The organism is Rhizobium mayense, from assembly GCF_030272705.1.
Lineage (GTDB): Bacteria > Pseudomonadota > Alphaproteobacteria > Rhizobiales > Rhizobiaceae > Rhizobium > Rhizobium mayense.
Map to the genome: position 1 here is coordinate 1 of NZ_JARFYM010000016.1, position 111,581 is coordinate 111,581.

The 111,581-nt window shown below is 60.2% G+C and carries 116 protein-coding genes, 2 tRNA genes and 1 pseudogene (1 of these 119 running past the window's edge); 56 read left to right on the plus strand and 63 right to left on the minus strand.

Translation table 11 applies throughout. The features are described 5' to 3' along the window. The 6 genes from PY649_RS19115 to PY649_RS19140 all read right to left on the minus strand — a co-directional run. The coding region (locus tag PY649_RS19115; RefSeq protein WP_285870337.1) for a peptide-methionine (S)-S-oxide reductase at positions 1-111 on the minus strand (111 nt) is incomplete at its 3' end. Then, entirely contained in the window at positions 108-557 is a 450-nt protein-coding gene (gene msrB / locus PY649_RS19120) for a peptide-methionine (R)-S-oxide reductase MsrB (RefSeq protein ID WP_285870194.1), read from the minus strand. The genes PY649_RS19115 and msrB, both read right to left, overlap by 4 nt. Positions 558-845: 288 nt before the next feature. Continuing rightward, entirely contained in the window at positions 846-1,343 is a 498-nt protein-coding gene (locus tag PY649_RS19125; RefSeq protein WP_285870195.1) for a GAF domain-containing protein, read from the minus strand. A gap of 43 nt (positions 1,344-1,386) precedes the next feature. Next, the gene (locus tag PY649_RS19130; protein WP_285870196.1) at positions 1,387-2,163 is read right to left on the minus strand and encodes a pentapeptide repeat-containing protein; all 777 of its coding nucleotides are present in this window, start codon (positions 2,161-2,163) and stop codon (positions 1,387-1,389) included. Between the two features lie 969 nt (positions 2,164-3,132). Then, on the minus strand, positions 3,133-3,348 hold the full coding sequence (locus PY649_RS19135) for a hypothetical protein (protein ID WP_285870197.1): 216 nt from the start codon (positions 3,346-3,348) through the stop codon (positions 3,133-3,135). Between the two features lie 204 nt (positions 3,349-3,552). Further along, a tRNA-Pro gene (locus PY649_RS19140) sits at positions 3,553-3,629 on the minus strand. A 304-nt stretch (positions 3,630-3,933) separates the two neighbouring features. Here PY649_RS19140 and PY649_RS19145 point away from each other — a divergent pair. Further along, positions 3,934-4,329 (plus strand): hypothetical protein, encoded by a 396-nt coding sequence (locus PY649_RS19145; RefSeq protein ID WP_285870198.1) that lies wholly within the window; start codon positions 3,934-3,936, stop codon positions 4,327-4,329. Between the two features lie 329 nt (positions 4,330-4,658). Beyond that, positions 4,659-4,958 carry a hypothetical protein gene (locus PY649_RS19150; RefSeq protein ID WP_285870199.1) on the plus strand — a complete coding sequence of 100 codons (300 nt, stop codon included), beginning with the start codon at positions 4,659-4,661 and terminating at the stop codon, positions 4,956-4,958. Here PY649_RS19150 and PY649_RS19155 read toward each other — a convergent pair. Further along, positions 4,931-5,509: a hypothetical protein gene (locus tag PY649_RS19155; protein WP_285870201.1), complete on the minus strand. Its 579-nt coding sequence runs from the start codon at positions 5,507-5,509 to the stop codon at positions 4,931-4,933. The genes PY649_RS19150 and PY649_RS19155 overlap by 28 nt on opposite strands. Before the next feature lie 219 nt (positions 5,510-5,728). Then, positions 5,729-5,803 (minus strand) — tRNA-Gln (locus tag PY649_RS19160). Between the two features lie 157 nt (positions 5,804-5,960). Between PY649_RS19160 and PY649_RS19165 the strand changes: the two genes are divergently transcribed. Continuing rightward, positions 5,961-6,260, plus strand: coding sequence for a cupin domain-containing protein (locus tag PY649_RS19165; protein ID WP_285870202.1), 300 nt, complete (start codon positions 5,961-5,963; stop codon positions 6,258-6,260). After that, positions 6,257-7,165: an MBL fold metallo-hydrolase gene (locus tag PY649_RS19170; protein WP_285870203.1), complete on the plus strand. Its 909-nt coding sequence runs from the start codon at positions 6,257-6,259 to the stop codon at positions 7,163-7,165. The genes PY649_RS19165 and PY649_RS19170 overlap by 4 nt, the downstream gene beginning before the upstream one ends. Before the next feature lie 108 nt (positions 7,166-7,273). On the opposite strand, the gene PY649_RS19175 is transcribed toward PY649_RS19170, so the two are convergent. Further along, a complete protein-coding gene (locus PY649_RS19175) occupies positions 7,274-8,206 on the minus strand; it encodes a DUF1499 domain-containing protein (protein ID WP_285870204.1) in 933 nt (310 codons plus the stop codon). A 243-nt stretch (positions 8,207-8,449) separates the two neighbouring features. Here PY649_RS19175 and PY649_RS19180 point away from each other — a divergent pair, with 243 nt between their 5' ends. Both PY649_RS19180 and PY649_RS19185 read left to right on the plus strand, forming a co-directional pair. After that, the gene (locus PY649_RS19180; RefSeq protein ID WP_285870338.1) at positions 8,450-8,866 is read left to right on the plus strand and encodes a hypothetical protein; all 417 of its coding nucleotides are present in this window, start codon (positions 8,450-8,452) and stop codon (positions 8,864-8,866) included. A 112-nt stretch (positions 8,867-8,978) separates the two neighbouring features. Next, positions 8,979-9,251, plus strand: coding sequence for a hypothetical protein (locus PY649_RS19185; RefSeq protein WP_285870205.1), 273 nt, complete (start codon positions 8,979-8,981; stop codon positions 9,249-9,251). A gap of 42 nt (positions 9,252-9,293) precedes the next feature. Here PY649_RS19185 and ppdK read toward each other — a convergent pair whose 3' ends face one another. The 7 genes from ppdK to PY649_RS19220 all read right to left on the minus strand — a co-directional run bounded on the left by ppdK (position 9,294) and on the right by PY649_RS19220 (position 19,208). After that, positions 9,294-11,960 (minus strand): pyruvate, phosphate dikinase, encoded by a 2,667-nt coding sequence (gene ppdK, locus PY649_RS19190; protein ID WP_285870206.1) that lies wholly within the window; start codon positions 11,958-11,960, stop codon positions 9,294-9,296. A gap of 225 nt (positions 11,961-12,185) precedes the next feature. Then, entirely contained in the window at positions 12,186-13,511 is a 1,326-nt protein-coding gene (locus PY649_RS19195) for a hemolysin family protein (protein ID WP_285870207.1), read from the minus strand. 142 nt (positions 13,512-13,653) lie between these two features. Further along, positions 13,654-17,115, minus strand: a complete 3,462-nt coding sequence (locus PY649_RS19200; RefSeq protein ID WP_285870208.1) for a chromosome segregation SMC family protein — start codon at positions 17,113-17,115, stop codon at positions 13,654-13,656. A 123-nt stretch (positions 17,116-17,238) separates the two neighbouring features. Further along, on the minus strand, positions 17,239-17,973 hold the full coding sequence (locus tag PY649_RS19205; protein WP_285870209.1) for a DsbA family protein: 735 nt from the start codon (positions 17,971-17,973) through the stop codon (positions 17,239-17,241). Positions 17,974-18,149: 176 nt separating this feature from the next. Further along, positions 18,150-18,422: a type II toxin-antitoxin system RelE family toxin gene (locus PY649_RS19210; RefSeq protein ID WP_285870210.1), complete on the minus strand. Its 273-nt coding sequence runs from the start codon at positions 18,420-18,422 to the stop codon at positions 18,150-18,152. Beyond that, positions 18,406-18,630, minus strand: coding sequence for a type II toxin-antitoxin system RelB family antitoxin (gene relB, locus PY649_RS19215; RefSeq protein ID WP_104825010.1), 225 nt, complete (start codon positions 18,628-18,630; stop codon positions 18,406-18,408). The genes PY649_RS19210 and relB overlap by 17 nt, the downstream gene beginning before the upstream one ends. A 77-nt stretch (positions 18,631-18,707) precedes the next feature. After that, on the minus strand, positions 18,708-19,208 hold the full coding sequence (locus PY649_RS19220; RefSeq protein WP_285870211.1) for a DUF721 domain-containing protein: 501 nt from the start codon (positions 19,206-19,208) through the stop codon (positions 18,708-18,710). 99 nt (positions 19,209-19,307) lie between these two features. Between PY649_RS19220 and mutY the strand changes: the two genes are divergently transcribed. Genes mutY through PY649_RS19235 form a run of 3 tightly spaced genes read left to right on the plus strand, consistent with a single transcriptional unit; the run spans position 19,308 to position 21,401 of the window. After that, positions 19,308-20,420, plus strand: a complete 1,113-nt coding sequence (gene mutY, locus PY649_RS19225) for an A/G-specific adenine glycosylase (RefSeq protein ID WP_432761377.1) — start codon at positions 19,308-19,310, stop codon at positions 20,418-20,420. Then, positions 20,417-21,031 (plus strand): HAD family hydrolase, encoded by a 615-nt coding sequence (locus PY649_RS19230; protein ID WP_285870212.1) that lies wholly within the window; start codon positions 20,417-20,419, stop codon positions 21,029-21,031. The genes mutY and PY649_RS19230 overlap by 4 nt, the downstream gene beginning before the upstream one ends. A gap of 4 nt (positions 21,032-21,035) precedes the next feature. After that, complete coding sequence (locus PY649_RS19235) at positions 21,036-21,401, plus strand: nuclear transport factor 2 family protein (protein ID WP_285870213.1); 366 nt, start codon at positions 21,036-21,038, stop codon at positions 21,399-21,401. 171 nt (positions 21,402-21,572) lie between these two features. On the opposite strand, the gene PY649_RS19240 is transcribed toward PY649_RS19235, so the two are convergent. From PY649_RS19240 to PY649_RS19250, 3 genes are all read right to left on the minus strand, one after another. Further along, positions 21,573-22,703, minus strand: coding sequence for a site-specific DNA-methyltransferase (locus PY649_RS19240; protein WP_285870214.1), 1,131 nt, complete (start codon positions 22,701-22,703; stop codon positions 21,573-21,575). A gap of 101 nt (positions 22,704-22,804) precedes the next feature. Beyond that, positions 22,805-23,191 carry an antibiotic biosynthesis monooxygenase family protein gene (locus tag PY649_RS19245; RefSeq protein WP_285870215.1) on the minus strand — a complete coding sequence of 129 codons (387 nt, stop codon included), beginning with the start codon at positions 23,189-23,191 and terminating at the stop codon, positions 22,805-22,807. After that, the gene (locus PY649_RS19250; protein ID WP_285870216.1) at positions 23,188-23,517 is read right to left on the minus strand and encodes an NIPSNAP family protein; all 330 of its coding nucleotides are present in this window, start codon (positions 23,515-23,517) and stop codon (positions 23,188-23,190) included. Before PY649_RS19250 ends, PY649_RS19245 begins: the two co-directional genes overlap by 4 nt. 71 nt (positions 23,518-23,588) lie before the next feature. Between PY649_RS19250 and PY649_RS19255 the strand changes: the two genes are divergently transcribed. Further along, the gene (locus tag PY649_RS19255; RefSeq protein ID WP_285870217.1) at positions 23,589-24,311 is read left to right on the plus strand and encodes an ArsR/SmtB family transcription factor; all 723 of its coding nucleotides are present in this window, start codon (positions 23,589-23,591) and stop codon (positions 24,309-24,311) included. Positions 24,312-24,525: 214 nt separating this feature from the next. On the opposite strand, the gene PY649_RS19265 is transcribed toward PY649_RS19255, so the two are convergent. Beyond that, entirely contained in the window at positions 24,526-25,194 is a 669-nt protein-coding gene (locus PY649_RS19265) for a GntR family transcriptional regulator (RefSeq protein WP_285870218.1), read from the minus strand. Positions 25,195-25,288: 94 nt separating this feature from the next. On the opposite strand from PY649_RS19265, the gene PY649_RS19270 reads away from it, so the two are divergent. Together PY649_RS19270 and PY649_RS19275 are read left to right on the plus strand one after the other, a co-directional pair. After that, the gene (locus PY649_RS19270; protein WP_285870219.1) at positions 25,289-25,723 is read left to right on the plus strand and encodes a MarR family winged helix-turn-helix transcriptional regulator; all 435 of its coding nucleotides are present in this window, start codon (positions 25,289-25,291) and stop codon (positions 25,721-25,723) included. 195 nt (positions 25,724-25,918) lie between these two features. Then, the gene (locus tag PY649_RS19275; RefSeq protein ID WP_285870220.1) at positions 25,919-26,611 is read left to right on the plus strand and encodes an HAD family hydrolase; all 693 of its coding nucleotides are present in this window, start codon (positions 25,919-25,921) and stop codon (positions 26,609-26,611) included. A 144-nt stretch (positions 26,612-26,755) separates the two neighbouring features. On the opposite strand, the gene PY649_RS19280 is transcribed toward PY649_RS19275, so the two are convergent. Continuing rightward, entirely contained in the window at positions 26,756-27,382 is a 627-nt protein-coding gene (locus PY649_RS19280) for a hypothetical protein (RefSeq protein WP_285870221.1), read from the minus strand. Positions 27,383-27,706: 324 nt separating this feature from the next. On the opposite strand from PY649_RS19280, the gene thrC reads away from it, so the two are divergent. From thrC to PY649_RS19300, 4 genes are read left to right on the plus strand one after another with little or no spacing between them, the layout of a single operon-like run. Beyond that, positions 27,707-29,104 carry a threonine synthase gene (gene thrC, locus PY649_RS19285; protein WP_285870222.1) on the plus strand — a complete coding sequence of 466 codons (1,398 nt, stop codon included), beginning with the start codon at positions 27,707-27,709 and terminating at the stop codon, positions 29,102-29,104. Positions 29,105-29,124: 20 nt separating this feature from the next. Further along, entirely contained in the window at positions 29,125-30,423 is a 1,299-nt protein-coding gene (locus tag PY649_RS19290) for a M16 family metallopeptidase (RefSeq protein WP_285870223.1), read from the plus strand. A gap of 50 nt (positions 30,424-30,473) precedes the next feature. Next, entirely contained in the window at positions 30,474-31,088 is a 615-nt protein-coding gene (locus PY649_RS19295) for a GNAT family N-acetyltransferase (protein ID WP_120703451.1), read from the plus strand. Further along, complete coding sequence (locus PY649_RS19300) at positions 31,085-33,997, plus strand: sensor domain-containing phosphodiesterase (protein WP_285870225.1); 2,913 nt, start codon at positions 31,085-31,087, stop codon at positions 33,995-33,997. The genes PY649_RS19295 and PY649_RS19300 overlap by 4 nt, the downstream gene beginning before the upstream one ends. 6 nt (positions 33,998-34,003) lie before the next feature. Here the strand turns inward: PY649_RS19300 and PY649_RS19305 are convergent, their stop codons facing one another. From PY649_RS19305 to PY649_RS19315, 3 genes are all read right to left on the minus strand, one after another. After that, complete coding sequence (locus tag PY649_RS19305; protein ID WP_285870226.1) at positions 34,004-35,056, minus strand: zinc-binding metallopeptidase family protein; 1,053 nt, start codon at positions 35,054-35,056, stop codon at positions 34,004-34,006. Positions 35,057-35,185: 129 nt separating this feature from the next. Beyond that, positions 35,186-35,377: a CsbD family protein gene (locus tag PY649_RS19310; protein ID WP_285870228.1), complete on the minus strand. Its 192-nt coding sequence runs from the start codon at positions 35,375-35,377 to the stop codon at positions 35,186-35,188. Positions 35,378-35,472: 95 nt separating this feature from the next. Continuing rightward, complete coding sequence (locus tag PY649_RS19315) at positions 35,473-36,078, minus strand: YqgE/AlgH family protein (protein WP_285870229.1); 606 nt, start codon at positions 36,076-36,078, stop codon at positions 35,473-35,475. A gap of 140 nt (positions 36,079-36,218) precedes the next feature. Here PY649_RS19315 and PY649_RS19320 point away from each other — a divergent pair, with 140 nt between their 5' ends. Further along, positions 36,219-37,061, plus strand: a complete 843-nt coding sequence (locus PY649_RS19320) for a protein-disulfide reductase DsbD domain-containing protein (RefSeq protein ID WP_285870230.1) — start codon at positions 36,219-36,221, stop codon at positions 37,059-37,061. Between the two features lie 80 nt (positions 37,062-37,141). Then, positions 37,142-37,627 carry a peroxiredoxin gene (locus tag PY649_RS19325; protein ID WP_285870231.1) on the plus strand — a complete coding sequence of 162 codons (486 nt, stop codon included), beginning with the start codon at positions 37,142-37,144 and terminating at the stop codon, positions 37,625-37,627. 92 nt (positions 37,628-37,719) lie between these two features. Here PY649_RS19325 and PY649_RS19330 read toward each other — a convergent pair. Then, positions 37,720-38,214 (minus strand): annotated as a pseudogene (locus PY649_RS19330) (VOC family protein). Positions 38,215-38,302: 88 nt separating this feature from the next. Between PY649_RS19330 and PY649_RS19335 the strand changes: the two are divergent. The 6 genes from PY649_RS19335 to PY649_RS19360 all read left to right on the plus strand — a co-directional run bounded on the left by PY649_RS19335 (position 38,303) and on the right by PY649_RS19360 (position 42,307). Beyond that, positions 38,303-38,431, plus strand: a complete 129-nt coding sequence (locus tag PY649_RS19335; RefSeq protein WP_285870232.1) for a hypothetical protein — start codon at positions 38,303-38,305, stop codon at positions 38,429-38,431. Further along, positions 38,428-39,210: a metal ABC transporter ATP-binding protein gene (locus tag PY649_RS19340; RefSeq protein WP_285870233.1), complete on the plus strand. Its 783-nt coding sequence runs from the start codon at positions 38,428-38,430 to the stop codon at positions 39,208-39,210. Before PY649_RS19335 ends, PY649_RS19340 begins: the two co-directional genes overlap by 4 nt. Beyond that, positions 39,207-40,079, plus strand: a complete 873-nt coding sequence (locus PY649_RS19345) for a metal ABC transporter permease (protein ID WP_285870234.1) — start codon at positions 39,207-39,209, stop codon at positions 40,077-40,079. The genes PY649_RS19340 and PY649_RS19345 overlap by 4 nt, the downstream gene beginning before the upstream one ends. 20 nt (positions 40,080-40,099) lie before the next feature. Continuing rightward, positions 40,100-41,002 carry a metal ABC transporter solute-binding protein, Zn/Mn family gene (locus PY649_RS19350; RefSeq protein ID WP_285870235.1) on the plus strand — a complete coding sequence of 301 codons (903 nt, stop codon included), beginning with the start codon at positions 40,100-40,102 and terminating at the stop codon, positions 41,000-41,002. 127 nt (positions 41,003-41,129) lie between these two features. Continuing rightward, positions 41,130-41,624: a MarR family winged helix-turn-helix transcriptional regulator gene (locus tag PY649_RS19355; RefSeq protein ID WP_285870236.1), complete on the plus strand. Its 495-nt coding sequence runs from the start codon at positions 41,130-41,132 to the stop codon at positions 41,622-41,624. Then, a complete protein-coding gene (locus PY649_RS19360; protein WP_285870237.1) occupies positions 41,621-42,307 on the plus strand; it encodes a GNAT family N-acetyltransferase in 687 nt (228 codons plus the stop codon). Before PY649_RS19355 ends, PY649_RS19360 begins: the two co-directional genes overlap by 4 nt. A 35-nt stretch (positions 42,308-42,342) precedes the next feature. On the opposite strand, the gene PY649_RS19365 is transcribed toward PY649_RS19360, so the two are convergent. Both PY649_RS19365 and PY649_RS19370 read right to left on the minus strand, forming a co-directional pair. Next, positions 42,343-42,651, minus strand: a complete 309-nt coding sequence (locus PY649_RS19365) for a Dabb family protein (RefSeq protein WP_285870238.1) — start codon at positions 42,649-42,651, stop codon at positions 42,343-42,345. A gap of 318 nt (positions 42,652-42,969) precedes the next feature. Further along, positions 42,970-43,626 carry a TetR/AcrR family transcriptional regulator gene (locus PY649_RS19370; RefSeq protein WP_285870239.1) on the minus strand — a complete coding sequence of 219 codons (657 nt, stop codon included), beginning with the start codon at positions 43,624-43,626 and terminating at the stop codon, positions 42,970-42,972. A 206-nt stretch (positions 43,627-43,832) separates the two neighbouring features. On the opposite strand from PY649_RS19370, the gene PY649_RS19375 reads away from it, so the two are divergent. After that, entirely contained in the window at positions 43,833-44,852 is a 1,020-nt protein-coding gene (locus tag PY649_RS19375) for an alpha/beta hydrolase (RefSeq protein ID WP_432761379.1), read from the plus strand. Positions 44,853-45,006: 154 nt separating this feature from the next. Here the strand turns inward: PY649_RS19375 and PY649_RS19380 are convergent, their stop codons facing one another. From PY649_RS19380 to PY649_RS19425, 10 genes are all read right to left on the minus strand, one after another. Beyond that, positions 45,007-45,291, minus strand: a complete 285-nt coding sequence (locus tag PY649_RS19380; protein ID WP_285870241.1) for an acylphosphatase — start codon at positions 45,289-45,291, stop codon at positions 45,007-45,009. Positions 45,292-45,402: 111 nt separating this feature from the next. After that, entirely contained in the window at positions 45,403-46,110 is a 708-nt protein-coding gene (locus tag PY649_RS19385; protein WP_285870242.1) for an NAD-dependent epimerase/dehydratase family protein, read from the minus strand. 107 nt (positions 46,111-46,217) lie between these two features. After that, complete coding sequence (pdxR, locus tag PY649_RS19390) at positions 46,218-47,663, minus strand: MocR-like pyridoxine biosynthesis transcription factor PdxR (RefSeq protein ID WP_285870243.1); 1,446 nt, start codon at positions 47,661-47,663, stop codon at positions 46,218-46,220. 146 nt (positions 47,664-47,809) lie between these two features. Continuing rightward, on the minus strand, positions 47,810-48,433 hold the full coding sequence (locus PY649_RS19395; protein ID WP_285870244.1) for an FMN-dependent NADH-azoreductase: 624 nt from the start codon (positions 48,431-48,433) through the stop codon (positions 47,810-47,812). Then, positions 48,430-48,867: a GNAT family N-acetyltransferase gene (locus tag PY649_RS19400; protein ID WP_285870245.1), complete on the minus strand. Its 438-nt coding sequence runs from the start codon at positions 48,865-48,867 to the stop codon at positions 48,430-48,432. The genes PY649_RS19395 and PY649_RS19400 overlap by 4 nt, the downstream gene beginning before the upstream one ends. Positions 48,868-49,008: 141 nt before the next feature. Continuing rightward, a complete protein-coding gene (gene rnhA, locus PY649_RS19405) occupies positions 49,009-49,449 on the minus strand; it encodes a ribonuclease HI (RefSeq protein ID WP_285870246.1) in 441 nt (146 codons plus the stop codon). Beyond that, positions 49,446-50,411 carry a homoserine kinase gene (locus tag PY649_RS19410; protein ID WP_285870247.1) on the minus strand — a complete coding sequence of 322 codons (966 nt, stop codon included), beginning with the start codon at positions 50,409-50,411 and terminating at the stop codon, positions 49,446-49,448. Before PY649_RS19410 ends, rnhA begins: the two co-directional genes overlap by 4 nt. Positions 50,412-50,601: 190 nt before the next feature. Further along, positions 50,602-51,609, minus strand: coding sequence for a 4-hydroxy-3-methylbut-2-enyl diphosphate reductase (gene ispH / locus PY649_RS19415; protein ID WP_285870248.1), 1,008 nt, complete (start codon positions 51,607-51,609; stop codon positions 50,602-50,604). 162 nt (positions 51,610-51,771) lie between these two features. After that, positions 51,772-52,518 (minus strand): SURF1 family protein, encoded by a 747-nt coding sequence (locus PY649_RS19420; RefSeq protein ID WP_285870341.1) that lies wholly within the window; start codon positions 52,516-52,518, stop codon positions 51,772-51,774. Between the two features lie 7 nt (positions 52,519-52,525). After that, positions 52,526-52,945, minus strand: a complete 420-nt coding sequence (locus PY649_RS19425; RefSeq protein ID WP_285870249.1) for a DUF983 domain-containing protein — start codon at positions 52,943-52,945, stop codon at positions 52,526-52,528. A gap of 259 nt (positions 52,946-53,204) precedes the next feature. On the opposite strand from PY649_RS19425, the gene PY649_RS19430 reads away from it, so the two are divergent. Then, a complete protein-coding gene (locus tag PY649_RS19430; RefSeq protein ID WP_285870250.1) occupies positions 53,205-53,855 on the plus strand; it encodes a chloramphenicol phosphotransferase CPT family protein in 651 nt (216 codons plus the stop codon). Positions 53,856-53,944: 89 nt separating this feature from the next. Here the strand turns inward: PY649_RS19430 and PY649_RS19435 are convergent, their stop codons facing one another. The 7 genes from PY649_RS19435 to coxB form a co-directional block, all read right to left on the minus strand. Next, positions 53,945-54,754 (minus strand): MBL fold metallo-hydrolase, encoded by an 810-nt coding sequence (locus PY649_RS19435; protein WP_285870251.1) that lies wholly within the window; start codon positions 54,752-54,754, stop codon positions 53,945-53,947. 222 nt (positions 54,755-54,976) lie between these two features. Beyond that, positions 54,977-55,855 (minus strand): cytochrome c oxidase subunit 3, encoded by an 879-nt coding sequence (locus PY649_RS19440; RefSeq protein WP_285870252.1) that lies wholly within the window; start codon positions 55,853-55,855, stop codon positions 54,977-54,979. A gap of 61 nt (positions 55,856-55,916) precedes the next feature. Continuing rightward, positions 55,917-56,528: a cytochrome c oxidase assembly protein gene (locus PY649_RS19445; protein WP_285870253.1), complete on the minus strand. Its 612-nt coding sequence runs from the start codon at positions 56,526-56,528 to the stop codon at positions 55,917-55,919. A gap of 9 nt (positions 56,529-56,537) precedes the next feature. Beyond that, a complete protein-coding gene (locus tag PY649_RS19450; protein ID WP_490385306.1) occupies positions 56,538-56,675 on the minus strand; it encodes a cytochrome c oxidase system small membrane protein in 138 nt (45 codons plus the stop codon). Further along, a complete protein-coding gene (locus tag PY649_RS19455) occupies positions 56,675-57,634 on the minus strand; it encodes a heme o synthase (RefSeq protein ID WP_285870254.1) in 960 nt (319 codons plus the stop codon). Before PY649_RS19455 ends, PY649_RS19450 begins: the two co-directional genes overlap by 1 nt. 57 nt (positions 57,635-57,691) lie before the next feature. Further along, positions 57,692-59,386, minus strand: coding sequence for a cytochrome c oxidase subunit I (gene ctaD, locus PY649_RS19460; RefSeq protein ID WP_285870255.1), 1,695 nt, complete (start codon positions 59,384-59,386; stop codon positions 57,692-57,694). Positions 59,387-59,400: 14 nt separating this feature from the next. After that, positions 59,401-60,291: a cytochrome c oxidase subunit II gene (gene coxB / locus PY649_RS19465; protein ID WP_285870256.1), complete on the minus strand. Its 891-nt coding sequence runs from the start codon at positions 60,289-60,291 to the stop codon at positions 59,401-59,403. Positions 60,292-60,629: 338 nt separating this feature from the next. On the opposite strand from coxB, the gene PY649_RS19470 reads away from it, so the two are divergent. Together PY649_RS19470 and tldD are read left to right on the plus strand one after the other, a co-directional pair. Continuing rightward, positions 60,630-61,262, plus strand: coding sequence for an invasion associated locus B family protein (locus tag PY649_RS19470; protein WP_285870257.1), 633 nt, complete (start codon positions 60,630-60,632; stop codon positions 61,260-61,262). A gap of 64 nt (positions 61,263-61,326) precedes the next feature. Further along, complete coding sequence (gene tldD, locus PY649_RS19475) at positions 61,327-62,742, plus strand: metalloprotease TldD (RefSeq protein WP_285870258.1); 1,416 nt, start codon at positions 61,327-61,329, stop codon at positions 62,740-62,742. A gap of 9 nt (positions 62,743-62,751) precedes the next feature. On the opposite strand, the gene PY649_RS19480 is transcribed toward tldD, so the two are convergent. Next, complete coding sequence (locus PY649_RS19480; protein WP_285870259.1) at positions 62,752-63,069, minus strand: nucleoside triphosphate pyrophosphohydrolase family protein; 318 nt, start codon at positions 63,067-63,069, stop codon at positions 62,752-62,754. A 112-nt stretch (positions 63,070-63,181) separates the two neighbouring features. Then, positions 63,182-64,483, minus strand: coding sequence for a D-alanyl-D-alanine carboxypeptidase family protein (locus PY649_RS19485; protein ID WP_285870342.1), 1,302 nt, complete (start codon positions 64,481-64,483; stop codon positions 63,182-63,184). A gap of 228 nt (positions 64,484-64,711) precedes the next feature. Between PY649_RS19485 and PY649_RS19490 the strand changes: the two genes are divergently transcribed. Then, positions 64,712-65,758 (plus strand): polysaccharide deacetylase family protein, encoded by a 1,047-nt coding sequence (locus tag PY649_RS19490; protein ID WP_285870260.1) that lies wholly within the window; start codon positions 64,712-64,714, stop codon positions 65,756-65,758. 120 nt (positions 65,759-65,878) lie between these two features. Here the strand turns inward: PY649_RS19490 and pdxH are convergent, their stop codons facing one another. Then, complete coding sequence (gene pdxH, locus PY649_RS19495; protein ID WP_285870262.1) at positions 65,879-66,499, minus strand: pyridoxamine 5'-phosphate oxidase; 621 nt, start codon at positions 66,497-66,499, stop codon at positions 65,879-65,881. 63 nt (positions 66,500-66,562) lie between these two features. Between pdxH and PY649_RS19500 the strand changes: the two genes are divergently transcribed. Further along, positions 66,563-67,021, plus strand: a complete 459-nt coding sequence (locus PY649_RS19500) for an RT0821/Lpp0805 family surface protein (protein ID WP_285870263.1) — start codon at positions 66,563-66,565, stop codon at positions 67,019-67,021. Positions 67,022-67,050: 29 nt separating this feature from the next. Here the strand turns inward: PY649_RS19500 and PY649_RS19505 are convergent, their stop codons facing one another. Both PY649_RS19505 and PY649_RS19510 read right to left on the minus strand, forming a co-directional pair. Further along, complete coding sequence (locus PY649_RS19505) at positions 67,051-68,574, minus strand: HAL/PAL/TAL family ammonia-lyase (protein ID WP_285870264.1); 1,524 nt, start codon at positions 68,572-68,574, stop codon at positions 67,051-67,053. Between the two features lie 29 nt (positions 68,575-68,603). Beyond that, a complete protein-coding gene (locus tag PY649_RS19510) occupies positions 68,604-69,608 on the minus strand; it encodes an ornithine cyclodeaminase family protein (protein ID WP_285870266.1) in 1,005 nt (334 codons plus the stop codon). Positions 69,609-69,970: 362 nt separating this feature from the next. On the opposite strand from PY649_RS19510, the gene PY649_RS19515 reads away from it, so the two are divergent. The 3 genes from PY649_RS19515 (at position 69,971) to PY649_RS19525 (ending at position 72,704) form a co-directional block, all read left to right on the plus strand. Next, positions 69,971-71,149 (plus strand): DnaJ domain-containing protein, encoded by a 1,179-nt coding sequence (locus PY649_RS19515; protein WP_285870343.1) that lies wholly within the window; start codon positions 69,971-69,973, stop codon positions 71,147-71,149. A gap of 121 nt (positions 71,150-71,270) precedes the next feature. After that, positions 71,271-72,089, plus strand: a complete 819-nt coding sequence (fabI, locus tag PY649_RS19520; protein WP_285870267.1) for an enoyl-ACP reductase FabI — start codon at positions 71,271-71,273, stop codon at positions 72,087-72,089. An 18-nt stretch (positions 72,090-72,107) separates the two neighbouring features. Further along, positions 72,108-72,704 (plus strand): histidine phosphatase family protein, encoded by a 597-nt coding sequence (locus PY649_RS19525; protein WP_285870268.1) that lies wholly within the window; start codon positions 72,108-72,110, stop codon positions 72,702-72,704. A gap of 33 nt (positions 72,705-72,737) precedes the next feature. Here the strand turns inward: PY649_RS19525 and PY649_RS19530 are convergent, their stop codons facing one another. Further along, complete coding sequence (locus PY649_RS19530) at positions 72,738-72,998, minus strand: DUF1344 domain-containing protein (RefSeq protein ID WP_285870269.1); 261 nt, start codon at positions 72,996-72,998, stop codon at positions 72,738-72,740. Positions 72,999-73,309: 311 nt separating this feature from the next. On the opposite strand from PY649_RS19530, the gene aroC reads away from it, so the two are divergent. From aroC to PY649_RS19550, 4 genes are all read left to right on the plus strand, one after another. After that, entirely contained in the window at positions 73,310-74,407 is a 1,098-nt protein-coding gene (gene aroC, locus PY649_RS19535) for a chorismate synthase (protein ID WP_285870270.1), read from the plus strand. Positions 74,408-74,418: 11 nt separating this feature from the next. After that, positions 74,419-75,522: a 3,4-dihydroxy-2-butanone-4-phosphate synthase gene (ribB, locus tag PY649_RS19540; RefSeq protein ID WP_285870271.1), complete on the plus strand. Its 1,104-nt coding sequence runs from the start codon at positions 74,419-74,421 to the stop codon at positions 75,520-75,522. A gap of 541 nt (positions 75,523-76,063) precedes the next feature. Further along, positions 76,064-77,035, plus strand: a complete 972-nt coding sequence (locus PY649_RS19545) for a hypothetical protein (RefSeq protein ID WP_285870272.1) — start codon at positions 76,064-76,066, stop codon at positions 77,033-77,035. 8 nt (positions 77,036-77,043) lie between these two features. Continuing rightward, entirely contained in the window at positions 77,044-78,084 is a 1,041-nt protein-coding gene (locus PY649_RS19550) for a hypothetical protein (protein WP_285870273.1), read from the plus strand. 61 nt (positions 78,085-78,145) lie between these two features. On the opposite strand, the gene PY649_RS19555 is transcribed toward PY649_RS19550, so the two are convergent. Continuing rightward, positions 78,146-79,339, minus strand: coding sequence for a winged helix-turn-helix domain-containing protein (locus tag PY649_RS19555; protein WP_285870274.1), 1,194 nt, complete (start codon positions 79,337-79,339; stop codon positions 78,146-78,148). Positions 79,340-79,447: 108 nt separating this feature from the next. Between PY649_RS19555 and PY649_RS19560 the strand changes: the two genes are divergently transcribed. The 3 genes from PY649_RS19560 to PY649_RS19570 are packed head-to-tail and all read left to right on the plus strand — an operon-like array spanning position 79,448 to position 81,319. Then, complete coding sequence (locus PY649_RS19560; RefSeq protein ID WP_285870275.1) at positions 79,448-80,125, plus strand: energy-coupling factor ABC transporter ATP-binding protein; 678 nt, start codon at positions 79,448-79,450, stop codon at positions 80,123-80,125. Continuing rightward, positions 80,125-80,727: an energy-coupling factor transporter transmembrane component T family protein gene (locus tag PY649_RS19565; protein ID WP_285870276.1), complete on the plus strand. Its 603-nt coding sequence runs from the start codon at positions 80,125-80,127 to the stop codon at positions 80,725-80,727. Before PY649_RS19560 ends, PY649_RS19565 begins: the two co-directional genes overlap by 1 nt. A gap of 28 nt (positions 80,728-80,755) precedes the next feature. Further along, the gene (locus PY649_RS19570; protein ID WP_285870277.1) at positions 80,756-81,319 is read left to right on the plus strand and encodes a biotin transporter BioY; all 564 of its coding nucleotides are present in this window, start codon (positions 80,756-80,758) and stop codon (positions 81,317-81,319) included. A gap of 42 nt (positions 81,320-81,361) precedes the next feature. Here the strand turns inward: PY649_RS19570 and PY649_RS19575 are convergent, their stop codons facing one another. Beyond that, positions 81,362-81,763 (minus strand): acyl-CoA thioesterase, encoded by a 402-nt coding sequence (locus tag PY649_RS19575; protein ID WP_285870278.1) that lies wholly within the window; start codon positions 81,761-81,763, stop codon positions 81,362-81,364. A 169-nt stretch (positions 81,764-81,932) separates the two neighbouring features. On the opposite strand from PY649_RS19575, the gene PY649_RS19580 reads away from it, so the two are divergent. The 4 genes from PY649_RS19580 to dxs all read left to right on the plus strand — a co-directional run bounded on the left by PY649_RS19580 (position 81,933) and on the right by dxs (position 86,325). Next, positions 81,933-82,874, plus strand: a complete 942-nt coding sequence (locus PY649_RS19580) for a histone deacetylase family protein (RefSeq protein ID WP_285870279.1) — start codon at positions 81,933-81,935, stop codon at positions 82,872-82,874. 2 nt (positions 82,875-82,876) lie between these two features. Further along, positions 82,877-83,128: an exodeoxyribonuclease VII small subunit gene (locus PY649_RS19585; RefSeq protein WP_285870280.1), complete on the plus strand. Its 252-nt coding sequence runs from the start codon at positions 82,877-82,879 to the stop codon at positions 83,126-83,128. 231 nt (positions 83,129-83,359) lie between these two features. Next, positions 83,360-84,283: a pirin family protein gene (locus tag PY649_RS19590; protein WP_285870281.1), complete on the plus strand. Its 924-nt coding sequence runs from the start codon at positions 83,360-83,362 to the stop codon at positions 84,281-84,283. 125 nt (positions 84,284-84,408) lie between these two features. Further along, positions 84,409-86,325 carry a 1-deoxy-D-xylulose-5-phosphate synthase gene (gene dxs / locus PY649_RS19595; RefSeq protein ID WP_285870282.1) on the plus strand — a complete coding sequence of 639 codons (1,917 nt, stop codon included), beginning with the start codon at positions 84,409-84,411 and terminating at the stop codon, positions 86,323-86,325. 25 nt (positions 86,326-86,350) lie between these two features. On the opposite strand, the gene PY649_RS19600 is transcribed toward dxs, so the two are convergent. Further along, complete coding sequence (locus tag PY649_RS19600) at positions 86,351-88,246, minus strand: sigma-54-dependent Fis family transcriptional regulator (protein ID WP_285870283.1); 1,896 nt, start codon at positions 88,244-88,246, stop codon at positions 86,351-86,353. A gap of 232 nt (positions 88,247-88,478) precedes the next feature. Here PY649_RS19600 and PY649_RS19605 point away from each other — a divergent pair, with 232 nt between their 5' ends. Both PY649_RS19605 and PY649_RS19610 read left to right on the plus strand, forming a co-directional pair. After that, a complete protein-coding gene (locus tag PY649_RS19605) occupies positions 88,479-89,531 on the plus strand; it encodes an NAD(P)-dependent alcohol dehydrogenase (RefSeq protein ID WP_285870284.1) in 1,053 nt (350 codons plus the stop codon). Between the two features lie 175 nt (positions 89,532-89,706). Then, positions 89,707-90,000: a ribbon-helix-helix domain-containing protein gene (locus tag PY649_RS19610; protein WP_349644434.1), complete on the plus strand. Its 294-nt coding sequence runs from the start codon at positions 89,707-89,709 to the stop codon at positions 89,998-90,000. An 86-nt stretch (positions 90,001-90,086) separates the two neighbouring features. On the opposite strand, the gene PY649_RS19615 is transcribed toward PY649_RS19610, so the two are convergent. From PY649_RS19615 to PY649_RS19630, 4 genes are all read right to left on the minus strand, one after another. Then, on the minus strand, positions 90,087-90,263 hold the full coding sequence (locus PY649_RS19615) for a hypothetical protein (RefSeq protein ID WP_285870285.1): 177 nt from the start codon (positions 90,261-90,263) through the stop codon (positions 90,087-90,089). Between the two features lie 18 nt (positions 90,264-90,281). Continuing rightward, positions 90,282-91,391 carry a WD40 repeat domain-containing protein gene (locus tag PY649_RS19620; protein WP_285870286.1) on the minus strand — a complete coding sequence of 370 codons (1,110 nt, stop codon included), beginning with the start codon at positions 91,389-91,391 and terminating at the stop codon, positions 90,282-90,284. Then, entirely contained in the window at positions 91,388-91,720 is a 333-nt protein-coding gene (locus PY649_RS19625) for a hypothetical protein (protein WP_285870287.1), read from the minus strand. The genes PY649_RS19620 and PY649_RS19625 overlap by 4 nt, the downstream gene beginning before the upstream one ends. A gap of 80 nt (positions 91,721-91,800) precedes the next feature. Beyond that, the gene (locus PY649_RS19630) at positions 91,801-92,256 is read right to left on the minus strand and encodes a hypothetical protein (RefSeq protein WP_285870289.1); all 456 of its coding nucleotides are present in this window, start codon (positions 92,254-92,256) and stop codon (positions 91,801-91,803) included. 501 nt (positions 92,257-92,757) lie between these two features. Between PY649_RS19630 and PY649_RS19635 the strand changes: the two genes are divergently transcribed. The 7 genes from PY649_RS19635 to PY649_RS19665 all read left to right on the plus strand — a co-directional run bounded on the left by PY649_RS19635 (position 92,758) and on the right by PY649_RS19665 (position 100,741). Continuing rightward, positions 92,758-94,431: an aromatic/alkene/methane monooxygenase hydroxylase/oxygenase subunit alpha gene (locus PY649_RS19635; RefSeq protein WP_285870290.1), complete on the plus strand. Its 1,674-nt coding sequence runs from the start codon at positions 92,758-92,760 to the stop codon at positions 94,429-94,431. Between the two features lie 99 nt (positions 94,432-94,530). After that, entirely contained in the window at positions 94,531-95,616 is a 1,086-nt protein-coding gene (locus PY649_RS19640; RefSeq protein ID WP_285870292.1) for an NADH:ubiquinone reductase (Na(+)-transporting) subunit F, read from the plus strand. A 53-nt stretch (positions 95,617-95,669) separates the two neighbouring features. Next, on the plus strand, positions 95,670-96,728 hold the full coding sequence (locus tag PY649_RS19645; protein ID WP_285870294.1) for an aromatic/alkene monooxygenase hydroxylase subunit beta: 1,059 nt from the start codon (positions 95,670-95,672) through the stop codon (positions 96,726-96,728). A gap of 18 nt (positions 96,729-96,746) precedes the next feature. Next, on the plus strand, positions 96,747-97,115 hold the full coding sequence (locus PY649_RS19650; protein WP_285870296.1) for an MmoB/DmpM family protein: 369 nt from the start codon (positions 96,747-96,749) through the stop codon (positions 97,113-97,115). Between the two features lie 70 nt (positions 97,116-97,185). Then, entirely contained in the window at positions 97,186-98,208 is a 1,023-nt protein-coding gene (locus tag PY649_RS19655; protein ID WP_285870298.1) for an amidohydrolase family protein, read from the plus strand. Positions 98,209-98,213: 5 nt separating this feature from the next. After that, positions 98,214-99,023, plus strand: a complete 810-nt coding sequence (locus PY649_RS19660) for an iron-sulfur cluster assembly protein (protein WP_285870300.1) — start codon at positions 98,214-98,216, stop codon at positions 99,021-99,023. A gap of 86 nt (positions 99,024-99,109) precedes the next feature. After that, a complete protein-coding gene (locus tag PY649_RS19665; protein ID WP_285870301.1) occupies positions 99,110-100,741 on the plus strand; it encodes a molecular chaperone GroEL in 1,632 nt (543 codons plus the stop codon). A 165-nt stretch (positions 100,742-100,906) separates the two neighbouring features. Here the strand turns inward: PY649_RS19665 and PY649_RS19670 are convergent, their stop codons facing one another. The 3 genes from PY649_RS19670 to PY649_RS19680 form a co-directional block, all read right to left on the minus strand. After that, the gene (locus tag PY649_RS19670) at positions 100,907-102,982 is read right to left on the minus strand and encodes a sigma-54-dependent Fis family transcriptional regulator (protein WP_285870302.1); all 2,076 of its coding nucleotides are present in this window, start codon (positions 102,980-102,982) and stop codon (positions 100,907-100,909) included. Between the two features lie 70 nt (positions 102,983-103,052). Continuing rightward, on the minus strand, positions 103,053-103,535 hold the full coding sequence (locus PY649_RS19675; protein WP_285870303.1) for a hypothetical protein: 483 nt from the start codon (positions 103,533-103,535) through the stop codon (positions 103,053-103,055). Between the two features lie 138 nt (positions 103,536-103,673). Beyond that, the gene (locus PY649_RS19680) at positions 103,674-104,606 is read right to left on the minus strand and encodes a LysR family transcriptional regulator (RefSeq protein ID WP_285870304.1); all 933 of its coding nucleotides are present in this window, start codon (positions 104,604-104,606) and stop codon (positions 103,674-103,676) included. Positions 104,607-104,699: 93 nt separating this feature from the next. Here PY649_RS19680 and PY649_RS19685 point away from each other — a divergent pair, with 93 nt between their 5' ends. Beyond that, positions 104,700-105,491 carry an NAD(P)H-dependent oxidoreductase gene (locus PY649_RS19685; protein WP_285870305.1) on the plus strand — a complete coding sequence of 264 codons (792 nt, stop codon included), beginning with the start codon at positions 104,700-104,702 and terminating at the stop codon, positions 105,489-105,491. 44 nt (positions 105,492-105,535) lie between these two features. On the opposite strand, the gene PY649_RS19690 is transcribed toward PY649_RS19685, so the two are convergent. Beyond that, entirely contained in the window at positions 105,536-107,476 is a 1,941-nt protein-coding gene (locus PY649_RS19690) for a methyl-accepting chemotaxis protein (RefSeq protein WP_285870306.1), read from the minus strand. A gap of 230 nt (positions 107,477-107,706) precedes the next feature. Then, on the minus strand, positions 107,707-108,714 hold the full coding sequence (locus PY649_RS19695) for a DUF4424 domain-containing protein (protein ID WP_285870307.1): 1,008 nt from the start codon (positions 108,712-108,714) through the stop codon (positions 107,707-107,709). Between the two features lie 87 nt (positions 108,715-108,801). On the opposite strand from PY649_RS19695, the gene PY649_RS19700 reads away from it, so the two are divergent. Beyond that, a complete protein-coding gene (locus PY649_RS19700) occupies positions 108,802-109,581 on the plus strand; it encodes a TlyA family RNA methyltransferase (protein WP_432761378.1) in 780 nt (259 codons plus the stop codon). Continuing rightward, the gene (locus PY649_RS19705; protein ID WP_285870309.1) at positions 109,578-110,828 is read left to right on the plus strand and encodes a class I SAM-dependent RNA methyltransferase; all 1,251 of its coding nucleotides are present in this window, start codon (positions 109,578-109,580) and stop codon (positions 110,826-110,828) included. Before PY649_RS19700 ends, PY649_RS19705 begins: the two co-directional genes overlap by 4 nt. Positions 110,829-111,054: 226 nt before the next feature. Here PY649_RS19705 and PY649_RS19710 read toward each other — a convergent pair whose 3' ends face one another. Further along, positions 111,055-111,581 carry the 3' portion of a crotonase/enoyl-CoA hydratase family protein gene (locus PY649_RS19710; protein ID WP_285870311.1) on the minus strand. It continues 226 nt past the right edge of the window, so the window shows 527 of its 753 coding nt (coding positions 227-753); its start codon lies off the right edge, out of view; it ends in the stop codon at positions 111,055-111,057.

Here is a 111,581-nt window from a genome sequence, read left to right on the forward strand (position 1 = left end):
CTCGCCGCCGGTATAGCCGACACGCGTCGAGATGACCCCGTTATAGCGGCGGATGAGGTCCTGCATGCCCCAGAAACAACCGCCGGCGAGAACTGCACGTTCCGTAGTCATCGGATATCCTCCACTTGATCGAGATAGGCACCATAGCCCTCAGCCTCCATCCTGTCGCGATGCACGAAGCGAAGAGAGGCAGAGTTGATGCAATAGCGCAAACCGCCGCGGTCCATCGGCCCGTCTGGGAAAACATGGCCTAGATGGCTGTCGCCATGGATAGAGCGCACTTCGGTGCGCAGCATGCCATGCGAGAGGTCGGTAAGCTCGTTGATATTCGCGGTTTCGATAGGCTTGGTGAAACTCGGCCAGCCGCAGCCTGAATCAAACTTGTCCGAAGAGGCAAACAACGGCTCGCCCGATACGATATCAACGTAGATGCCCGGCTGTTTGTTGTTGAGATATTCACCCGTGCCTGGACGCTCGGTACCGCTTTGCTGCGTCACACGGTACTGCTCCGGAGTCAGCTTCGCTATAGCCTCGGAAGTCTTGCTGTAGTTCTGCATTCCTGTTCTCCTTGCCCTTGGACGCAAATGTCGAACTCAACCAGGGACTACGAGAGAACACTGGCAATCGTTACTGATATTGAGCTCGATGAGCGTCGCGGGAGTGGTTGCGAGCGAAATATAGGTATCCGGCAACCGATTTGCCATATCCCACACGGCGGCGTGATGCATCACGCCTAAAGCTCGTCGCGATCTCCAGGATTCGCTCCCACGCTTTCGCTCTTTGTTTTGTGCATGTCGTTTTCGCAAAAACCGCAGCACACTTTTTGCGCGACATGCATTAGGCAATCAATCATCCCAGTCGCAGGCCGAGGCATAGATCGTCGCCACAGCCTCGATGCCGGCCTGGTCGTCGCTGTCGAAGCGGCCGGCGAGCGGGCTGTCCAGATCGATGACGCCGAAAACATGGCCGTCGCGAAACAGCGGCACCACCAGTTCCGAACGGGAGGCGGCATCGCAGGCGATATGGCCTGGGAAAGTGTGCACGTCCTCGACCAGGATCGAATGCGCCTTCTCGATCGCCGTGCCGCACACGCCGCGGCCGACCGCGATACGGACGCAGGCCGGCTTGCCCTGGAACGGTCCCAGCACGAGCTCGTCATCCGACTGCAGGAAGTAAAAGCCGGCCCAGTTGAGGTCCGGCAGCATCTGGTAGATCAGCGCCGACGTATTGGCGGCGTTGGCGATCGGATCAGTCTCGCCATCGAGCAACGCCTGCAATTGGCCGGCGAGCTCACGATAGAAATCGGGCTTGTTGTCGTGTTGGATCGTCTTTTCCAGAAACATTGGATCGTTGCCTTTCGATTATGTCATGATCGGCCGGTTTGTTTCAGTCCTTATCGTCCGGCGGACAGGGCCAGCCCTCCGGCATTTTCAACCCGGCAGGCAGCACGGTCGACTTGTCGCCGCAGGCGAGACTGATTTGCTGCTGCGTCAAGCCGGTCGCGGCCGATAGATCGAGCCCTTCGATACGGGTCAGAAACATGAAAGCGCCGTCGAAGGCGACCGGACCTTTTATCGTCGCGCCGCTCAAAGTGGCACGGGACAGGTTGGCGAGAGAAAAATTGACCCCCGTCAATACCGCCTTTTCGAAATCGGCGCGGCCAAGCTCGGCCTTCTGAAAATCCGCGTTGGCAAGCTGCGCGCCGCCGAATTCGGCCCGTTGCAGTTCGGCACTGACAAATCTGGCGCCGGTGGCCAAGATGTTGGTGAAATCGGAACGGTATGCTTCGATCCTCGAGAAATTCGCCGCCTCGGCCCGCGCATTCTTCAACCATGTGCGCACTAGCGTTGCCTTCTCAAGATTTGCCAATGTGAGATTGGCGTTGCTGAGATCGGTGCTGTCGAAATGAACGCCGGCAAGATTGGCCCCGTGCAGATCACTGCCCTGCAGCATGATATTGGTTTTGCTGCATTCGCTCCAATTCAGGCCGGGCCGGGCAACATCGCCGCAATCTGCCGCCTGCACGCGATCGTGAGCGCCGGATGCGAGCAGGATTGCCACGACCAGTGCCAGCCCGGAAAGACCGGCAGCCGCAGCCTCCCCGATGGCTGCAAAACAACTCCGAGCCGAACTGCCGGCATTTTGTCCCCGCCAAGACCGCATTCTCATCCCTCGCTTCGCTTTTCCAAGCGGGCGCCTCGTCTCGACATCGAGAGAGTCATCCCGTTCCAACTTTGTATATAGTGTTTCCCACAACGAAAAAGCGACCATGCCGTAAAAGGATATCGCGCATCAGCCGCCATGACCAGATTGCTGCATCGGAAGAAGGCCGAGAGCGGAGGCGGAGCCGGTTAAGACCGATAGAAAATGGCATGTCGATGGCGCGTGAATTGCGAAGTCCAGCAAGGATAGTCGAGCCCTCGGGCACTTCCTTCGCGAGCCATGACCGAAGCCGGCAGGCGTTGTGTCGATACCCCGGAAAAGAAGCGGCCTGGCCGAGGGAAACGGCCAGGCCACCGTAGCGCAGATTGGAGGTCAATCTAATCTAGCACGCTAACGGTAAGCTTGACTTAGTATTTGTCAACAGCGATTTGATGGTACTTTTTGGCGCGGGTGGTTGCGACGTAGTCGCAGGCTTCATGCGATGGATTCGAGACATTGTCTCCGATCCAAAACGGCACAAGATTGGTGGATATTAATCAGAGGTTATCCAGCTGCACGGCTACCGTTGGATCATTTTGGCGAGAGCCGGTTAGTTGCCCGCGCTGTCGTACTCACCCCTTAACGACAGCCGGGAGTTTCGGTGGGCGGGCCCACAAGGTGGCCGAAACTCCCGTCATCCCCTGAAGAGTAGATTGGCGAAATTGCGAGAACTCGTCAGCTCTGCGCGGCTGCAACCTTACGGCCACGCCGAAAACGTATTCGCCGATCACTTCCCACCCCGACATCGCGGTAACTCAAGCCGGCGTCGATATGGAGCCGGCAGCTGCACCTGGCGAGCTTTTGATTCATTCCGGTTGAGGCAGGAAAAGGTGGATGATTTCGCGGCCGATCGGCGACGGTGTCGGTTCAGTTCGGTCACATCTGGGGCCGTCGAAGAGCCGCCTAGATTTTTGAGATGCTCTGCGAGAATTAGAGGCTCGCAGCTGCCGCCTCATACAGGGTCTTGCCCTTTGCAAGGTCATCTTCCTGATCCCGGGCTTTGACGAGGTGAACCAGGCTGTCTTGGATTGAAGCAAGCGCGTCCATTGCCTTGTCATCGGTTCCGAGACTTGGAACGACCTTACGCCGCAGGTCCACCAACCTTTGCAACGCGGCGTCAATATCATCAACGTACTGATTGCTCATATCTGGCCCTCCACCTGAAGTAAGACTATGGCACGCGAACGATCTTGCGTCCACTCAACCATAGATAAGCAAATGTAATTAGCGAAAGTGAACCGCTGCCGCTGGCCGCTCAAAGAAATGATAAATCTTCGCCGCATTCATTACCCGACAAAACCGGGACTTGAGGCAACGCAAGAAAAAAGCCCGCAAAGCGGGCTTTTCGGCTGGTCGGAGTGGAGTGATTCGAACACTCGACCCCCACGTCCCGAACGTGGTGCGCTACCAGACTGCGCTACACTCCGTGACCAGCGGCGCCTCTATAGACCAGCCATTTTTGAAGCACAAGCTCCAAAATCAAAAAAACCGTTTGATTCTTGACGAAAAAATTACAGGGGCAATTGCCCAGAAAATCGGCACGAAAATGGGTGTCGAACCGGCCGAAGTGCATAAGGCGCAACACATTTAGCAAAATCCCACTTGTACACGCCGATGGGAATTTTCTTTTGCCGGCTTTGGCGGTAAAGCCCTTAGCGGGACAGGCGGAAATGTCCGTGGGACAGCGGCTTTCCGCGGCCGAATGCGAGACAGAAGCTCAAGGACGATACGATGAATATCCGCATGATCACTGCGGCGGGGCTGTTGCTGGCCCTTGCCGGCTGCACAACCACAACCGTGGCTCTTCCGACGATTGCGAGCAATCCGGTTCAGGACCGCTGGGAAGGCCAGTCGGCTGGCCGTTTCTTCGCCTCTTTCGGCCCGCCGATCGCTGATCGCGACGAAGGCGGCAACCGCGTCTACACCTGGCGCGGCGGCTACAAGACGGTCACGGTCACCAATAAGAACGGCGAAAAGAAGGGCAAGCTCTATCTCAGCTGCAAGGCCGACATCGTCACCAACCAGAGCTATGTCATCCGCGCGGTCCACATCCTCAACGACCAGCCCGGCGTCAACGGCTCCTCCTACTGCGCCGAACTGCTGGCGCCACCGGAAAAGGCGAGCTGAGTTTCTCGGGCTTTATCGGGGACGGGATATCGCAGGCGGCCGGGAAGGGTCGCCTGTTTTTGTTTGAATATTCTGATGCATTCAAGCCAGTTCGACTTAGGTCGCTACCGACGACGCCGGTAAAGATCGGCGGACTTTTCATTGTTCGCTTATCGCATGTATGGTGTCGTGCATCTACCTCGCCAGGCATCCGCACTGCCGGGAATGCAGCAAGAACGGACTTACTCGGGCCGCGACCGTCGTTGACCACATGACCAGCTTGAAACCGCGTCCCTGCTCATAGGCACCGGCCTTGTGCGCGGCTGGAAACCAAAATTCCAGCGGGAGACATGACCGTGAAGCATCGTCGCGGCATCGATCTAACCCCGCGGTTCCCGCCCGCCGACTACCGGGAGCATGATGGCCAGCAATACGAGACGCTGAAATCACTTCGCGAATGGGAAGTGCTCGGCGCGCGGTGCGGGAAGTGCGGACGCGTCTCATGGCTCGATAAGCGGGCCGTCGAGCGGGAATGGGGGAATCAATACCTCATGAATCTTCGCGACAAGCTCAAGTGTGAGTGCGGCAACAAGGAAGGCAACCGTTGGCCGGGGTTGAAGGGCTACGGAAGCACATTCAGATGGTGCTGAGGGTCTTCACCAACTCTAATCCAATAGATTCGTTTCGCAATCTCATTGCATGTCGTGAAGAATCTCGTGCGTGGATGTTTTATATCAGTTGCCTCGGCCAGCCGGTCATTTGAGACCTTCTCCAACATGTTGCTATTGAGAAAAACGCCCGGTTCATCAGGTAAACATAAATGGCCGCACGCTACCGCCACTACCTCTGTTTCGAAGGTGACAGGGAGGCGTGAATGAGCAAACACATTCCTTAATGTGCGAATGATTGTTAGATCATGCTTTGTCTTAGTGCCGATGAGTTTCAGCGAAAACGCCATCGCTATCTTATTCGAAAACGTTCCCATAGGACCATTAAACTCAAAAAGGGCGCTAACGCCTTCTTCGCGCATCTCGCGCTTTAATAGGTGCTCTAACGACTTCTCGACGAGTGCCGTGAGAACTACCGCCGCGCCTCTGTCCGGGCCGTTGAAAAGTTCTGTCTCGATTGCCTCTAAGTGTTCTTGGCTTGGGTTTCCCTGCCCGTAGGCTCTAAGCTTAGCAAGATAAGGTAGATCGCCCATGCGTTAGTATGATTACTCCGCAATCTTCGTGACTCGATTAAACCTAGGGCAAACCAGCAACGTAGAAAGTGCACGTCTGCCCGAAATCGACGACAACCCAACACTGATAGTCATCCCCAGGGGCTGACGCGATGTTCCGGGTTTATGTACCGGAAATGCGTTCCGGTTTCAGACATTCTAATTTACTCTAAGTATTTGTTTTAATTAATAAAACAGCTGTGGCTGGGGCGCCTGGATTCGAACCAGGGGATGGCGGTACCAAAAACCGCTGCCTTACCGCTTGGCTACGCCCCACCGTGCAACATGGCGACCATTCGCGCCAAATCGGCGTCTGATTAGCAAAGGTCGCATCCAGTCACAATCATTAAGTTATGCGTGAGCGCATATTTCTGTGTGCTTCCAGCGGGGCTATGATAGGGCTTGTCGTCCCGAAATCCACTCCGGAGACCCGATGAGCCAGTATCGTGCCCGCCTTCCGGCCGTCCCGTCGGTGCTTGTCGACGACGCTGTGGTGCGCATTACTCGCTGGGATTTCGAGCCGGGTGCCGATACGGGGCATCATGTCCATGGCCTCGGCTATGTCGTGGTGCCGATGACGGATTGCCAGTTCCTGATCGAGGAAGGGCCGGAAAGCCGGCGCGTCGACCTCGCCAAGGGCGCGGCCTACAGGCGCGATGCCGGCGTCGAGCATAATGTGGTCAATGCCGGGACCGAATCGATGTCTTTCATTGAAATTGAATACAAACGATGAGCGTTCCAGAATTCGACCTTGCCTTCGACCCCGCCTACGGCCGCGCCGTCCCCATCGCGCCCGGCGTCGAGCGAATGACGGTCAACAATCCCAGTGCTTTCACCTTCCACGGCACCAACAGCTATATCGTCGGCGGCGCGTCCGTGGCGGTGATCGACCCCGGTCCGGAGAATGACGCGCATTTTGCGGCTCTGATGGCGGCGCTGAAGGGGCGCGAGGTGACGCATATTTTTGTCAGCCATACCCATCGCGACCACTCGCCGCTCGCCAAGCGGCTGAAGGAGGCGACGGGCGCCTTGACGGTCGGCGAAGGACCGCACCGCGCGGCGCGGCCACTGCACGAAGGCGAGGTCAATCTCTTCGCCGAAAGCTCGGACATGGGCTTCCTGCCGGATATCACGCTTGCCGATGGCGAAAGCGTCTCGGGAGACGGTTGGGAACTGACTACGCTTCTGACACCCGGCCATACGGCCAATCACGCGTGTTTTGCGCTGGAGGGTAGCGGCATCGTCTTTTCCGCCGATCATGTCATGGCCTGGGCAACGACGATCGTCGCGCCGCCTGACGGTTCCATGGCCGACTATATGGCTTCGCTGGATCGGTTGCTCGCCCGCGACGACCGCCTGTTCTTTCCCGGCCATGGCGGGCCGGTGAAGGAGCCGGCCTCCTTCATGCGCGGGCTTAGAACGCACAGGCGCATGCGCGAACGCGCTGTGCTGGAGCGCATCAAGGCCGGCGACCGACTGATATCAGACATGGTGAAAGCCATCTACCGCGACACGGACCCGCGCCTGCATGGCGCCGCCGCATTGTCGGTGCTGGCGCATCTGGAAGATCTGGTGGAGAAAGGCCAGGTGGAGACAGACGGGCCGCCCGCGCTGTTCGGGGCCTACCGGCCCGCCTAGAGCGGCTCAGCTTTTCACGGAGTCTTAGAGCCGCTCTAGCTTTTTGTTTTTCCGCAATTCCGGACGGAAAACCGCTGCACACTTTTCCTGGAATTGCTCTGAGCTACTTCAGCTCCCCGCGATACCCAGGAGTTCGGCGTCCAACGCTTTCAAATAGCTTTCGGCTATGTTGGCGCTGATGCCGAGATCGTCCTGGCCGTAGCGGGAAGCGACGCGGACGTCGACAAGCGTCGTCTCCTCCTCCTCACGCAGGCGGATCAACACATCGAAGTGCAGGCCGAGAATGCGGGTGCGGGTCTCGCCCTGCAGGACGACGTCGGAGTTATGGCGAATGAGGTCAGCCACGTCGTCGCGGAAGGGACGTGGCGTCGGCACGGGAACGACATCGGGCATGTCGGTCACCGCCGTATCGTCCGGAGCCGGGCTCGGATGCCGCTGCGGCGAACGACGCTTCGGCTTTTCGTCGCTGTTCGGATCGATGACATCGGCGCCTTCGGCGTTGACGATGGTGACGTGGCTGTCCTTGGCGACCTTGCGCACCGCCTCCAGCACGCGGTCGACAGCGCCCTCATAGCGACGACTGGTCAGCACTGGATAGGCGGCGGATTGCGCCTCACGGTCCTGCGTTGTCACAAAATGCCTTGCCGGCAGCCAAATCTGTTTGGCCTCCGGCGGCGCCAGCCATTCCGGCGCGTCAACGAGATCCGTCGAGACATCGTAGATGGGGGGCCGTGTCCAATAACGCTCCACGCCGATACCGACGATTACCAGAGGCAGAGCGGCGTAAATCAGCGCCTTGACGGAGGAAACGCCACCGATGGCAGCAACCCGCCAGAGCTGCGTGAGGCCAACGACGGCAAGGGTTACTGCCAGCGCGGCAAAGCCGGCGGAAATCAGCATCAGCAGGACGAAATAGGGCGTTTCCAGCGGCCCAAATCGATGGCCGACCAAAACGACCCCACAGAGCACCAGCGCAAAGGACGCGATCAAGCGAGCGGCGCGTGCTGCATGCGAAACGGGACGGTCGAAGCGAATGGTCATCAAAAGCTCGTCGGCGCGTCGGATCGGAAGGCGGATGCTACCCGATCCCGAGGATCGAACCCATGTTTAGAACAACAAATGGCGAAAATAAATGAGATGTCGGTGCAGACGATTAACGCCCGGCTGCATGTGCATTTCTGGGCTGCCGACGCAAAAACGTGAGTACTTGCTTAAATTCTGAAAAAGGGTCATGCTTTTTAGTGGTTTACCGAGGCCATGAAAGGACTTGAGGAGATGGAAACGATCCAGTCGCCGGACATCGCCGCCAAGCCGTTGCCTGCAGCGGCGGGCAAGATCGCCGATGCCGCCGATCCTGCCCTGCCGCTCGAACTCTTGGAGCTGGAATTGTCGCTCGAAGGTTTTTCCGGTGGAGAGCCGGCCTTTTGCGAGGCAGTCCGGGACGCCGCCCGGGCCGCGCATGGCGAATTCCTGTTCGATCTCCCAGCCACGGGCTTGATTGCGGATTGCCGCCGGATTGCCGTTCTGCGAATCCCTGAGGACGGCGAGGCCGTGCGCGTCATCTTCGCGGCGCTCGATGAAGACGGCGCGGAAATCCGCCTGCTGCAGCCGGATGAGGAAACCGAGCCGCTGCTTCGTTTCACCGACGCCTTCGTCGATCTGCTGCAACGCTTGCCGGCCAGGCAGCGCGACGACGCTTGAGAGGCTTTTTTTGTTCTTTCGCACTTGATGAGTTGGCGGCATTACATCTTTCGCCCCTCACCGAGGGGGATTATAATTTCTACGTGCATATTCGTGCCGAGGATATCAAGTCATGCGTATTTTTCCCGCACTCTCTCTCATTGTCGTAGCACTGGTCTTATCCGCCTGTCAGACGGCGGAGGAGATTCGCGCGGCGGATGAAGCGAGATGCAGCAGCTACGGCTTCCGGCGCGGCACCGAGAATTTCGCCAACTGCCTGATGAACCAGGACCTGAGCCGGCGGGCGGATCAGCGCGCCTTCATGGAAAGCAATGATGATTTCTTCTGGGGACCGCCCTATGTGGTCGGACCGGGATATCATCGCTATTATCACCGCTGGCACTGATCAGTTCGCCTCTTCCGGCGACACCCTTCCCCGCGACGAATGTTATGCCTTGCCTCTGATGGCCGCCTGCGCCGCCGCAAGCCTTGCGATCGGCACGCGGAAAGGTGAGCAGGAGACATAGTCCAGCCCGATCTCCTCGCAAAAATGGATCGAGGCCGGATCGCCGCCATGTTCGCCGCAGATGCCGAGTTTCATGTCGTTGCGCGTACGGCGGCCGCGTTCGGCGGCGATGCGAATTAGCTCTCCGACGCCGTCGAAATCGAGGGAGATGAAGGGATCATGCTCTATGATCCCCTTTCGCTGATAGGTTGGAATGAAGGCGGCGGCATCGTCGCGCGACATGCCGAAGGTGGTTTGCGTCAGGTCGTTGGTGCCGAAGGAGAAGAACTCGGCCGCCTCGGCGATGATATGGGCGCGAAGGGCGGCTCGTGGCAGTTCGATCATCGTGCCGACGAGATAGTCGATCTTCATCTTGGCTTCCGTCATGACGGCGCGGGCCACCTCGTCGATACGTGCCTTGACGTAATCGAGCTCCGAGCGCAGGCCGACCAGAGGCACCATGATCTCCGGCACGACCGCGGCACCCGTCTCCTTTGCCGCCGAGACCGCCGCTTCGAAGATAGCGCGAGCCTGCATCTCGACGATTTCGGGATAGGAGATTGCCAGACGGCAGCCGCGATGGCCGAGCATGGGATTGAACTCATGCAGCGCATCGACGCGCTGGCGCAACATGGCCGGCTCCATGCCCATGATGCCTGCGACTTCGGCGATCTCCTCATCGGTCTTCGGCAGGAATTCGTGCAATGGCGGGTCCAGCAGGCGGATGGTCACCGGCAGGCCGTGCATGATAGTGAACATGCCGGTAAAATCGAGCCGCTGCATCGGCAAGAGCTTGGCGAGTGCCGCGCGGCGCCCCTCCTCGCCCTCCGCGAGGATCATCTCGCGCATGACATGGATGCGGTCTCCCTCGAAGAACATATGCTCGGTGCGGCAAAGGCCGATGCCTTCGGCACCGAAAGAGCGAGCCGCCCGAGCGTCCGCCGGCGTATCCGCATTCGTGCGCACCGTCATGCGGCGCGAACGATCGGCCCAAGCCATGATGCGACCGAAATCGCCGGACAGTTCCGGCTGGATCATCGGCACTTCACCCTTCAGCACCTGACCGGTGGAACCGTCGATGGTGATGACATCACCCTTTTTCAGGGTGACGCCAATACCGATCAGCTTTTCGTTGCGCATGTCGATGCGCATGGTGCCAGCGCCGACGACGCAGGGAATGCCCATGCCGCGGGCGACCACCGCCGCGTGGCTGGTCATGCCGCCGCGCGTGGTGAGAATCCCCTCGGCGGCATGCATGCCGTGAATATCCTCCGGGCTCGTCTCTATGCGTACGAGAATGACCTTGCGGCCTTCCTCTTCGGCAATGATCGCCTCCTCGGCGGTGAAGACCACCTCCCCGATGGCCGCGCCCGGCGAGGCCGGCAAGCCGGAGCCGATAACGTCTCGGCGCACGCGCGGATCGATCGTCGGATGGAGAAGCTGATCGAGCGTTGCCGGCTCAATGCGGGAGACGGCCTCGTCCTCGGTAATCAGGCCCTCCTCGACCATGTCGACTGCGATCTTCATCGCCGCCTTGGTGGTGCGCTTGCCGGCGCGGGTCTGAAGCATCCAGAGCTTGCCGCGCTCGATGGTGAATTCCAGATCCTGCATATCGCGGTAATGCGCTTCGAGTTCGCTGCAGATGCGGCGGAATTCGGCAAAGGCTTCCGGCATCACCTTTTCCATCGACGGCCGGTCGTAGCCGGAGGCGATGCGGGCCGCCTCGGTGATGCTTTGTGGCGTGCGAATACCCGCGACGACGTCTTCCCCCTGGGCGTTGACGAGGAATTCGCCATAGAGCTCTTTTTCGCCGGTCGAAGGATTGCGCGTGAATGCGACGCCGGTGGCGGACGAATTGCCGAGATTGCCGAAGACCATGGCCTGGATATTGACCGCCGTACCCCAGGCTTCGGGAATGTTGTGCAAATGGCGATAGGTGACGGCGCGCGGGTTCATCCAGCTCGAAAACACCGCGCCGACAGCGCCCCAAAGCTGCACTTCCGGCTCCTGCGGGAAGGCATCGCCTAGCTCCTCCTTGATGACGTCCTTGTAAAGCGAGACAACATGCTGCCACTCAACGGCGGAAAGATCAGTATCGAACTCATGACCGAGACGGGCCTTCTCATCCTCGAGGATCTCCTCGAAAACCTCGTTGTCGAGACCCATGACGACATCGGCATACATCTGGATGAAGCGACGGTAGCTGTCCCACGCGAAACGCGCATCGCCGGCATCATGACCGAGCGCCTGCACGGTATCGTCGTTGAGGCCGAGATTGAGGACGGTATCCATCATGCCTGGCATGGAGGCCCGTCCACCGGAGCGCACGGAGACAAGCAGCGGCCGAACGGTATCGCCGAACTTCCGTCCGGTGATTTCCTCCATCTGCTTCAGTCCTTGCATCACCTGGAGTTTCAGGTCTTCGGGAACCTTGCGGCCGTTCTTGTAATAGAAAGCACAAGCGTCGCAGACGATCGTCAAGCCAGGCGGAACCGGCAGACCGAGGCTGCACATTTCGGCAAGATTAGCACCCTTCCCCCCGAGCCGCTCATAATCCCTGGCGCGACCGTCGGCCTTTCCATTGCCGAATGTATAAACCCACTTCGTCATTTTCCCCCGTCCAACTCCCACGGTTGAACTTAATTCATTGAGGTGGAAATGAAAATCGACAAATGCGGCAAAATGTTGCGTCGCACAATAAATATGGAATCGTAGTGTTAAAAACCGTGTTCGCTACAGGGAATCCGTGAAGCGTCACCTGGAGGAAATGGCCATGAACGCTGCACACGGCATCGCATGAAAAATCCATCGATCACAACCTAAAGACCCAGGTGATTAAGCCTCCGCCTCCCGCCGGGCCAGAATCTTGTCGATCCGCATACCGTCCAAGTCGACGATTTCGAAGTGCCAGCCATCGAACGTAAAGCTCTCGCCGACCTCCGGAATGTGACCGAGTTGGTAAAGCGCAAAGCCGGCCAGGGTGTGAAAATTGCCGGTTTCCTCGCCCTCACGCAGCCCGAGCCTTGCGAAGGCGTCATAGGCGGGCATCATGCCTTCCATGAGCAGTGAGCCGTCGGCGCGCTCGACGATATCCGGTCCTTCGTTCTCCAAATCCGGTAGATCACCGGCGATCGCTTCCAGCAGGTCCGTCTGCGTGACGATGCCCTCCAGGCTGCCATATTCATCGATGACCATGGCGAGACGAACGGGCGCGCGCTTGAAACTCTCAAGCACTTTGAACACGGCCGTCGCTTCATGAACGATAAGAGGCTGACGCATGACCGCGATCGGATCGAGTGGCTGGCCGTTCAGGAGCTGATCGAGAATATCCCTCTTCAGGATCATGCCGATCGGTTCGTCTATCGTCCCGCGACCCACCAGAAGCTGCTCGAAACGGCTTTCGCGAATGGCCTTCAGCATCTCCTCAGATGTGTCCTCGGCGTCGATCCAATCGACCTCCAGCCTCGGCGTCATGATATCGGAGACATCGCGATCGCCGATGTTGAAGACACGTTCGACCAGCTCCTGCTGCGCCTGTTCCAGCAAGCCCGCCTCCTGGCTTTCGGCAACAAGCAGCTTGATTTCCGCGGGGGAATGCAGAGAGCCTTCGCCGGCGCCCGGCCGCAGGCCGAAGAGGCGCACAACCATATTGCCAAGGCCGTTCAACACAAAGATCGCCGGGCGAAGCAGAAACAGGAACAGGCCCAGCGGACGCACGACACCCAGGGCGGTGCCTTCGCTGCGCTGCAATGCCAGGCTCTTCGGCGCAAGTTCGCCGAGAACGATATGCAGGGCCGTGATGATAATGAAGGAAATCGCGACGGCCACCGCATGCGATCCCGCAGCGGCCAAGGAGCCGGGCAGAAAATCGAGAAGCGGCTCAACCAGATGGGCGAGCGCCGGTTCACCGACCCAACCGAGCGCGAGCGAAGATATGGTGATGCCGAGCTGGGTGGCCGCGAGATTGGCGTCGAGATTGTCGACTGCCCGTTGCAGGGCCGCGGCGTTCATCCGCCGTTCGGCTACGAGCTCGGCCACACGGCTGCGCCGGACGGAGACGAGCGAAAACTCAGCGGCAACGAAGAATCCATTGGCGGCGACGAGAAAAAACACGGCGAATATTCCGAGGACATCGAAAATACTGCCATCATATCCAGACATGCTTCCCTTCCGGGCGGATTAGCGCCACGTATTATTGATCAAAAAGAAATCTAACACGCTTTCCGGCTGTGCGGCAGCCGAAGCAGCAATTTCTTGTCGATATGGGAATGGTTTTTCTCTTTTCCAATCGGAAAGAGGCGTCTCAGGCGATCTCCCGCAGTTGCTCCGCAGTCTGCAGGTCGACGGACACAAGCTGGGAAACGCCCTGTTCGGCCATGGTCACGCCGAAGAGGCGATCCATGCGGGCCATGGTGATGGGGTTGTGGGTAATGACCACGAAACGTGTCTCGGTCGAGGCGGCCATCTCGTCCATGAGATTGCAATAGCGTTCGACATTATGGTCGTCGAGCGGCGCGTCCACCTCGTCCAGCACGCAGATCGGGGCCGGATTTGTAAGGAAGACAGCAAAGATCAGCGCCATAGCCGTCAGCGCCTGTTCGCCGCCGGACAGCAGCGTCATGGTCTGCGGCTTTTTACCCGGCGGGCGGGCGAGGATTTCGAGACCCGCCTCCAGCGGATCGTCTGATTCGATCAATTGCAGCTCGGCTGTGCCGCCACCGAAAAGATGGGTGAACAGCCGCTGGAACTGCACGTTGACGACGTCGAAAGCTGCAATCAGCCGCTCGCGGCCTTCCCGGTTGAGGCTTTGAATCGCGCCGCGTAGCTTACGGATCGCGTCGATGACATCGTCGCGCTCCTTGATCAAGGCCCGCAACCGCTCGGTCAGCTCCCGACTTTCCTCCTCGGCGCGCAGATTGACGGCACCGAGGCGCTCACGCTCGATCTTCAGCCGCTCCAGTTCGCGCTCCACTTCGCGCAAATCAGGAATAGTCTGTCCCGCAGACAAGCCGGCAAGCCGCAGCACCTCGTGCAGTTCGACATTCAGTGCCTGGCGGATGCGCAACTCGCTTTCCTGACGGCGCTCGCGGGCGGAAACCAGCCGCTCCTCGATGCGGCCGCGCTTTTCGCGGCTTTCCGCCAGTTCGGACAGCGCCATGGCGGCTTGACGATCGGCCTCGCGCTGAACGATTTCCGCCTCAACCAGGCGATCGGCCGCCGCGCGGCGCGCCTCCTCCGCCTTTTGCAATTCGTTCATCAGCGCGCGGCGCTTGTCATCGAATTCATCCGGGGCGAGATCCAGCTCGGCGGCTTCATCGCGCGCCTCTTCCTCGCGATCGCGCAGGGTCTGGATATGCTCTTCGGCACTGGCGGCGCGCTGGCGCCAACCGTCGCGCTCCTGCCGGATCGCCAGAATGCGGCGCTGCCGCGCTTCGTTTTCCCGATTCAGGCCTTCGTAACGGGCACGCGCCTCGGCGAGCGCGCCGCGATCCGTTGCGACTTCCGCCTGCTGGTCGCGCAGCTTGAGATCGATCGCCGTCAGATCCGGCGCATCCTCCAGTTCGATACGGGCATTTTCGTCCTGCACCGCCACCTCTTCCAACTGCGCCTGTAGCTGGCTGACGGCCTCCGTGATGACATCGCGACGACGGATGAGATCGCCTGAGGCGCGCTCTGCCATGGCCAATGCTTCGCGAGCCTCCGCGAGGTGGCGAGCGGCAAGCCGGCTGGTATCTCGAGCAACGACAAGGCGGCCTTCCTCGGCCCGGATCGCGTCGCCGGCAATCGCCAAACGCTCTTCGGCCTCAGCCAGGATATCGCGTGCCAGCTCGGCTTCGGCCTCAAGTTCGGCAAGACGATTTTTCTGTGCCAGCCGCAGGGCCGCCGCGCTGGGAGCGTCTGCCCCGGTCACATGCCCGTCCCAACGAAATACGGCACCGTCCTTCGTCACCAAACGCTGACCTGGCTTCAACACCGGCATGAGACGCATGGCGTCTTCCCTGGCGACAAGGCCGATCTGGCGCAGGCGTCGCGTCAATGCGGCTGGTGCGCCGACATGCGTAATCAGCGGCACGATGCCTTCCGGCAAGGCAGGATCGGTCGCGCCGCTGCCATTGTCGGACCAGTGGGCGGGCGCGTTCGGATCCAGCGGCGATTCCAGATCGTCGCCAAGGGCTGCGCCAAGCGCGGTCTCGAAGCCACGATCGACACGCACCTCTTCTGCAACGGGCGCGGATGTGCCCGAGGCGGCTCCCGCCGCAAGGATCTTCGAGATCGTGCGCGCCTCCGTTTCCAATTCATTCACCCGCGAGCGGGCTTGATCGACTGGCGTTCGCGATAAAGCTTCGGTCTCACGCGCCTTAACGAGGGCCGCTTCGACCAACTGGATCGCTGCTTCGGCATCGGCGACGACACTTTCGGCCGCTTCGACCATATCGCGCTTTTCGCCGGGGTCCGGCAGGGTGGCTATCTTTTCATCGATCGCAGCGAGCTCGCCGTTGGCCTCGTCCATCTGGCGTTCCAGCCGCATCTTGCGGTCGGCAAGATCCCGAATGGCGCGCTCGAGCTGATTGCGGGCGGCGGCGGTTTCGGCGCGCTCGGCGGTCAGTGCGGTAAAGATGCGCTCGCTATCGGCCAGCTTCGCGGCAGCTTCATCGAAAGCCTCGCGTGTTTCCTCGGCGAGCCGGCCGGAATCTGCGAGGACATCGGCGATGTCGACCTCTTCAGCGTCAAGTTTGGCGAGAATCTCGGCATTATCGGCAACGAGGCGCTCTTCACGGCGGATATCTTCAGCCAGTTGCGCCAAGCGCCGGATCAGCTCGTCGCGACGACGCAGGATACGGTTGGCGTCTTCTTCCAACTGAGTGCGCGCGATCTGCAGGCGCTGCAAGGCGGCAGCGGCCTTCGCCTCCCCTTCACGCAGCTCCGGCAGCTTGAAGCTGGCAATACCCTGTGTCTTCGCCGCCTCCATCTGTATCTGCGCCTTTTCGGCGACCAGCAGCGTCGCCTGCTTGAGCGCGTTGTCGGCTTCGGTCTCCGCCTCCTTGGCTTGCACCCAGTGGATATGCAGGAGCATGGCCTCGCGGGCACGGATATCGGCGGACAACATCTTGAACCGGTTGGCCTGCCGCGCCTGGCGCTTCAGGCTCTCGATCTGGCTCTCAAGCTGCGAGGTCACGTCGTCCAGACGCTCGAGATTGCCTTCGGCAGCGCGCAGACGCAGCTCCGCCTCATGCCGGCGCGAATGCAGGCCGGAAATGCCAGCCGCCTCTTCCAAAAGCTGGCGTCGGGCCTGTGGCTTGGCCTGGATCAGCTCGCCAATACGCCCCTGTCCGACCATCGACGGCGAACGCGCGCCGGTCGAGGCATCGGCGAACAGCAGTTGCACATCCTTGGCGCGGGCCTCCTTGCCGTTGATGCGATAAAGCGAGCCCTGCTCGCGCTCGATACGGCGGGTGACCTGGATTTCGTCGCTGTCGTTGAAGGCGGCGGGTGCCGTGCGGTCGCTGTTGTCCAGATAAAGGCCGACTTCTGCGGTATTGCGCGCCGGGCGATTGCCGGAACCGGAGAAGATGACATCATCCATGCCGGAGGCGCGCATGTTCTTGTAGGAATTCTCGCCCATCACCCAGCGCAGCGCTTCGACCAGATTGGACTTGCCGCAGCCGTTCGGGCCGACGACGCCGGTCAATCCGCGCTCAATGACGAATTCCGCCGGCTCCACAAAGGATTTGAAGCCGACGAGACGAAGCCTGTTGAACTTCATAAGCGCCACTCCCCTTCTCCGCGCCAGCGGGGGAAGGAAGAAACCCCTATCTTTTCAGGAGTGAGGGACAAAAAAACGGGCGCGCAGGTTCCCCCGCCGCCCGTCGTTTCGAAAAGGCACGGATCAGAGAAGGCTGTCGATGAGCTTCGACATGGCACCAACCGACATGTCCCCTGCATAACGCTTGCCGTTGATCAAGAAGGTCGGCGTAGCATTGACACCGAAGTCCTTGGCCGCGCGTTCCCTAACTGAGTTGACATCATCCAGAAGCTTCTGGTTCGTCAAGCATTTCGTAAAGCTATCCTCAGTAAAACCGGCAAGTTTCGACATTTGCAGCAGCGCGGCACGGCCGTCGACATCCGGCGAGGCCCAGGCGATCTGCTGCTTGAACAGCATATCGACCATCGGAAGATACTGTTCCTGCGGCGCGCAACGGGCCAGCATGAAGGCGGCGGCGGCGCGCGGGTCGAAGGGGAACTCGCGGATGATGAAGCGGACTTTGCCGGTGTCGACGTATTTCTGCTTGATCGCGTCGAAGGTGGTAGTAGCGAAATGCGCGCAGTGCGGGCAGGTCAGCGACATGTATTCGACGATCTTGACCGGAGCGTCTTCCTTGCCGAGCGCGATTTCCGGCAGGGCGCCGGGCTTCAGCACTTCGTTCATGTCGACGTTGCCATCCGGAGACGGAACCTGGTCCTCCGCCGAGCCGGCATTGGTGGTCTCCTGGGCGCCGCCGGCGGTAGTGGCATTGGCGGCGGATGCGGTGTCGGCAAAGGCAGCGAACGCCAAGGAAAGGGCCGCGACGGCAGTGCCGCCCAGCAGGTGGCGTTTGGTCAAGAGCATGTCGGACATCGGCATAGAGTCACCCGTCGTAAGAGGTCTTTGAATGGTTCATTGCGATATAACGGCTCGTTACTACTAACAAGGCACGGTTGACCAACTTTCTTCAAAGAATTGTGACCTACAGAAGACAAAAAGGTTAAATTATCGTCAGAATTGGCTGCGGTGGGGCAGACGACCCTCAGGATGCGACACTATCTCCGATAAACTTCGCGGCGATTTCCGATTCGAACTATCAGAATTCGTATGGCGCTATCTTCGATGTGCGCAATTACCCGGCAGTCTCCGACCCGATATTTCCAGAAGTCACCGAGATCAGAACCTTTCAAGGCCTCTCCGATAGCGCGCGGATTATCCAGCTTGGCAACGCGCTCGTGGAGAAATTTAAGTATCCGGCGCGAAGTCTCATGTCCGAGCTTTTCGAGTTCGCGCTCCGCAGATCGCTGAAACTCAATCGTCCACGCCATAGCGCGCCATTAACTCAGCCAAGGAAACGGTGTCGCTCTCGCCTCGGCGAAACTCTTCCAGGCGTTTTTCCGCAAGATAGATATCCTCAAGATCGTCCAGGTGCTCGAGGATCGCCTCACGGGCATAAAAGCTTTTGCTGCGCCCGGTGCGCTTGGCGAGCGCATCGAGTCTTGCTTCAATTTCCGGCGGAAGCCGTAGGGCCAACATTATCTTCTCTCCAAATTGCTATACAGATATAGCATTCCGGAAACCGCTGACCAACCGATTTCCGCATCAAAACAAAGCTATCTCTTGCCCCGCCTCCAAGCCATCGCCCTACCCAATCTCTGAACTGCAGCACGCAACTTGTCGTCCTCGATGCCGTCCATCATGTCTTCCAGCTTTCGCGCCGCTTCGCCCTTCAGCGGCGGCGGAGTGCGGGAGCGTTTTGAAGCAGTCGAAACCGGCTTCTGGACGATGCGGATCTGGCTGACGGCGTGGAAGCCGAAAAAGCCGTTGATGCGCTGGATGAGTTCGCCCTGCGCATGGGTCAGAAACAAAGCGCGTGCACCCTCGCAGGCGATGGTCAGCACGCCCGGCTGGTAGCCGCCATCCTCGCCCGAGCCGCCACGTTTTGCCCACGCGATCTTTTCCGGTCGCGTACATTCGGCGAAATCCTCGCCGGCGATCTCGTCCCAGGAGCCGAGCAGCGCCGTGTTGATTCCCGCACGCTTCGCCAGAACGGGATCTATGATGCCGTTGGTCAGCTCGGAAATCTGCTTTTCGCCTTTTCGGGGATAACTCATTGGATAACGGGACCTGGAACCTTGTTTGCGCCTCGAAGACCTTGATCGTTCGGCGCAGCTTGGCCAAGTATAGAGCACTTCCCCTCGATGCGGCAAATCATGACGACGACAATAGAATCCCCTACGGCCGCATCCCTGCTTGCCTGGTACGACCGCCATCACCGCGACCTGCCCTGGCGCGTCTCGCCCGCGATGGCAACGCGCGGCATCCGGCCCGACCCCTATCATATTTGGCTCTCCGAAGTGATGCTGCAGCAGACCACCGTGCCTGCGGTCAAAGCTTATTTCGCCAAATTCCTGGAGCGCTGGCCGACGGTTCGTGATCTTGCGGCGGCGCCCACCGACGATGTCATGGCCGCCTGGGCCGGGCTCGGCTACTATGCCCGCGCCCGCAACCTGAAGAAATGTGCGGAGGCCGTAACGGCGGAACATGGTGGGCGTTTCCCGGATACCGAGGACGGACTGCGCGCCTTGCCGGGAATCGGCGACTATACGGCGGCAGCGGTCGCCGCCATTGCATTCGAGCGGCAGGCGGCTGTCATGGACGCCAATGTCGAGCGGGTCATCTCCAGACTATACGCCATCGCTACACCTTTGCCCGCTGCCAAACCGCTGATGAAGCAGAAGGTGGCTTTACTGACGCCTGCCGATCGTCCCGGCGACTTCGCGCAGGCGATGATGGATCTCGGCGCGACGATCTGCACGCCGAAGCGGCCGGCCTGTTCGCTCTGTCCCTTCAACAATGCTTGCGAGGCATTGCGGCTGCATGATCCCGAACATTTTCCGGTCAAAGCGGCTAAGAAGGAAAAGCCGGTGCGCCAGGGTGCCGCTTTCGTGGCGGTGAATGGCGATGGCGAGATTTATTTGCGGCGGCGTATTGCCAGCGGCCTGCTCGGCGGCATGACCGAAGTGCCGACCACCGGCTGGACGGCCCGGATCGACGGCGAGACCAGCGCTGCGGCTGCCCCCTTTCCTGCCGATTGGCAGCCTGCGGGGACCGTGACGCATGTCTTCACTCACTTCGAACTGCGGCTATCGATCTATCGCGCCCAGGTGGCGTCGAGCGCGTTCCGCAATGACGGATGGTGGGAGCCGGTTACAAATCTTGAAGCACAGGCCTTGCCGACAGTCATGAAAAAAGCCATCGCTCAGGCTATTCCACGTGCATTCACAAAGACCAAGACATTCGAAAAGGCAGGACATAATTCATGACGACGGAAATCCGGCACATTGTCTTCGATATCGGCAAAGTGCTTGTTCACTACGATCCGAGTATTCCCTATAGCCGCATCATCCCCGATGAAGCGGAGCGAGCCTGGTTCCTCGCAAATGTCTGCACACATGAATGGAATATCGAGCAGGATCGCGGCCGGACCTGGGAAGAGGCCGAAGCGCTGCTGATCGCCGAGCATCCCGAGCGTGAAGAACAGATTCGCGCTTTCCGCAAAAATTGGAATGACATGGTTCCCCATGCCTATGACGATAGCGTCGCCATCATGGAGAAGCTCATAGCCGAAGGCCGCGACGTCACCATGTTGACCAATTTCGCCTCTGACACCTTTCGTGAAGCGCAGACGCGCTTCGATTTCCTCTCCAAGCCGCGCGGCGTCACCGTGTCCGGCGACATTGGCCTGATCAAGCCGGACATTGCGATCTATGAGGCGCATGTAAAGAGTTTCGGGCTGGATCCGGCTTCGACCATCTTCATCGACGATTCGCTTGCCAACGTCGAAGGCGCAAAAGCCGCGGGTTGGAACGCAGTCCATTTCACCGGCGCCGAGAAGCTGCGCAGCGATCTCGCCGCCTACGGCATCGAGGTTTGAACCCATGATTTTCGATCCGGCAGAGCGCATCACCCTGTTCCACGACGCGATCAACAGGCTTGACTACGAAGCGATCGAGAATTTCTTCGCCGAGAATGCCACCTATGTCTCCAACGGCGTCGGCAGCCTTGCCGGTCGCGAGGCGATCATGGAAGCATTTCGCGGCTATTTCGACACGTATCCGGATCAAGCCGCCGCCAATTCATTGGTGGAAACGCTGACGCCGCTTTCCGGCCGCGCCGTCTGGTCTGTCCGGGCGACCAACAGCAAGACCGGCAAGCCGCTGATCCGCGAAGGCGAAGAGACAATCACCTTCGACGAAGAGGGACGCGTCGTACGGGTCGATGTGACGGACTATCAGGAATTCTAAGCCTAGAGGCTCAAAAAATGGCGCCCAGGATTCGTGAATCCTGGGCGTCTCACCTTCCTCCCTAACTGGAGGTACTCGACGGAAGAAGGCGGATATGCGGATCCGGCCGCGGCATGATCGCGAAAACCGGGAAAGGCTTTCAGATAGATCATGCCGTTCAAATAGTTGGGATTATTCTGCCTTGGCCAGATCATTGCGGACGATCGAACGCAGATCGTCGATCGGGCGCAGGGACTGCCCGTCGTCAAAGTGCCAGAACGTCCATCCGTTGCATGCATCAAGGCCCTGGACTTTCGCGCCGAGGCGATGAATTGAGCCGGCCTCGCCACCAGACGCGACCGTGCCATCGGCGCGCACGATGGCGCTATAGCGGCGCTTTGCATCCGTCAGCACCTGGCCGGGCTTGATGAGACCGCTTTCGATCAAAACGTTGAATGCGACGCGAACTTCGGCTTTCTTGCCGGTCATCACAGTCAATTCGGCCTTGCCGAGCGGCTCGACGGCGGCAATGCGGGCGCTGGCTGCATCGATATAGTCCTGCTCGCGTTCGATGCCGACGAAATGACGGCCAAGACGCTTGGCGACGGCGCCGGTGGTGCCCGAGCCGAAGAAAGGATCAAGCACGATGTCGCCCGGTTTGGACGACGCCATGATAACGCGGGCAAGCAGGGCTTCCGGCTTCTGCGTCGGATGCGCCTTCTTGCCGTCCTGATCCTTAAGCCGTTCGCCACCGCTGCAGATCGGGAACAGCCAATCGGAGCGCATCTGCACATCGTCATTGGCCGCCTTCATAGCGTCGTAGTTGAAGGTATAGCCTTTGGCCTTGGCGTTCGGGCTCGCCCAGATCATCGTTTCATGCGCGTTCTGGAAACGACGGCCCTTGAAATTCGGCATCGGATTGGTCTTGCGCCAGACGATATCGTTGAGGATCCAGAAATTCAGATCCTGCATCGTCGCGCCGACGCGGAAAATATTGTGATAGGAGCCGATGACCCAGATGGTGCCCGTCGGCTTCAGGACGCGGCGGCAGGCCAGCAGCCAGGCGCGCGTGAAGGCATCATAGGCCTCGAACGAAGCAAACTGATCCCATTCGTCATCGACGGCGTCGACCAGCGATTGGTCCGGGCGGTGCAGGGTGCCGCCGAGCTGCAGGTTGTAAGGCGGGTCGGCGAAGATGACGTCGACGGAATGGGTGGGCAGTGCTTCAAGGGCCGCCACGCAATCGCCCTTGATGATCGTGTCGACCCAGGAGCCCGGCGTTGCGGAAGTCCTGAGGTCGGCAAGCGGGAAAACTGACGCCATGTGATACTCGCTGTTACACTTACTCGATACGCTTAACTGAGTGTTATGGTTACCTAAGTTGGTTACCAAAGGCTAAAGCGAGCAGCACATTTTGCAATTTCTCAAGACCGCGCCGATTGTCGGTCGTCGCTCGCCGTCTCGGATCCATCATGAACCGCGCGGCTGTCCGTCGGTGCCTCTTGCCTCTCATTCATTCCGTAATCACGAACCACATGCGCGATGCGCAGACGGTAGTCAGCGAAAATAGCCCCTCGCCCGGCCTTCTGTGCCGCTCGGTGCGCCTCGCGGTTCCGCCATACTTTGACCGCATCCTCGTCACGCCAGAAGGACAGCGAAAGAAGCTTGCCGCGTTGCGTCAGGCTTTCGAAGCGTTCGATGGAGACGAACCCGTCGATTGTCTCGAGCTCGGCGCGCAGCGCGCCGGCAAGATCAAGATAGTGATGGCGCTCGCCGAGATAGGGAATGACCTCGAAAATGACGGCGATCATGGCGTCACCTTTGGACCATGCGGCAGGGACACGTTTTTCAGGAAGATGCGGTCCTCCTTGATGATGAAGCGTTCGCGGCGCGAGAAATCGCAGTTCGCCTTGCCGAGTGGGTCGGCGGCGAGGCGAGCGCGATAGGCTTCATAGGCGGCCAGGCTTTCGATGTTGTAGACGCCGTAAGCCGATGTCGCCGAACCCTCGTGCGGGGCGAAATAGCCGATGAGGTCCGCGCCGTTGCGGGGTATGGCTTGGCCCCATGCTGCGGCATATTCGGCAAAGGCGTCCTTCTTGAAGGGGTCGATCTCGTAGCGGATGAAACAGGTGATCATGGTTTTCTCCTTTGGTGATGGAGATCTTGTCGCACATTGCATGACGTCGATGCTTCGGTTACGATCGAACTATGAAGGAAGGTCCTGACGTAGCGCAGATCGGTGCACTCATCGGCGATCCGGCACGGGCGAACATGCTCACCGCGCTGATGGGCGGCCGCGCCCTGACGGCAACGGAGCTGGCGGCGGCCGGCGGCATCACGCTGCAGACGGCGAGCACGCATCTGTCGAAACTCGAGACAGGCGGGTTGCTTGTGCAGCGAAAGCAAGGCCGGCACCGTTATTTCGCGCTGGCCGACGATGGTGTCGGCAAGCTGCTGGAAAGTATCATGGGCTTCGCCGCTACACGAGGGCACCTGCGCCACCGTCCCGGCCCGAAGGAGCCAGCTCTACGCAAGGCACGCATCTGCTACGACCATCTCGCCGGCGACTACGGCGTGCGCATGCTCGATAGCCTGATTGCCGCCGGTGCGATCTCGGCGGTCGGTGACGGCTTAAACCTGACGGAGCGCGGCGAAGCGCAGCTTAGCTCGATCGGCATAGACGTGACCGGGCTGCGCTCGACGCGGCGCCCGCTCTGCCGCTCCTGCCTCGATTGGAGCGAACGCCGCGCGCATCTCGCCGGCAGCCTTGGCAAGGCGCTGCTTTCCAATTTCTTCGACAAGGGCTGGGCGCGGCGATCGGAAAACAGCCGCTCGATCCTGTTTACATCGGAAGGCGAACGCCGGTTCCTGGCGCTGTTTCCGGTCGACGCACTTGCGACGGACAAAGAGCGCGACGGTGTTGACGCCTGAATTTCATAGGCCTGCGTCCAGTTGCCAGAGATGACGGCCTCAGCTTGAACCGATCAATATCCCTTTGAAATTGCTTGCTGCAATACGACTGCAGAGGTCTCCCCATTCGCAGCCGCGACAGGCATGGCGAAGATCGCCGCTTGCGAAATTCCGACGGAGCGTCGTCCTTCCATCAGAGACGAAGGCGTCCAGGTATCCAAATTATCTATAATTTTTATCCAACGATCGCGAAAGCTTCGCGCGTCGTTCCCGAGGGTGTCCGCACAGGCGCCCGGCCGATCCACTGCACGTGTTTCTGGAGGATGGATGCCGCCTCCTCTGTCCGCCCCTGGCGTAGCGCGGCGAGGATGGCGCGATGGTCGTGATCGGTGCGTTTTTCCCAGCCAGATTGCCAGGCGGAGAAGAGAAAGCGAGCGCTGGCGGCGTGCAGGTCATCGATTGAGGCAAGCAGCCGCGCCATGCCGCAAGGCGCAAGGATCAAGCGGTGAAAGCGACGATTGGCCTCTTCCCAGGCGCGGACGTCGGCAGCAGCATCCCCTTCCCGAGTCGCCTCTTCGGCCGCATCGAGGATTGCGGGCGTAAGATGTTGCGCCGCATGTCTCAATGCCAAACTCTCGAGCGCCGCCCGCATTTCCGCGACTTCCCGAACCTCCTCGAGATCGAAGGAGGCAACGCGCACGCCGCGGCGCGGCACACTGATCGCCAAACCCTGGGCTTCCAGGCGGCGGAACGCCTCGCGCACTGGCACATGGCTGGCGCCGAATTCCTCGGCGATGTGATCCTGCCGCAGCCGCGCATCGGGCGCGATCTCGCCACGGATGATGCGATCTGCAAGCACCCGGCTGATTCGGCTGGCAATCGTGTCGTCGCGCTCTTTGGCCATGGCCGATCCTTAAAGGTGGCGATCGGCCTTGTCGAGCGTCCAGATCAAATACGATGCGACTTGACCGGGTGCATATGCACATATATGATAAATTATGCAAGCTGAAAACGACCTCGGTCCCCTCGCCTGTCATTGCCTGGCAACCCGGCAACTGGCGAGGCATGTCTCGAAGCTCTATGAGCGCCATATGGCGCCGACCGGTATAACCAGCACCCAATTTTCGCTCCTGAATTTCCTCGACCGCGACGCACGGATGACCATGAACGACCTAGCGGCCGCGATGCTCATGGACCGCACGACCCTGCTGCGGGCCGTAAAGCCGCTGCAACGACAGGGGCTGATCATCACTGCGCCCGAGATGAAGGATAGCCGGCGGCTGATGTTGGAGCTATCGCCGGCCGGGCGGAACAAAATCGCTGAGGCCGAGCCTTTCTGGCAGGCCGCTCAAGAGGAATATGAGTCGCAGGTCGGCCAACTCCATGCCAAAAGCCTGCGCAGCGACTTTTTCAACATGACCCATCACGGCTGACCCTTTTCGTTGGACCCAAAGCTTGGCCTATCCTTTCCCCCAGTGCATTTCTGCCATGCCCGCTGATCGGTTGAGCTTTGCCGGAGCATCGTGTAAAGCCGCACAATCCCTTTTAGCGCAGGCCCCAAAAAGCGCGGAGCGCCTTTTGGATGAGGCCATGCCAATCCAGAGCCCCACTAAAGGCAGTGTATTCTCATGAGCAATGGCTTCGATCTCATCATCTTCGACTGCGACGGCGTTCTGGTCGATTCGGAAATCATCGCGGCGGAGGTTGAATCCAAGCTCCTGACGGAAGCGGGCTACCCAATCAGCGTCGAAGAAATGGGCGAGCGTTTTGCCGGCATGACTTGGCAGAACATTCTGTTCGAAGTCGAACGCGAGGCGAGCATTCCGCTCTCCGCATCGCTGCTGGACAAGTCCGAGAAGCTTCTCGACTTGAGGCTCGCCAATGACGTCAAGGCTATCCCTGGCGTTCCTCTCGCCCTGTCACGCCTGCCGATGCCGCGCTGCATCTGCTCGAACTCCAGCATCGCGCGGATCGACATGATGCTCTCCAAGGTCGGCTATAAAGAGCTGTTCGCGCCGTATATCTATTCCGCCAAGGAACTCGGCGCCGATCGCGTCAAGCCGAAGCCGGATATTTTCCTGCACGGCGCCAAGAAGATGAACGTTCCGCCGGCCAATGTCATCGTCGTCGAAGATTCGGTGCATGGTGTGCAGGCTGCGCGTGCCGCCGGCATGCGCGTCATCGGCTTCACCGGCGCTTCGCACACCTATCCTTCGCATGCCGACCGGCTGACCGACGCGGGCGCCGAAACCGTCATCGCCCGGATGGCTGATCTGGCCGGCGTGGTGATGGCATTGTCGGAATGGGAAGGCGTTTTGTAAGGCAATAGGCAATAGGCAATAGGCAATAGGCAATAGGCAATAGGCAATAGGCAATAGGCAATAGGCAATAGATGTTGCCGCCATGTGCCGACGGTGGCAAGGACAACGTGTTCTTTACTACTGCCTACTGCCTGATCCCCAGCCTTACTGATGCTTCTTACGGACCGGCTTCTGGCCCTTCTCGGGCTTTTGCGGTCCCTGATCGAAGCCGACCTGGACGCTGGTGAAGCCGCCGGAACCGCCGGCAACCTTGATGTCGTCGTCGGTGAAGAGGAACTGCGTCGTGGTCTCGCCCGGTGGGATTTCGGCAGTGTAATTAATGGTCTTCTCGTAGAGCGCGGTGTTGTCGTCCATGACGGCGACATGGATCGGCAGGGTTACCTTGCCAGGCCCGCCCGTCGGCCCGGCGACGAGACGCCCCTGCGCGACGACATGAATATTGAGGCTGGTGCCATCGGTGGTGCACTGGCGCGTCGCCTGGGCGAGCGAGCCTTGATACGCCAACTGGTTCGGATCGTCCTTGGCGCCCTTTGCATAGGTCCGGTAGACGGATGCCTCGTCGCGGATCACCACTTGCGGGCATTTGCCTGCGATGTAGGCCTGGCCGCCGGTCACTTGCGGCGCGGGGTCGGCAGCGGATGTATTGCCCGCTGTCGCCTGCGGCGCCACCGTTACATCCGTCGCGGGCTGCTTGTCGCCACCGCCGAAACCAAGAGAACTACAGCCAGTCAACAATGCCAAAAGCGAAGCGGAGAAAAGACGACGAGACACTCTGCCAAACACTATTATTCCACCCTCTGCAATATTTCACATTATCGGCCTGCAGCCTGTTCGACGGGCCTTTTATGACACTTGGCGATGGTCTATACCAGCGGCCCAGCGAAAAATCGATTGGGTAGGCACCGTTTTGGCTCACTTTTCGACGTCGACAGATTGGCGCAAGCCGCCGCCCGCCGGAAGCATCCGGGCGGACATTGCGCAAACGCGAAAACCACGCGGCTGATCCGACGCAAAAAGACGGACTGCCATCGCTTCGTTCTCCTATCCTCTCACCTCATCACTCCGGCAATTTTGCGACCAAAGGAATTCTAGACCGTGGATTATATCTCAACGCGGGGAGAAGCCCCTGCTCTTGGCTTCTGCGACGCCCTTCTGGCCGGCCTTGCGCGTGATGGCGGGCTTTATGTCCCCCGCAAATGGCCGACCTTGACGAAAAAGGAGATCCGCGCTTTCCGCGGCAAGAGCTATCAGGAGGTCGCCTTCGCCGTGCTGTCGCCTTTCACCAACGGCGAAATTCCGGACAATGTCTTCCGCGGCATGATCGATGAAGCCTATGCCACCTTCCGCCATCCCGCTGTCACGCCGCTGGTGCAGACAGGCCCGAACAGCTTCGTGATGGAGCTCTTCCATGGTACGACGCTCGCCTTCAAGGATGTCGCCATGCAGTTGCTTGCACGGCTGATGGACCATGCGCTGGAAAAGCGCGGGCAGAGGGCGACCATCGTCGGCGCGACATCGGGCGACACCGGCGGTGCTGCGATCGATGCTTTTGCCGGCCGCGAACGGACCGACATCTTCATCCTCTTCCCGCATGGCAAAGTTTCGCCGGTACAGCAGCGGCAGATGACCACCTCGACGGCGGCCAATGTGCACGCGCTAGCGATCAACGGCAATTTCGATGATTGCCAGAACCTAGTCAAAGCCATGTTCAACGACACGGCCTTCCGCGACAGCGTCAAACTTTCGGGCGTCAATTCGATCAACTGGGCGCGCATCATGGCACAGGTGGTCTACTATTTCACCACCGCCGTCGCGCTCGGCGGACCGGACCGGAAGATTTCCTTCACCGTTCCGACCGGCAATTTCGGTGATATTTTCGCCGGCTATGTCGCCAAGCGCATGGGCCTGCCGATCGACCGGCTGGTGATCGCCACCAACGAGAACGACATCCTAGCACGCACCCTTAAGACCGGGCGTTATGAGATGCGCGAGGTCAAGGCGACCACCGCGCCGTCGATGGACATCCAGATCTCCTCCAACTTCGAACGGCTGCTGTTCGAAGCCTATGACCGCGACCCATCGAAGGTGCGCGCGGCGATGGAAAGCCTGAAACAATCGAATGGTTTTTCGATCGGCGAACACGCGCTGAAGACCATCAAGAAGGACTTCCGCGCCGGCCGCGCCAGCGAGAAGCAGGTCGCTGCCACGATCCGCAAAATGCTCGATGACACAGGCTATCTCATCGATCCGCACACCGCCATCGGTGTTTTTGTTGCGGAAATAAACGAGAAGCCGGCAAGCCCGATGGTAACGCTTGCTACCGCGCATCCGGCAAAATTCCCCGCCGCAGTAAAATCGGCATGCGGTATTGACCCAGCGCTTCCGACGTGGCTTGCTGGACTGATGAACAGGGAGGAGCGTTTCGACGTCCTCGATCCCGAGCTTAAAGCCGTAGAAACTTTTATCGGCAAACATGCCCGGGCCGGGGAATAATAAACGCAGAAAGACAGACGATGACAGTGGAGTGCACCCGGCTTGCGTCCGGGCTGACAGTAGCGACCCAGACGATGCCACACCTCGAAAGCGTGGCACTCGGCGTCTGGATCAAATCGGGTTCGCGTAACGAAACCGAGGCGGAGCACGGCATTGCGCATCTGCTCGAACACATGGCGTTCAAGGGTACGGCGCGTCGCTCGGCGCGCGAGATCGCCGAGGAAATCGAGAATGTCGGCGGCGAAGTCAATGCTGCCACGTCTACCGAGACAACCTCCTACTATGCCCGCGTGCTAAAGGACCATGTACCGCTCGCCGTCGATATCCTCGCCGATATCCTGACTGAATCCGCTTTTGACGAAGACGAGTTGCAGCGCGAAAAGCAGGTCATCCTGCAGGAAATCAACGCTGCGAACGACACGCCCGACGACGTGGTCTTCGATAAATTTTCCGAAGTCGCCTATCGCGGCCAGACGCTCGGCCGGGCTATTCTCGGCACACCGGAGACCGTCGTTTCCTTCTCGCCCGGGCAAATCCGCGGTTATCTCAGCCGCAATTATACGACAGACCGTATGTTCGTCGTTGCCGCCGGCGCGGTTGACCACGAAAGCTTCGTCCGCCAAGTCGAAGAGCGCTTCTCCAGCCTGCCGACCAAGCCGTCGGCGCCACCTGTCATCGAGCCTGCCCGCTATATCGGCGGCAATATCCGCGAGACGCGCGACTTGATGGACGCGCAGATCCTGCTCGGCTTCGAGGGCCGCGCCTACCATACACGCGACTTCTACTGTTCGCAGATTCTTGCCAACATCCTCGGCGGCGGCATGTCCTCGCGGCTGTTCCAGGAAGTGCGCGAATTCCGCGGTCTATGCTATTCGGTCTATGCCTTCCATTGGGGCTTTTCCGACACCGGCATTTTCGGCATCCATGCTGCGACGGGCGGCGAGAACCTACCGGAACTGGTGCCGGTCATCATCGCCGAGCTGCATAAATCCTCCCACCAGATCGAGCAGCAGGAAATCGAGCGCGCCCGCGCCCAAATTCGTGCGCAGTTGCTGATGGGGCAGGAAAGCCCGGCAGCGCGCGCCGGCCAGATCGCGCGGCAAATGATGCTCTACGGCCGGCCTATCCCCAACCAGGAAATGCTGGAGCGGTTGCAGGGCATCACCATCGACCGCCTGACGGATCTTGCCGGTCGCCTGTTCTTCGACACGGTGCCGACGCTGTCGGCGATCGGGCCGTTGGAACAGTTGGCGCCGATGGAAGATATCATCACGTCCTTATCATCGCCGACCCCCGCCTCCAAAAGCGCGAGCGGCTAAGACCGCATCGCGAGCCTATGGGTTCAATCTTTCGGGGAGTACTGGGCGGAATGCAAAAATCGGTCTTTCGGTTTCTGTCACGTCATCCGGACGCGGTCGAACTGGAAAACGCGACCTATTTGCTGCGGCTGCCGCGTTACTCCGATTTCAATCAATGGCATCGGCTGCGGGCCGAAAGCCGACGCTTCCTGGAACCCTGGGAGCCGACCTGGCGTCATGACGAACTGACCGAGGGCGCCTATCGAGCCCGTGTCATCCGTGGAAAACAGGAATATAGCTCCGGCCAGGCCATTCCACTTTTTATTTTTCTTAAAGAGAATATGACCTTACTCGGCGGCATCACGATCGGCTACATCCGACGTGGCGCCGCGCAAAGCTGCATGATCGGCTATTGGATGGGCGAGCGACATTCCGGCCAGGGCCATATGTTCGCCGCACTTCAGTTGGTTATACCCTACATCTTTTCGGGACTTGAGTTGCACCGTATTGAAGCAGCCTGTATTCCGGATAATGAGCGTAGCATGCGGCTTTTGGAAAAGGCCGGGTTCCAACGGGAAGGTCATTTGCGCGGTTATCTTAAAATCAACGGTCAATGGCGTGATCACGTGATGTTTTCCCGGTTGGCGTCCGACGCCGACCTCAGCAGAAAATCCGACCAGCAATGACCGCCGATCTTACGCCGCCCCCACGATTGGCCAGGAGGTTGTCCGCGATCCTCGCGACGCTTGCGGCTGCCACGCTGTTCTTTCTTGCCGGCATGGTGCATGCCGCCGAGCCCGTGAAGATTTCACGCGACGACACCGCGCTGGATCTGACGGCGACGACGGAGATCTACACCAATCAGGGCGAGGCCTTTCAGGTCTCCACCGCCGCCGGCGCCGACGGCATTCGCCGCCGCATTGAGGTACGGTCCTCCTCGCCGAACCACCAGGGCGACTGGGCCGTCTTTGCGCTCGCCAATGTCTCGGAAGAACAGCTCGAGCGCGTCATCGTCGCGCCGCACTTCCGCCTGGTGAACTCGAAAATGTTCTGGCCGGACCTCGGCTCGCAGCGCATCATCGCGATCACGCCGAGCGAAGGCTTTGCCCTCGACCGGCAACCCAGCGACGAGGCCGATGTCTTCCGCATCACGCTGAACCCCGGCGCGGTCGTCACCTTTGTCGCCGAGCTCTCCTCGCCGAACCTGCCGCAGCTCTATCTTTGGGAGCCGAACGCTTACAAGGACACCGTCAACGCCTTCACGCTCTATCGCGGTATCGTGCTCGGCATTGCCGGCCTGCTGGCGGTGTTCCTGACTATTCTCTTTGTCGTCAAGGGCACCTCGATGTTGCCGGCGACGGCTGCGCTGGCCTGGGCAGTGCTCGGCTATATCTGTGTCGATTTCGGTTTCCTCGGCAAGCTCATCAGCATCACCTCCAGCGATCAGCGAATATGGCGCGCCTGTGCGGAGGTGGCGCTCGCGTCGAGCCTGGTCATCTTCCTGTTCACTTATCTGAACCTCAATCGATGGCATGCGCATCTCGGCTACGTGACGCTTGCCTGGGTACTCGGTCTCGCGCTGCTCTTCGGCGTGGCGATCTATGATCCGTCGATTGCGGCCGGCATTGCGCGGCTGTCGCTGGCGCTGACGGCGACGGCGGGCCTGCTGCTGATCATTTATCTTGGCTTCAGCCGCTACGACCGCGCCATTCTGCTTGTGCCCGCCTGGGCGCTGATCCTGGTCTGGCTGTTCGGCGCCTGGATGACGATCACGGGCAAGCTCGATAACGACATCATCCAGCCGGCGCTGGGCGGCGGCCTCGTTCTGATTGTGCTGCTGATCGGCTTCACGGTCATGCAGCACGCCTTCGCCGGCGGCGCATTCCAGCAGGGCCTGTTCTCCGATCTCGAGCGGCAGTCCTTGGCGCTGACAGGCTCCGGCGATACCGTCTGGGATTGGGATGTGGCGCGCGATCGTGTGGTGACCACTCCGGATATCTCGATGAAGCTCGGCCTGTCGCCCGGCACCATGCATGGCGCGGCACGCAACTGGCTGCCACGACTGCATCCCGATGATCGCGACCGCTTCCGGGCAACACTCGATGTGCTCCTCGAACACCGCCGCGGCCGGCTGAATCACGAATTCCGCATTCGTGCCGAAGACGGGCATTTTCACTGGCTATCGATCCGCGCCCGCCCGGTGCTCGGCTCGAACGGTGAGATCATCCGCTGCGTCGGTACCATCGTCGACATCACGGAGCAGAAGAATTCGATCGAGCGGCTGCTGCACGACGCACTGCACGACAATCTGACCGGTCTGCCCAATCGCCAGGTTTTCATCGACCGCCTGCAGGCCGTTCTCACCTTGGCGCCGGAAGGCGGCCAGCTGCGTCCGACGGTGATGGTGATCGACATCGACCGCTATAAGCTGGTCAACGATACGCTCGGTGTCGCTGCCGGTGACAATATCCTGATCGCGCTGACGCGGCGCCTGCGTCGGCTGATGAAGCCGCAGGACACGCTGGCGCGCCTCTCCGGCGACCAGTTCGGCCTGATCCTCGTTTCCGAGCGTGATCCGGCAAAGGTCGCCGATTTCGCCGATGCGATCAGCAAGGCGATCATGGTGCCGATCAATTTCGCCAATCGCGAAATCATCCTGACGGCTTCGATCGGGCTGACGTCCTGGGTCGACCAGCAGGAGAGCGCCACCGGCTTGTTGAGTGACGCCGAACTTGCGATGTATCGCGCCAAACGCGCGGGCGGCAATCGCGTCGAGCCTTTCCAGCCTGCTTTCCGCAGCTTCGGCACCGACCGCCTGCAGCTTGAAACGGACCTTCGTCGCGCCGTCGAGCGCAAGGAATTGTCGCTGGTCTACCAGCCGATCGTTCGGCTGGAAGATGCCGAAGTCGCCGGTTTCGAGGCGCTGATGCGATGGGAACATCCGAAACGCGGCAATATTCCGCCATCAGAGTTCATACCGATCGCCGAAGCTTCGGATATTATCGGTCCGCTCGGCATGTTCGCACTGGAACAGGCGACCAACGACCTGATGGCCTGGCAGCGCCAGACCGGCGACTTGCCGCTCTTCGTTTCCATCAATCTGTCCAGCGTGCAGCTCCTCAACAACGAGCTCTACGATGATGTCCGCGCTTTGCTCGCAAAAACCCACTGCGAACCGAACCGCATCAAGCTCGAACTGACAGAATCGCAGGTGATGGAGAATCCGGAACAAGCTCGCCTCGTGCTCGGCAAGCTGCGCGAAGCCGGCATCGGCCTGGCGCTCGACGATTTCGGTACCGGTTACTCCTCGCTCTCCTACCTTACCCGTTTCCCCTTCGACACGATCAAGCTCGACAAGGCGATGGTGCGCGACGAAAGCGATAAGAAAGCCGTGCTCTTGCGTTCCGTGATCTCCATGGCGCGCGAGCTCAATATGCGGGTCGTCGCTGAAGGCATCGAATCGGAAGAGGACGCGCTCGAACTCGCCAAGATGGGTTGCGCCTACGGCCAAAGCTTCATCTTCGGCCCGCCGATGGGAACTGACTCGGTGCTGCGGCTGTTGAAGGAACGCTTTCCACTGACGAAAAGGGCGTAGCAAAAGCTACGCTCCTCTAATCACTCCGTGTAGATATTCCAGCTTCGCCACCACCGGCGGCGACAGGATGAACGGATAGGAATCCGGCTGGCCCATGCTGCGCTGGATGGCATTGATCGCGACGCTTAAGGGAATCCAGGCGCTGACCAGCTGCTCGGCGCTTTCAGCCTTATAGGGATTGAAATCCACCGCGGCCGCCATTTCGCGGTAACCGTTGGGATCGACCGCCAAACCGAAAGAGCGGGCAGTTTCCAGCGTATCGACGATGTGAAGGTAATGCGCGAAACATTCGGCAAAATCTTCCCAGGGATGGGCGCTGGCATAAGCGCTGATGAAATTTTCCTGCCAGTTTGGCGGCGGCCCATTCTCATAATGCCGCTGTAGGGCTGCGGCGTAATCCACCCGCTCGTTGCCAAAGATAGCGCGGAAGGCATCGAACTGATTGCGGTCGCGGATCAGTTTGTTCCAGATGAAATGGCCGGCCTCGTGGCGGAAATGGCCAAGCAATGTGCGGTAGGGTTCATTCATCGATGCGCGCGCCTGTTCGCGCGTAACGTCGTCAGCCTCGGCGGCGCGGATGGCGATCAGCCCCTCGTCATGGCCTGTCCTGGCCGGTACGACGTTACCGCCCTGCACCTCGTCCTCCAGGAAATCGAAGACCAATCCACTCTGCGGATCGTGCTGGCGATCGGGATGCGGCAGGTTCCAGCGCAATAGGGAATAGAACAGATGCCGTTCGGCCTGGCCGATCCGCCGCCAACGACCTATGCCCTGCTGTGTATCCATATTCGGCACCAGCCGGTTATGGCGGCAAGCAATGCAGAAGGGTTCGGAATCTCCGGCCTCGACCATCCAATTGCAGATATCGAGTTCCGCGTTGGCACAGAACCGGACAACATGGGTCGGCTCGGCAACCAGGCGCCAATTCGGCCCGTCAGCCTCCAGCGCATACATCGCAAGAAGCTCGGGAACAAAGCCGAGCTGATGGCCGCAGCGCACGCATTGCCGATTATCAAAATGCACCGGTTGGCCACAATGATCACAGGCGAAAAGCCTCATGGAAAGCCCTCCAAAATCAGGCCGTCGAGGACATGAAAAGAGCCTGTCCCGATTTGCGACAGGCTCTTTTACTGCGCCGCGCATGCGAAAGGACGCAGCACTTAAATAGGCGCATGTCAGACTGCCGGATTACATCCGGCTGGCAGCGCCCTTGGCCTTATCCTTGGCTTTGGCAACAGCCACCTGGGCTTTACCCTTGGCCTTCTGAGCCGCGCCTTCGGCCTGCATAGTCTTGCTCTTGGTGGCTTTGCCCGCAGCCTGCTTGGCCTTGCCGGCCACTTCGTTGGCCTTGCCGGATACCTTTTCGCTCATGCTGCCCATATCAAACGCCTCCTCATTCTGCACCGGCGGGGTTGCCGGTGCAGTGACGGGGAAACGTGACTAACGATATTTCGTTCCAAAAGGACGCAAGCAGCTCAGCAATGCCCTGCATGCGGCGACAGCATGGCGGCGCTAATGCCCATCAGCGCCAGAGCGCGCTCATACTTATCATCAAGGCTACGGTCGAAGATCAGTTCCTCATTGGCCGGGCAATTGAGCCAGCCATTGTTGCCGATTTCCGCTTCGAGCTGACCTGCGCCCCAGCCCGCATAGCCGAGCAGCATGGTGGCGCGCTTCGGCCCGCCACCCTTGGAAATGGCGCGCACAATATCCAATGTCGCCGTCAGGCTGATATCGTCGCTGACCGGAATACTACTGTCGCTGATATAGTCGTCGGAATGCAGGACGAAACCGCGGCCACTTTCAACCGGGCCGCCGGTCTGGATCGGGAAATCGCGAGCGACCGCCGGCAGAAGAATAGCATCGTCGTCCTTGATCATTTCGAGATGCAGCAGCACGTCGGTAAAGGTGAGGTTCTGCGCCCGGTTGATGACGAAGCCCATGGCACCGGCCGCGGAATGAGCACAGATGTAGATCACCGTGCGATTGAAATTCTGGTCTTCCATACCAGGCATAGCAATCAGGAACTGGCCGTCGAGAAAACCTCTTTCGCGTTTGTTCTTCAGCGTCGATAGGGACATCGTACCTCCTGACTGCAGTCTGTAACTGCGCCCCTAAAAAAGAAGATGCGGCAATGTCATAAATCAATCAACTGAAAATGATCATTTCTTGTCCGCCTCGTTCTGGTACAGCATCGCGCCATCCGATAAATCCTTGTTCCATGACCAGAAAACTCTCTTTCGCTCCCCTGTTGACAACGCTGCTCGGAACGCTCGCAGCCGTAATACTGACTGGCAGCACCGCCGCCCTTGCGGCCATGAGCGGCTGGGCAGACAATGAGGGCGGACGCATGCGGCTGGTGGCACTGGCGCCGGACGCTCAAGGCCATATCCGTGCCGCGCTGCAGATCGAGCCCGCACCCGGCTGGATCACCTATTGGCGTGAGCCTGGCGAAAGCGGCATTCCGCCGCAGTTGACCCTGGCGCCGGGAAGCGGCGTTACGCTGGAAAAGACCAGCTATCCCACACCCAAGCCGATCACCGTCGGCGCAATCCAGGAAATCGGCTATGACGCGCCGGTGACCTTGCCGCTCGAGCTCCGGGTCAATGGCGAGCAGCCGAAGACGCTCGACCTCACCGCCTTCATCGGCCTCTGCAAGGACATCTGCATCCCTTTCCAGGCCGAATTTTCGCTGCCACTATCGGACGCCAGCCAGGCGACCCCGCATGAGCAAGCGCTGCTGGACGCCGCCAACGCGTCGCTGCCGCAAGACCCTTCCTCGGATTTTGCCGTCGAAAATCACGGACTTTCGCCCGATGCGAAGACCCTTTCGCTGCGCCTGACGCTGCCGGACGCAGATGGCAACACGCCTTTGATCTACGTGACCGGCCCGTCCGGCTATGTCTTTTTCAAACAGGCCAATGCCAAACGCGACGGCAAGACTTTTGCGACCGAAATCGCCATCGGCAAGCTTCCTAAGAATTACGATGTCAAAGGCAAAAGCTGGGGCATCCTCGTCGTCGACGGTGAACGCGCCATGGAAACCACGCTTGCCTTCGAATAGCTCGGATCTATAGTTTCGCCCAACCATTTTCACTCAAAGGGCGGCCGTGCCGCCCTAAATCGCGACCCAAGGAGAGTGCCATGACCATCGCAATCGGCGATAAACTGCCTGCCGCCACGTTCAAGGAAAAGACCGCTGACGGTCCGGTCGAACTCACCACCGATCAGCTTTTTGCCGACAAGCGCGTCGTGCTCTTCGCCGTTCCCGGCGCCTTTACGCCGACCTGTTCGCTGAACCATCTGCCGGGTTACCTGGAAAACCGTGACGCCATCCTCGCCAAGGGTGTCGACGACATCGCCGTGGTGGCCGTCAACGACTGGCACGTCATGGGCGCCTGGGCACAATCCTCGGGCGGCATGGGCAAGATCCACTTCCTCGCCGACTGGGACGGCTCTTTCGCCAAAGCCCTCGGCCTTGATATCGACCTCTCCGCCGGCGGTCTTGGTGTCCGCTCCAAGCGCTATTCCATGCTGGTGGAAAACGGCGTGGTGAAGACGCTCAATATCGAGGAAAGCCCCGGCCAGGCAACGGTTTCAGGCGCGGCCGCGATGATCGAGCAGCTTTGAGATTTCACCGAACTAAAGGAGCTGGGCGCGTCGCGGCCAGTTCCCCCACGTCGCCGCAAAAGCAGATACAGCCACGCTTCCTATTCCTTTGTTCAATGCCTGCTTGTCACGCGGATATAATAACCATCCGGATCCATAACGCGAAAATCCCGCAGACCCCATGGTTGCAGGACAAGTTCGGACACCGAATAGCCATGTGCTCTGATGCTTTCATGTAAGCTTTCGACATCCGAAACGCCCATTACGATTTCGATACCGAGGCCAAGCCGCTCGCCATTTTCGGCCCGGAGAGGATGATCCGGTCCCAGAGCTTTCCGCGCATTTATGGAAATGGCCGCCTCGCCATTCGTGAGCATCGTCTATTCTTTGCCCACCTCACCGGCCACCTGGAAATTCAACACCCGACGATAGAATTCTATCGATGTCTGAACGTCGGCAACAAACAACTCCAGCCGCAATTTCAATGCATCCTCCCTCTCCCAATCGGGCGCATTCTTCAGATCGCAGCATCGCGAACAGATAACGACGTCGCGACTACCGTCACCAGCGGTAATATTTAGCTTAGGAAATATTCTTGTGCAGTTCACGGCCAACTTGGCCAATCACCCTTCGCCTCTTTTTTGCCGCATTCTCCTCACTACAACACGTAATGTTATTACATTTATGGAAACCCCTATGCCCTTCAGCAACAATCCCTTCGCCTCTTCCCTGATCGGGCGTTCCGCATTGACGCGCCTCGCCTTCGTTGCGATCGGCATCGCAATCCTTTGGGCGATGATCGGCTGGGCGGTGGCGTTGTCATGAGTGCTTTGATCCGTCTCGACAATCTCACGGTCACCTATGAGCGCCATCCGGCCGTGCATCACGTTTCCGGCGCCTTCCGGGCCGGCAGCCTGACGGCGATTGCCGGGCCGAACGGGGCGGGCAAGTCGACGCTCCTGAAGGCGATCATCGGCGAATTGAGGCCGGCGGAAGGCTCGATCGATCTTGGGGCGTTGACGCGCAACGATTTCGGCTACCTGCCGCAGGCGGCTGACGTCGTCAGACGTTTCCCGATCTCGGTCGCCGATACCATCATGCTCGGCGCCTGGAAAAATTCCGGTGCCTTCGGCCGTTTTTCGGGCACAGACGCCGCGCGCGCCCGGGATGCGCTCGCGGCTGTGGGCCTGGCCGGCTTCGAGCGTCGCCACATCGGCTCGCTCTCCGCCGGGCAATTCCAGCGCGTACTCTTCGCGCGGCTGCTGCTGCAGGACGCCCGCATCATCCTTCTCGACGAGCCCTTCACCGCCATCGACCAGCGCACGACGCGCGACCTGCTCGACATTGTTCTGCGCTGGCATGGCGACGGGCGCACCGTGATCGCCGTGCTGCATGATTTCGATCAGGTGCGCGCGCATTTTCCAGAGACGCTGCTGATTGCCCGCGAACTGGTTGGTTGGGGCCAGACAGGGGGCGTCATGAGCTCCGACAATCTCACCAAGGCACGGGCGATGGCCGAGAGCTGGGACGAAGACGCCGAAGACTGCCTGCCGGAGCAGGAACTTGCTGAACGGAAATCGGCGAAGCGGGAGCCGGCCGAATGACGGCCTACGATATCTTTCTCGCGCCCTTTGCCGACTACGGCTTCATGAGGCGCGCGCTCATCGCCTGCCTCTGCCTCGGCCTTGGCTCCGGACCGATCGGCGTCTTCCTGATGCTCCGGCGCATGAGCCTGATGGGCGACGCCATGAGTCACGCCGTCCTCCCGGGCGCGGCGATCGGCTATCTGATCGCCGGCTCGCTGTCACTGACGGCGATGGGGCTTGGCGGACTTGTGGCCGGCCTGTCGGTGGCGCTGCTCTCCGGGCTCGTCAGCCGCATGACGGTGCTGCAGGAAGACGCGAGTTTCGCCAGCTTCTATCTGACGTCTCTGGCGCTCGGTGTGCTCATCGTGTCGCTGCGTGGTTCAAATATCGATCTCCTGCATGTGCTCTTCGGTACGATCCTGGCGATCGACGCCCCTGCCCTCTATCAGATCGGCGCGATTACCACGGTGACGCTCCTGGCACTCGCAGTCATCTACAGGCCATTGGTGATGGAGTGCTTCGATCCCGGCTTTCTGCGCACTGTCGGCGGTCGGGGGCCGGTCTATCATTTCCTTTTCCTGCTGCTGGTGGTGCTCAATCTCGTCGCCAGCTTCCAGGCGCTCGGTACGCTGATGGCGGTCGGGCTGATGATGCTGCCGGCGGCGATTGCGCAGCTCTGGTCGCGCAGCCTGCCGGCGATGATGGCGATCGCGGCGGCAACGGCGACCGCGTCGGGCTATATCGGGCTCATCGCCTCGTACCATTTCGAGTTCGCCTCCGGCCCGACCATCATCATCGCGGCGAGTCTGATCTACGGCTTTTCCATTCTGTTCTCACCATCGGGCCTGGCCCGCCGGCTTATCCCGCGTCCCCATCTCAGGGGCTAATTTGATCAAGGAGATTTCTTATGATCGGACACAGACTGCTTCTCTCCGCCACGCTGCCGGCCTTCGTCGCCTTTGGCATGGCGATACCCGCTTCGGCTGAAACGTTGAATGTCGTTGCCTCCTTCACCGTACTCGCCGATGTCGTCAAGCAGGTGGGCGGCGACCATGTGAAGGTATCGAGCCTGGTCGGCCCGAATGGCGACCCCCATGAATTCGAACCGTCACCGGCCGACGCCAAAAAGCTCAATGCGGCCAAGGTCACCTTCGTCAGCGGCGAGGGCCTGGAAGGCTGGATGGATCGGTTGATCAGCGCCTCCGGTTATAAGGGCACGCCAGTCGTCGCCTCGGAGGGCATCAATACACGCACCATGGTTGACGATGGCAAGACCGTCACCGATCCGCATGTCTGGAACAGCCCGGTCAACGTGACGATCTGGGTCGCCAACATCGAAAAGGCGCTGGCAGCCGCCGATCCGGCCGACGCCGCCGATTTCAAAGCCAATGCAGAGCGTTACACCAAGACGCTGACCGATCTCGACGCTTATGCGCACAGCAAGTTCGACAAGATTGCCGATGATCGCCGCAAGGTCCTGACCAGCCACGACGCCTTTGGCTATTTCGGCCGCGAATACAACGTCACCTTCCTGTCGCCGCTCGGCGTCTCGACCGAAACCGAAGCCTCGGCCGCCGGCGTCGCCAAGCTGATCGAGCAGATCAAGACCGAACACGTGAAGACCTATTTCTTCGAGAACTCGAACGATTCGCGCCTGGTCAAGCAGGTCGCCAAGGCCACGGGTGCGCAGCCCGGCGGTGAGCTCTATGTCGAAGCCCTCTCCAAGGCTAACGGCCCGGCTCCGACATATGAAAAAATGTTCCGTTATAACGTTGACCAGCTCGCGACTGCGATGGCGAAGTCGAGCTGAACCCAGCCGGACAAAACAGGCCGCGGGCGTCTGCCTGCGGCCTCCAGCAATTCAGTCTAACGAAACGCTCGACAATTATTCCATAACGCATTATATAACTAGTTATGTAAATTGAAGTGGAAGCGTCTTGGTTGAAGATATTGTGAAATCGCTGGGCTTCCTCTGCCTCGGCAGCCGTTTCCGCCGTATCGGCGAGCGCCTTCAGGCCGACACCCAGCAGATTATGGGGGAACTCGGCGTCTCCCTCCAATCAGCGCAATATCCCTTCCTTGCCGCAATCGACCGCGCCGGCCCGCTTACCATCGGCGAACTTGCCCAGGCTGTCGGCATCACCCAGCCGGGAGCCACGCGCACCGTCTCGCAACTTCTGGAACTCGGTTACGTCGACATGCAAGCTTCGGCCGAGGATCAGCGCCGAAGGCTGGTCTCGCTGACGACGGAAGGACAGGAGCTCGTCGACTATTCGAAACGATCGGTCTGGCCGCGCATCGAACAAGCTGTCATCGAGCTGTGCGGCGAAAGTTCCGGGCCAATCCTGGAACAACTGGCTGCAATCGAGGACAGGCTTGGCGAAGCGCCGCTTGCCCGTCGAGGCAATCTCGACAAGGAGCAGAAACCATGAGTCATATTCTCGACCGTCCGGCCTGGAACGCCCTTCGAACAGCCCACGCGACATTGGCCGAAGGGAGCGAGCTCGCTCGCCGCTATCCTCCCTCCATCGTGCCTTTCGCAGCTGCTGCCGATGATACGGCGCAAAGCCTCGAGGCATTGGAGAACCTGCCGGCCGCCGACGAGGTCATGGCGCTCGTCGAAGCCAATCCCGTTACGATCCCACCGGGACTAACGGTCATCTCAGAGGGCAAGCTGGTGCAGATGATCGCCGAACGGCCCTATGAGCGGATCTCCGACAGCCGGATCGAACCGCTGACGGAAGCCGATGCACCGGAAATGCTCGCCTTGGCCATGTTGACCAAGCCCGGCCCCTTCACGCTCCGCGCCCAGAGCCTCGGCACTTTTTGGGGCGTGAAGGTGGATGGCCGCCTCGTTGCTATGGCGGGCCAGCGCATGCGCCAGTCCGGTTTTGCCGAACTCAGCGGCCTTTGCACCCACCCCGACTTTCAGGGGCGCGGCCTTGGCACCTTGCTCTTCCGCTTCGTTGCCGGCGTGATCTCGGCAAGGGGCGAGACCGTCTATCTGCATGCCTATGCCACGAACACACCAGCCATCTCGCTTTACAAGGCGATGGGCTTCCGCCTGCGCTCCGAGATGAACCTCACCATCGTCACGCCCCGGCAGCCAGCGTGATCAGGGCCGCACGCCCATGTCGGCGGCCCATTCAGTTAAAGATTGAGATCGAAGACCAACAGGCCGGCAAGGCCGCCATCGGTCGACGAGACGATGCGCTCGCCGACAGCGACGTGTTCGGGATGCACGAGATAGGCGTCGCGTACTTCAGGGCTCTCGAACATCACCACGAAACCGTCAACGAAGCCGCCATGCAACCCCTCCGGCGAGACATTCGGCCCGTATTTGACGTCGACGATGCCAGGAATGACCTGCCTCAGCGCAGCGACGGACTCGAAGAGCGCTTTCTTGTCATCCTGTGTCATGGCGGATTTGAGCCTCATGAAAACGCAATGCAGGATCATATTTATCTCCCTAGCTGTTTTGGCGCAGCATAGAGAGAAAGGATCGATCGGCAAGACATCGCGCCGCCGACTTAGCGCTTTTCGGTGTTACCACAGCGACCGAAACGGGGCCCGTCGCGATCAAAGAGGTCGGCGGATCAGAACGCTCTTGAAGCCGATGAGATAGCGATACTCGTCTCGACTTTGCTTCTGCCCCAAGTTTTCGCAAGAAAACCTATTGCCTTTGATAAATGTAGAACCAAGACCTGTCCCCCAAAACTGGGGCCGCATCTCGATTGATGATCGGCTGAGATCGAGAGCAAGTTGCGACATCGGAGGCTATTCACTAGGCGTTTCGCAAGCAGTGTCGATCAATATCCTTGCGATATTTTTCGCAGGCTGCGCCGCATTTGGCATATTCCGCACCTGGGCTGTAACGATGGCACCTTCTTTCAGCAGCGAGAGCTCCTCAGCGAGAGCCTTTGGATCGGCGGCACCGGCTGCTGCGGCTAGCTCGGTCAGATAGTCGACGATCAGTTGCTTATGCTCGGCCGCCGCCCGGTGCACCGGGTGGTCCGGCGAATCATATTCGCCTGCCGCTTTCATAAAAGCACAGCCGTGAAAGCCCAAAGCATTCAGTGCGCGCTCGCCGAACCAATCATCAAGGGCATCGAAAAGCGCAAGAAGTCGTTCACGCGGCTTTTCGCTTGCCTGTTCGATCGAGCTAGTCAGCCACGCCCGAAACAGCTCGTCGCGCCGCTGAAGCGCCGCCAGGACGAGTTCGTCTTTAGAGCGGAAATGCTTGTAGAGGGTCATCTTCGCAACCCCCGCCTCAGCGAGAATCGTGTCGATGCCGGTGGCATGGAAGCCCCGTGTGTAGAAAAGGCGTAGAGCAGTGTCGACAAGCTCGTCGCGCTTTGAAGGTTTCGTCATCACTGTTACCGAACAAAAAAGACAGACCTGTCTATCCATATCGTAGAAATGAGCTGCGCGCAACAGTTCGGGCGAATGCCCATCGTGAAATAAAAATTTGATTGTCGATTGACATATACAGACCTGTCTGTCTATCTTTCCATCACGCCATGACGGCGTCGACCAAGAGGAGAAACAGCATGATCCCGAAAGCCAAACCTGCCACCCGTTCTGATCCGGAACCGGTCCGTTCCCGTGCACCATCTCACGTGACGACAGTCGCAACCCGTATTCTGAAACTCACCACCATCATCGCTGGAGTTAGCATCATGACCCAATCCGTTTTCGCTCAAGACGCCGCCACCGATCAACACCTGGCTCCTGCAGTCCGTGGCTTTGTCGGGGAGCTCAACAAGAATGCGAGCCCGTTCTGGACATTGCCCGGCCCCCAGGTCCGCGCGGTGCTGACTGGGTTGCAAAAGCAGACACCGGTCGACGTTTCCGGGATAACGGTTTCCGAAAAGACCATTTCGCAAGACGGACGGAGCGTGAAGCTCTACGTCGTCAAGCCTGACCACGTGAAGGGCAGCCTGCCGGTGGTTCTCTTCATTCACGGCGGTGTGTGGATCGCAGGTGACTTTGAAAACCACAAGCGGCTCGTCCGGGACATCGCCGTTGGCTCGGGCTCAGCCGTGGTATTTGTCGAATACACGCCCATTCCTGACGCCGTCTTCCCGACCCAGATCGAGGAGAGCTATGCGGCCGCCAAGTGGGTCGCGGCCCACGGCGATGAAATCGGCGTCGACGGATCGCGGATGGCGGTGGCCGGCAACTCTGTCGGAGGCGACATGTCCGCGGCCCTGGCAATCATGGCGAAGGATCGCGGTGGCCCCAACTTCCGCTATCAAGCCCTGCTTATCCCTGCTGTGGATACGAATTTCGATACCAGCTCCTATGGAGAATTCGCAACAGGACGGTTTCTTTCCCGCGAGTTCATGGAATTCGGCTGGAACATCTATGCTCCCGACGAAAAGACCCGTGGCAATCCCTATGCGGCGCCGCTCCGTGCCTCTATCGAGCAGCTAAAGGGCCTACCTCCGGCGTTGGTGATCACCGCCGAAAACGATCCGCTCCGCGACGAGGGTGAGGCCTATGCACGCAAGCTCGCGGATGCTGGTGTGTCGGTCACTGCCACGCGCTACAACGGCACAATCCATGACTTCGTATTGCTGAACGCCTTGCGCGACCAGCCCACGACGAAGGCTGCGCTGGACCAAATCAACGCAGGCCTCCGCGAGCACCTCAAGTAACGCACCCGTCTGTTGCAACCAGGCCGGCGTCAAGCAAGCGCCGGCCTAGTTGACCAAAATGCCCACGTGCACGGTGGCCTTTGCCACTTAACTCTGAAATAGTTCCAGCTTCTGAATCCCACGGAAATCGCATGTTTACCACTGCGGAGGCCCATCAGCCGGTGATGCGGAATCCTGTCGGCCTCTCCGCGAGTGTGGTCGGTTGCTTCTCGACACTGGAAACCGAAGCTCCGGGGGGGCCTTGCCAGAAACGTTCGATCATGGTCGAAACCGCAGTATTGGGTCCCGCTATCAAAGCGCGCACGGACCCATCCGGTTCGTTGCGCACCCAGCCTGCCAGACCGAGCCTCAGAGCCTCGTCGCGCGTCCAAACGCGGAAACTAACGCCCTGTACCCTACCGGTTATCCGTACCAGGGTAGCCTCACAATCATCGGACACAGCAGCTTCCTATCCCGGCGGATTGAACGAAGAATAACGCAATTCAGGATCATAGGTCAGCCTGCTGGCATCGCCTAGAGGGACGGACAACAGGACAAGGTATCCGGCCGTTTATTTTCCACCGCACCTGGACGTCTGCCATCCGAGGATCGATTTGGCCTTGGCGTTCGAAACCGAGCCGCCATCTTCGACCACATTGAAGATGCCGACCGCGCCGGTCTGCACCGCCAGCAGGGCGGCGCTCGCTGCATCCTCCACATAGAGATTGATCGCCCCGCTGGGTGCGTCGGCGCCGGTTCCCGGTCCATAGAGCAGGCCATATCGCAAAACCGCACCGGCAATACCCGCGGTCGTAAGGGTGAGTGCCTCGAGCGTGCGTATCGCGGTTGCGCCCTCCTGAAGCGGCGTTTCTTCCGTGATCTCGCCGGCGACGGTTTGATAGGACCAGGCAATGCTTTGCGAGATCATCCGCCTCGCGCCGGCCGCGACCGCGGCATCGACCAGATTCTTGGTTCCCACTTCACGAAGGCGGGCGTTTCGAATGCGCGCTTCCCCCATCTGTGCCGGATCGAGCCCGAATGGCAGATCGGTGAGCTGGTGGATGACGATGTCGGGCTTTGCCTGCCGCAGCGCCGCCTCCAGAGCTTTGCCATCGAAAACATCGACCACCACAGGTGTCGCTCCGAGGGCGCGCAGGCTGTTGGCGCGCTCCGGCTTGCGGGTTGTACCGTGGACGGCAAAGCCCGCCTCGATCAGCATGGGGACAAGCTTGCGTCCGATCGCGCCGGTCGCGCCGGCAAGGAAAATGGTCTCGGCCATTTGGGGCTCCCAGAAAGTCTGCATCTTTATTCGCCACGGTTTTTCCCATGCTCTTGGCCCGGAAACCAGATGCAAGAATTGCAGATTTGGCTAGGCCAAGATTGAACTCAGACCTCGCGATCCGCCGCCATGCAGATGTCGTTGAGACGCGCTACAAGTGAGCGGGCCGTCTGTCTGCTTTCAAGATTGGTGAAGCCGAGCAATAGGCCGTCGTTCGATTGCTGCCCCATGTGCCAGAGCGACAGAGGCTGCAGACCGAAGCCCTCGGCCTGTGCCAACGCGGCTATCCTGCTTGCGGGTGCGCGATGGCCCTGGAACTGCATGACCAGATGCAGGCCCGCCGCAGGTGAATTTGTCGTAGCCCGATCACCGAAGACATCGCGCATGGCATCGACCAGAAACTGGCGGCGCTCGGCATAAAGTGCCCGCATCTTCTTGAGATGGCGAACGAAATAGCCCTGCTCCATGAAATCAGCGATGACAGCTTGATGAAACTCGGGGCAGCCGGCACTTGCAACGCGGCAGGCGCGCTCGAACACCTCTATCTCCGACTGAGGCACGACCAGATAGGCAAGCCGCAGCGCCGGATAGAGAACCTTGCTGAACGATCCGGTAAACAGGACGCGCTCGCCACGATCCATCGCCTTGAGCGACAGCGGCGGCCGGCGATTATATCGATACTCGCTGTCGTAATCGTCCTCGATGATCCAGCGCTGACCCTCCTCCGCCCATTTGAGCAGTTCGGCGCGACGCTCCATCGACATCATCACGCCGAGCGGACTTTGATTGGCCGGCGTGACGATGGCGAAGCGGGCATCGTGCGCAAGCCGCCTGCCCTCTTCCACAACCAGCCCATCCTGATCGACGGGAACGGGATGGAGCCTAGCATGCATGGAGCGCAGGAAATCCCGAGCGACCGGATAGCCGGGATCCTCGAACCACATGCCATTATCCGGGCGGTAAAGCGCGCGCATGATCAGTTCGAGGCTGGCACGATGACCTGCAGTCACAAAGACCTGCTCCGGCCGGCAGGCGATGCCGCGTGAAAACGCAAGATAGGCCGCGATGCGCTCGCGAAGGGCCATGAGGCCGGCTGGCTCGGGATAACCGAGCTGCCCCACGCCAAGTTGCCGCGAGCGGCGACTGACAAGTCTGTTCCAGGTCTTGCGCGGAAAGGCATCGAGAGCGGGAAGACCAAGCTGAAACGGCCTCACATTCGGTGATTGCTCGATCGGAATATGTTTTGTGGCTGAAGGCGGTGGCGCGCCTGCGTCCGGCGTCGGCAAGCGTGTGTCGACAAATGTGCCGGCAGCGCCGCGGAACACGACATATCCCTCTTCGGCAAGGATCTGATAGGCCAAGTTGATCGTTCCGCGCGACAAGCCAAGCTCGCTCGCGAGTGCTCGCACCGATGGCATCCGGTCGCCGGGTGCCAAACGGCCCTCGGCGATGGCGGTCTTGAAGCGGGCGCAGATCTGCAGGTAGATCGGATGACGGTCCTCCTGCGAAAGCGCTGTGTCTTTCGCATGGTCCGAAGATGCCTGCTTCGCCATGACGGCCATATTCCTGCATGTCGGGACTGCCGCCCCTTCTTACGATCTCGTGGCTACGGAGACTAGAGCATCCCGCTTTCAGGTGGAACCACCTGAAAGCGGATAAGATGCTCTAGATTCAAAAGACGAGAGCGACCTTTGTGCGTTCAAATGAACGCACGGCGCTCTAGCCCGAAGACAGGATGGGCGGCAAGCTGCCGTTCGGCAAGGATGCGAGACTGTTCAGCCATATCCGGCCGCACCAATCCCTGCAGATGAATGAACTGCACGGTGTTGATGCCGATCGTCGCCAGAACATGGGTGAAATAGGACGAGAGATAATCAGGCTGCTTGGCATGTGCTCCATGGTATACGCCGCCGGAACCGACGACGACGAGCGTCGGGCGATCCGCCAGCAGGCCGATTTTGTAGCCGTCCCTGTGCGTGAAGGTGCGGTTGACACGCAAGACATAATCGATCCAGAGCTTTAGCGACGCCGGCACGGTGAAATTGTGCATCGGCGTCGCGACGATCAGATAGTCGCAATCGATGAGTTCCTGAATCAATATTTCCGATTGCGCGAAAGCCGGCGCGTCGCGTTCCGCCCGTTGGACGACCGCGTCGGCGTAATCTTTGGTGATCGGTGAGGGATGCGTGGCGGAAAGATCGCGTTCGATCAGCCTGATATTGGCTTCGGATTCGAGAAGGTTGTCAGCCGCCTTTCTCGCCGTGGCATAGGCGCGCGAGGCCGAGCCAAGCGGGCTGGCATTGACGAGCAGGATGGTTTTCATGCTCCGGCCTCCTCAAGTTGCTGGCCAAAGTGTAGACCCCGCGCCAGGAGGCCATTGCGGAAATAGAAGCGCTGCGCCAGCGAGTTGGCGAGCCCGGTGTCGAGCACGAGCATGGCCCGACCATCGGCTTTCGCCAGCATGCGAACCTGCTCGATCAAGCCCTCGCCGAGTCTGGAGCGCTGGTGGGACTGGCGAACCACAAGGTCGTCGATATAGGTGAACCTTCCGTAGATCAGGTTTTCAAGATGGCGGTAGCCGGCGAGCCCCGATAGTTCATCGTCCTGCCATACACCCAACAGCCGATATCCATCCCGCTGCTGGCGCTGGACGCGTTCACGATAAATATTGGCGTCTTCGATTTGTGGTCGCAGCTCGCGCATAACCGCAAAGCTTTTCACAATATCGTCTGCGCTTTCGATGTGCCTGTAGATCATGTTGGCTCTCGCTGAATTGAGACAGACAAGAGCTACGCTTCCTATGGCCCGGTCGACAGAACCAAAAAGCGAAAAACGCAATGGGCCAAGACCGAGCTACACCAGCGCGACACATGCCTCACATTCATTTATGGCGGAAAGCTATTTCCGTTTGAAAGGCTCCATGCCCTTGCGCGCCAGTTCGTCGGCCCGCTCGTTTTCCGGGTGGCCCGCATGGCCTTTGATCCAATGCAGCGTCACCTTGTGACGGTTATAGGCCTCATCGAGCGCCTGCCACAGCTCGGCGTTCTTCACCGGCTTCTTGTCGGCGGTTTTCCAGCCGTTCTTCTTCCAGCCGAAGATCCACTTGGTAATGCCGTCCTTGACGTAGACGCTGTCGGTGTAGAGATCGACCTCGCATGGCGTCTTGAGCGCGCCCAAGGCCGAGATCGCCGCCATCAGCTCCATGCGGTTGTTGGTCGTCTCCGCCTCGCCGCCAGAAAGCTCCTTTTCAACGTCGCCATAACGCAGCACCGCGCCCCAGCCGCCTGGACCGGGATTGCCGGAGCAGGCCCCGTCGGTAAAGATATCGACGTGCTTCATGCGTTGAGCCCGTATTCGGCGCTGGAGGCGATCTGGCGATGGAAGCGCAGCTTGCGCAGATATTCGATCGGGTCTTTCTTAGTGACCAAGGCGCCCGCCGGCGTCGTCAGCCAATCGTAGAGGCGGGTCAGGAAGAAGCGCAGCGCCGAGCCACGCGACAGCGTCGGCAGAGCGGCGATTTCGGCGGCGTCCAGCGGCCGTACGCTCTGATAACCTTCCAAAAGCGCCATGCCCCTGGTGATGTTATAAGCGCCATCCTTCTCGAAGCACCAGGCGTTGAGGCAGATCGAGACATCATAGGCGAGCAGATCGTTGCAGGCGAAATAGAAATCGATCAGGCCGGAAAGCTCGTCGCCGAGGAAGAAGACGTTATCCGGAAACAGATCGGCATGGATGACGCCGTCCGGCAGGTCTTTCGGCCAATGGCTGCCAAGGAAATCGAGCTCGGCGCGGATCTCGTCCTGCAGGCCGGGCTCGACCTCGTCGGCGCGCGCTTCCGATTTTTCCCAAAGCCCCTGCCAGCCTTCAAGCGACAGCGCATTCGGCCGCTTGATGGCGAAGCCTTCGCCGGCGACATGCATCGCAGCCAGCGCCTTGCCGACCTCACGGCAATGCCTTGCCTCGGGCTTGCGCAGCCACATGCCCTCAAGGAAGGAGATCAACGCGGCCGGGCGGCCGGAGAGATTGCCAAGCAGCGCGCCGTCCTTGCGCGGCAGAGGCAATGGGCAGGAAAGGCCGCGGCTTGCCAGATGTTGCATCAGGCCGAGGAAAAACGGCAGATCGCCTTTCTCCACGCGCTTCTCATAGAGCGTCAGGATCAACGGTTCGCGCGACGTATGCAGCAGGAAGTTGGAGTTTTCGACGCCCTCGGCGATGCCCTTATAGGAGAGCAATGTACCAACGTCATATTCCGTCAGGAACCACTTCAGATCGTCTTCGGTAATATCGGTATAAACGGCCACGAATTATTCCCTGCTTGATATACTGGCCACCGCAGCCACCCGCCCTCGTGGTTCGAGACGGCCCTGCGGGCCTCCTCACCATGAGGGCTGATCTTTGGTGCCTGGCGAAACTATCTCCGCCTCATCCTGAGTTGCCCCGGCGATGCAGCGTCAGCGCATTCGGCCGGGCCTCGAAGGACGAGGTGTTCCTTCAATCTCCATTGACGAAGGCCATGTCGGCCGCTGTCAGTTCGATATTGCGCAGCTCACGATTGACGAGGAAATTCTCGGTCTCCTTGACCGTTTCGGCAAGCTCCACCACAGCATTGTAGCGGGCGCGAAAGGCCTCGATGATCTCGTTGACGATGACTTCTGGCGCAGATGCACCAGCCGAGAGGCCGACCGTTTTGACATCACCGATGTCCTCCCAATCGATCTCGGAGGCGCGCTGGACAAGCACGGATTTCGTCGCGCCGGCCCTCAGCGCCACCTCGACGAGACGCTTGGAGTTGGACGAATTCGGTGCGCCGACAACGATGAAAAGATCGCAGCCCGGAGCTGCCTCCTTCACCACTTCCTGGCGGTTGGTCGTGGCATAGCAGATCGAATCGGCTGATGGGGCGGTGAGATTCGGGAAGCGCTCTTGCAGTCGCGCGATGACGCCGGCAGTATCGTCGACGGAAAGCGTGGTCTGCGTGACGAAACCGAGATTATCGGGGTCGGCAGGCTGATAGGCGTCGGCATCCTCCACCGTCTCGATCAAAGACACCGAACCCTCGGGAAGCTGGCCCATGGTGCCGATCACTTCCGGGTGGCCCGCATGGCCGATGAGGATGACATGGCGGCCGAGGCGGTTATGCCGCATGGCCTGCTTGTGCACCTTGGAGACCAGCGGGCAGGTGGCGTCGAGATAGAAGAGATTGCGTGCATCGGCATCCGCCGGCACGGCCTTCGGTACCCCATGGGCGGAAAAGACGACGGGCTGGGCACGATGTTCTGGCGGGATTTCGTCCAGTTCCTCGACGAAGACGGCGCCCTTGGCCTCCAGCCCTTCGACGACATAGCGATTATGCACGATCTCATGACGGACATAGACCGGCGCGCCATAGGCCTTCAGCGCCAGCACGACGATCTGGATGGCACGATCGACGCCGGCGCAGAAGCCGCGCGGGCCGCAGAGCCGGATGGTCAGATCAGGTTTGGAAACCGCTATGTTCATGTCTCTTCCGAAATCAGGGACGATGGCAAAGCCATAGATAGGTTCGCCTTGCCGCTTGCTCTATTTGGCGCGCATGATCTTATCCAAAAACCGCTGCGCACTTTTTGGGATCATGCTCTAGCCGAATATTCCATCGAAATGAAGCTATTCTATTGCGCAAACCTATTGCTGGGGCGCATCCGGATGGCGTTTGCGCCACCAGAAAACGACAACGATGGCGACCAGCGCCGCCGCCAGGCCATACCAGGTCAGGGCATATTGCAGATGGTCGTTCGGCAGGTCGACGATGGTAACACCGCCGATCGGCAGACCCGCGGGATTGGGCGTCTTGTCGGCATCGACGAAGAAGGGCAGCACCTTGTCCTTCGGAAGCCCATCGCTATCAGCCATGGCATCCAGGTCTTTCCAATAGAAAATATTCTTCGCCAGATCATTGTCCGGTATGCCCGAGGGTTGGCCGGCAAGCTTGGCGCGGGCAAGGCCGGTGACGGTCTGCTCGCCCGTCAACTGCCCCTGCATGCGCATTTCCGGCTCCTTGGCGTCATAGGGAACAAAGCCTCTGTTGACGAAGAGATAGCGCCCATCCGCAAGTTGGAGCGGCGTATAGATGTGGAAACCGGGACTGCCGTCGAAGGTGGCGAAGAAATGCCGTTCCTTGTTGTTGAGGTAATGGCCGGTCGCGGTGACAACGCGATATTCGATATCGCCGCCGGACGCGGCCATGGCCTCGATCGTCGACAGCGGTACAGGAGCGGCGGCCTGGCGCTCGGCAATGTCGGCGAGCAGGCCTTCCTTCCAGTGCAGCCGCTGGACCTGCCAAGTGCCGAGGGCCAACAGGATGCCGAGCGCCACAAGCAGGATCAGCACCTTGCCGAGCTGCCACAAAACATTGGCGCGGCGAGCGGGCATGGCGGCCTCAGTCACGATGGATGCGCCCTTCGCTGGCATTGTTGCGGTATTGCAGCGCAATGAGGATGCCCTTGCACCAGCGGAGCGACAGAAGCGACAGAATGATGGTCAACGGACCGAACAACAGGATATGCACCCAGATCGGCGGCGAATAGTTGACCTGCAGCCACAGCACCAGGCCAATGACGATGAAGCCGACGATGAGGATGACGAAAACCGCCGGCCCGTCGCCTGCGTCAGCAAAAGCGTAATCGAGACCACAAGCTGCGCAACACGGCTTCAGCGACAACAGCCCATTGAAGAGCTTGCCGTTACCGCAACGCGGGCAGCATCCCTGAATGCCCACCTTGAACGGATCGACCGGTGGAAAGAGGGCGCTATCGCTGTTTGCCTGTTGATTCGGGCCTGCGTCTTGCTCTGGGCTCAAGGTTTGATCTCGATCGATTGCCATTCGCGACGAGTGTTCAGATCTCGTCCATGTCATCATCAGTAACCGCGATAGAGCCGCCCGTCCAATCCAAAAGCAGCACGCCTGCCGGAACACCAGGCATGTCCCTGCACCATGATGTCGCGGCCGAATATTCCTGCCCTTTGGAGCCGGCGTCGCGGGGATCGGAAGAAGCAATACTGCCGCCTCCGAAATCGCCGCGCTTGAAAATCGTCGTTGCGACCGTAGAAATAGGGATATGGAGAACCATCAAGAGACGAAAACCGGTCGAATCATCATTCTGAACGGCGCACCGCGATCCGGAAAATCGAGCATTGTCGAGGCCATCCAGGCAAGTTTCGACGGCCCGTGGATGAATCTCGGCGTCGATGCCTATGTGCGGCACGTCACGCCGCCGCGTTACCGGCCGGGAATCGACATGCGGCCGGGTGGCGAGCGGCCTGATCTGGAACCTCTGATTCCCCTATTCTATTCGGCGCTCTACGCCTCCATCGCTGCCCATAGCCGGCTTGGGCTCAATGTCGTCGCCGAATTCGGCCATCACGACGCCTATTCGAGGCCACTTGGAATTCTGGCGGATTGCGCCCGGCAACTGGCCGGTTTGCCCGTTCTTTTCGTCGGCGTGCATTGTCCGATCGAGACCATCATGCAGCGGCGTTTGGCGGAAGGCGCCGAAAGGCGCAATGATTACGCAGGCGTTTCAACCGATGCCTCGATTCCCGCGCCGATACTCGTCTGGCAGACGCAGGTGCATCGCCCCGGCATCTATGACCTGGAAGTCGATACTTCGATCAAAAGCCCTCAAGCCTGTGCTGACGAGATAAGGCAGCTCATGGATCGTGGCGTACCCCACCCTACAGCCTTCGAGCGGCTTGCTGCGGATAACTGAGACAGAGCCTCGAAGTCGGCTACATCGACTCGCAGGTGTTCAGGATTGCGCGACGAATGGTTTGCGAGTTTTTTAGCCTAATCCTACGGCTAGGATTCGAGCCGCCGTATGTAGCGTTCGGCTGAACGGGCAACGCCCTCCTTTGCCTTGCTCGATATGAACCTATCTTTCCAACCGCCGTAGATGCGATCGAAGCGAATGTCTGCAACGCGGCTGGCGATACGCCGGACTTCACGGGCGGGCAATGGTATCAAGTTGGGGTAGGAATACATGAAGGAAACCCATCCTTTTCCCGGGACCACTTGAACTGTGTCGCCGGCGAACAGCACTCCATTCTGGTCTGCACCGGCTTCCCATTCCAAAACAGAGCTTCCTTCAAAATGCCCACCCAGCCGATGAAGGGTAATGCCGGGCAGCACCTCGTATCGGTCTCCCGACCAGGGTCGAATATGCTCGCTCGTGCGCGTGACGTGTGGTAGATCGGCTTGGGGCAGCAGGATCGGGACGCCGCCAAGGGCTTCGCTCCACTCCACCATGCCGGTATAAAAATGCGGGTGCGAGAGGCAGATGGCCTTGATGCCACCGAGCTTTAAAATGCGATCTCGTGTTTTCTCATCCAGGATAGGGACGCAATCCCATAAAACATTTCCGCGCGGGGACAGTACCAAAAGCGCGCGCTGGCCGATACCGATGGTCGGAGAGAGACCAATGCTAGTCAAGTTTGGTTCCAGCTCGCTCCAATCATTCGCATGAGTGTAAGCAAGTGTTTCCCGGGCGATCCACTCCTGCCCGCTCTCAGGAACGAACTGTCGTTCATCATCACAAATGGAACAATTCGCAGGAGGGGCGTCATTCGACGCATAGTGCGAACCACATGCCTTGCAGATCCAAATAGACATCTGTGCGATCCTCTATAAGGCCCTGGAGCTGTTGAGGGCGAAAACAACGTTTTCGGCATTAAGGCCGGCACGTTGGAGGCGACAGCTTTGCGCCTGTTTTTCCTCGTCGGTTAATTCCAGCGCATAGCCAAAAAAAAATGTCGCCGCGAAAACCTAGGCTCGGCTTTCGCGACGACAAGCAGTTCGCAATCGATCAAAGGCTGGTCGCCGAAGGGTCCGGTGTTAGCCAGCTGCTACCGGTGCGCCCCAGCTGCCCCAGATATAGATGCAGAAGAACAGGAACAGCCAGACGACGTCGACGAAGTGCCAATACCAGGCAGCCGCCTCGAAGCCGAAATGCTGCTTCGGCGTGAAGTCGCCGCGGATCGCGCGGATCAGGCAGACCAGCAGGAAGATCGTACCGATCAGCACGTGGAAACCATGGAAGCCGGTCGCCATGAAGAAGGTCGCGCCATAGATCGTGTTTCTGAACTCGAAGGGCGCGTGCGCATATTCATAGGCCTGTACGCTGGAGAACAGTGCGCCGAGCAGCACGGTCAGAATCAGCCCCTGAATCAGGCCCCTGCGGTCATTGTGCAGTAACGCGTGGTGCGCCCAGGTGACCGTCGTACCCGAAAGCAGCAGGATGATGGTGTTGTAGATCGGCAAATGCCAGGGATCGAGGACTTCGATGCCCTTGGGCGGGAACTGGCCGCCCAGGAAGGCCGTTCGCGAGGCCTGGATCGCTTCGTTCGGAAAGAGGCTGACGTCGAAATAGGCCCAGAACCAGGCGACGAAGAACATCACCTCGGAGGCGATGAACATGATCATGCCGTAGCGCAGGTGCAGCGAGACGACGCGGGTATGGGCGCCTTCATTCGCCTCCTTTATCGTGTCCGACCACCAGCCATACATGACATAGAGGATTACGGCCAAACCGATGAAGAACAGCCATGGCTGCGCCCAATTCAGGCCGAACAGATGCACGGTACCACCGTTCAGGTAGCGCATGAAGCAGACGCCGCCAAAGGTGATGACAAAGGCCCCGAAGGCCGCTGTGATCGGCCACGGGCTGGGGTCGATGATGTGATAATCGTGGTTTTTCGTATGCGCCTCTGCCATGTCAGCAATCCCCGAATAACTTTTCCCATATCGCTTCCGGCTCAGCCGAAAGCAGTCTCCATCAAAGTTTCTTTTCCACCACCTTCGCCGCGCCGTCGTTGGAAGCCACGGGTTTCGCGCCGTCGCGCGGATAGAAGGTGTAGGATAGTGTCAGCGCCGTAATCGTCTTGGTTTCTTCCGCTTTGGTGATCTCCGGATCGACGTAGAAAACCACCGGCATCTCGCGCTTTTCCCCCGGCGCCAGATCAGTCTCGTTGAAGCAGAAGCACTGCACCTTATTGAAATAGGCACCCGCTTCCACCGGCGTGACGTTGAAAATGGCCTGTCCGCGCGTCGGCTGGTCGGATTTGTTCTCGACCAGGAAATTGACCTGAACCGTCTCGCCGATCTTCATCGTGACCGCCTTCTGTTCCGCCTGGAAGTCCCAGGGCACGCCGGGCGCGACATTGGTGTCGAAGGAGACCGTAACCGGCTTGTCGAGAATGACGCTGGAGACCTGGTCGACGCGCTGCGTCGTGCCGTTGAAACCGGTCACCTCACAGAAGATGCGATAGAGCGGTACGGCGGCGGCGCACATGGCGCCCATACCGACCACGAAGCTCAGGCACATAGCAACCACCAGGCCGTTGTTGCGGCCGGCACTCCTTGCCTTGCTTGTTGTCCCCTCCTCCATCACGCCTCCTCAAACGTGTCCGGTGCCAACCTTGATGATGGTGATCGCGTAAAACAGGATCACCAGGCCGGCGAGCACCAGGCCGAGCGCGATGTTGCGCCCTCGCCGCGATTTCTTTTGCGCTTCCGTAAGCTTTACGACTTCGATCACAGCCAGCCTCCCGCACCGCCAGACATCAGCACAGCAACAAGCCGGTCGATCAGCAGTGCCGAAAAGATTGCGAAGAGATAGAAGATCGAGAAGGCGAAGAGTTTCTTCGCCGGGATCATCTTCACATCGCCATCCGGCATGCGCCAGACGGCGATGGAACAGTAAATGAAGATCGCGCCGAGCACGGCTGCGACAATACCATAGCCTAAACTCGCGAAGCCCATAAACGCCGGCACAATGCCGACGACAGCCGTCAGCACGGCATAGGCGACGATCTGGTTCTTGGTGGCCGGCACGCCCGCTACGTTCGGCAGCATCGGCACGCCGACGGCCTCATAGTCGCGCATCTTGAACAGCGCCAGCGCCCAGAAATGCGCCGGCGTCCACAGGAAGATCATCAGGAAGAGCACGACGCTTTCGATCGTCACGTTGCCGGTGACGCAAGCCCAGCCTATGACGGGCGGGAAAGCGCCCGCGGCGCCGCCGATGACGATATTCTGCGATGTCGAGCGCTTCAGCCACATCGTGTAGATGACGGCATAGAAGAAAATGGTAAAGGCGAGAATCCCCGCCGAAAGCCAGTTCACGGCAAGCCCGAGGATCGTTACCGAGAAGCCTGACAGCACCAGCCCGAAGGCAAGCGCTTCCGACGCCGTAACGCGGCCCGCCGGGATCGGACGGCGCGCGGTGCGGCTCATGACCGCGTCGATGTCGGCGTCATACCACATGTTCAGCGCGCCGGACGCGCCTGCGCCGACAGCAATACAGAGAATGGCGATCAGGCCGAGAACCGGGTTGATATGGCCGGGCGCCAGAACCAGACCGGCGAAAGCCGTAAAGACGACCAGCGACATGACCCGCGGTTTCAGAAGCTCGAAATAATCGCGCGCACTCGCTTCCGACAAGCCGGTTTCGCCTTTCTTTGCGAGTACTTCGTGATTGTCGATGACCGTCATTCTCTCATCCAATGTCAGTTTAGCCGGACGCCGCTTATCACGGCGTCCGGAAATAAGCTACTTGATACGCGGCAGCTCTTCCCACTGATGGTACGGCGGCGGCGAAGAAAGTTGCCATTCCAGAGTGGTCGCACCCTCGCCCCAGGGGTTGTTGCCGGCAACGCGCTTCTTTGCGAAAGCATCGATGACGCCCCAGAAGAAGAAGCAAAGGCCGACGGCCGCAACATAGGACCCGATGGAGGAAACGAAATTCCAGCCGGCGAACGCATCCGGATAGTCGATGTAGCGGCGCGGCATGCCGGCACGACCGAGGAAGTGCTGCGGGAAGAATATCATGTTGACGCCGATGAAGGTGATCCAGAAATGGGCGTTGCCGATCTTCTCATTGTACATGTAGCCGGTCATCTTCGGGAACCAGTAGTACCAGGCAGCGAAGATGGCGAAGACGGCGCCGAGCGACAGCACGTAGTGGAAGTGCGCTACGACGTAGTAGGTGTCCTGCCATACGCGGTCGAGACCGGCATTGGCGAGCTGAACGCCCGTGACGCCGCCCACCGTGAACAGGAAGATGAAGCCGATCGCCCAGATCATCGGCGTGCGGAACTCGATCGAGCCGCCCCACATCGTCGCGATCCAGGAGAAGATCTTCACGCCGGTCGGAACGGCGATGACCATCGTCGCGAAGACGAAGTAGCGCTGCGTGTCGAGCGACAGGCCGACCGTATACATGTGGTGGGCCCAGACGACGAAGCCGACGGCGCCGATTGCAACCATGGCATAGGCCATGCCGAGATAGCCGAAGATCGGCTTGCGCGAGAAGGTCGAGATAATGTGGCTGATCATGCCGAAGCCGGGCAGGATCAGGATGTAGACTTCGGGGTGGCCGAAGAACCAGAACAGGTGCTGGTAAAGGATCGGGTCACCGCCGCCTTCCGGCGCGAAGAAGGTCGTGCCGAAGTTGCGGTCGGTCAGCACCATGGTGATGGCGCCAGCGAGAACCGGCAGCGACAGGAGCAGCAGGAAGGCAGTGATCAGCACCGACCAGGCAAACAGCGGCATCTTGTGCAGCGTCATGCCCGGGGCGCGCATGTTGAGGATGGTGGTGATGAAGTTGATCGCACCGAGGATCGACGAAGCACCGGCAATATGCAGAGCGAAGATCACCAGATCGACCGCCGGGCCGGGATGGCCGACGAGGCCCGACAGCGGTGGATACAGCGTCCAGCCGCCACCCGCGCCATAAGCGCCGGCAGGGCCTTCGACGAACATCGAAAGAACCAGCAGCAGGAAGGCGGGAACGATCAGCCAGAAGGAAATGTTGTTCAGGCGCGGGAAAGCCATGTCCGGCGCGCCGATCATGATCGGCACCATCCAATTAGCAAAACCGCCGATCATCGCCGGCATGACCATGAAGAAGATCATGATCAGCGCGTGAGCGGTGACGAAGACGTTGTACATCTGCTTGCCGCCGTCGATGGAGGCATCACCAGAGTAACCATAGACCATGGAGGCCAGACCGCTGAAGATCTGGATGCCCGGCTCCTGCAATTCCATGCGGATCGCGACGGACAATAGGAAACCGATGACGCCGGCAAAGATCGCAAACACCAGATAGAGGGTGCCGATGTCCTTGTGGTTCGTCGAGAAGAGCCAGCGGTTCGCGAAACTGAGCTTGTGAGAGTGATGGTCGTCATGCGCGTGAGCGTCATGAAGAGCGTGCGAATGATCGTCGTGTGCCGTAGATCCAGCCATTATCCCTATCCCTCTTACTGAGCCGTGTTTTCAGCGACGTTGACGGTAGCCGGCTGATCGACTGCGGCCATCAGGGCCTTGTTTGCCTTGCTCAGGTCACTGGCGGCAGTGGTCAGCCACTGCTGGTATTGATCCTGGGAAACGACGCGGATGGCGATCGGCATGAATGCATGGTCCTTGCCGCAAAGCTCGGAACACTGTCCGTAGAACAGGCCCTCACGGTCGGCCTTGAACCAGGTTTCGTTCAAACGGCCGGGAATGGCGTCGATCTTGATGCCGAAGGACGGCATCGCGAAGGAGTGGATGACATCCGTCGGCGCAGCGGTGACGAGAACGCGCACAACCTTGCTGACGGGCAGCACCAACTCGTTGTCGACGGCGAGAAGCCGCGGATATTTCGATTTGTCTTCCTTGCCGGCCGCGGCGCGGTCTTGGTCCTTCAGGAGGAAGGAATCGAAATCCAGCGGCGTGTTGCCGCTATTTTCATATTCATAGTTCCACTGCCACTGCGTGGCCGTCGCCTTGACGGTAACGTCAGGATTTTGCGGGAACGTCAACTGCGCGGTCAGAAGATCGAAGGACGGAACGGCCAGGAACAGAAGAATGAGGACCGGGCCGACGGTCCAGATGACCTCGATCAGCGTGTTGTGGCTCGTTCTGGAGGGCACAGGATTTTTCGAGGCCCGGAACTTGACCATGACGACGATCAAGAGGACCAGCACCAGCAGCGTGATCGGAACGATAAACCAAAGCGTGTATGCTTCGAACCAGCGTATTGCATGCATGTTGCCGGTTGCCGCCTCTTGCAAGCCGGTTTCCCACGGTCTTGGCTGATCGGCATAGCTGCCGGTCGCAAAAAGCAGACAGGCGGTAGCCGCCAGAGCTGCGTAAGCCCTCTTAATCACGATGTTTCTCCCTCCAGCGTTTGATCCCAGATCAATCTCAAACGCAGTATCCCTACAGTCCATTGCGCTTCAAACCACAGTTTGGAGCACTCCGCAACAACTCCCGACATTTGTCCGTGCGGCATTTTTGCGCGAAGTATGGTCCCCCTACTCGCCGAAACATGGCAAGCATTTCATCATCATACGAAAAATTGCATGATGGTCCATCGCATTGCCTGGGCAAAATAGGATAGAGGTCGTATTTCCGCCGCAGTCGGTTGGAATCCAGCACCCGGGGCTTTTCATTTGCCGGCCTGGGCTTCAACAATAGCGGCACTGATTCGAATCTAGAGGTTTCCATGGGTTTTCGTTCCCTCGCCCGGCTTTCGTTTGTCACCGCCAGCATCGCTGCCGCGGCCGCAACGCCCGTTCTGGCGCAGCAGGCACAGCAAACACAACCGGCGCCCCAGGCTCAACCGCTGCAAACCCCGCCGCCGCAGCAGCCGGGGCAGCAGCCGCCTGCGCATACCCAGCAGCTTCCGACCAGCCAGGTTCCACAACCGCCGGGTACGGTGCGGTCGAGCCACGGCGCGTGGTCCGTCGTCTGCGACAAGCCGGCCGGCGCATCGACCGAACAGTGCGCGCTGATGCAGAACGTCATCGCCGAGGACCGGCCGGAGGTCGGCCTTTCGGTCGTCGTGCTGAAGACAGCCGACCGAAAGTCGAAGATCCTTCGCGTGCTGGCGCCGCTCGGCGTGCTGCTGCCGAACGGCCTCGGCCTCAACGTCGACGGCAAGGATATCGGCCGCGCCTATTTCGTGCGTTGCTTCTCGGACGGCTGCTATGCCGAAGTGGTGCTTGAGGACGAGCTGCTGAAGACGCTGCGCAGCGGCGCGACCGCAACGTTCATCGTCTTTCAGTCGCCGGAGGAAGGCATCGGCATTCCCGTCGATCTCAAGGGCTTTGCCGAGGGCTACGACGCGCTTCCGTAATGCGACAGGGCTTGCTCTCTCGTCATCCGAAACCTACATCGGCTCTGAACGGAGCACCTGACCCATGAATACCGATCTCCTTACCTTGTTCGATACCGACGAAACCAAGCTGCGCGGCGTCGTCGCCGACGCACTTACCGGTGCCGACGACGGCGAACTCTTTGTCGAGCATATCCAGGCCGAATCGCTGACCTTCGACAACGGACGCATGAAGGGCGGCAGCTTCAACACCGAACAAGGCTTTGGCCTGCGCGCCGTCGCGGGCGAAGCGGTGGGCTACGCCCATGCGGGCGATCTGTCCGAAGTGGCGCTAAAGCGCGCCGCCGATGCGGTGCGCGCCGTCACTAGCGGCTATGCGGGCTCTTACGCCGCGGCCCCTCAGCGCACAAATAAAGTACTCTACAGCGACGAGAACCCGATCGGCAGCCCGAGCTTCGAAGACAAGGCGAAGCTGCTGCAGGAAATCGACAGCTATCTGCGCGACAAGGACGGCAAGGTGCGCCAGGTAACCGCCTCCATCGCCGCAAGCTGGCAGGTGGTCGATATCCTGCGCGCCGACGGCCATCGCGTTCGCGACATCAGGCCGATGACGCGCATCAATATCTCGGTGATGGTCGGCGAAGGCGACCGGCAGGAATCAGGTTCCTATGGTACGGGCGGACGCATCGGCTTCGGCGATTTCATCACGCAGGAAAATTGGCGCCGCGGTGCCGACGAGGCTTTGCGCCAGGCGCTGATCAATCTCAAAGCGATCGATGCGCCGGCCGGCACGATGGATGTCGTTCTCGGCTCTGGCTGGCCGGGTGTCATGCTGCACGAAGCGGTAGGCCATGGGCTGGAAGGCGATTTCAATCGCAAGAAGACCTCGGCTTTTGCAGGGCTGCTTGGCCAGATGGTCGCCGCTCCCGGCGTAACGGTCGTCGACGACGGCACGATCGAAAACCGCCGCGGCTCGATTACGGTCGACGACGAAGGCACACCATCGGCTTACAACGTACTGATAGAAAACGGCAAGCTGGTCGGCTATATGCAGGACCGGCAGAATGCCCGTCTCATGGGCATGAAGGCAACCGGCAACGGCCGCCGCCAGGGCTACGCCCACACGCCGATGCCGCGCATGACCAACACCTATATGCTCGGCGGCGACAAGACGCCGGAGGAAATCATCGCCTCGGTGAAGAAGGGCATCTATGCCGTCTCCTTCGGCGGCGGCCAGGTGGACATCACCTCCGGCAAATTCGTCTTCGGCTGCACCGAAGCTTACCTGATCGAGGACGGCAAGGTCGGTGCGCCGATCAAGGGCGCCATGCTGATCGGCAACGGCCCGGATGCGATGAAGCGCGTCTCGATGATCGGCAACGACATGAAGCTCGACACCGGCATCGGCAATTGCGGCAAAGGCGGCCAGTGGGTGCCCGTCGGCGTTGGCCAGCCTCATCTGAGGATGGATCAGGTGACGGTCGGCGGTACGAAGGCGTAGCGGTTAAAACTACGAACTGATCCCCTCCCCTGGGTGGAACCGCCATTTCCGCTCGACGGCCGCGGCAAGATCGAGGCCGTTGCGGTGGGCGAAGAGGAGGACATGGCCAAGCACGTCGGCGGTCTCGTCGGCCAGCGCTGTCGCCAGTTCTTCATCGCTCATGCCCTTGCGTCTTCCGCGGCCGGTCGTCTTGTTCCAGATCTGGGTGAGCTCGCCCATCTCCTCCAGCAGTTTCAGCACGAACCAGTCGCCGTCGCGTTCCAATCCGTTGGCCGCGGCGTAAGCGGCGGAGGCTTTTTCGAATTGTTGGATCAGGCTGGACAGCATCGATATTGTTCCCTGTATGTTCTCGCAACACCAGTGAACGATTCTGCTGGAAATGTCGAGACGGCGGAGCTTACGCCCCGCCGTCTCGATAGTCCCGAATCCTGATTTCCGCTCAGCCCTTGTTCGGCAGTAACATGCAGTTGAAATCTTTGCGCTTTAGGGCGGCACAGGCGGTATTCGCCTCATCGCGGCTGTCGAAGCCGACAAAGCGGGCGCGATAGACCGTGCTGCGGCCTTTTCCGACGGCCTCGGTATAAGGCGCAGCGTTGGCCAGCGCATCACCGGCCTTGGACTGAGCTTCGGACAGCAGGTCCTTGGCGGCCTGCGCCGTCGGGGTAGCTGCAATCTGCACCTGCCAGCCGCCGGCGGTAGCCGGTTTGCCGGCATTCTGGATTTCATCCATTGCCATCGGGCGATCCACCGGCACGGTCACGTTCGTCGTGGCGGCATAGGCGAGCGGGGTTGGAGAGGGGGTGAACTCGGCGTGTTTACGAGTCGTGGCCGTGCGCGCCGTGGCCGTGGTTTGCGCATCGACATCGACGGCAACATCATCCGTCGCCGAAGCGACTTCAACCTGCTTTGCACCGCCGACGCTAGCCACGAGGCGCGATGAGGCGGCGGAAGTAGCTTTCGGCACGTAACGATTGAGAAGCGAAGCCATGAATGCGTCGCGGCCACGAGCGGTCGCGCCGCCCATCACCACGCCGATGACGCGGCGGTTGCCCTGGCGAACGGCGCTGACGATGTTGAAGCCGGAGGCATTGGTGTAGCCGGTCTTGATGCCGTCCATGCCCTCATAGCGATACATCAGATTGTTATGACCACGAATACGGCTGCCGCGATAGGTGAAGCCAGACTGCGAGAACAGCCGGTACTCCTGAGGGTAGTTGTTGATGAGCGCAACGGCGAGCGTCGACATGTCGCGCGCGGTCGTCACCTGCTCCATGCTCGGCAAGCCAGAGGGGTTGGTGAAGACGGTGCGGCGCATGCCGAGTTCACGCGCCTTCTGCGTCATGATGCGGGCAAATCCGCTTTCACTGCCGCCCAGCGCTTCGCCCATGGCAGTGGCGGCGTCGTTGGCGGACTTGATGATCATGCCGTCGACGGCATCCCGGACAGTGAGGGTGCTGCCCGGCTTCAAGCCGAGCTTGGTCGGAGGCTTGGCTGCGGCGTTACGCGACACCGGTATCGCGCTGTTCCAGCTGAGCTTGCCGCGGTGAATCGCCTCGAAGGTCAGGTACAACGTCATCATCTTGGTCAGCGAAGCGGGATGATTGAGATCATCAGCATTATCCGAGGCGAGAACCTTGCCGGACTTCGCATCCATAATCAGATAGGCGCTGCCCGCAAAGCTCGCCACAGGTGCGCCCAATAGCAAGACGGCCGCAGAAAGGGCCATCAAAAGTTTTTTCATAATCGTCCCCAACCGAAACAAATGCCAATACACCGCATCAACCCATTGTGCGCTTTTGCGACAAAAGCCTGATTTCGGTGCGATATTGAGGCAACACCCTCGATAGATTTCCAATTTTGCCTTTGCTGGTAAAATAACGGTTAACACATTGAAAAGATGGCGTGGATTCAGCAAGACTTAACGCCGGATGGGCTACAGCATGGGCATTTATCAACCGGGTCAATTCCCATGGAACAGGGCATCAGAATCCATCTCAAGCGCGCCGCAATTTCCGGCGGGCTGGAAACCGCCGCAATTCTGAAAAGCCTCGGCCTGATGCGGGACGTCGCCGGCCTCGGCGCCATCTTTACCCTGCATCATGTCCGTCCTCCCTTGCGCCGAACCTTCGCCCCAAACGCACATCTGGAAATTTCGCCCGAATTCCTCGACCGCGTCATCACCCGTCTGAAACGGGACGGTTATGATTTCATCGCTGTCGATGCGTTGCCGGAACGTATCGCAAATGATCGCGACAAGCCACCCTTTGCCGCTTTTACACTTGATGACGGTAATCGAGACAATCTCGACCACGCGTTGCCGGTCTTTTCCCGCCATGGCACGCCCTTCACCGTCTTCGTCGCCCAGGGGCTGTCCGAGCGAACGCACAGCATATGGTGGGAGACGCTAGCCGAGCTGCTCAATCGAGTGAGCCGCGTGACCTTTGATTTCGGCAGGGGCGCGGAGAGTTTCGACCTCGACAAAGCCGGCAAACGGCAAGCCGTCTTTGCCCGCTTCGCCGCCTATGTTCATGGCCACGACGAGACGGAAGCCGTCGCGCGGATCGACGAACTGGCTCGAAAGAACGGCCTCGAGCCGCTCGATCTCGTGCGCGCATCCATCATGGACCGGGACGAACTGAAGCAGCTTATCCGTTACCCCCTCGCCTCGCTCGGGGCCCATACGGTGAGCCACCGGGCGCTCGCACGGCTGCCGGAGGCGGAAGCAGCGGCGGAAATGGCTTTGTCGGCGGATTATGTTGCCGACATCTCCGGCAGGCGGCCGGCGACGATCGCCTACCCTTACGGCACCGCCGACGCGGTCTCCCCCCGTGAAGCCAGGCTTGCGGCGGAACTCGGGTTTTCCGTCGGGGTGACGACCCGGCCTGGAACGATCGGAGCGGCAAATGCCGCCAAGATCACACATCTGCCGCGGCTATCGTTGAACGGCCATTACCAAAAGGCGCGGTACGCCGCAGCACTCGCGTCCGGCATTCCGATGCGGTTAATGGGGCACTAAAGCGCATCGCGATCTCTGGGATTTGCTTCTTGCGCTTTAGTATCTTGATTTTGCGCATGTCGTTATCGCAAAACCGCTACGCACTTTTGCGCGCCATGCTTTAGGCCTTGGCATGATCCGTTACGGATACATCCGCACCTTTTCCCAGGCGCCTTCCGGCACGTCGCGGCGGAATTCGACGCGATCGTGGAGGCGGAACTGGCGATCGTGCCAGAATTCGATCGAGAGCGGCCGGATACGGAAGCCGGACCAATAGGGCGGGCGCGGAATATCGCCGATAGCGTAGCGGGCGGTATATTCGGCAACCGCCTTTTCCAGTGCAAAACGGCCCTCAAGCGGGCGCGACTGTTTCGACGCCCAGGCGCCGATGCGGCTGCCGCGGGCGCGCGTCTTGAAATATTCATCGGCTTCCTTGTCGCTCACCACCTCAACCAGGCCGCGCAGCCTGACCTGCCGGCGCAACGACTTCCAGTGGAAGCACATGGCTGCTTTCTTTTGGGAAAGAATTTCTTGGCCTTTCTGGCTTTCGAAATTTGTATAGAATACGAATCCGTCGCTATCGAAACCTTTCAGAAGAACCATGCGGACATTTGGCAATCCATCCTTATCCACCGTTGCCAAGGCAACCGCGTTCGGGTCGTTCGGCTCTGTGGCTTCAGCCTCGCGCAGCCAGCTGGCGAAAAGCGTGAAAGGCTCGTTCTGTTCGGTGAAGTCACCGGTTGTTAACTCGTTTTCCGACATATTAGCTCAAATTCTCCGCATTTCCTAAAAACCGCTAGCCCCAACACTGGCCAACATACTCAGGTGGAAGTCATAGCAAAGTCGACCGTTCATACAAAGCGCAAGCTTGCAAAAGGCGCGATGATGGCGATTGCCATTTTCTCCCTTTTCTCCCTTGGCGGCTGCGTCGGCGGCGGCATGGACACGTTGAGTTCGGCAAAGGTGGACCGCAGCGTCTCGACTGGCACCGTCCCGACCGCTCCTGTGACAGCCGACAGTGTTTCCGACGAAACCACCGTGCGCAATGCCGTGACTTCGGCAGATCTCAACAAGCTGAACGGGCAGCCCGTGCCCTGGGCGAATGCCTCAACCGGAAGCGCCGGCGTCATCGACACCATCGTTGAGAACAACGCCTCGGGGCAAGTTTGCCGTCAGTTCCGCACGACCCGTCACTCCTATGACGGCATCGCCAATTTCTTTGGCAAGACCTGCCTTCTGAGTGACGGCGAATGGCAATTGCTAAGCTTCCAACAGGCCGGCTAAACGCTGCCCTTTTTCTTATTTCAGGTTTCTTATTTCAGGGTCAAAAGCGGCCCAACAAGCGTGCCCGCCGCAATGCCATCCGCAAGCGCGTAGATATCGTTGCTGGGTGAACGGTCAACCTCTAGCGGCGGGACGATCGAGCGGATCGCAGCAAAAAGAGCTTTGGTCCCCTCACCCAACTCTATCGCGCCGCGTAGATCGATGGCGCGAGCTGCCACGATCAGCTCGATCGCAGTCAAATACCGCAGCTTCTCCACCAGCCGTCCGGTCTTATCGATCACCGACATGGCGAGCGAGGCATAATCCTCGACGCGATCGGCGACCGGCGTGACTGCAAATGGCATGGGCATTGCCAGGTGGCCGATCTCCGCGGTTAGCGCCGCAACCGTCTTCTGCAGCGCGCCAAAGCCGTTGGCGCCGACACCTTCCGGGGCGAGAAAGCGCGGCAGATCCGAGAAGCCCGGCGACAGGAGCTTCATGATCCGCTCGGCCGTCATGGCAGCCAGACGCGCAAGCGCCAGCGCCAATGTGTCGAAGGCCAGCACCATATGGGTCGGATCGAAATTGCCGGTCGGCAAGACCACATCCTCAGCGGCAAGGACCGATGGATTGTCGTCGCCGGAGCGCAGCTCCAGCTCTGTCGCGGCCCACGCCCCCCTCAGCGCGTGTAAGGCGGCGCCGGACACTGAGGGTACGCAGCGAAGGCTGAGCGGGTCCTGAAGACGCCTGGCGGCACCTGGTTTTGTAAGATCGCCCCCTTCAAGCAGCGAGCGGACCGCGGCGGCGGCGTCGCCCTGGCCGGGGCCGGGCCGCAAGCGGCGCGCCAACGGATCGAGTGGATCAAGGCTGGCGCGAAATCCTTCATAGGATAGCGCGACAGCGCCGATATGCGCAGCGAAGACGCGTCCGATATCCTGCAGCAGCAGACAGGCGAGGCCGACGGACCCAGCGTTGGAAGAGATCAGCGACAGTCCGTCCTTTATGCCGAAGGACGGCTGCGCGAGCCCGGCAGCCGCCAATGCATCGGCACCGGAAACCTCACGGCCATCCGGGAGAATGGCCCTTCCCTCGCCGACCAATACCAAGGCGATGTGCGCAAGCGGCGGAAGATCCGCCTCACCGATCGAGCCGGTCATCGGCACCTTTGGATAAACGGAGCGATTGAGCATGCCGACAAGCGCTTGGGCCACATCAGGCGACACACCCGAATAGCCGAGGCAGAAGCGGGCAACACGCGCCGCCATCATGGCGCGCACCTCGTCCGCTTCGGCAAAACGCCCGACGCCGACGGCGCGGGGACGAGGGATGCGATGTTGTCCGAAATCCTTCGTGGGATCGAGGCGGGTATCCACCGCAGCGCCCAAGCCGGTGCTCACTCCATAGATCGCCTTGCCTTCGCCGGCATGGCGAGCGAGACAGGCATAGGCAGCTTCGATGCCGGCGATCGCATCGGCACCGATCGTGACCTCGGCGCCATTGCGCGCGACGGCGCAGATCGCATCGATGTCTGCGCCGGACGCATCGAAGATCACGCATTTGACGCTAGTGTCCATCTGTCTGTCCGCTAGTTAAACCGTCGTTCTCAGGCGAAGCGCAGGCGCTGGCCGATGTTCATCCGCTTTGCCTTGTCGACCATGGCCGCACCCAGCGCAACGTCCGTCGTGCTGAGGCCGCGATGCCAAAAGAGGATGGTCTCGTCGTCGCTCTCGCGGCCGGGCCGCGCGTCACAGACGATCTGACCGATTTCGGCGTGCAGCGTCTCCGCCGTCACCTTGCCTTCGTCGACGTGTCGGCGCAATGCGCCATAGGGACGGCCGGGGCCGCACTGGCCCCAATCGTCGACGACGACCTTGTCCATGATGTCGGTCAGGTCGAATTCGAGCGCGCTCATCGTCCCATAGGGAACGACGAAGGCACCCTTCTTGACCCAGGCTGTCTTGAAAAGCGGCGTCGGTTCCGGCAGGCGGCTGGCCTCGACCATGATGTCGGCGCCTTTAAGACAGTCTTCCCAGTTGTCTGTGACGGTGATTCTCTTGCCGAGGTCTTTTTCCAGCCGCGCAGCAAACGCGTCGCGGCTTTCGGGCCGGCGGGAATGGACGCGGATTTCCTCGAAATCGAAGAGGTGGTCGAGCAGGCGGACATTCCAATAGGCCGTACCGCGCGCGCCGATATGGCCGAGCACTTTACTGTCCTTGCGAGCGAGATGGCGCGCGCCGATGGCGGTGACGGCGCCGGTGCGCATATCGGTGATCGCGGTGGCGTCTACAATCGCCTTCGGCATGCCGGTGCGCGGATCGAACAGGTTGAGCACGGCCATTTCGGAAGGAAGACCCTGCTTGTAGTTATCGACGAAATCGCCGACCACTTTGACACCCGCATAGTCCAGCGGCTTCACGTAGCCGCGCAGCACATTGAAATGGCCCTTGTCGGAGCTTTCGGGCACGAGATGCACGCGCGGCTCGATCACCGTTTCGCCGCGTCCCTGCGCATACAACGCCTTGCTGACGGCATCGAGGATCTCGTCATTGGTCAGCGCCAGCGCCTTGGCATCGATGGCGTTCAGATAGTCGATCCAAATTTCCTGCATGGAATACCGAGCCTCTTCCGCTTGTCGCTACGTTCGTTTCGGCATGAAACGATTTGTATATACTTATTGTCAAGATGAATCCTGGTTGGAAACCGGACCGCCAGCTATAGGCTGGGCCGGCGCGTCCAGGCAATATTTCGCGCCAAAGCTTAGCAAACGGCTAACCATTGCGGCAGATCGGGCAGACGTGGCAAGCCAGCGTAACAACTGATTAGCAACTGCTCCCGCAGGATCACACCATATGTGCGTCAACCTTTCTTGCTTCCGGGGAGCAAGAGATGCGGCGCGATCCATATCTTGTTTCATTCTTTTGGGGTGCCACAACGAGGCCGGGCACGCCCATCAAAACGGTGGTTACAATGATGCGCGATCCTTACAAGGTGCTTGGCGTAAAGAGGGATGCTGGGGCAGACGAAATCAAGGCGGCGTGGCGCAACCTCGCCAAGGCCGTACATCCCGACCATAACATGGGCGATCCGACGGCAACGGAGCGGTTTGCTGAAATCGGCCGTGCCTATGAGACGCTGAAGGACCCGCAGAAGCGCAGCCGCTACGATCAAGTGGCGCGCATGGCCGAAGCGAGTGGCCAAAGCAAAGAACAGACCATCATGCAGCAGCGCCATGCAGCTCGCGAAGCGGCGGAACGTGCCAAGGCCGCACGCGCCAACGCCGAAAAGATATTGGAGGAGCTCGCTCGCGCCAATGCCCAGAAGGCGCAGAAGGCTGCGTCGGCCGCCAACCCGCAGGCAGCTGCTGGTGCCGCCGCAACCGAATCGCCCGAGGATATGGTCGAGCGAATTTTCGGCGCCAAGGCCGCCGCACGCGCGACACCGAACCAGGCCGCGACCGAAGCCGGCGCCGCAGAGGCAGGCAAGCAGCAAGAGCCGAACAGCAGTGAGACCGGCGAAACCTTTGCCGACGAGGAGCAGCTTGCAACCGGGACCGGCCCGAGCGTCTTCCGCTCGCGCTTCGGCATCCTCGGCTCGCTCGTACGCCGCATCACCGGCGGCACCACGCAGGATAAGGTGCCGGAAAAGACGCCGGAAATCGCGGCCGAAGCGACCGTCACCCTCGACGATATGCTGAAGGGGAATTGGATCACCGTTCCGCTGTCCGACGGACGGGAGGCTCGCTTCCAGGCGACGACGGATATCAGCAACGGCCAGGTCGCGCATCTGAAGGGCCAGGGGCTGAAATTGCAGGGCATGCAGCGCGGCGACGTCGCGATCACCATCCATCTCTCCACCGACAGCCGTTTCACGCTCGACGGCTTCGACGTCCGCACGACGCATCCCGTGACCATCGAAAATGCGGTGCTCGGTTATGAAACAACCGTCGAGGGATTGAACGGTCCGGTCAAGCTTACAGTCCCTGCCTGGTCCGGTTCGGATCAGGTCGTCCGAATCTCCGGCGAGGGATTGCCGAACGGACATGGCGGGAAAGGCGATCTCGTGGTGGAATTGCGCCTGATGCTGTGGGAAAAACCGGATGATAAAGTTACCGATTTGATGCGCAGCATGCGCGAGGGCTTTTTTCTGTGAAATTTCAGTGACAACCGCACCCTTTGTTACGATCCCTAACAGTTGATGATCTTTCCAATGCTTGAACCGAGGATCGGCCTATGCCATAGGCAGGATCATTCGAAGTTCAAGGGAGCAGAATATGGCTCAAGCCACTGGCCTCATGGCAGGCAAGCGCGGCGTCATCCTCGGCGTTGCAAACAACCGTTCCATAGCGTGGGGTATTGCCAAGGCCTGTTCGGAAGCCGGTGCCGAAATCGCATTGACGTGGCAGGGCGACGCCTTGAAGAAGCGCGTCGAGCCGCTCGCCCAGGAACTTGGCGCCTTCATGGCGGGCCATTGCGACGTTACGGAACCTGCGACGATCGACGCCGTCATCGATACGCTGGAAGCGAAATGGGGCAAGATCGATTTCGTCGTGCACGCCATTGCCTTCTCGGACAAGGATGAGCTCACCGGCCGCTACGTCGACACCAGCCGCGATAACTTCGCCCGCACGATGGATATCTCCGTCTATTCGCTGATTGCCGTCGCCCAGCGCGCCGAGCGCATCATGAACGACGGCGGCTCGATGATCACGCTGACCTATTATGGTGCAGAAAAGGTCATGCCGAACTACAACGTCATGGGCGTCGCCAAGGCTGCGCTCGAAGCGAGCGTGCGCTACCTGGCCGTCGACCTCGGTGGTCGCGGCATTCGCGTCAACGCCATTTCGGCCGGCCCGATCAAGACGCTTGCTGCCGCCGGCATCGGCGACTTCCGCTACATCCTGAAATGGAACGAATATAACGCGCCGCTGAAGCGCACGGTTTCGATCGACGAAGTCGGCAACGGCGCGCTCTATCTCCTCTCCGATCTTTCCACCGCCGTTACCGGCGAAGTCCACCATGTCGATTCGGGCTATCACGCGATCGGCATGAAGGCTGTCGACGCCCCTGACATCGCAGTCGTCAAGGACTGATCAACAGGAAATCTGACCGTGCCGCTCATCATCTATGTGATACGTCACGGTCAGACGGACTGGAATGCCGAGCGCCGGCTGCAAGGACAGAAGGACATCGATCTCAACGCCATCGGCCGCGCGCAGGCGCGGCAGAATGGCATCGAACTCGGTGAAATCCTCGCTTTCGAAAACCAGCCCTTCGATTTTGTTGCAAGCCCGCTGAGGCGCACCCGCGAGACCATGGAGATCGTGCGCGAAGCCATGGGCCTGCCGCCGAAGGACTACCGCACCGACGAGCGGCTGGTCGAAGTCTCCTTCGGCGCCTGGGAAGGTTTTACCATCAAGGAATTGAAGGCGACCGAGGCCGAACGCCTCGCCGAGCGCAATGCCGGCAAATGGGATTTCATCCCACCCGGCGAAGATGCCGAGAGCTATGAAATCCTCTCCTGGCGCGTCGGCTCCTGGCTGACGTCGGTCGATCGACCAACCGTCTGCGTCACCCATGGCGGTGTGATCCGCTCATTGTTCCGGCTGATCGGCGATGTCTCGAAGGAAGATGCTGCCGAAGCGGAAATCCCGCAGGACCGGATCTTGAAGATCGATCCGCAACAGAAAATCATCGGCTGGATTTAAGAAGCCGCCAGCCTGCAAACGGCGCCCCAATTCTCACTGTATGATGTCGAGATCGTTGATGACGCGCTTGCCGTCGATTTCGGTATAGAAGACGACAACTTTGACGCCGGCCTTCAGGCCGGTGAAATCGAAATCCTGGGGCGCCTGATAGCTCTTGCCGTCATCCAGCGTAATGCTGAAATTCTTCTCATCGACCTTCTTGATGGTGGCCTCGACATCGGCGCTTTCGGCAAAACCGGCGACGGGGGCAAGAAGACTTGCCGTGGCCAGGAGCGTCGCAACAAAGAAGCGCATCGTCGGTACCCTCTTGATTTCATTTCGGTGCTAAATCTTGATTGGGCACAGATAGCGCTTCGAATATGGCGGAAATTGCCCGCAACAATGGCGGTCGCCGCCCAATTGATGAATGTATTTTCACAATCCACAGCATGGGTTAATCTTCGTTTACCATGTCGGGCGCCTGGCGAATTCCGGCGCTGTTAGTGCCTGCGCGGTCACTGCGGAAAGAAAGATTTGCCTCGGCGGCTTTTTGGCCTATGAGTGTGCCGCAATTCCACGAGATAAAGGCGCGGCCGCCGCCGGGCCGCAGCAATCCGGTCGCTTCCATGTCACACAATACATTCGGTCATCTCTTCCGCGTCACCACCTGGGGCGAAAGCCATGGGCCGGCGCTCGGCTGCGTCGTTGACGGCTGCCCTCCCGGGCTCCGTTTCAAGCTTGAGGACATCCAGGCCTGGCTCGACAAGCGCAAGCCCGGCCAGTCGCGTTTCGTCACGCAGCGCCGTGAAGACGATCTCGTCAAGATACTGTCCGGGGTGATGTTGGACGAGGACGGCGAGACGATGATTTCGACGGGGACGCCGATCTCGATGCTGATCGAAAACACCGACCAGCGTTCCAAGGATTATGGCGAAATCGCTCGTCGCTACCGCCCGGGCCATGCCGACTATACCTATGACGTCAAATACGGCATTCGCGACTATCGCGGCGGCGGCCGCTCGTCGGCCCGCGAGACCGCGGCGCGTGTCGCGGCCGGTGGCATTGCTCGTCTCGTCGTGCCTGGCGTCACGGTGCGCGGCGCGCTGGTGCAGATCGGCAAGCACAAGATCAATCGTGCCAAGTGGGATTGGGCACAGGTCGACCGGAACCCCTTCTTCTCGCCGGATCCGGATATCGTACCGGTTTGGGAGGACTATCTCGACGGCATCCGCAAGGCCGGCTCCTCGATCGGTGCCGTGGTCGAAGTCGTCGCCGAGGGCGTGCCGGCCGGCCTTGGTGCACCGATCTACGGCAAGCTTGACCAGGATATCGCCTCGCTGCTGATGTCCATCAACGCCGTCAAGGGCGTCGAGATCGGCAATGGCTTCGGAGCCGCTGAGATGACCGGCGAAGAAAACGCCGACGAAATGCGCATGGGCAATGACGGCCACCGCATTTTCCTGTCGAACCATGCGGGCGGCATCCTGGGCGGCATTTCCACCGGCGAGCCCGTCATCGCCCGCTTCGCCATCAAGCCGACGTCTTCAATCCTGACCGAACGCCGATCGATCGACGCCGACGGCCACAATGTCGATATCCGCACCAAAGGCCGCCACGACCCCTGCGTCGGCATTCGCGCCGTGCCGATCGGCGAGGCGATGGTTGCATGCGCCATCGCCGATCATTACCTCAGAGACCGCGGCCAGACGGGCCGGTTGAAATAAGGACTTTTTTCATGCCCTATGACCAGAAGCGCGTCGTGGAAGCCCTCCGAGCCTTCGAGGCCGGCGAAATCGTCGTCGTGATGGACGATAACGATCGCGAAAATGAAGGCGACCTGATCGTCGCCGCCGTCCATTGCACGCCCGACAAGATGGCCTTCATCGTCCGCCATACCTCGGGAATCGTTTGCACGCCGATGCCGCGCGAGGAGGCCAAGCGACTGAACCTCAACGCCATGGTGGCGGAAAACGATTCGGCGCACACCACCGCCTTTACCGTCTCGGTCGACTTCAAGCATGGCACGACCACGGGCATATCCGCCGACGACCGCACGCTGACTGTGCGCAATCTCGCCAATCCGAATGTCGGCCCGGCCGACTTCGTTCGCCCCGGCCATATCTTCCCGCTGGTTGCCCGCGAGGGCGGCGTGCTGATGCGCTCGGGCCATACGGAAGCCGCCGTCGACCTCTGCAAGCTCGCCGGCCTCCCGCCGATCGGCGTCATCTGCGAACTCGTCAATGACGACGGCACGGTGACGCGCGGCCAGCAAGTGGTTGATTTCGCCGAGGAGCACGGGCTGAAGCTCGTCTCGGTCGCCGACCTCATCGCCTATCGCCAGCGCAAGGAAACGCTGATCGAACTCGGCGCGAGCTTCGATCTCGAAACGTCGTTCGGCAAGGCACGCGCTCACACCTATTCGCTGCCCTGGGACCCGATGCAGCACCTCGCCGTCGTCTTCGGCGACATCCGCGACGGCATCGACATTCCGGTGCGTCTGCATCCGGAAAATGTGGCCGAAGACCTGTTCGGCAAGCGCCGTCCGGTCGACTTCTACATGAAGAAGATCGCCGACGAGGGCCGCGGCATTATCGTCTATCTGCGTGAAGGCTCCGTGGGCGTCGGCCATTTTGACAACGGCCGCAAATCCCGCCAGGCCGGTCACGAGACCCATGCCGAAGCCCAGGCCCGCGACAGTGAATGGCTGGAAATCGGCCTCGGCGCGCAGATTCTGAAAGACCTCGGCGTCAGCTCGATCAGACTGCTCACCAGCCGCGAGCGCCACTATGTCGGCCTCGAAGGATTCGGCATCAAGATTGCCAAGACGGAGATCTGCTGAGAGATTCATCTCGCCCGCTGGGCGAGATAACTACTTCGAAGTCGGCCGATGGAACTACTTGCGGCTTGACTCAAAGAATTTCGTAAGTTCAAAAGAATTTCTACTTAACGCCACGCTAAATCGGCGATTGACGCGAGGTAAATGGCAGAGTTATGTTATAAATCAATTTCCAATTGAGATTGGTGAGGTCATCCATGGACTTTATAGAGACGTGGTTTGGTATCTCTCCCGACGGTGGCGACGGATCTACCGAGCTCCTATACATATTTGCAGTTGTCGCATTAATCGCTCTGGTGTTTCGCAAGCGCATCCTGCGGTTTATGCATACCCTTTCGGCGCGGATTCTGCGGAAGTAGCCAACAGTAAGTCTGCATCTCGGTTGAAACTTTGTTTGTCAGACTGGCATTCTCTCTGACCTCACACCAAACCGCATTCGGTTCGCGTCGCCTTTTTGTACATTCAAGTAACGGCCTGCCGATACTGCACGTGCCTCGCCAACTAATTAGTTCATTGCCCGGCGTTAATCTCGGAAAGGGAGCCGATGCGTGGAATAGTGGCAATCCTGCGAGCGGTATTCTTCGCCTGGGTTCCGGCGCTCATCGAGATAGTCCGCCGCCTTTCTCGCTGGTGCCGACGCTTGCACGACCGCCGGGTCGACAAACAGGGCTCGCGGGCGCATTGCGTGCCGATCGATCATCCTGCATTCCGCCGACCTGACCCCCTGATCTACGATCAATATTATCTTATCGGCCTTGGTCTTGCAGTCACCTGGGACAACCCTGATATCGAGATTCTCCAAGGTGGTGTGCCTGTTCCGGCAGGCAAGCTGAACGCAGATACCCATTACGAAGTGCGTGTCCGCGTCTGGAATGCGTCTCTAGATGCTCTCGTGGTGCAGATGCCAGTTCGCTTGTCGTATCTCTCCTTTGGCATCGGAACCGTGTCGAATCCCATCGACACACGACTGGTCTCGGTTGGGGTTGTCGGCGCCGCCAGTCAACCCGGATTCGTCTCTTTCGACTGGCATACTCCACCGCAGCCCGGTCATTATTGCCTGCAGGCTTTGCTAGACCCCGCAGACGATGCCAACTTTGCCAACAATCTGGGGCAGAAAAATACCGACGTTGGACTCGCACATTCGCCAGCAACATTTCAGTTCGAGCTACGCAACGCCACCCGTCGCCCACACCGGTATCGATTCACCGTTGACAGCTACGTCATTCCGCCGCTCGGCCCCTGCTTCAGCGACCGGCGACCGACTGACGGCGTTATAAAGGCGGAGCAGCAACGCAGGCTGGCGGTGCACCTGCCATCGGCCCACCTGCTCCCGCCCGGTTGGAAGGTCGACATCTCACCCGATCATCCATCCTTAGAGCCAAGCGAACAGCTTACGGTCACCGTGGTCGCGACTCCGCCAGAAGGCTGGACCGGTCAGCAAGCGCTCAACGTGAACACATTCGATGAGGGTGACAAAACGAGCGGCGGCGTCACTCTCATTGTTCTCGGCACCTAGGAGGCATCATGGCAAACGACGGCAAGTCCTGGACCAAATGCACGACGCCTGACAACGTAATTTCGGTGAACCAATACATCAGTGCGGCGATCACCAGCGGCATTTACGCGGCGATCATGGTTTTGGTGGTGATCGCGAGTGGTGAACCGTGGTGCTTGCTGATCGCTTTGGTAGTCACTGAAATTGTGTGGATCCTCGCATATTGCGACTGGTGGCTTAACTATCGGCTGGTCTGTCTTGGTGACCAGAGCCCGATAAGCGTCGTAGGCATGGTCATCAGTATCGAACCGCCCTCGGAGAAAACCTGGCCCGGAAGCCTCGATTCCGACTATAGCCTGAACCTCCTGTTGCCACACAATCCGATCGGTGTCAGTCAAGCCGTCGCTGCGGCCAGTGTGCCATTCGGCAGGTTGATGGCCGAGAATGTCGCCACCTCTTCGCATAGCCTGCTTTTTACCGGAAACCAGGCGGTTGACAAAACAACCGGTACAAAGTCCGAAGCTCTGCATGTGGAGTTGGAAGGCGCGTCGATCCATGACCTGCAGACCGTCAACATCCTTGCGCTGCTTGCCGCCTTGACGGCACTCGCGCTGTGTATGTCCGGCGTCGGCGCGGTTGTCGCCTATATCCTGGCGCTCCTCGCGTTCCTTGCCTCACTCCTCGGCGCCGCATTCAGCAGCTCGGATACAGCCAGCCCCGGCGACGCCGGATTGCCGAGCGTCGAAACCAACAATGCTACGGGAACTGGGGCTACCATCCTGGGGGTGACGGGCCGCTGGGTATATGACGCAGGGCATATTCACGACAGCTACCACGAAGGTCACAATGAACTGCATCCGGTCGTGCAAGCCCAGATCCTGGCTGGTCCATGGGACGGCGACTGGCCTACCAACATCGACGATATCATTCGAGTCTACCAGGATGGCTATGCGGAATCTCAAAACGCGCTCACCAAGGAACACCAGGCTCGACCCGACTCTCGATGGTCGATCCACCCCTACATTGACGGTTGTACGGACACGGCCAGCGCACCGAGCTCACCGCGGTGATGCGCGCTCTCGAGGTAGGCAGGCAGTTCGCGTCACCTTCTCCTTATGGAAAAGATGGCGTTCAAATACCCCTCCACCCCTCCAAAAACACTACCTTCTCCACCCCAGCAAACCGCGCGATCCGCTCCAGCTCGGCTTCCAACTTCTCCAGCCGCCCGGCCGATGCACGGACACCCGGCTCCAGCCACAAGCGCTTGACATCCAGCGTGCCCGCCTTCCGGTCAGCCTTCATGTCAATCCGGCCGATCAGACGGTCTCCTTCCAGGAGCGGGAAGACGTAATAACCGTATTCGCGCTTGGGCTCCGGCACGAAGACCTCGATACGGTAGAAGAAGCCAAAAAGGCGTTCGGTGCGGTTGCGGTCGCGCAAGGTCGGATCGAACGGACTGAGGACGCGTATCCGCGCAGGAGCTTCGGGGAAGCTGTCGAGCATGGCCGGGAAGCCGGCGAAGGCAAAGGACGGGCGTGGCTTGCCGTCCGTGGCCGGCTCGATCAGCATTTCCGTCAGTTCGCCGCGATGCGTGTCGACCCAGATCTTTGCCTCCTGCGGCGTTACTAGGTCCCAAAAGGCGGCGATCTCGCCTGAAGTGGCGAACCCCAGGCGTTGCAAGGCAGTGCGGCAGGCCCAGTCGACGAATTCATCGTGGTCAACTTCGGGCGTGTGGAAGGCTTCCGGCAATACACGTTCGACGAGATCATAGACCTTTTGGAAGTTGGTGCGACCGGCGATGGCAAATTTGCCGGTGCGCCAGAAATATTCGAGCGCTGTCTTGTTCGGATGCCAGTTCCACCAGCCGCCGGAGGTATGATTATCGTCCTTTATCTCACGGGCCGTGATGGCGCCGTTTTTCAGCACGCGGTCATAGGTCTCTTCGAAGGCGGCTTCAAACCCCTCGCCGCGCCATTTGCGCCAGCGCTCGACGATCGCGAGCTCCTCGCGGCGGAAACGGTGCTTCCAATAGACGAAAAAGGCGCTCGGCACGATGGAAGCGTCATGCGTCCAGTTTTCAAACAGCGCTCCGTCTTTTTCGAGCAGCTCGGTCAGATGTTCGCGCCGATAGGTCTGGTTGCGCGAAAACAGGATCTGATGATGCGCCCGCTCGACGGTCGCGATGCTGTCGACCTGCACGAAGCCGATATCGTGGATCAACTGCAGCAGCCCGGCCTTGGTCAAGGCGCGGTTCGGCGGATTGGAAAGCCCCTGCTTGGTGAGGAAGACACGGCGGGCGTCGCGGTTTGAAAGCAGATTCGTCATATGCCGATCATAGGCATTAATTCCCATGCTTTCAAACGGGCGTTGATTTGATAATTCCTCATGATGAGCTATAGGACCGCGATATCAGGGTGGAACAGGGCTAGCAGCATGGAAATCCGCTTCGACAATGCCGGCGTGAATTTCGGCTCGCGGCTTGCGCTTTCGCCGCTCAGCCTGACGCTGAGCGAGCGGCGCATCGGCGTGATCGGGCTCAACGGCTCCGGCAAGACGACATTTGCGCGGCTGATCAACGGACTTGCCAAACCGACGACCGGCAGGGTCACCGTAAACGGGCTAGACACCGTCACCGACGCCAAATCGGTGCTCGGCAAGGTCGGCTATATCTTCCAGTCGCCGCAGAACCAGATCATCCTGCCGATCATTCGCGACGATATCGCCTTCGGTCTCAAGGCCCGCGGCCTCGGCCGGAGCGAGATCGAGGCCGCCGTGGACGGCATCCTCGACCGGTTCGGTGTTGGCCATCTGGCGCAACGGCGGGCGCACGAGCTTTCCGGCGGCGAGCTGCAGATGGCCGCCCTCTGCTCCGTGCTCGTTACCGGGCCAGATATCCTCATTCTCGATGAACCGACCAATCAGCTCGATCTCAGGAACAGGGCGCTGGTGCAGACAACCATTGCCGGCCTGCCGGAACACGTCATCGTCATCAGCCATGACCTGCCGCTGGTCGAGGATTTCGATCGCGTGCTGCTGTTCAATAAAGGCAGCCTCGTCGCCGATACTTCGCCCAGCGAGGCCATCACACGCTACAGGGAGCTGGCCGCCTGATGCGGACGTTGCATGTCGATGCCGACACCTGGATGCACCGATTGACGCCGCGCATGAAGCTCGGCGTGCTGGCGGCTCTCGGCATCTTGTTGTTCCTGACGAACTCCCCCACGCTGCTCAGTCTTGCCGTCGTCGGCGGCGCCCTCCTCTATTTTCGCAGCGGGTTACCGATGGGCGAAGCATTGAGGCGGCTGCGGCCGGTCATTCTCACCATTATCGTCGTGGCGCTGTTCAGCCTGATCTTCAATCCCTTCCATGTCGCTGTCGTCACAGTGCTACGCCTGACCGCGCTCGTACTCTTCGCGGCCGCGGTGACGGCAACGACGTCGATCGCCGCTTTCATCGACGAGATCACGGCTCTCGCCGCGCCATTGGAAAAGATTGGCCTGCTCAAGGCTGCCGATATTGGTCTTGCGGTCGGTCTCGTCGTACGTTTCGTCCCGGAAATTCTCGACCGTTATCGCGCCATCCGAGAGGCGCATGAGGCGCGCGGGATCAAATTACGCATCACAACCGCGCTGGCGCCGCTGATCATCCTGACGCTGCGCGATGCCGACAATATCGCGGCCGCGATTGACGCCCGCGGCATTCGGCGGCATTGAAAAGACAGTGTTTTCGAATGGAGCCGTCATGACCACTCGCGACCTCGTCCTCTCCGCGCTTTTTGCCGCCATCATCGTGGCGCTCGGCCTGTTGCCGCCGATCTCGATCGGCATCATTCCGGTGCCGATCACGGCCCAGTCGCTCGGCGTCATGCTGGCCGGCGTGGTGCTCGGCGCAAAGCGCGGCGCGATTGCAGTGCTCATCGTTGTCGTGCTGGTGGCCATCGGTCTGCCGGTGCTGTCGGGCGGCCGCGGCGGGCTTGCAGTCTTCGTAGGTCCGACGGCCGGCTTCTTCATCGGCTGGATCTTTGCCGCCTACGTTACCGGCTATCTTTCGGAGCGGCTCGTGAAAGCCGAACAGACTGGCCTCGCCCAAGGCATCGGCTTCTTCATCGCTTCTGTGATCGGCGGCGTCGTGGTTCTCTACGCCTTCGGCATTGCCTGGCTCGCGATTGCCGCCAATATCGGCTTCACCAAAGCGTTCCTGGGGTCGATGGGTTTCGTTCCGGGCGATCTCGTCAAGGCTGTCGTCGCCGCCCTCGTCGGCCGTGCCGTCATGGTCGGCTATCCCCTGCTGCCGCAGCGGAGCTGAGCAAAAAGCGGTTTTCGCACAGGATCGTGATCGGCTAAGACGCTAGTCCAGATACTTGTAGAGCCAGTCGCGGGTATCTTCCGGCAGCGCCACGGGATCGTGTTCCTCGCCGCGCACGGCCAACCAGAGGATTTCCACCTCCGCCGCCAGTTCGTTGCCGGTTTCGACCATGACGAGGAAGCCGATGGACTTGCCGCCGATCTTGTTGACGCTGACCGAAAAGCGGGCGAGATCGTCATAGCGCAGCGCCCGGTGCAGCGAGCAGGAGGCTTTGGTGGCGATATAGGTGGGCTCGTCATTGACCAGCGGCCGGGCGCGCCAGAATTTCGACAATGCGGTTTCCGCCTGAGAGATGTATGAGGCGATGAACATCTGCCCGTGCCTGTCGACATCGCGAGGCGGCACTCGCATCTCGATGACATCGGATCGTTCTACACTCATCATCACGCAAAACCCTGGCCGGCGCGGCTCGCACCTTAACGAAAGCTTAACATCGCGCCCCAGGAAGTAAACGGGCCGTCACCCAACGTGGTTAAGATGGATTGTTGACATTATGGTGATACTGCCCATGTCCCTGTAGCAGACGTCACATCCCGTCTATAGATTTGGTTTCATGAGCACACGTCTTTACGAGCACCCCATCTTCCTGGAACACCTCACCCCTCCGGGTCATCCGGAGAGGCCGGACCGGCTGCGGTCGCTGAATATCGCGCTGGAGCATCCGAACTTCGAGCGGCTGGACCGGCGCAAGGCGCCGCTCGCCAATGAGGACGCCGTTCTGCTCGCCCATCCGGAAGAGCATTTGACCTTCGTCCTGCGCTCGATTCCCGATAGCGGAGACGAGGGCGAAATCAACCAGCTCGAAGCCGACACCTATGCCAGCCCGAAGACGCTGCAGGCGGTGCTGCACGGCGTCGGTGCGGCAATGGCGGCGGTCGACGACGTGTTCTCGGGTGCAGCCGACAACGTCTTCGTCGCGGCCCGTCCGCCTGGGCACCATGCCGAGAAGACCAAGGCCATGGGTTTCTGCTTCTTCAACAACGTGGCGATCGCCGCCCGCCATGCCCAGAAGGTTCACGGGGCCGAGCGTGTCGCCATCGTCGATTGGGACGTGCATCACGGCAACGGCACGCAGGACATTTTCTGGGACGACCCGTCGGTGCTCTTCTGTTCCACGCACCAAATGCCGCTCTACCCCGGCACCGGTAAAAAGGACGAGCGCGGCACGCACAATACCATCGTCAACGCGCCGCTTTCCCCCAATACCGGCGGCGACCATTTCAGGGAGGCCTTCAAATCGCGTGTCCTGCCGGCGCTCGATGATTTCCGCCCCGACCTTATCATCATCTCCGCCGGCTTCGACGCCCATCATCGCGATCCCCTGGCGCAACTGAACCTGACCGGCGAGGATTTCGACTGGGCGACCGGGCGTATCCTGGAGGCTGCCGACCGCAGCGCCAAGAACCGGGTCGTCAGCCTGCTCGAAGGCGGCTATGATCTGGAAGGCCTCGCCGAATCGGCGGGCTTGCATATTCTGCGCATGATGAAGGGTTGACGATGAGCGAAAACGCCAAAGTGGATGTGTCCGGCTATTCCTTCGAAAAGGCCGTAGCGGAGCTCGAAAGCATCGTTGCGCGGCTGGAACGCGGCGACGTGGCGCTCGACGAATCCATCGCCATCTACGAGCGCGGTGAAGCGCTGAAGAAGCATTGCGAAGCCCTGCTCTCCACAGCCGAGAACCGCATCGAGAAGATCAGGCTCGACCGAGCCGGCAAGCCGCAGGGGACGGAGCCGCTGGACGGACAGTAAGACACCACCCTCGACAGGAGGCCGTGCTCGCCGCATTGAGCAAGAAGGCGCCTGGGCACCCTGCCACGACGGCGGATGCTAGATATTGGGGAGCAAAGCAGGCGATGATGCAGCCCATCGGCTCACGCTCTTTCGGCAGCCAAGCCACAGGTTGCGGTATCCCGGCAGCTCCGGCTATCGCTCATTCCTCTTTCCGGCTAAGTTAATCCGCAACTCAATGGAGATCCCGCCATGTCCTTCTTTCCTGGCAAAGATCCACTGCCCGGCGACGCTTTCGCCTGTGACGCGATCGAGCATCTCATTATTCCGCGCACCAGCGATCTTGGCGGATTCTTCGTGCGCCGCGCGCTTCCGAGCAGCCGGCGGCGGCTGGTCGGACCGTTCATCTTTTTCGACCGCATGGGCCCCGCGGTGCTCAGGCCCGGCGAAGCACTGGATGTGAGGCCGCATCCGCATATTGGCCTATCGACCGTGACCTATCTTTTTGACGGGGAAATCCGCCACATGGATAGCCTGGGCACGGAAAAGGTCATTCGTCCCGGCGACATCAATCTGATGACGGCTGGGCGCGGCATCGTGCATTCCGAGCGCACGCCGCAAAATCTGCGCGATCATCCATTCGCCATGTCCGGCCTGCAGACGTGGCTCGCCCTGCCCGACGACAAGGAGGAGATCGACCCTTCCTTCGCCCATACGGAAAAAGACGAAATGCCGACCATCGCCGATGGCGGCGTGACCGGGCGCGTCGTGATCGGCAGTTTCGAAGGCCTCAAATCGCCGGTAAGGTCTTTCTCAGACACACTTTACGTCGATCTGCAGCTTCAGCCCGGCACGAAGTTTCCATTCGGCGCGGGACATGAGGAGCGCGCGGCTTATATTCTCTCCGGCTCGCTCATCGTTGCGGGCGACCGTTTCGAGCAGGATCAGCTCCTTGTCTTCCGCCCCGGCGACGCCATCACCCTGGAGACGGCCGAAAATGGCTGTCATCTTATGCTTTTTGGTGGTGCAGCGCTCAATTCGAAGCGCTATATCTGGTGGAATTTCGTCTCGTCTTCCAAGGAACGCATCGAAAAGGCCAAGGAAGAATGGCGCACCGGCCGCTTCGACATCGTGCCGGGAGACGAGGAAGAGTTTATTCCTTTGCCGGAAAGCTAACGAGTTCATAACAATGCCAAATGTTTCTTGTTCAGGAACTCCTTGAATTCGGCGCCTTTTGCCGCAATCTGTTTTGAGATAAAGGCGGGCTGCCGCCCAAGAATAGCAAGAAAGAGGCTTCAGCCTTGACACACATGCCAGAGACACCCCTGCTGGACCAGGTCCAATATCCTTCCGACCTGCGAAAGCTGGAGGACCGGGACTTGCCGCAACTTGCCCGCGAGCTCCGCGACGAGATGATCGATGCGGTATCGCGCACGGGTGGACATCTGGGCGCCGGCCTCGGCGTCGTCGAACTCACCATTGCCATTCACAATGTCTTCGACACGCCCAATGATCGCCTGATCTTCGACGTCGGCCATCAGTGTTATCCGCACAAGATCCTGACCGGTCGCCGCGAGCGCATCCGCACGCTGCGCCAGGAAGACGGGCTTTCCGGCTTCACTCGCCGCGCGGAGAGCGAATACGATCCCTTCGGCGCCGCACATTCTTCCACGTCGATCTCCGCCGGCCTCGGCATGGCGGTCGCCGCGGAACTCGACAAGACCGATCGCCGCGTCATCGCGGTCATCGGCGACGGCGCGATGTCGGCCGGCATGGCCTATGAGGCGCTGAACAATGCCGGCGCCCTCGACGCCCGGCTGATCGTCATCCTCAATGACAACGACATGTCGATCGCACCGCCGACCGGGGCCATGAGCGCCTATCTCGCCCGCCTCGCCTCGGGCCGCACCTATATGGGCTTTCGCGATTTCGGCAAGAAGCTGACCGCCTACCTCGGCAAGAATGTCGACCGCGCCATTACCCGCGCCGTCGAACATGCGCGGGGCTACGTCACCGGCGGGACGATGTTCGAAGAGATGGGCTTCTATCACATCGGCCCGATCGACGGCCATTCCTTCGATCACCTGCTGCCGGTCCTGCGTAATGTACGGGACCATGCACAAGGCCCGGTGCTGATCCATGTCGTGACGCAAAAGGGCAAGGGCTACGCCCCTGCCGAAGCGGCGGCGGACAAATATCACGGCGTCAACAAGTTCGACGTCATCACCGGCGCCCAGGCCAAGGTCAAGCCGAACGCACCGAGCTACACCAGCGTCTTTGCCGATGCCCTCGTGCAGGAAGCCATGCTGGACGAGAAGATCGTCGGCATCACGGCCGCCATGCCGAACGGAACCGGCCTCGACAAGCTGCAGGAATTTTTCCCCACCCGCTGTTTCGATGTCGGCATTGCCGAACAGCATGCCGTCACCTTTGCGGCAGGCCTCGCCGCCGAGGGGTTCAAGCCATTTGCTGCACTCTATTCCACCTTCCTGCAACGCGCCTATGACCAGGTGGTGCATGATGTCGCGATCCAGGGTCTGCCGGTGCGCTTCCCGATCGACCGCGCGGGTTTCGTCGGCGCGGACGGACCGACCCATGCCGGCTCCTTCGACACGGCCTTTCTCGCTACCCTGCCCGGCTTCGTAGTCATGGCCGCCTCCGACGAGGCGGAGCTGAAGCACATGGTGCGCACGGCTGCCGCCTACGATCTTGGCCCGATCTCCTTCCGCTACCCACGCGGCGAAGGTGTCGGCATCGAGCTGCCCGAGCGCGGTGAAATTCTTCAGATCGGCAAGGGCCGCATTGTCAAGCAGGGATCGAAAGTGGCGTTGCTGTCCTTCGGCACGCGTCTGGCCGACAGCCTCGCCGCCGCGGAAGATCTCGACGCTGCCGGACTGCCGACCACGGTCGCGGACGCTCGCTTCGCCAAGCCGCTGGACCGCGATCTCATCCGCCAGCTTGCCAGCCACCACGAGGTACTGATCACCATTGAGGAAGGCTCGGTCGGCGGCTTCGGCAGCCACGTCATGCAATTCCTCGCCACCGAAGGACTGCTCGACAACGGCCTGAAGATCCGCACGCTGGTGATGCCGGACATCTGGATGGAACAGGCCAAGCCGGAGGTCATGAACGCGAAAGCCGGCCTCGACCGGGCCGGTATCGTGCAGACGGTGTTCAAGGCGCTGGGTCGCAGCCGCATCATCGAGGCGGCTGGTTAAGGGCGGTTCCTATTGGCGCGGGCGCCTAGTCTACGCGCGTCCGATACCCGTTCGGCGTACCAACATGCTTGTACACCGTCGTCCGGGAAAGGCCGAGGGCGCGGGCGGTCTGCGAAACGTTCTCATTGGTCTTGCGATAGACCGAGCGTATCTCCTGGCATTTCGCGCGGCTGAGTGGACGGCGCCGGCATTCCTCGCAGCAGTCCTCGGACGGGCTGAGGGCAGGCACGGCTTCGTCGAAGCAATCCTCATCGATATAGTCCGTGCGTCGCCTTACCAGCGCCCGCTGCAGCACCGTCTTCAGTTCGCGGATATTGCCCTGCCAGTGTCTCATCGAGAGCTTGGCGATCGCCGCATCGGTCACAGGCGTGCCGGGCGCTATCTTCTCCATCAGATAGCGCACGATCGCCGCAAAATCGCTGCGCACCCTAAGCGGGGGCAGATGCACGGTGAAGGCGTTGAGCCGGTAATACAGGTCGGCCCGGAAAAGTCGCTCGGTGACCATTCGCTCAAGGTCGCGATTGGTGGCAGAAACAATCTGTACGTCCACCTTGTCGACCTTTTGGCCGCCCACGGCCCGCACTTCCATGCTGTCGAGGAAGCGCAACAGCGAGGTCTGGGCTGCAAGAGGGATTTCCGCCACCTCATCGAGAAACAGCGTTCCCCGATCCGCGCTGCGGACAAGACCCGGTGCACCCTCCACACGGGCATTGGTGAAGGCGCCACGTTCATGTCCGAACATCTCAGCGACGAAGAGGTCCTCGGGCAGAGCCCCACAGTTCAAAGCGACGAACTCGCCCTTGCGGCCGCTGACCCGATGGATGTGCCGCGCCATCAGCTCCTTTCCGGTGCCCGTTTCGCCGGTAATATGTATCGGCATGCGCAGCTTCGCCGCGCTGGAGATATCGCCGAGCGACCGCTTTACGCTATGGTCGTCGCAGACGAAATCCGGCATGTCCTGCTTTTGCAGCAGCGGCGGAATAGCTGACGCCGGTGACTTGCGCGCGGCGAGGCGACCCTGGCCGATCTGCCGGCAGATCATGAACACGCCGCTGCCGGCGCGATCGCGGATACGAATGCAGCCGCCATTGAGAAGGCCGTCCATCGCGGCCCCGAATCCAGCTTCGAATAGCGTGTCGAAGTGGCTGCCGAGCATCGCGGGGAGCCCAGCCAGCAACGTCTTGCCGCGATTGTTGATCGACGTGACGCTACCGTCCGGCGAGACGGATAGGAGACCGGCGGACAAAGTATCGAGATATTCGACGCGCGGATGGAAGGCAAAGACGAAGCTGTCGGAACATTCGCGATAGACCAACCCTTTTTCTATCTGCGCTGCCGCCATGCGCACGAGCGCATGCGTATGTTCCTGCCGTGCCTCATGTGTGCACGAGGCGTCGAGCAGACCAAATATCTCGCCATGCGGGTTGAGGATCGGAGCCGCCATGCAGCTCAAGTGACCGTGCCCGGCAAAATAATGTTCCCGGCCATAGATCGCCACGGATGTTCCAACCGCGGCAGCAAGACCCAGCGCATTGGTGCCGCGTTCATTTTCGCTCCACACGCTGCCCGGCAGGATGGTGCGCCCTGCCTCGCTGTCGGCGAAATGCTGGTCGCTGATCGTATCCAGCACGATGCCGTCGGCATCCGCGAGCGCAATCATGAAGTTGGAGCCGGCGATCTGTGAATAGAGCAACTGCATTTCCGCCAAGGCCAGATCGCGCATGGCCGATTTCGCCTCGCGCCTGCGCTTGATATCGGAAAACGAGATGACTTTCTGCTGCGGCGGTTTGTGGGGATTAAGGCCGATGTCGCGGCAACGTTGCCAGCTCGCGGCAACGGCCGGCTGCAGGGCGCCGACAGGAATTCTTTGACCCTTCTCAAGCGCATAACGCGCGCGATCAATACCCGAGAGATGTTGCATGGCTCCTCCTCATGCGTCACCCATTTTCGAAGGATAGGGCCGCGCCATGCCCGTTGCAATAGACACAAACTGAACAGTCGAAGCAGACGAGCGTCCACCCGCTGAACATCGCAGCAAGCCGGAGCATTACCCAACCTATTGATTTTACTTGTTTCCCACGCTTGGCACGGAGTTTGCCACTCTTTTCGGGACAACTGGACACATGTTCTGTTGAAAGAGGAGGAAAAACGACATGAAGGCACAGGTGCTCACGAAATACGACGATGCGCTGACGGCGGACCAATGGGTCTCGCTTCAGAACGTCCCGGATCCTGTCATCAGTAAATCGACGGATGTCATCGTCCGGATAGGGGGAGCTGGCGTCTGCCGCACCGACCTCCACATCATCGAGGGTGTCTGGCGTCCGCATATGGACCCGAACGGCAACAATCTGCTGCCGCTCATCATGGGCCATGAAAATGCCGGATGGGTGGAAGCAGTCGGCAAGGAGGTCGAAGGCATCAAGGTCGGCGACCCGGTCATCGTCCACCCGAAGATTTCGGGCGGTACCTGCCTTGCCTGCCGCCGGGGCTTCGATATGCACGGCCCGGGCAAATTCCCAGGGCTCGATTGCAACGGCGGTTATTCCGAATACCTCTGCACGTCGGAACGCAACATCGTCGCGCTGCCGAAGACGCTGGCGCCGAAGGAAGTTGCGCCCTACGCGGATGCGGGCTTGACGGCTTATCGGGCCGCCAAGAAGGCCACCCGGCATCTTCTGCCCGGCGAAACCTGCGTCGTCATCGGCGCCGGCGGTCTCGGTCATATCGGCATCCAATGCCTCAAGGCGATGTGCGCTGCAGACGTCGTCGTCGTCGACAAGTCCGAGGCATCGCTGACGCTTGCCAGCAAGGTCGGTGCCGACAAGACGGTCAAGGCCGATGGCAACGAGGTGGAAGCGGTGCTGCAGTTGACCGGCGGACAAGGAGCCGAGGCCGTGATCGACTTCGTGGGCGAAAAGGGCACCACGACCAAGGGGCTTGCCATGACCCGGCCCATGGGCAGCTACTATGTCGTTGGCTACGGCGAGGATATCCGTGTGCCGACGGTGGATATGGTCATCACCGAGAAGAACATCATCGGCAATCTGGTCGGCACCTGGGCCGAACTGGTCGAGCTGATGGCACTTGCCGATCGCGGCCTGGTCGATCTGACGACGGTTGAATATCGGCTCTCCGATGCCAATCAGGCGCTCAGGGATCTCCACAATGGCAAGATCCACGGCCGCGCCGTGCTTGTCCCCTGAGCTCGCGGAGATAACGCAAGGGCCGAAATAACGGGGTCTGACCGTGGCCAACAGGCCTTTCGGATCCCGCCAAACGCCGATGGATTGGTGTTCGCCGACACCGGCCGTCGGCGTATCGAGCCTCTCGCAGAGTCGCCTTGGCAAATTACACTGAATGGGCAGGGAGGAGAAAAGCATGATGTGCAGGATGCTAACGACACAAAGTCGCGAGCGGTTTCTGAAAGTCAATCGTTCGGTGCGTATCGCCGGGCATTCGACCAGCGTGCGTTTGGAGGATGCATTCTGGAGAGCGCTGGAAGATATGGCCGCGGTAGAGGGAATGTCGACCTCGAAACTTATTGCCGAACTCTATTATGAAGCGCTGGAGCAGCACGGCAGCGCACCCAATCTCGCTTCCGTGCTCCGCACGGTCTGTCTGCTCTATCGTGAAGAGCGCAACATGCACCGGGACCTGCCGCGCCTGGCCTGAATCGGCCACTGACGTTGTCTCGATCTGCAAACCATGTTTTGCCGCCGCCGGCTTCACCGTTGATGACGCCGGCGGCGGCTAAATTGTCAATTCGTCTTCCTGTCGGTGTCAGCACGTCCTTCGGCGATCCATCGCGCGCCAAGCACCAGGGCGCCCATGCTGAAATCCTTGCCGTGCTCGGCAACCATTTCCTGGGATAGCCTGGCAATTCTCTCGAAAAAGGCGTCCTTGCTTTTTTCCTCTGCCGTCAGTTCCTTTTGCATGATGTCCTCCACTCGCTGCTACTTGAAGAGTTGTTTGGGAAAGGTGACGACGGCGACATTGCCGAGGCTGTCGGCCAGGGCCAGATGATTGCCGTCGTTGCTCCATCGCAATTCGTGGACCGCGCCGCCCGCCTGGCGCACGATCAGTTCTTCCGGTGAGCCGATCTGCGCGACGACGATTCGACCATTGGCATAGCCTGCCGCGACCAGCCGATTGGCAGGATGCGCCGCGACTGCCTCCACGATAGCGAGACCGGGCCGGCCAGTGCCGAGCGCACCCGTGGCATTCGCATCGAAGGGCGGCGTATCCATAGACCATCCGGCGATGCGGAATGCACCCGTTGCGACGAGGGCATTGGCCGCACGGTTCCAGCCGAGCACGCCAACCGGACCGGGAAAATCGGTGAGATTGGCCATGCGCCCGCTCGCTGTGTCGAGCAGGCGCAATCCACCTGTCTCAAGACCGCATGCCAGCCACCGGCCGTCGAAGCTCCACTGCAACGACAGCGGCCGCGCCGGCAGAGTCGCCAGGCGCTCCGGTCGGCTTGATAGGTCGGCCCGGCAAATGATAAGCCCGTCCGCACCGGCAAGCGCGATCATGCTGCCATCCTCGGAAATCGACAGGATATCGGCCGTCAGACCCTCTAATCCGATTTCGCTCGCCGACCCTCTCTCTCCGGACTGCAGATAGAGCCTGTCCGCAGCCATGGCTGCGGTAACGCCGGACGAAGCGTTGCGGTCAAAGGCGACAATGGGAGGCTTGTCAGCGAGAAGCCGCGCACCGGGTTCGCCGGCACGGCTCAGGCGAAGGAGCTCGCCATTTGCCGTCAAGACGAGGAAGTCTCCTCCCCGGCAGGCAGAAACAGCCGCGCCGTCCTTCAGTCTCGTCCGGATCAGCGGCGCCGGCCTCCCCTGTCGCGGACTGATCGTCATCTGTCCGCTCTCGATCTTGATACGGGCTTCCGGCGGCTCGTTGTCGGCCAGCCGTGCAATTGCGACGGCACCGTCTGCGCCGACAATCGCGAGCATCGTGTCGTCATGATTGAAACAGAGGCGAGTGGCTGGGCATTGCCATTCGCGGGCCAGCAAGTCGAACAGTCCGGGATTGGGTACAGTCTGTTGGTTCATGTAAATCCTCCACCGCTCTGGCGTGCCGCCGCGATCTGCCGGTCCACGCCGGCAACTTCCTCTTCCGCGGCCGCTATCTCATTCAGGCAGTCGTCGTGAGCCGCTTGCATCCGCGCTGCATTCTCCCGACTCTCATGCAATTCCTGCACCAGTTGGGGGCTCGGGGCATTTCGACCGATCTCAAGCTCGAGCCTGAGGATGTCCATGTCGACCCCGGAAATCGCCTGGGCGAGCTTCAACGCCTTGGCAGTCAACGCCGAAACTGCCGAAACAAGGGAAACGCGTTCGCGCACCAGAGCGTCGAGTAGATTTGTGTCTTGATCGGCCATTGCGAACTCCCCTGTTTCCACTGCCAAGCCGGCCTATTCCGGCGCGTGGCAACAGTGCGGCGGAATTCACTGAAACAACGTCATTTCTGATCGTTGCCGCGCGGATCCTTTGGCGTTTTCCAAGCGTCGAGAATGACCGGCAATTCCGGCAACTGCCCTCTGAACTGAGCCTCGGCCATCGCGATGTGGCTGCGAAGCTGATCCCAGACATCCACCCGGATCATTGGATCTCCCGTCAACTCTTCCATCTCCTCGACACGGAACTGCCGTGACAGTGAAACGCCCGAGAAGACGAAGTCGCGCAGCAAGATCGCATGCCTCTCCGCGAAGGCGTGGATCATCGGATGTGTTTCCGCCGTCACGCTCGCCGCCGCCAGTTCCCTAAGGATGAAATCGTGGAAATGGCTCTGCATCAAATACTGACTTTCCCCCATGAAACGCATCACGAACACGAGGTCACGCGCCATATTCCGGGCGAGTTCCGTGGTCACGTCGCCGTGGAGAGATAGCGGCGGGTTTTGATGTCTGTCTGCCATGGCGGTTTCCAAAGTCGACAATCCTATTTAGTAGAACGAGACTTAAAATATAAATCAATAATAAAAATTCATTTTGCGTATATTTTTCGAGACCGCAAAATTAAACAGCAGATATAACGCCGCTATAAAAATTACATTTGTGAATTACGATTGTAAAATAACGTTACACTGATCCCCATTTCCCTTGTTACAGATGCGATAAACAAGCCCATTTCTAGCTTGGCACAGCCTTTGCATCGATCTTTTCATAAGAAGCCATCGCGCTCAAAGCGACGCTAGAAGAACGAAGGAGCGGAGGAGGAACTAGCGAAGATGCCTGGACGGAAGTCGTCCAGCGTTCCTCCGGAATACCTTTGCCGTAATCCACTTGAATGGCCGGACTTCGGGACGCGCCCAGGCGCAGCTTTGTCTTGCCGTTTCAATTTTCGCTCGCGGTGCTTTGCGCGCCGTTCCAGCCGGGGCCGGAGGGGCCTGCGGCAGATAGTTAGATAGTGGAGGCTAATGACGATGTCGTCTTTGACGCTGAACAAGATTACCTCACAGCGCGGTATTTCCGTCGGTGAGGCAACCAAGAAGATTTCCGACCTTGGTTGGAATCCCACCTACGTCCAGGAAGCGATGACGTTTCCGACGGACTATAAAATCACCAAGGCGCCGCGCGATCCGATGAAGCAGGTTCTGCGTTCCTACTTCCCCATGCAGGAGGAAAAGGATAATCGCGTTTACGGCGCTCTCGATGCCGCCCTGCGTGGCGACATGTTCCGCAATGTGGAGCCGCGCTGGGTCGAGTGGATGAAGCTCTTCCTTGCGATCATCCCCTTCCCGGAAATCTCCGCGGCCCGTTCGATGGCGATGGTCGCGCGTATCGCTCCTGGCGAAGACTTGCGTACCGGCTTCACGATGCAGATGGTCGACGAGTTCCGTCACTCGACGATCCAGATGAACCTGAAGAAATGGTACATGGAAAACTACATCGATCCCGCCGGCTTCGACATCACCGAGGAAGCCTTCGGCAAGTGCTATGCCACGACGATCGGACGTCAGTTCGGCGAGGGCTTCATCACCGGCGACGTGATGACCTCCGCCTGCCTCTACCTGACCGTCGTTGCCGAGACGGCGTTCACCAACACGCTTTTCGTCGCAATGCCGTCGGAAGCCGCCCGTAACGGCGACTATGCCCTGCCGACCGTCTTCCTGTCGGTCCAGTCCGACGAAAGCCGCCACATCGGCAACGGCCACTCTTTGCTGATGGCCGCGCTGAAGGAGCCGGAAAACCACCTACTGCTGGAGCGCGACTTGCGTTACGCCTTCTGGCAGAACCACGCGATCGTCGACGCCGCTATCGGCACGTTCATCGAATACGGCACCACCAATCGCGACAAGAACAAGGAATCCTATGCGGAAATGTGGCACCGCTGGATTTTCGAGGACTATTACCGCACCTACATGCTGCCCCTCGAAAAATACGGCATCAAGATCCACCACGACGACGTGCAGGAAGCTTGGAACCGCATCACCAAGAAGAACTACGTCCACAAGGTAGCTCAGTTCTTTGCTGTCGGCTGGCCAGTGAACTTCTGGCGCATCGAAGCCCAACGCGAGGCGGACTTCGAGTGGTTCGAACAAAAATATCCAGGCTGGTATGCGGAGTTCGGCGACTTCTGGAAATGGTATGACAAGCTCAGCCATCGCGGCGAGAAGATCATCACCTTCAACGAAGAAGTCGGCTACGTCTATCCCCATCGCTGCTGGAGCTGCCTGGTTCCCGCGGTCATCCGCGAAGACATCGTCGTCGATGAGATCGACGGTCAGCTTCATACCTTCGCCCATGAGCTGGACCGCTGGACCGCCGTCGAAGCCTTTGCCGACGAGTACCAGGGCCGGCCGACGCCCGCAATGGGCCGCTTTAGCGGCAAGCGCGAGTGGGAGTCGCTCTATCACGGCTGGGACCTCGCCGACGCGATCAAGGACCTCAACTTCGTTCGTTCCGACGGCAAGACGCTCATCCCGCAGCCGCACCTGCGGTTCGACGGCAAGGACATGTGGACGCTCGACGATGTCCGCGGCCACACGCTGCAGTCTCCCCTGACGCTGCTGCGCCAGATGTCCCCGACCGAGCGTGAGCAGCACCTCGCCGAATATCGCGCGGGCTTCACCATCACGCCGTTCAACTAAGGCGCCGATCCGGCGGAGGCCGCGAAGGCCTCCGCCACATTCCGGGAAGAGGCCGTTCTCCTTTCACGAGGCGGAGCGGAGAGGAATTGGGAGTTGCAAATGGCCAATGCGCAAAAAATAGATCAACCGGTCCATACGGTGCGGCTGGAGCCGGTCGGCGTCGAATTCGAGGTAGAAAACGGTGAAACGGTTCTGAACGCTGCCTTTCGCCAAGGCATTGCCCTGCCGCATGGCTGCAAGGAAGGGCAATGTTCCGCCTGCAAATGCGTGCTGCTCGACGGCGAAGTCGACCTGCTGAAATATTCGACCTTCGCACTCAACGATATGGAGAAAGATTCCGGACACATCCTGCTCTGCCGGACGATCGCCTATTCCGACATGGAGGTCGAACTTCTCAATTACGATGAGGAGGTTCTCGCAAAATCGATCGCGGTCAAAACCTATACAGGCCGCATTACGAAGATCGAAAAGCTGACCCATGACATTCGCGGCATCGAAATCGAGCTCGGTTCGCCAATCAAGTTCTGGGCGGGGCAGTATGTCGACATCACAGTCACCACGAAAGATGGGGAGACGATTACGCGCTCGTTCTCCATGGCAAATACGCCGCGCGAAACCCAAGAACTCTCGTTCATCATCAAAAAATACCCCCAAGGAAAATTCTCCGGAGAGCTCGATTCCGGAGGAATCCAGGTCGGAGCCGCCGTCACCGTCGTCGGACCTTACGGAACCTGTTTCCGACGCGAAAATCGAGAAGGACCCCTAGTTCTGGTCGGCGCGGGATCGGGCATGTCGCCGGTCTGGTCGATCCTCAACGATCATCTCCTCAGCGGTGAGACACGGCCGGTATATTTTTTCTACGGCGCGAGAACCAGCGAGGATCTGTTCCATCTCGACAGGATCGACGATCTCGTCGCCCGGCATCCGGAGGTCACCTTCATTCCGGTGCTCTCGCACGCCGCCGAGGATAGCGGCTGGACGGGCGAGCGCGGCTTTGTTCACGAAAGCGTCGACGCCAAGCTCAAGGAGCTGGCGCTGGACGGCAATGGCGACGTCTATGCCTGCGGTCCTCCGCCGATGATCGATGCCCTGCAACCGGTTCTCTTCATGAACGGCTTCGAATCCGAACGCATCTTCTTTGACAAATTCACCACTTCGTCCGGAGGAGGAACGCCCGGGCATTAAGGCTGGACGGAGACCGAACAGCAACACTGTAACGCAACATGGGAGCGAGAACTATGCCAGCATTATCGAGTTCAGTCGGGTCAGGAGCCGCCGGAGCGGCGATCTTTGCCGATTCCGACAGCCGCAAATACCGCTACTTCGATCCGAAGGGCCAGCGGGCCACCCATTACGAGGATGTCACAGTCGACGTCCAGCCGGATCCGGAACGCTATCTCATCCAGAACTGGATCATCTCCTTTGCCGACGGCAAGGGCGCATACGTCAAGGACAACACAGCCGCCAAAAGCTCCAACTGGCATGCTTTCCGTGCGCCGGACCAGGAATGGGAACGCACGCACTATCAGCGCCAGTCGAAGATCGAGACAATGGTGCAGAGTGTGATCGCCAATGCACGCCGCGCCGGCGCACCAAAGGCTTTCGACAAGGCCTGGATCAAGATCCTGCAGGCGCATCTCGGTGCGTGGAAACACGTCGAATTCGGACTTGGCACGTCGCTGATGCAGGCGCAGCGCTACGGCTACACGCAGATGATCAACAATGCCACGCTGACCAACTCGTCCTACAAGCTTCGCCTTGCCCAGGACATCACGCTCTACCTCGCCGAAATAGGCATGGACATCCCAGGTTGGGATGACGAGCTCGGCAAGAAGCATTGGCTCGAGGACGGCGTCTGGCAGGATACGCGCAAGGCCGTCGAAACGATCATGGGTACGGCGGACTATCTCGAGCAGTATTTTGCCATCAACATCGTGTTCGAGCCATTGGTCGGCGAACTCTTCCGCTCAGGCTTCCTGATGCAGGCGGCTGCGGCAAACCATGACTTCGTCACCCCGCCGGTGATTTCCGCCGCCGAGGCCGACTACGAGCGCAACCTCGCCAACACGATCGACCTGATCTATGTGCTTGCCAACGATCCGTCCCACGGGGAGGCCAACCGCAAGCTTTTCCAGAGCTGGGTGAAAAAGCATGGCGCGCTTGCTGACAAGGCCGCGCTCGGCCTGCAGCCGATCTGGTCGATGCCCCACTCCAAGCCGGTTTCGTTCGCCGACGTCCGCGCTCAATCCGAGGAGCGGATCGGCAACATTCTCGGTGAACTTGGTCTGAAGCGCTAATCCTGGGAGGATTCTGGCATGTCAACCGTAGCACGCGATGCGTCGCACGATAATATCTTCAAGTCGATGAAGGACATCACCTTCGAGCAAACGATCTCGGATCAGTGTGGCGTCACCATGAACGACTCGGTCGAGGCCCGCGCCATCGCCGAATTCATGGGCAAGAAACCTGGCGTCACCGTCACCTACCAGCCTGCGATGATCCGCATCGACGGCAAGGGCAAGCTCATCTTCAAGATGGACGAGATCAGCGAATATCTCGGCCGCGAAATGACCGCCGAGATCTTCGAGGTCAACACCTCCACCCACTACGGCCGCATGGTCCGCATCGATGACAACACCGTCATTCTGTTCGGCAACATGGACGAGGTCTTCGAATACATCTGACGTTGGGCGAGAGTGGCGCGCGCGAGGAGGTGCGCGCCACGGCGAAACGGTAAATCGAGAGGAGACCACCATGTATCTTACACCGGAAGGCAAGGAAATTTTCGTCGTCGACGGTCATACGCATTTCTGGGACGGAAGCCCGGAGAACCAGCGCAACATCCACGGCAAGCAGTTCGTCGAATGCTTTTATGGCTATCACACCGCGCTGAGCCCGAAGGAGCAGCTTTGGGAGAAGAGCAAGTTCGAAAAGTATAGCGCAGATGATCTTTACCGGGACCTATTCGTCGACGGTCCGGACGATGTTGCGATCGTTCAATCGACCTATCTCAAGGATTTCTACAAGACGGGCTTCAACACGATCGAGCGCAATGCGGCGATGGCGCAGCGCTATCCCGAGCGCTTCATCGTCAACGGCTCGTTCGATCCGCGCGACGGGGAAAAGGCGCTCGAATACATCCACTACATGAAGGAGACCTACGATATCCAGGGTGTGAAGATGTATACGGCCGAATGGAATGGCGCTTCCAAAGGATGGAAGCTGAACGACCCTGAGGCCTATCGCTGCTTCGAACTCTGCGAAAAGCTCGGGATCAAGAACATCCACGTCCACAAGGGCCCGACCATCATACCGCTCAGCAAGGATGCCTTCGACGTGCATGACGTCGATTACGCCGCGACCGATTTCCAGAACCTCAACTGGATCATCGAACATTGCGGCCTGCCGCGCCTCGACGATTTCTGTTGGATCGGCGTGCAGGAGACGAATGTCTATGGCGGCCTCGCCGTGGCGCTACCCTTCATCCATTCGCGGCCGCGCTATTTCGCTGAGGTGATCTCGGAACTTCTGTTCTGGATCGGTCCGGAAAAGATCCTGTTCGGCTCCGACTACGCGATCTGGACACCGCGCTGGCTGGTTGAGAAACTCTGGGCCTTCGAACTGCCTGATGACATCAAGAAGGAGCGCGGCGTAGACCTCACGTCCGAGATCAAGGAAAAGATCCTCGGCCTCAACGCCGCACGTCTCTACAACATCGACATTGCGGCGAAGAAGAAGGCCCTTGCCGGATCGCCCATCAGCATCGCCGCGGAGTAGCCGGAATGATCCTCCTAGATCAACTCGAAAGCCGCCAGAGGGAACTCTGGCGGCGCCTGGAAGGGGTCAACGATCCCGAACTGGATGAGCCGGTCACAGAGATGGGCTTCGTCGAGAAAGCGCAGATCGCCGCCGACGGTCATGTCGACATCGACTTCCGCCTGCCGACCTACTGGTGCTCTCCGAATTTTGCGTTCCTCATGCTTGAGGATGTCAGGACAGCATTGGAAAGCCTGTCATGGTCACCATCCCATCGCATTACCCTTCACGACCACATGTTCGCGGAGGAGGTGAACCAGGGCGTTTCCGAGGGAAAGACCTTCGCCGAAATTTTCGGATCGCTCGCCGAGGACACAGACCTCGAGGCGCTGCGGGGGACATTCAGGCAGAAGGCTTTCAAACGCCGGCAGGAGTCGGTGATCCTCGAATTGAGACGCATGGGCCTGTCGGATTCGGAAATCGTCGCCATGACAATGGATGGCTTCGATAGCCTCGCCGCCAACAGTGACGAGCCGGCGAAAGGCAGAGCGCGTTATCGGGAGGCTCTGCAAGAGCGGAGGCAAGGCCTGCAGCCGCAAGATGCCGCGATCGTTCGCTGGGATGGAAAGCGGATCGAGGCGGAGGCTCTAGCTCTCTATCTCGCGGAGCTGCGTAGCGTACGGATCAATATGGAGTTCAACGGCGCGCTTTGCCGCGGGCTGAAACAGACGCGCTACAAGGAAGTCGAGATGATCGACGGCGAGCCCACGCTGGTCGATTTCATTCTGGATCGGGTTCCTGCGCGGCAGACGGCCGGCTGCTCGACGCGTAGCTGAAGGCCGGCCTCAAGCGACCAAAGCAACGGCCTTCTCAGCATAAGGCCCCAAATCAACAAACCGCCCGTCAGGCGGAAGGAGGAGTCATGCCTAAAGTGATGTTACACAATTCCGAAGCCCGTCGCGCGCTTGCTCGCGGGGTCAGCCAGCTGGCCGCGGCCGTGGAGCCGACCCTTGGCCCGAAGGGGATGAATGCGATGATCGACCGTCCCCTCGGTACGCCAATGGTGACGCGCGACGGCGTCAGCATCGCCTCCGAGATCGAATTGCACGACCGCTTCGAAAACATGGGCGCGCAGGTGGTGCGCGAGGTCTCGATGCAGACCAACGAAATCGCCGGCGACGGCACGACGACCGCGATCGTCCTTGCCAATGCCCTGGTGCAAAAGGGCATCGAGGCGAGCGAACGCGGAGCAAAATCGGTTGACCTGTGCAAGGGCATCGATCTTGCGGTCGACAAGGTGATCGGAGCGCTGAAAGCCACCGCCAAGCCTGCTAGGGGCAACGGCACGCTGGCCGCGGTCGCCAATATCGCCGCCACAGATCCGAAACTCGGCGCGCTGGTCGCCGAAGCCTACGAGAAGGTCGGCCCCGACGGGGTCATCACCACCGATTTCAGCGTCACGACCGAAACCACGCTGCATGTCGTCGAGGGCATGTCCTTTGACCGGGGGTATCTTTCTCACCACATGGTCACCGATCAGGAGAAGATGGAGGCTGTGCTCGACCGGCCCCTCATCCTGATGACAGATCTGAAGATCAAGGAGCCGGCGGCGTTGGATGCTGCGCGCGCCATTGCCGAAAAAGCCGATCGGCCGCTGCTGATCGTAGCGGAAGAAGTGTCGCCCGAAGTGGTCGTGACCCTGCTTGGCCGGCATGGGTCCGGAAAATATCTGATCGTCCATCCGCCGGAATATGGCCACTGGCGAAAGGCGATGATGGAGGATCTGGCAATCCTGACCGGCGGACGGGTGATCGCCCGCGATCTCGGAGGCCGATTGGAGGCCGTCACGGCAGAAGATCTCGGTTCGGCCGAGCGCGCCAAAACCAGCTCGACCCATACGACGATCGTGCGCGGCGGCGGCAATCAGGCGGTCATCGACGCGCGCCGTGCCCAGGTACAACGACAGTACGAGCTGGCTCCGCCGAACATCGAGCAGGACAAGTTGCGCGAACGGCTGGCCAAGCTCTCCGGCGGCACGGCGATACTCTATGCCGGCGGCGTCACGCCCGTCGAACAGAAGCGTGCGATCCAGTTGATCGAGGATGCGCTGCACGCGGTTCGCGCGGCCGCCGAAGAAGGGGTGGTCGCGGGCGGCGGTTCCGCACTCGCGCAGATCGCTCCCGTGCTCGATGAGGTGATCAGGACTGCGACGCCGGAAGTGGGCGAAGGCGTCCGCCTTGTGCAATCCGTGCTTGCCCGCCCGCTCTGGAGAATTGCGACCAATGCCGCCGGCGATCCCGATGCCGTCGTATCCGAAGTCACCCGCATCAATGGCGGCTATGGCTACGATGCCTCAACCGGAAAATACCAGAACATGATCGAAGCCGGGATCATCGACCCGGTCCGGGTCACCTATACCGCACTTCAGAACGCGGCCTCCGTCGCCAAGCTCATCCTGACGACCGAGACGCTAATTGGCGACCTTGCCGAGGACGAGGATCCGACGGCGGGGCCTGCGCTCGGTGGCGGAGCGGAGAAACTCGGTCGTCCGTGACCGTTGCAAACTGCGCCATCGATCGCCGCGAAAGAACGACATTCACGGCGATCGATGTGACCGAAATGTATGTGAAATTCATCGGGCCACAAAGAGACCCCATGACAGGGAATGTCATGGGGTCTCTTTGTGGCCCGATGTTAAAGAGGGCTCTGTTGTGGGCAATCACACGAAGCTGCGGCGAATGCCGAACTGCTCGAGTTTCCGGTAAAGCGTCGGCCGCGATATGCCGAGCCGCTGCGCTACCTTGCTAAGATTGCCACCTTCGGCCGCGAGCGCATTCTTGATCGCCTGTCGTTCTGCCTCTTCGAAACTGCAGACGGGGTTGTCCATTGCTTTTGTGATCGAGGCTTCCTGCCGAGCGGGAGGATCGGCAGACAGTTCGGTGATGTCGGCAGGCAGATCGTCAATGTCGATGAAGCCGTTTCGGGTGAGCAGATGCAGGCGCTCCACGAGATTGCGCAATTCGCGGACATTGCCCGGCCAATGATAGGCGAGGAGCGCGTCGAGCGCCTCGTTCGAGAAATGCAGCGGCTCTATCTCCTTGCGTGCCGCCAGCCGTCGGTTGAAATGTTCAAGCAGCAGCAGACTGTCGCCGTCACGTTCCCGCAGTGCCGGAATACGGATGGATACGGTGCTGATCCGATAGAACAGGTCTCTGCGGAAACGGCCGGCGCCGACCTCCGCTTTCAGGTCCCGGTTGGTGGAGGCGACAAGCCTGACATCGACCGGCCGCGCCTGGCTGTCGCCCAGACGGTGGACGACGCGCTCCTCCAGCACCCGTAGAAGGAAGGGCTGGATGTCCAAAGGCATCTCGCCGATCTCATCGAGGCTGAGGACGCCGCCGTTGGCGCGTTCGAATACACCGGCCTTACCATCGCGAGATGCCCCCGTGAAGGCACCGCTGACATGGCCGAACAGCTCGCTTCCGAAAAGTTCCTTGGTGATCGCACCGCAGTTGAACGCGATGAAGGGGTTGGCCGGTGAATTCCCGCCACCGGCATGGATGAGCCTGGCGAACAGCTCCTTGCCCACGCCGGTCTCGCCTTCGATCAGCAGCGAGGTCACGTCTTTCGTCTCGGCGACCCTGCAGGCGACGTCGATGGCGGCGAGAAGCGCGTCGCTTTCGCCGACGATCTGCGCGCGCGCCTCCTTCAACCGCTGCGACGGCTCGCTGCCGCCGATACGGAATGTCTTGCTGATTGAGGCTTTCGGAAAGACCAGCGCCGCGCCGCGGACATGTCCGTCGAACTCCAGCGGACGTACGTGGCAGGATTGCATGTCTCGCGGAAGGGCGCGGGCAATGTTGTCGAGAAAGCCGGAGTTCGTCAGCTCCGGCAACCGACAGTGACTGCCATCCTGCAGGATGTCGCCAAAACGCTTCTTCTCGGTAATCGGTACGTTGTTGCTGTAGACGGCGCGCCCCTGCCGGTCGATGATCATGACGCCGTCGCTGGAATGGTGATGGCTTGCCGACGCGATGAAGGCTTCGAGCAGGCGGATGCGTTCCTCATTCTGCGAGTCCGATAGCGCCCGTTCGATTTCGCGGGCCGCTGCGGCCACCAGCGCGATATTGTGCGGCCGAAAAATGTCGGGATGGCCAGAAAGATCGACAACGCCGATCACCTTCCCATCGAAGGGATCGCGGATCGGAGCACCGGCACAGGTCCATGTCTTGATGCCCGCGCAGAAATGCTCGGCGGCGTGAACGAAGACCGGTTCGCCGGTCCAGAGGGCCGTGCCGATGCCGTTGGTGCCAACAACGTCCTCGGTCCACTTGCCACCCACTCCGAGATGAATGTCCATTCCGTCGTAGATGGTCTTCTTGTCGCCGATGACATCGATCAGTACACCCTCGCCGTCGGCGAGAACCAGCATCGCGCCGGTGCCATTGAGCATCCTGCCGATGGCGGAAAACGGACGCTTGGCCGCAACAAGCAGTTCGGAGCTGCCTCTCGCCAATGCTTCCACGACATCCTTGTCGGTTTCCAGTGGTGCTTCGTTGCGCTGTGCATCGATGCCGCCATTTGCGCAGCGATACCAGGAGTCGCCGATCGTCGACCTGACCGGCAGATAGGAACGGGCCGATTCGAGCCGTCCCTCCAGCAGGCTTTCCCAGGCCCGCATCGTTATCAGTTCATCGTAAGTCGAGTGGAACGCTGCATCGGCGGCCACCAGCTCACCGACATGTGCTGACCGAGAAGGGTTCGGGCTTCCTGCCGTATGCGAACCTTGCTTCATGCGTGCACCCCGCATTTAAGTTGGATTTGACGTTAAAACGGCTTTGCGATCAAAACGCGGCCTGCCGCAGTCACGTCTCGGGAGGAATGTCGATCCTTTGGCCGATATCGGAAGCTAGCTCAATATTCGAGTAGGAGGGTCCGATAGTGACGCCGTCGACATCCGCCAGCAACCGGATCTCGTCATCCTCCAGGGGAGCGATGAAGCCGTTCGCACTGGTCGCGAGTATGAAGATCTTTGTGCCTCTTCGATCCCGAATGTCGCCGAAGTGCCTTAGCTGCCGCCCCGACGCAATGTCCACGGCGACCACACGGCCGTTGGCGGTCACTCTCACTCTGGGTTCGGGATGAGGTTCGGGCTTTTCGCCGTCGCCGATATGAATGATCAGGCCTTCCGCCTGCGGTGTCGGCTTCGGTTTTCTCAGTTCCGAGTAACGTCCGTTGCTGAGCTGATCCGCTAGCTTGGTGATGACACCCCGGTTCTGCTCTATTAGACGTTTGACCTGCACATCCTCCCGGCGCGGACCGTCGCGCTTCGAAAATATCTCGACCATGAATCCTCCCAGATTCCGTCTGGCCTAGCTATGCAATTTCTTGGCAGTGTCTTTGGCGGCTACTGCATAGCTGGATTCTGAGTATCCTACATGAGGATCGGGGCCGCAAGGTGGTACCCGAATGCGGCATCGGCGCGGCTAGCGCTCCGGCCGCGGCTTTTCGATTCCCGGGATGAGGCCAATCTGCCCGGCAAGAAAGTCAACCAGCAGCCGGACTCGCGCGATGCCCGCGCGATCTGGGACAATCAACATGCTCAGTGGAACCGGCGGCGGCAAATAGTCCGGCAGGATCGCCTCCAGCCGACCAGCCGCCAGGAAATCATCGACAAGCCATCGATGGGCGGGTGCGATGCCGCGCCCGGCAACGAGGGCCTCGCGCGCGGCAAGGCCATGATCGACCCGAAATCGTCCTGCGAATGGAACGGCATGGTGCTGACCGTCGGGCCCTCGCAAGCTTAGGACATCGCTGCCGGCAACGTTGGACATGCGGATGCCCTCATGGCCGGAAAGGTCCTGTGGGCCAGTCGGCCTTCCCCGTGCCGCCAGATACTCCGGTGCCGCGACAAGCAAGCGCCGGGACTGGCCGAGGGCTCGCAGTTTCATCGAACTGTCGGTGAGCGGGCCAAGGCGAAGTGCGACATCGACACCCTCGCGCACGAGGTCGACGCGCTCGTCGGTCAGGCTGAGGTCGACCCCGATGTCAGGATAGCGGTCCTGAAAGGCAAAGATCAGTCGGCTGACGTGCAAGACTCCGAAAGCCGCCGTGCAGGATATCCGGATCGTGCCGGCGGGCGCGCCGCGTGTGCCCCGCGCCTCATCGCTGGCCTGCTCGACGAGGCGCAGGATTTGAACGCAATTGTCATAATAGCGGCTACCCTCGTCGGTCATCGCGACACGCCGGGTGGTTCTGCTGAGCAAAGCCACACCCACGGCTTCCTCCAGCTCCCGCAGATGCCGCGTAATCGTCGACTGGCCGACACCGAGTTCCCGCGCAACCGCCGACAGGCTCCCTCGTTCGGCGACCCGGACGAAGGTGCGCATCCGCTCGAGAGTGACGTCCAACTTATCCATTATTTGGCATAATCTTATGCATTCCCTGCATATAGCGGATTATCGCTACACGATCTAGCGTGAGATCGACCGACCAACCAGGAAGACCGATCCATGAAAGTTCTACTTGTCTTTGCCCATCCCGAACCGCGCTCGCTCAACGGGGCGCTCCGCGACGTCGCCGTCGAGGAGCTCGAGTCCCAGGGCCATGAGGTGCGCGTGTCGGACCTTTATGCCGACGGCTGGAAATCCAACATCGACCGTGCCGACTTTCCGTGGCTAACGCCCGATGCTCAACTCGTGCCGATCGCAGCTTCCAAAAAGGCATTCGAGGCCAATGTGCTGACCGAGGATGTCAAAGCCGAGATCGAAAAGCTGTCGTGGGCCGATATGCTGATTCTGCAGTTCCCGCTCTGGTGGTTCACCATGCCGGCAATTCTCAAGGGTTGGATTGACCGAGTGTTCGCCTATGGCTTTGCCTATGGGGTGGGTGAACACAGCGATAAGCGGTGGGGTGACCGCTACGGAGAGGGAACTCTCGCTGGAAAGCGCGCAATGCTGATCGTAACCGCCGGCGGCTGGGAAGAGCATTATACTGCGCGCGGAATCAACGGACCGATCGACGATCTGCTATTTCCGATCAATCACGGCATCCTTTATTATCCGGGCTACGAGGTGCTTCCGCCCTTCGTGGTCTATAGAGTCGATCGTTTCGACGAGGCCGGCTTCCAATCGGCAGCGGAACGCTTGCGCGAGAGGATGCGGACGATCGAAACCACCTCGCCCACCCCCTATCGGCAGCAGAATGGCGGCGACTATCTGATCCCCAGCATGCAGCTCCGCACCGAGCTGGGTGATCCGGGTGCGACCGGCTTCGCACTTCATCTGAACGGCACCGACGGTTAACCTCAGTGCAATGGCCCTCCCCTAAGGAGAGGGCCAAAGACGCATCAGAGTTCTTCCCACTCGTCCTGAGCGACCGCAGCAGCCGTTGCCCTGCCGCCAAAAGCCTTGGCGACCGTTCGCCCCAAAGCCCGTGCCGGAGAAGCGGCCGGCTTTGAGCGCGCCGTCGCCATTGCCGGTCGTGCGGAAGCCGTCTGCGATGCATCGCTGAGCTTGAATTGATGCAGCAAATCGTTGAGCGAAGCGGCCTCGCGCGCGAGCGCATGGCTGGCGGCCGTCTGTTCCTCGACCATAGCAGCATTTTGTTGCGTGCCTTGGTCCATATTATTGACGGCGGTGTTGATTTCCTGCAGGCCCGTCGACTGTTCACGGGTCGCAGTAACGATGGCGCCGACGTGGCGATTGATCTCCTGCACTTCGGAAACGATCGTCTCCAGCGCCTTGCCGGTTTCGCCGACCAGCGACACGCCGGTATTGACCTGATCGCTCGACGTAGTGATCAGCGCCTTGATCTCCCTGGCGGCATTGGCGGAACGCTGAGCCAGCTCTCGGACCTCCTGGGCAACGACGGCGAAACCCTTACCAGCATCACCGGCTCGGGCAGCCTCAACGCCGGCGTTCAGAGCCAGAAGGTTGGTCTGGAAAGCGATGTCGTCGATGACGCTGATGATGTTGCTGATCTCACCCGAGGACTTTTCGATCTGCTGCATGGCGGAGACCGCCTTGCGCACCACTTCGCCGGACCTTTCGGCGCCGAGGCGGGCGCGCTCGACGAGATGGCCAACATCTTCGGCGCGCTTGGCCGAATCGCGAACCGTCGTCGTCACCTGTTCGAGGGCTGCTGCGGTCTCCTCGACGGCGGCCGCCTGCTGCTCCGTGCGGCGGGCAAGATCGTCGGCGGCGGAGCGAATTTCGCCGGCTCCCGCATTGATCGCCGATGCGTTGCGGCCGACCGACTGCAGGGCCGCTTCTAGCTTATCGACGGCATTGTTGAAGTCGGCGCGAACATTGTCGAACTGCGGCGCAAAGGCGCGATCGAGACGCGCAGCGATATCGCCGGAGGCAAGCACGGAAAGCCCGCTGGCCAACGACTCCATGGCGAAGCGGATTTCGCCCTCTTCGCGAGCCTTCTGCTCGTCGCTCATCTGGCGCTGACGCTCGGCGTCGCCGCGCATACGCTCGGTCTCACCGGAAAGACGCAACTTCTCGATCGCTGCATCCTTGAAGACGAGGACGGCATCGGCCATGCGGCCGACCTCATCGCCACGGCCAATGGCCGGCACGTCGATATCGTGTTCGCCGCTGGCCAGGCGATCCATGGCGGCGGTCATGCCGACGATCGGGCGAACGATGGTGCGCGCGAGCAGCCAGGCAAGCACGGCTGCGGCCAGCGAGGCGATGATGCCGCCGGCAATCAGTGTCAGACGCAGGTCGGCATTGGCATCATCCTGCGTGGCAGCCAGGGCATCGGCCTTGGCGCGGGCGGCCTGCTTTATCTTGGCTGCCGCCTCGCGGAAGCCGTCGAGCTGGCCTTTCGTCTCGTTCTGGCCGATCTTGACGATCTGATCGAGAGGCATCTCGGTTTCCTTGCGCGCCTTCATCTGCGGCTCGGCTAGCTGATGGAAGTAGAGGTCGGCGGCCTTCTGCATGCCGTCGATCGCCGAGAGCAGGTCCGGCTCATCGGCTGAAACCGTCTTGGCGGCGGCGATGCTTTTCAGCATACGAGCGCGATTGTTGCCGACGTCGCCATAGGTGCTGTCGCTGCGCAGCAGCAGGAAGCCGCGCAGGTTGACGGCCTGCTCAAGCATGGCTTGCAGGGAATCGTCGATCAGATTGACGAGCTGCTGCGACTTGACCTGTTCGGCGGCGGCTTGTGCGGATACGTCTTCCTTGGCGTAAACGAATGCGGAAACGCAGGCGAAAATAGCGATAAGTGCGGCAAAGGTGATGGCGAGTTTGCCATTCAAAGAAAGGTTTTTCGCAAACATGGGCGAGCGCCTCCTGAGCGCTGGTCCTGGTAAACATCTACGGGCCTGCCGGGAGGAGCGCGGCCGGATGTTCGAAAATTCAGAGAAAAAGCATGATTGGGCGCAAAAGGGGCGAAGCCATCATGGCAGGCGATTATCCCCGACACAGATAATCGCAATCGTATGCATAACTAGGCGCTACAACTTTAAAATCACTTAATTTTGTGCGGTGCAATAAGCGCAGCGATACCCTAATTCTGGGGTGCCGCGTTGAGGATCAGAATATCCAGATCGTGTTCAGGGTAGAAATCCTCTGCGGTCATCTGAAAAGTTGTCGGGCCGGTCTTCTTGACGCCCGTGCCGCAGAAACTGACGTAGTTGTCCGGGCTGCCCTTATCGACCGTCAACTGGAAATGCTTGATCGGGCCGGACCAGTTGGCGCCGGTGCTGAGCACGTAGGAAATCCAGCTTTCGGTATAGCCGCGGCCACCCTTGTCGGCGGCTGCGGATAGTTTGCCGGCGGTTTTGACGAGGGCGTCGTCCACGCAGTATTTGGCCTGATAGCTCTTGAGCTGCGCTTTCTTGTAATCGTCTTCGCCGGCAAAGGTGATGGCGACCGTGCCGCCGACGCTCGGCTTGTAACGATGCTGGACGCTAATATTGGCGTTAGCCGGAAATCTGGTGCGCCACCAATAGGTCGTATGCAGGGTCCACATCGGCGTCGGATGATGCTTCATGCCCTGGCCGTCATTGTCGTATTCGTCATCGGCAATGAGGCCGCGAGCCGTCCAATCCTCGAGCAGCTCAGGCGGCAGCTTCGCAACCGCGTCCAGCGTCGCCTTGCTGAGCGGCAGCAGCGGGATGTTGTGCGCCTTGAGCTCCGCCGTCATGTCTATACCGGCGACGGTGACGCTCTGTTGCAAGGTCGGCGTGATCGGCTTGCCGTCCTGCGCGACAGTGAAATCGAGGAAATTGTCGGCATCGACGTCAGCGATTGCCACGATGCTGTCGATATCGCCCTCAATATCGGGCATCGGAAAGGCGACGACGCTTTCGACATCCTTATCCGAGGTGTTCTGGAAGATGTAGTCGACCTTCACCTCCGTCGGGGAAATGAAGAGCTTTTCGTCCTCCATGCTGATGTCGCCGGTGCGGACATAGGCCAAGCCGCCGGTCTTCAGCTCCGCCATGGTGTCATTCGCCAAGGCTGGCGTGGCAAACATCGCCATAGCCATCGCATAGCCGCAAACTCCGCGCATTCGAACCCCCATCTACCACCGGTTTGTGGCGATTATGGCGAGCAACCGCATAGCGTCAACGCCGACATTCGCCACCATCAACATAAAATGCTTGCAACGCAGACCATTGCCCGGCATGGACAGCCCATGTCCGAACCGCAACGCCTCGACCAGCTTCTCGTTTCCCTCTCGCTTTTCGCCAGCCGCTCGCGGGCGCGCGACGCCATTCAGCGCGGCACCGTGACGGTTGACGGCAAGGTGGTGAGCAAGCCCGGAGCATTGTTTACGGAAGATGCCGAAATCGCCATCGACGATCCGGCTCAGGACTATGTTTCGCGGGCCGCGCTGAAGCTGGTAGCCGCGCTGGATCATTTCCAACTCGACCCCAGAGGGCGGCACTGTCTCGATGTCGGTGCTTCGACCGGCGGCTTCACCGAAGTGCTGCTGCTGCGGGGTGCGGCACATGTCACAGCCATCGATGTCGGCCATGGCCAGATGCATCCTCGCATATCAGCCGATCCGCGGGTCACCAATATCGAGGGACTGAACGCCCGCAACCTGACGGCCGAGGATATTGGCGAGCCGGTAACCCTCATCGTCTCCGACGTCTCCTTCATCTCGCTGAAGCTGGCGCTGGCGCCGGCCCTTGCATTCGCAGAGCCGCGCTCGCATTGTGTGCTGCTTGTGAAGCCGCAATTCGAGGCCGGGCGCGAAGCGATCGGCAAGGCCGGCCTGTTGAAGGACCCCTCCTCGGCGCCGACGGTTGCGGCGGAGCTGGAACGCTGGCTCATCGAGGACATGGGCTGGCGGAGCCTCGGCCTCATTCCCTCGCCGATCGCGGGTGGCGACGGCAATCAAGAATTTCTTCTCGCAGGGATCAAGCCATGAGCACCGAAACCGTGACCATCCAGAAGCTCGGCGCCCAGGGCGACGGCATTGCGCAAGGCGCGGACGGGCCGATCTACGTGCCCTTCACACTGCCCGGCGAGACCGTTGCCATTGCCCGAGTGAAGAGCCACGGCACGTTGATGTCGATCGCGGCGGCTTCCCCCGAGCGACAAGAGCCGCACTGTCGGCATTTCGGCCCGGACAGCGTCAACGGCGCGTGTGGTGGTTGCACGCTCCAGCACTATGCCGATGCGCCTTATCACACCTTCAAGCGCCAGCTTGTGGTGGATGCATTGCGTTCCAGGGGGCTGACGCCGGAGGTGGATGAGCTCATCGCTGCGCATCCAGGCGAGCGCCGACGTGTCGTCTTCGCCGCCCGCAAGACCGAGAAGGGCATGCTGATCGGCTTCAATCAGGCGGAAAGCCACCATATCGTCGCCATCGAGGAATGTCCGATCGCGTCGGCGGGGATCATGTCGCGGCTGCCGGCGATCAGAGCTGCTGGGGCAGCGCTCGCCGTCAATGCGGAGGCATTTCGCATCTCCGTTCTGGAGACGCTGTCCGGCCTCGATATCGCTGTCGATGACATCAAAAAGCTCTCCGACAAACAGCGGCGCAGCGCCATAGAGACCGTTCTCTCCCTTCGCGGTGTCGCCCGCGTCTCGTTGAACGGCGAGATCCTTGTCGAGCCAATGAAGCCGATGATCGATTTCGGCGGCGTGCAAGTCTCGCCGCCGCCGGGCGCCTTCACTCAGGCGACGAAGCCAGCGGAAGACGCCATGGCCGAGCTCGTCGCCGCCCATGTCGGCAAGGCGAAACGCATCGTCGATCTCTTCGCTGGCAGCGGCACGTTCTCGCTGCGCCTGGCGCGCATCGGTCGCGTGCATGCCGTCGAAGGCGAAGATAAGCCGCTGGCAGCACTCGACCATGCCGCGCGCAACACGCAGGGGCTGAAACCGGTAACTGCCGAACGCCGCGACCTTTTCCGCCGGCCGCTGATGGCGCAGGAGCTGAAAGCCTACGACGCCGTCGTCTTCGACCCACCCCGCGCCGGTGCGGAGTTTCAGAGCAAGGAACTGGCGCGTTCCTCGGTCAGGAAGATCGTCGCCGTTTCCTGCAACCCCACGACGCTTGCCCGCGACCTCGCCTTGCTGGTCGAAGGCGGCTACCGCATCACGAGAGTGACGCCGATCGACCAATTCCTGTGGACCTCGCATGTGGAGGTGGTGGCGGCGCTGGAGAAATAAGCCTTCCGTGTCGGGAGCCCGTGGCCGACCATCGTGGTTCGAGACGGCCCTGCGGGCCTCCTCACCATGAGGGTGGAGTCAGCCCCTCGCCGCTTCTTCGACACGGCTGGTCGCGTGAGAAAAGGGAGGCGTGGTTAGGCGAGCGGATCAGCCCTCACCCTGAGGAGCGGAACCCGAAGGGTGAAGCCTCGAACCACGAGGGCGGGTGAGGGAAAAGAACAGACCATTACCGCGTCATGAACGCCTCAAACGCCGCCCGGGCCTCCGCGCTTTTCAACTGGGCTGCAAAGTGCCTTGCCTCCTCATCGATACGAGCGAGAATGTCCTCGGTGGAACCACGCATCAGGTCACGCGCGATCCGCAGAGCTTCAGGCGGTTTGGCCGCAAGTTTGGCGGCGAGCGACAGGGTCTCGGCCTCAAGCGCTTCAGGCGTGGTGACTTTCCAGATCAGGCCGGCCTCTTTCGCCTCAGCAGCGGAAAAGCCTTCACCGAGAGCGAGCAGAGCGAAGGCGCGCTGGTGGCCCATGAGGCGCGGTGCGATCAGGCTGGAGGCGGCTTCGGGGACGAGGGCGAGATCGACGAAGGGCGTCTTGAACAGGCTGCGGTCGGAAGCGATGGTGAGGTCGCAATGCAGGTGGATCGTGGCGCCGACACCGATCGCCAGGCCGTCGACACCGGAGATCACAGGCTTCTTCGCCGTCGCCAGCGCCCCCAGGAAGTCCAGCACCTCGCGACCCATGGTGCCGCTCGTGG

Bases quoted from the DNA above. Each gene is read 5' to 3' on its own strand.
- PY649_RS19645 (WP_285870294.1), top strand. From the start codon at position 95,670: ATGCCAGCATTATCGAGTTCAGTCGGGTCAGGAGCCGCCGGAGCGGCG.
- PY649_RS19275 (WP_285870220.1), top strand. From the start codon at position 25,919: ATGAGCAATGGCTTCGATCTCATCATCTTCGACTGCGACGGCGTTCTG.
- PY649_RS19320 (WP_285870230.1), top strand. From the start codon at position 36,219: ATGACCAGAAAACTCTCTTTCGCTCCCCTGTTGACAACGCTGCTCGGA.
- PY649_RS19640 (WP_285870292.1), top strand. From the start codon at position 94,531: ATGGCCAATGCGCAAAAAATAGATCAACCGGTCCATACGGTGCGGCTG.
- rnhA (WP_285870246.1), bottom strand. From the start codon at position 49,449: ATGAAGCACGTCGATATCTTTACCGACGGGGCCTGCTCCGGCAATCCC.
- PY649_RS19610 (WP_349644434.1), top strand. From the start codon at position 89,707: ATGATGTGCAGGATGCTAACGACACAAAGTCGCGAGCGGTTTCTGAAA.
- PY649_RS19265 (WP_285870218.1), bottom strand. From the start codon at position 25,194: ATGGCCAAAGAGCGCGACGACACGATTGCCAGCCGAATCAGCCGGGTG.
- PY649_RS19345 (WP_285870234.1), top strand. From the start codon at position 39,207: ATGACGGCCTACGATATCTTTCTCGCGCCCTTTGCCGACTACGGCTTC.
- PY649_RS19550 (WP_285870273.1), top strand. From the start codon at position 77,044: ATGGCAAACGACGGCAAGTCCTGGACCAAATGCACGACGCCTGACAAC.
- PY649_RS19490 (WP_285870260.1), top strand. From the start codon at position 64,712: ATGGAACAGGGCATCAGAATCCATCTCAAGCGCGCCGCAATTTCCGGC.
- PY649_RS19155 (WP_285870201.1), bottom strand. From the start codon at position 5,509: ATGGGCGATCTACCTTATCTTGCTAAGCTTAGAGCCTACGGGCAGGGA.
- PY649_RS19605 (WP_285870284.1), top strand. From the start codon at position 88,479: ATGAAGGCACAGGTGCTCACGAAATACGACGATGCGCTGACGGCGGAC.
- PY649_RS19235 (WP_285870213.1), top strand. From the start codon at position 21,036: ATGATTTTCGATCCGGCAGAGCGCATCACCCTGTTCCACGACGCGATC.
- PY649_RS19205 (WP_285870209.1), bottom strand. From the start codon at position 17,973: ATGCCGATGTCCGACATGCTCTTGACCAAACGCCACCTGCTGGGCGGC.
- PY649_RS19200 (WP_285870208.1), bottom strand. From the start codon at position 17,115: ATGAAGTTCAACAGGCTTCGTCTCGTCGGCTTCAAATCCTTTGTGGAG.
- fabI (WP_285870267.1), top strand. From the start codon at position 71,271: ATGGCTCAAGCCACTGGCCTCATGGCAGGCAAGCGCGGCGTCATCCTC.
- PY649_RS19360 (WP_285870237.1), top strand. From the start codon at position 41,621: ATGAGTCATATTCTCGACCGTCCGGCCTGGAACGCCCTTCGAACAGCC.
- PY649_RS19430 (WP_285870250.1), top strand. From the start codon at position 53,205: ATGGAGAACCATCAAGAGACGAAAACCGGTCGAATCATCATTCTGAAC.
- ribB (WP_285870271.1), top strand. From the start codon at position 74,419: ATGCCCTATGACCAGAAGCGCGTCGTGGAAGCCCTCCGAGCCTTCGAG.
- PY649_RS19295 (WP_120703451.1), top strand. From the start codon at position 30,474: ATGCAAAAATCGGTCTTTCGGTTTCTGTCACGTCATCCGGACGCGGTC.
- PY649_RS19585 (WP_285870280.1), top strand. From the start codon at position 82,877: ATGAGCGAAAACGCCAAAGTGGATGTGTCCGGCTATTCCTTCGAAAAG.
- PY649_RS19270 (WP_285870219.1), top strand. From the start codon at position 25,289: ATGCAAGCTGAAAACGACCTCGGTCCCCTCGCCTGTCATTGCCTGGCA.
- PY649_RS19685 (WP_285870305.1), top strand. From the start codon at position 104,700: ATGAAAGTTCTACTTGTCTTTGCCCATCCCGAACCGCGCTCGCTCAAC.
- PY649_RS19220 (WP_285870211.1), bottom strand. From the start codon at position 19,208: ATGAGTTATCCCCGAAAAGGCGAAAAGCAGATTTCCGAGCTGACCAAC.
- pdxH (WP_285870262.1), bottom strand. From the start codon at position 66,499: ATGTCGGAAAACGAGTTAACAACCGGTGACTTCACCGAACAGAACGAG.
- PY649_RS19245 (WP_285870215.1), bottom strand. From the start codon at position 23,191: ATGATCGCCGTCATTTTCGAGGTCATTCCCTATCTCGGCGAGCGCCAT.
- PY649_RS19195 (WP_285870207.1), bottom strand. From the start codon at position 13,511: ATGTCTGGATATGATGGCAGTATTTTCGATGTCCTCGGAATATTCGCC.
- PY649_RS19175 (WP_285870204.1), bottom strand. From the start codon at position 8,206: ATGACCATTCGCTTCGACCGTCCCGTTTCGCATGCAGCACGCGCCGCT.
- PY649_RS19445 (WP_285870253.1), bottom strand. From the start codon at position 56,528: ATGGAGGAGGGGACAACAAGCAAGGCAAGGAGTGCCGGCCGCAACAAC.
- pdxR (WP_285870243.1), bottom strand. From the start codon at position 47,663: ATGGCGAAGCAGGCATCTTCGGACCATGCGAAAGACACAGCGCTTTCG.
- PY649_RS19565 (WP_285870276.1), top strand. From the start codon at position 80,125: ATGCGGACGTTGCATGTCGATGCCGACACCTGGATGCACCGATTGACG.
- PY649_RS19485 (WP_285870342.1), bottom strand. From the start codon at position 64,483: ATGAAAAAACTTTTGATGGCCCTTTCTGCGGCCGTCTTGCTATTGGGC.
- PY649_RS19125 (WP_285870195.1), bottom strand. From the start codon at position 1,343: ATGTTTCTGGAAAAGACGATCCAACACGACAACAAGCCCGATTTCTAT.
- PY649_RS19365 (WP_285870238.1), bottom strand. From the start codon at position 42,651: ATGATCCTGCATTGCGTTTTCATGAGGCTCAAATCCGCCATGACACAG.
- PY649_RS19590 (WP_285870281.1), top strand. From the start codon at position 83,360: ATGTCCTTCTTTCCTGGCAAAGATCCACTGCCCGGCGACGCTTTCGCC.
- PY649_RS19705 (WP_285870309.1), top strand. From the start codon at position 109,578: ATGAGCACCGAAACCGTGACCATCCAGAAGCTCGGCGCCCAGGGCGAC.
- PY649_RS19675 (WP_285870303.1), bottom strand. From the start codon at position 103,535: ATGGTCGAGATATTTTCGAAGCGCGACGGTCCGCGCCGGGAGGATGTG.
- mutY (WP_432761377.1), top strand. From the start codon at position 19,308: ATGACGACGACAATAGAATCCCCTACGGCCGCATCCCTGCTTGCCTGG.
- PY649_RS19255 (WP_285870217.1), top strand. From the start codon at position 23,589: ATGAAGGAAGGTCCTGACGTAGCGCAGATCGGTGCACTCATCGGCGAT.
- PY649_RS19395 (WP_285870244.1), bottom strand. From the start codon at position 48,433: ATGAAAACCATCCTGCTCGTCAATGCCAGCCCGCTTGGCTCGGCCTCG.
- ispH (WP_285870248.1), bottom strand. From the start codon at position 51,609: ATGAACATAGCGGTTTCCAAACCTGATCTGACCATCCGGCTCTGCGGC.
- PY649_RS19600 (WP_285870283.1), bottom strand. From the start codon at position 88,246: ATGCAACATCTCTCGGGTATTGATCGCGCGCGTTATGCGCTTGAGAAG.
- PY649_RS19680 (WP_285870304.1), bottom strand. From the start codon at position 104,606: ATGGATAAGTTGGACGTCACTCTCGAGCGGATGCGCACCTTCGTCCGG.
- PY649_RS19315 (WP_285870229.1), bottom strand. From the start codon at position 36,078: ATGTCCCTATCGACGCTGAAGAACAAACGCGAAAGAGGTTTTCTCGAC.
- PY649_RS19660 (WP_285870300.1), top strand. From the start codon at position 98,214: ATGATCCTCCTAGATCAACTCGAAAGCCGCCAGAGGGAACTCTGGCGG.
- PY649_RS19695 (WP_285870307.1), bottom strand. From the start codon at position 108,714: ATGCGCGGAGTTTGCGGCTATGCGATGGCTATGGCGATGTTTGCCACG.
- PY649_RS19350 (WP_285870235.1), top strand. From the start codon at position 40,100: ATGATCGGACACAGACTGCTTCTCTCCGCCACGCTGCCGGCCTTCGTC.
- tldD (WP_285870258.1), top strand. From the start codon at position 61,327: ATGAATACCGATCTCCTTACCTTGTTCGATACCGACGAAACCAAGCTG.
- PY649_RS19670 (WP_285870302.1), bottom strand. From the start codon at position 102,982: ATGAAGCAAGGTTCGCATACGGCAGGAAGCCCGAACCCTTCTCGGTCA.
- PY649_RS19440 (WP_285870252.1), bottom strand. From the start codon at position 55,855: ATGGCAGAGGCGCATACGAAAAACCACGATTATCACATCATCGACCCC.
- PY649_RS19580 (WP_285870279.1), top strand. From the start codon at position 81,933: ATGAGCACACGTCTTTACGAGCACCCCATCTTCCTGGAACACCTCACC.
- aroC (WP_285870270.1), top strand. From the start codon at position 73,310: ATGTCACACAATACATTCGGTCATCTCTTCCGCGTCACCACCTGGGGC.
- PY649_RS19300 (WP_285870225.1), top strand. From the start codon at position 31,085: ATGACCGCCGATCTTACGCCGCCCCCACGATTGGCCAGGAGGTTGTCC.
- PY649_RS19290 (WP_285870223.1), top strand. From the start codon at position 29,125: ATGACAGTGGAGTGCACCCGGCTTGCGTCCGGGCTGACAGTAGCGACC.
- PY649_RS19420 (WP_285870341.1), bottom strand. From the start codon at position 52,518: ATGCCCGCTCGCCGCGCCAATGTTTTGTGGCAGCTCGGCAAGGTGCTG.
- msrB (WP_285870194.1), bottom strand. From the start codon at position 557: ATGCAGAACTACAGCAAGACTTCCGAGGCTATAGCGAAGCTGACTCCG.
- ppdK (WP_285870206.1), bottom strand. From the start codon at position 11,960: ATGACGAAGTGGGTTTATACATTCGGCAATGGAAAGGCCGACGGTCGC.
- PY649_RS19145 (WP_285870198.1), top strand. From the start codon at position 3,934: ATGAATATCCGCATGATCACTGCGGCGGGGCTGTTGCTGGCCCTTGCC.
- PY649_RS19555 (WP_285870274.1), bottom strand. From the start codon at position 79,339: ATGACGAATCTGCTTTCAAACCGCGACGCCCGCCGTGTCTTCCTCACC.
- relB (WP_104825010.1), bottom strand. From the start codon at position 18,630: ATGTTGGCCCTACGGCTTCCGCCGGAAATTGAAGCAAGACTCGATGCG.
- PY649_RS19700 (WP_432761378.1), top strand. From the start codon at position 108,802: ATGCTTGCAACGCAGACCATTGCCCGGCATGGACAGCCCATGTCCGAA.
- PY649_RS19575 (WP_285870278.1), bottom strand. From the start codon at position 81,763: ATGATGAGTGTAGAACGATCCGATGTCATCGAGATGCGAGTGCCGCCT.
- PY649_RS19665 (WP_285870301.1), top strand. From the start codon at position 99,110: ATGCCTAAAGTGATGTTACACAATTCCGAAGCCCGTCGCGCGCTTGCT.
- PY649_RS19150 (WP_285870199.1), top strand. From the start codon at position 4,659: ATGACCGTGAAGCATCGTCGCGGCATCGATCTAACCCCGCGGTTCCCG.
- PY649_RS19630 (WP_285870289.1), bottom strand. From the start codon at position 92,256: ATGGCAGACAGACATCAAAACCCGCCGCTATCTCTCCACGGCGACGTG.
- PY649_RS19615 (WP_285870285.1), bottom strand. From the start codon at position 90,263: ATGCAAAAGGAACTGACGGCAGAGGAAAAAAGCAAGGACGCCTTTTTC.
- PY649_RS19435 (WP_285870251.1), bottom strand. From the start codon at position 54,754: ATGTCTATTTGGATCTGCAAGGCATGTGGTTCGCACTATGCGTCGAAT.
- PY649_RS19250 (WP_285870216.1), bottom strand. From the start codon at position 23,517: ATGATCACCTGTTTCATCCGCTACGAGATCGACCCCTTCAAGAAGGAC.
- PY649_RS19625 (WP_285870287.1), bottom strand. From the start codon at position 91,720: ATGGCCGATCAAGACACAAATCTACTCGACGCTCTGGTGCGCGAACGC.
- PY649_RS19400 (WP_285870245.1), bottom strand. From the start codon at position 48,867: ATGATCTACAGGCACATCGAAAGCGCAGACGATATTGTGAAAAGCTTT.
- PY649_RS19690 (WP_285870306.1), bottom strand. From the start codon at position 107,476: ATGTTTGCGAAAAACCTTTCTTTGAATGGCAAACTCGCCATCACCTTT.
- PY649_RS19305 (WP_285870226.1), bottom strand. From the start codon at position 35,056: ATGAGGCTTTTCGCCTGTGATCATTGTGGCCAACCGGTGCATTTTGAT.
- PY649_RS19470 (WP_285870257.1), top strand. From the start codon at position 60,630: ATGGGTTTTCGTTCCCTCGCCCGGCTTTCGTTTGTCACCGCCAGCATC.
- PY649_RS19655 (WP_285870298.1), top strand. From the start codon at position 97,186: ATGTATCTTACACCGGAAGGCAAGGAAATTTTCGTCGTCGACGGTCAT.
- PY649_RS19620 (WP_285870286.1), bottom strand. From the start codon at position 91,391: ATGAACCAACAGACTGTACCCAATCCCGGACTGTTCGACTTGCTGGCC.
- PY649_RS19650 (WP_285870296.1), top strand. From the start codon at position 96,747: ATGTCAACCGTAGCACGCGATGCGTCGCACGATAATATCTTCAAGTCG.
- PY649_RS19635 (WP_285870290.1), top strand. From the start codon at position 92,758: ATGACGATGTCGTCTTTGACGCTGAACAAGATTACCTCACAGCGCGGT.
- PY649_RS19480 (WP_285870259.1), bottom strand. From the start codon at position 63,069: ATGCTGTCCAGCCTGATCCAACAATTCGAAAAAGCCTCCGCCGCTTAC.
- PY649_RS19230 (WP_285870212.1), top strand. From the start codon at position 20,417: ATGACGACGGAAATCCGGCACATTGTCTTCGATATCGGCAAAGTGCTT.
- PY649_RS19170 (WP_285870203.1), top strand. From the start codon at position 6,257: ATGAGCGTTCCAGAATTCGACCTTGCCTTCGACCCCGCCTACGGCCGC.
- ctaD (WP_285870255.1), bottom strand. From the start codon at position 59,386: ATGGCTGGATCTACGGCACACGACGATCATTCGCACGCTCTTCATGAC.
- PY649_RS19240 (WP_285870214.1), bottom strand. From the start codon at position 22,703: ATGGCGTCAGTTTTCCCGCTTGCCGACCTCAGGACTTCCGCAACGCCG.
- PY649_RS19165 (WP_285870202.1), top strand. From the start codon at position 5,961: ATGAGCCAGTATCGTGCCCGCCTTCCGGCCGTCCCGTCGGTGCTTGTC.
- PY649_RS19130 (WP_285870196.1), bottom strand. From the start codon at position 2,163: ATGCGGTCTTGGCGGGGACAAAATGCCGGCAGTTCGGCTCGGAGTTGT.
- PY649_RS19340 (WP_285870233.1), top strand. From the start codon at position 38,428: ATGAGTGCTTTGATCCGTCTCGACAATCTCACGGTCACCTATGAGCGC.
- PY649_RS19325 (WP_285870231.1), top strand. From the start codon at position 37,142: ATGACCATCGCAATCGGCGATAAACTGCCTGCCGCCACGTTCAAGGAA.
- PY649_RS19570 (WP_285870277.1), top strand. From the start codon at position 80,756: ATGACCACTCGCGACCTCGTCCTCTCCGCGCTTTTTGCCGCCATCATC.
- PY649_RS19385 (WP_285870242.1), bottom strand. From the start codon at position 46,110: ATGGCCGAGACCATTTTCCTTGCCGGCGCGACCGGCGCGATCGGACGC.
- PY649_RS19210 (WP_285870210.1), bottom strand. From the start codon at position 18,422: ATGGCGTGGACGATTGAGTTTCAGCGATCTGCGGAGCGCGAACTCGAA.
- PY649_RS19185 (WP_285870205.1), top strand. From the start codon at position 8,979: ATGCGTATTTTTCCCGCACTCTCTCTCATTGTCGTAGCACTGGTCTTA.
- PY649_RS19510 (WP_285870266.1), bottom strand. From the start codon at position 69,608: ATGCAGGAAATTTGGATCGACTATCTGAACGCCATCGATGCCAAGGCG.
- PY649_RS19515 (WP_285870343.1), top strand. From the start codon at position 69,971: ATGCGCGATCCTTACAAGGTGCTTGGCGTAAAGAGGGATGCTGGGGCA.
- PY649_RS19505 (WP_285870264.1), bottom strand. From the start codon at position 68,574: ATGGACACTAGCGTCAAATGCGTGATCTTCGATGCGTCCGGCGCAGAC.
- PY649_RS19135 (WP_285870197.1), bottom strand. From the start codon at position 3,348: ATGAGCAATCAGTACGTTGATGATATTGACGCCGCGTTGCAAAGGTTG.
- PY649_RS19335 (WP_285870232.1), top strand. From the start codon at position 38,303: ATGCCCTTCAGCAACAATCCCTTCGCCTCTTCCCTGATCGGGCGTTCC.
- PY649_RS19560 (WP_285870275.1), top strand. From the start codon at position 79,448: ATGGAAATCCGCTTCGACAATGCCGGCGTGAATTTCGGCTCGCGGCTT.
- PY649_RS19455 (WP_285870254.1), bottom strand. From the start codon at position 57,634: ATGACGGTCATCGACAATCACGAAGTACTCGCAAAGAAAGGCGAAACC.
- PY649_RS19310 (WP_285870228.1), bottom strand. From the start codon at position 35,377: ATGGGCAGCATGAGCGAAAAGGTATCCGGCAAGGCCAACGAAGTGGCC.
- PY649_RS19530 (WP_285870269.1), bottom strand. From the start codon at position 72,998: ATGCGCTTCTTTGTTGCGACGCTCCTGGCCACGGCAAGTCTTCTTGCC.
- PY649_RS19545 (WP_285870272.1), top strand. From the start codon at position 76,064: ATGCGTGGAATAGTGGCAATCCTGCGAGCGGTATTCTTCGCCTGGGTT.